Source organism: Embleya sp. NPDC050154, from assembly GCF_044460165.1.
GTDB lineage: Bacteria > Actinomycetota > Actinomycetes > Streptomycetales > Streptomycetaceae > Embleya.
This window is the reverse complement of sequence record NZ_JBITJP010000006.1, coordinates 149702-262521: the sequence shown is the minus strand read 5'-3', so window position 1 is coordinate 262521 and position 112820 is coordinate 149702. Positions and strand designations below refer to the sequence as shown.

103 protein-coding genes, 2 tRNA genes, 1 pseudogene and 1 riboswitch (1 of these 107 cut by a window edge) are annotated in these 112820 nt (G+C 71.6%); of the genes and pseudogenes, 64 read left to right on the top strand and 42 right to left on the bottom strand.

Annotated features, from left to right (window positions below):
* A protein-coding gene (locus ACIBSV_RS15880; protein WP_395863222.1) for a YoaK family protein crosses the window boundary here: on the bottom strand, window positions 1-382 show its 5' end (the start). It extends 419 nt beyond the left edge of the window; the window shows 382 of its 801 coding nt (coding positions 1-382); the start codon lies at window positions 380-382; the stop codon falls past the left edge of the window.
* A gap of 267 nt (window positions 383-649) precedes the next feature.
* On the opposite strand from ACIBSV_RS15880, the gene ACIBSV_RS15875 reads away from it, so the two are divergent.
* The gene (locus ACIBSV_RS15875) at window positions 650-1924 is read left to right on the top strand and encodes a hypothetical protein (RefSeq protein ID WP_395863220.1); all 1275 of its coding nucleotides are present in this window, start codon (window positions 650-652) and stop codon (window positions 1922-1924) included.
* A 240-nt stretch (window positions 1925-2164) separates the two neighbouring features.
* On the opposite strand, the gene soxR is transcribed toward ACIBSV_RS15875, so the two are convergent.
* Window positions 2165-2647 carry a redox-sensitive transcriptional activator SoxR gene (gene soxR, locus ACIBSV_RS15870; protein WP_395863218.1) on the bottom strand — a complete coding sequence of 161 codons (483 nt, stop codon included), beginning with the start codon at window positions 2645-2647 and terminating at the stop codon, window positions 2165-2167.
* A gap of 134 nt (window positions 2648-2781) precedes the next feature.
* On the opposite strand from soxR, the gene ACIBSV_RS15865 reads away from it, so the two are divergent.
* Window positions 2782-3489, top strand: coding sequence for an SDR family NAD(P)-dependent oxidoreductase (locus tag ACIBSV_RS15865; protein ID WP_395863216.1), 708 nt, complete (start codon window positions 2782-2784; stop codon window positions 3487-3489).
* On the top strand, window positions 3486-4502 hold the full coding sequence (locus ACIBSV_RS15860; RefSeq protein WP_395863214.1) for an S-adenosylmethionine:tRNA ribosyltransferase-isomerase: 1017 nt from the start codon (window positions 3486-3488) through the stop codon (window positions 4500-4502). The genes ACIBSV_RS15865 and ACIBSV_RS15860 overlap by 4 nt, the downstream gene beginning before the upstream one ends.
* Before the next feature lie 55 nt (window positions 4503-4557).
* Here the strand turns inward: ACIBSV_RS15860 and ACIBSV_RS15855 are convergent, their stop codons facing one another.
* From ACIBSV_RS15855 to ACIBSV_RS15845, 3 genes are all read right to left on the bottom strand, one after another.
* The gene (locus ACIBSV_RS15855) at window positions 4558-5202 is read right to left on the bottom strand and encodes a DUF6629 family protein (RefSeq protein ID WP_395863212.1); all 645 of its coding nucleotides are present in this window, start codon (window positions 5200-5202) and stop codon (window positions 4558-4560) included.
* Between the two features lie 287 nt (window positions 5203-5489).
* The gene (locus ACIBSV_RS15850) at window positions 5490-6677 is read right to left on the bottom strand and encodes an Ig-like domain-containing protein (protein WP_395863210.1); all 1188 of its coding nucleotides are present in this window, start codon (window positions 6675-6677) and stop codon (window positions 5490-5492) included.
* 154 nt (window positions 6678-6831) lie between these two features.
* Window positions 6832-8088, bottom strand: a complete 1257-nt coding sequence (locus ACIBSV_RS15845) for an Ig-like domain-containing protein (protein WP_395863207.1) — start codon at window positions 8086-8088, stop codon at window positions 6832-6834.
* A gap of 960 nt (window positions 8089-9048) precedes the next feature.
* On the opposite strand from ACIBSV_RS15845, the gene ACIBSV_RS15840 reads away from it, so the two are divergent.
* The 5 genes from ACIBSV_RS15840 to ACIBSV_RS15820 all read left to right on the top strand — a co-directional run bounded on the left by ACIBSV_RS15840 (window position 9049) and on the right by ACIBSV_RS15820 (window position 13357).
* Window positions 9049-10557, top strand: coding sequence for an ATP-binding protein (locus ACIBSV_RS15840; protein WP_395863205.1), 1509 nt, complete (start codon window positions 9049-9051; stop codon window positions 10555-10557).
* A gap of 83 nt (window positions 10558-10640) precedes the next feature.
* A complete protein-coding gene (locus ACIBSV_RS15835) occupies window positions 10641-11105 on the top strand; it encodes a roadblock/LC7 domain-containing protein (RefSeq protein ID WP_395863203.1) in 465 nt (154 codons plus the stop codon).
* Window positions 11102-11461 (top strand): DUF742 domain-containing protein, encoded by a 360-nt coding sequence (locus tag ACIBSV_RS15830; protein WP_395863201.1) that lies wholly within the window; start codon window positions 11102-11104, stop codon window positions 11459-11461. Before ACIBSV_RS15835 ends, ACIBSV_RS15830 begins: the two co-directional genes overlap by 4 nt.
* Window positions 11442-12065: a GTP-binding protein gene (locus ACIBSV_RS15825; protein ID WP_395863199.1), complete on the top strand. Its 624-nt coding sequence runs from the start codon at window positions 11442-11444 to the stop codon at window positions 12063-12065. The genes ACIBSV_RS15830 and ACIBSV_RS15825 overlap by 20 nt, the downstream gene beginning before the upstream one ends.
* A complete protein-coding gene (locus ACIBSV_RS15820) occupies window positions 12062-13357 on the top strand; it encodes a cytochrome P450 (protein ID WP_395863197.1) in 1296 nt (431 codons plus the stop codon). Before ACIBSV_RS15825 ends, ACIBSV_RS15820 begins: the two co-directional genes overlap by 4 nt.
* A 45-nt stretch (window positions 13358-13402) precedes the next feature.
* Here the strand turns inward: ACIBSV_RS15820 and ACIBSV_RS15815 are convergent, their stop codons facing one another.
* Both ACIBSV_RS15815 and ACIBSV_RS15810 read right to left on the bottom strand, forming a co-directional pair.
* Entirely contained in the window at window positions 13403-14617 is a 1215-nt protein-coding gene (locus tag ACIBSV_RS15815) for a cytochrome P450 (protein ID WP_395863195.1), read from the bottom strand.
* A gap of 216 nt (window positions 14618-14833) precedes the next feature.
* A tRNA-Lys gene (locus ACIBSV_RS15810) sits at window positions 14834-14907 on the bottom strand.
* Between the two features lie 256 nt (window positions 14908-15163).
* On the opposite strand from ACIBSV_RS15810, the gene ACIBSV_RS15805 reads away from it, so the two are divergent.
* The 4 genes from ACIBSV_RS15805 to ACIBSV_RS15790 all read left to right on the top strand — a co-directional run bounded on the left by ACIBSV_RS15805 (window position 15164) and on the right by ACIBSV_RS15790 (window position 21058).
* Complete coding sequence (locus tag ACIBSV_RS15805) at window positions 15164-16969, top strand: hypothetical protein (protein WP_395863193.1); 1806 nt, start codon at window positions 15164-15166, stop codon at window positions 16967-16969.
* A gap of 74 nt (window positions 16970-17043) precedes the next feature.
* Window positions 17044-18180: a hypothetical protein gene (locus ACIBSV_RS15800; RefSeq protein ID WP_395863191.1), complete on the top strand. Its 1137-nt coding sequence runs from the start codon at window positions 17044-17046 to the stop codon at window positions 18178-18180.
* Complete coding sequence (locus ACIBSV_RS15795; RefSeq protein WP_395863189.1) at window positions 18177-19718, top strand: hypothetical protein; 1542 nt, start codon at window positions 18177-18179, stop codon at window positions 19716-19718. Before ACIBSV_RS15800 ends, ACIBSV_RS15795 begins: the two co-directional genes overlap by 4 nt.
* The gene (locus ACIBSV_RS15790; protein ID WP_395863187.1) at window positions 19715-21058 is read left to right on the top strand and encodes an AAA family ATPase; all 1344 of its coding nucleotides are present in this window, start codon (window positions 19715-19717) and stop codon (window positions 21056-21058) included. Before ACIBSV_RS15795 ends, ACIBSV_RS15790 begins: the two co-directional genes overlap by 4 nt.
* A 146-nt stretch (window positions 21059-21204) precedes the next feature.
* On the opposite strand, the gene ACIBSV_RS15785 is transcribed toward ACIBSV_RS15790, so the two are convergent.
* Together ACIBSV_RS15785 and ACIBSV_RS15780 are read right to left on the bottom strand one after the other, a co-directional pair.
* Window positions 21205-21540: a hypothetical protein gene (locus ACIBSV_RS15785; protein WP_395863185.1), complete on the bottom strand. Its 336-nt coding sequence runs from the start codon at window positions 21538-21540 to the stop codon at window positions 21205-21207.
* Between the two features lie 401 nt (window positions 21541-21941).
* Entirely contained in the window at window positions 21942-22391 is a 450-nt protein-coding gene (locus ACIBSV_RS15780) for a hypothetical protein (protein ID WP_395863183.1), read from the bottom strand.
* 345 nt (window positions 22392-22736) lie between these two features.
* Between ACIBSV_RS15780 and ACIBSV_RS15775 the strand changes: the two genes are divergently transcribed.
* Window positions 22737-23783 (top strand): transcriptional regulator, encoded by a 1047-nt coding sequence (locus tag ACIBSV_RS15775; protein WP_395863181.1) that lies wholly within the window; start codon window positions 22737-22739, stop codon window positions 23781-23783.
* Window positions 23784-24155: 372 nt separating this feature from the next.
* Here ACIBSV_RS15775 and ACIBSV_RS15770 read toward each other — a convergent pair whose 3' ends face one another.
* Entirely contained in the window at window positions 24156-24821 is a 666-nt protein-coding gene (locus ACIBSV_RS15770) for an HAD family hydrolase (protein WP_395863179.1), read from the bottom strand.
* 278 nt (window positions 24822-25099) lie between these two features.
* A complete protein-coding gene (locus tag ACIBSV_RS15765; protein WP_395863177.1) occupies window positions 25100-25912 on the bottom strand; it encodes a phosphatase PAP2 family protein in 813 nt (270 codons plus the stop codon).
* A gap of 241 nt (window positions 25913-26153) precedes the next feature.
* On the opposite strand from ACIBSV_RS15765, the gene ACIBSV_RS15760 reads away from it, so the two are divergent.
* Window positions 26154-27290, top strand: a complete 1137-nt coding sequence (locus tag ACIBSV_RS15760) for a phosphotransferase family protein (RefSeq protein ID WP_395863176.1) — start codon at window positions 26154-26156, stop codon at window positions 27288-27290.
* A gap of 243 nt (window positions 27291-27533) precedes the next feature.
* Window positions 27534-29801, top strand: a complete 2268-nt coding sequence (locus tag ACIBSV_RS15755; RefSeq protein ID WP_395863174.1) for a RelA/SpoT family protein — start codon at window positions 27534-27536, stop codon at window positions 29799-29801.
* A 21-nt stretch (window positions 29802-29822) separates the two neighbouring features.
* Here the strand turns inward: ACIBSV_RS15755 and ACIBSV_RS15750 are convergent, their stop codons facing one another.
* On the bottom strand, window positions 29823-30296 hold the full coding sequence (locus ACIBSV_RS15750; RefSeq protein WP_395863172.1) for a MarR family winged helix-turn-helix transcriptional regulator: 474 nt from the start codon (window positions 30294-30296) through the stop codon (window positions 29823-29825).
* Window positions 30297-30501: 205 nt separating this feature from the next.
* Window positions 30502-31359, bottom strand: coding sequence for an enoyl-CoA hydratase-related protein (locus tag ACIBSV_RS15745; protein ID WP_395863170.1), 858 nt, complete (start codon window positions 31357-31359; stop codon window positions 30502-30504).
* A 172-nt stretch (window positions 31360-31531) separates the two neighbouring features.
* Here ACIBSV_RS15745 and ACIBSV_RS15740 point away from each other — a divergent pair, with 172 nt between their 5' ends.
* Window positions 31532-33253 (top strand): class I adenylate-forming enzyme family protein, encoded by a 1722-nt coding sequence (locus tag ACIBSV_RS15740; protein WP_395863167.1) that lies wholly within the window; start codon window positions 31532-31534, stop codon window positions 33251-33253.
* Between the two features lie 15 nt (window positions 33254-33268).
* On the opposite strand, the gene ACIBSV_RS15735 is transcribed toward ACIBSV_RS15740, so the two are convergent.
* On the bottom strand, window positions 33269-34972 hold the full coding sequence (locus ACIBSV_RS15735; protein WP_395863165.1) for a protein kinase: 1704 nt from the start codon (window positions 34970-34972) through the stop codon (window positions 33269-33271).
* Window positions 34973-35136: 164 nt separating this feature from the next.
* Between ACIBSV_RS15735 and ACIBSV_RS15730 the strand changes: the two genes are divergently transcribed.
* On the top strand, window positions 35137-36300 hold the full coding sequence (locus ACIBSV_RS15730) for a nucleoside 2-deoxyribosyltransferase domain-containing protein (RefSeq protein ID WP_395863163.1): 1164 nt from the start codon (window positions 35137-35139) through the stop codon (window positions 36298-36300).
* On the opposite strand, the gene ACIBSV_RS15725 is transcribed toward ACIBSV_RS15730, so the two are convergent.
* Window positions 36291-36497, bottom strand: a complete 207-nt coding sequence (locus ACIBSV_RS15725; protein ID WP_395863161.1) for a hypothetical protein — start codon at window positions 36495-36497, stop codon at window positions 36291-36293. The two genes, ACIBSV_RS15730 and ACIBSV_RS15725, sit on opposite strands and share 10 nt — an antisense overlap.
* A gap of 132 nt (window positions 36498-36629) precedes the next feature.
* Between ACIBSV_RS15725 and ACIBSV_RS15720 the strand changes: the two genes are divergently transcribed.
* Window positions 36630-36872 carry a hypothetical protein gene (locus ACIBSV_RS15720; protein ID WP_395863159.1) on the top strand — a complete coding sequence of 81 codons (243 nt, stop codon included), beginning with the start codon at window positions 36630-36632 and terminating at the stop codon, window positions 36870-36872.
* 63 nt (window positions 36873-36935) lie between these two features.
* Here the strand turns inward: ACIBSV_RS15720 and ACIBSV_RS15715 are convergent, their stop codons facing one another.
* Window positions 36936-37484 carry a hypothetical protein gene (locus tag ACIBSV_RS15715; protein ID WP_395863157.1) on the bottom strand — a complete coding sequence of 183 codons (549 nt, stop codon included), beginning with the start codon at window positions 37482-37484 and terminating at the stop codon, window positions 36936-36938.
* Between the two features lie 340 nt (window positions 37485-37824).
* Between ACIBSV_RS15715 and ACIBSV_RS15710 the strand changes: the two genes are divergently transcribed.
* Together ACIBSV_RS15710 and ACIBSV_RS15705 are read left to right on the top strand one after the other, a co-directional pair.
* Window positions 37825-38307 (top strand): hypothetical protein, encoded by a 483-nt coding sequence (locus ACIBSV_RS15710; protein ID WP_395863155.1) that lies wholly within the window; start codon window positions 37825-37827, stop codon window positions 38305-38307.
* 700 nt (window positions 38308-39007) lie between these two features.
* The gene (locus ACIBSV_RS15705; RefSeq protein WP_395863153.1) at window positions 39008-39211 is read left to right on the top strand and encodes a hypothetical protein; all 204 of its coding nucleotides are present in this window, start codon (window positions 39008-39010) and stop codon (window positions 39209-39211) included.
* Between the two features lie 17 nt (window positions 39212-39228).
* On the opposite strand, the gene ACIBSV_RS15700 is transcribed toward ACIBSV_RS15705, so the two are convergent.
* Window positions 39229-39813 (bottom strand): TlpA family protein disulfide reductase, encoded by a 585-nt coding sequence (locus tag ACIBSV_RS15700; RefSeq protein ID WP_395863151.1) that lies wholly within the window; start codon window positions 39811-39813, stop codon window positions 39229-39231.
* 267 nt (window positions 39814-40080) lie between these two features.
* Complete coding sequence (locus ACIBSV_RS15695) at window positions 40081-42546, bottom strand: beta-glucosidase (RefSeq protein ID WP_395863150.1); 2466 nt, start codon at window positions 42544-42546, stop codon at window positions 40081-40083.
* A 174-nt stretch (window positions 42547-42720) separates the two neighbouring features.
* Between ACIBSV_RS15695 and ACIBSV_RS15690 the strand changes: the two genes are divergently transcribed.
* Complete coding sequence (locus ACIBSV_RS15690; protein WP_395863148.1) at window positions 42721-43389, top strand: TetR/AcrR family transcriptional regulator; 669 nt, start codon at window positions 42721-42723, stop codon at window positions 43387-43389.
* Window positions 43390-43472: 83 nt separating this feature from the next.
* Here ACIBSV_RS15690 and ACIBSV_RS15685 read toward each other — a convergent pair whose 3' ends face one another.
* From ACIBSV_RS15685 to ACIBSV_RS15675, 3 genes are all read right to left on the bottom strand, one after another.
* Window positions 43473-44678 (bottom strand): MerR family transcriptional regulator, encoded by a 1206-nt coding sequence (locus tag ACIBSV_RS15685; protein WP_395863146.1) that lies wholly within the window; start codon window positions 44676-44678, stop codon window positions 43473-43475.
* Window positions 44679-44831: 153 nt separating this feature from the next.
* Window positions 44832-45329 carry a universal stress protein gene (locus tag ACIBSV_RS15680; RefSeq protein ID WP_020550635.1) on the bottom strand — a complete coding sequence of 166 codons (498 nt, stop codon included), beginning with the start codon at window positions 45327-45329 and terminating at the stop codon, window positions 44832-44834.
* Between the two features lie 705 nt (window positions 45330-46034).
* A complete protein-coding gene (locus ACIBSV_RS15675; protein WP_395863144.1) occupies window positions 46035-47147 on the bottom strand; it encodes a YeiH family protein in 1113 nt (370 codons plus the stop codon).
* An 11-nt stretch (window positions 47148-47158) separates the two neighbouring features.
* Here ACIBSV_RS15675 and ACIBSV_RS15670 point away from each other — a divergent pair, with 11 nt between their 5' ends.
* The 12 genes from ACIBSV_RS15670 (at window position 47159) to ppgK (ending at window position 60712) form a co-directional block, all read left to right on the top strand.
* Window positions 47159-48085, top strand: coding sequence for a LysR substrate-binding domain-containing protein (locus ACIBSV_RS15670; RefSeq protein ID WP_395863142.1), 927 nt, complete (start codon window positions 47159-47161; stop codon window positions 48083-48085).
* A 185-nt stretch (window positions 48086-48270) separates the two neighbouring features.
* Entirely contained in the window at window positions 48271-49557 is a 1287-nt protein-coding gene (locus ACIBSV_RS15665) for a GlxA family transcriptional regulator (RefSeq protein ID WP_395863141.1), read from the top strand.
* A 4-nt stretch (window positions 49558-49561) separates the two neighbouring features.
* Window positions 49562-50173, top strand: coding sequence for an oligoribonuclease (orn, locus tag ACIBSV_RS15660; protein ID WP_395863139.1), 612 nt, complete (start codon window positions 49562-49564; stop codon window positions 50171-50173).
* A 97-nt stretch (window positions 50174-50270) separates the two neighbouring features.
* A tRNA-His gene (locus tag ACIBSV_RS15655) sits at window positions 50271-50346 on the top strand.
* A 173-nt stretch (window positions 50347-50519) separates the two neighbouring features.
* Window positions 50520-50822, top strand: coding sequence for a DUF397 domain-containing protein (locus ACIBSV_RS15650; RefSeq protein ID WP_020550640.1), 303 nt, complete (start codon window positions 50520-50522; stop codon window positions 50820-50822).
* 151 nt (window positions 50823-50973) lie between these two features.
* A complete protein-coding gene (locus ACIBSV_RS15645; protein WP_395863137.1) occupies window positions 50974-51633 on the top strand; it encodes an ATP-binding cassette domain-containing protein in 660 nt (219 codons plus the stop codon).
* On the top strand, window positions 51633-52994 hold the full coding sequence (locus ACIBSV_RS15640; RefSeq protein WP_395863135.1) for a YhgE/Pip domain-containing protein: 1362 nt from the start codon (window positions 51633-51635) through the stop codon (window positions 52992-52994). Before ACIBSV_RS15645 ends, ACIBSV_RS15640 begins: the two co-directional genes overlap by 1 nt.
* A 142-nt stretch (window positions 52995-53136) precedes the next feature.
* Entirely contained in the window at window positions 53137-54708 is a 1572-nt protein-coding gene (locus ACIBSV_RS15635; protein WP_395863134.1) for a tetratricopeptide repeat protein, read from the top strand.
* A gap of 313 nt (window positions 54709-55021) precedes the next feature.
* Window positions 55022-55678: an ACT domain-containing protein gene (locus ACIBSV_RS15630; RefSeq protein ID WP_395863132.1), complete on the top strand. Its 657-nt coding sequence runs from the start codon at window positions 55022-55024 to the stop codon at window positions 55676-55678.
* Window positions 55679-55876: 198 nt separating this feature from the next.
* The gene (locus tag ACIBSV_RS15625; protein WP_395863130.1) at window positions 55877-57022 is read left to right on the top strand and encodes an LCP family protein; all 1146 of its coding nucleotides are present in this window, start codon (window positions 55877-55879) and stop codon (window positions 57020-57022) included.
* A 170-nt stretch (window positions 57023-57192) separates the two neighbouring features.
* Window positions 57193-59847: a right-handed parallel beta-helix repeat-containing protein gene (locus ACIBSV_RS15620; RefSeq protein WP_395863128.1), complete on the top strand. Its 2655-nt coding sequence runs from the start codon at window positions 57193-57195 to the stop codon at window positions 59845-59847.
* 127 nt (window positions 59848-59974) lie between these two features.
* Window positions 59975-60712 carry a polyphosphate--glucose phosphotransferase gene (gene ppgK / locus ACIBSV_RS15615; RefSeq protein ID WP_395863126.1) on the top strand — a complete coding sequence of 246 codons (738 nt, stop codon included), beginning with the start codon at window positions 59975-59977 and terminating at the stop codon, window positions 60710-60712.
* Window positions 60713-60752: 40 nt separating this feature from the next.
* Here the strand turns inward: ppgK and ACIBSV_RS15610 are convergent, their stop codons facing one another.
* Window positions 60753-61346 (bottom strand): exonuclease domain-containing protein, encoded by a 594-nt coding sequence (locus tag ACIBSV_RS15610; RefSeq protein WP_395863125.1) that lies wholly within the window; start codon window positions 61344-61346, stop codon window positions 60753-60755.
* Between the two features lie 97 nt (window positions 61347-61443).
* Here ACIBSV_RS15610 and ACIBSV_RS15605 point away from each other — a divergent pair, with 97 nt between their 5' ends.
* Window positions 61444-62211 (top strand): SDR family NAD(P)-dependent oxidoreductase, encoded by a 768-nt coding sequence (locus ACIBSV_RS15605; RefSeq protein WP_395863122.1) that lies wholly within the window; start codon window positions 61444-61446, stop codon window positions 62209-62211.
* A gap of 117 nt (window positions 62212-62328) precedes the next feature.
* Window positions 62329-62934, top strand: coding sequence for a Uma2 family endonuclease (locus ACIBSV_RS15600; protein WP_395863120.1), 606 nt, complete (start codon window positions 62329-62331; stop codon window positions 62932-62934).
* A gap of 29 nt (window positions 62935-62963) precedes the next feature.
* On the opposite strand, the gene ACIBSV_RS15595 is transcribed toward ACIBSV_RS15600, so the two are convergent.
* Window positions 62964-64256, bottom strand: coding sequence for a metallophosphoesterase (locus tag ACIBSV_RS15595; protein WP_395863118.1), 1293 nt, complete (start codon window positions 64254-64256; stop codon window positions 62964-62966).
* 272 nt (window positions 64257-64528) lie between these two features.
* On the opposite strand from ACIBSV_RS15595, the gene ACIBSV_RS15590 reads away from it, so the two are divergent.
* The 3 genes from ACIBSV_RS15590 to ACIBSV_RS15580 are packed head-to-tail and all read left to right on the top strand — an operon-like array spanning window position 64529 to window position 67715.
* Window positions 64529-65074 (top strand): TrmH family RNA methyltransferase, encoded by a 546-nt coding sequence (locus ACIBSV_RS15590; RefSeq protein WP_395863117.1) that lies wholly within the window; start codon window positions 64529-64531, stop codon window positions 65072-65074.
* A gap of 23 nt (window positions 65075-65097) precedes the next feature.
* Window positions 65098-66561: a carboxylesterase/lipase family protein gene (locus tag ACIBSV_RS15585; RefSeq protein ID WP_395863116.1), complete on the top strand. Its 1464-nt coding sequence runs from the start codon at window positions 65098-65100 to the stop codon at window positions 66559-66561.
* Entirely contained in the window at window positions 66543-67715 is a 1173-nt protein-coding gene (locus ACIBSV_RS15580; RefSeq protein ID WP_395863114.1) for a type ISP restriction/modification enzyme, read from the top strand. Before ACIBSV_RS15585 ends, ACIBSV_RS15580 begins: the two co-directional genes overlap by 19 nt.
* 17 nt (window positions 67716-67732) lie before the next feature.
* On the opposite strand, the gene ACIBSV_RS15575 is transcribed toward ACIBSV_RS15580, so the two are convergent.
* The 4 genes and pseudogenes from ACIBSV_RS15575 to ACIBSV_RS15560 form a co-directional block, all read right to left on the bottom strand.
* Window positions 67733-68308, bottom strand: a complete 576-nt coding sequence (locus ACIBSV_RS15575; protein ID WP_395863112.1) for a Uma2 family endonuclease — start codon at window positions 68306-68308, stop codon at window positions 67733-67735.
* Between the two features lie 115 nt (window positions 68309-68423).
* The gene (locus tag ACIBSV_RS15570; protein ID WP_395863110.1) at window positions 68424-69596 is read right to left on the bottom strand and encodes an amidohydrolase family protein; all 1173 of its coding nucleotides are present in this window, start codon (window positions 69594-69596) and stop codon (window positions 68424-68426) included.
* Between the two features lie 148 nt (window positions 69597-69744).
* The gene (locus ACIBSV_RS15565) at window positions 69745-70395 is read right to left on the bottom strand and encodes a pentapeptide repeat-containing protein (RefSeq protein ID WP_395863108.1); all 651 of its coding nucleotides are present in this window, start codon (window positions 70393-70395) and stop codon (window positions 69745-69747) included.
* 58 nt (window positions 70396-70453) lie between these two features.
* A pseudogene (locus ACIBSV_RS15560) lies at window positions 70454-70813 on the bottom strand (protein kinase); the annotation flags it as partial.
* A 363-nt stretch (window positions 70814-71176) separates the two neighbouring features.
* Between ACIBSV_RS15560 and ACIBSV_RS15555 the strand changes: the two are divergent.
* Window positions 71177-71605: a hypothetical protein gene (locus tag ACIBSV_RS15555; RefSeq protein WP_395863106.1), complete on the top strand. Its 429-nt coding sequence runs from the start codon at window positions 71177-71179 to the stop codon at window positions 71603-71605.
* A 75-nt stretch (window positions 71606-71680) separates the two neighbouring features.
* On the top strand, window positions 71681-72421 hold the full coding sequence (locus ACIBSV_RS15550; protein ID WP_395863105.1) for a hypothetical protein: 741 nt from the start codon (window positions 71681-71683) through the stop codon (window positions 72419-72421).
* Window positions 72422-72638: 217 nt separating this feature from the next.
* On the opposite strand, the gene ACIBSV_RS15545 is transcribed toward ACIBSV_RS15550, so the two are convergent.
* Window positions 72639-73775, bottom strand: a complete 1137-nt coding sequence (locus ACIBSV_RS15545) for a serine hydrolase domain-containing protein (protein WP_395863104.1) — start codon at window positions 73773-73775, stop codon at window positions 72639-72641.
* 68 nt (window positions 73776-73843) lie between these two features.
* On the bottom strand, window positions 73844-74446 hold the full coding sequence (locus ACIBSV_RS15540) for a TetR/AcrR family transcriptional regulator (protein WP_395863102.1): 603 nt from the start codon (window positions 74444-74446) through the stop codon (window positions 73844-73846).
* A gap of 1114 nt (window positions 74447-75560) precedes the next feature.
* On the opposite strand from ACIBSV_RS15540, the gene ACIBSV_RS15535 reads away from it, so the two are divergent.
* A complete protein-coding gene (locus ACIBSV_RS15535) occupies window positions 75561-76391 on the top strand; it encodes an ABC transporter ATP-binding protein (RefSeq protein ID WP_395863100.1) in 831 nt (276 codons plus the stop codon).
* Window positions 76391-76735: a hypothetical protein gene (locus ACIBSV_RS15530; RefSeq protein WP_395863098.1), complete on the top strand. Its 345-nt coding sequence runs from the start codon at window positions 76391-76393 to the stop codon at window positions 76733-76735. The genes ACIBSV_RS15535 and ACIBSV_RS15530 overlap by 1 nt, the downstream gene beginning before the upstream one ends.
* A gap of 95 nt (window positions 76736-76830) precedes the next feature.
* Here the strand turns inward: ACIBSV_RS15530 and ACIBSV_RS15525 are convergent, their stop codons facing one another.
* Window positions 76831-77181, bottom strand: a complete 351-nt coding sequence (locus ACIBSV_RS15525) for a nucleotide pyrophosphohydrolase (protein WP_395863096.1) — start codon at window positions 77179-77181, stop codon at window positions 76831-76833.
* Window positions 77182-77312: 131 nt separating this feature from the next.
* Between ACIBSV_RS15525 and ACIBSV_RS15520 the strand changes: the two genes are divergently transcribed.
* Window positions 77313-78104, top strand: a complete 792-nt coding sequence (locus ACIBSV_RS15520; protein WP_395863094.1) for an exodeoxyribonuclease III — start codon at window positions 77313-77315, stop codon at window positions 78102-78104.
* Between the two features lie 86 nt (window positions 78105-78190).
* Here ACIBSV_RS15520 and ACIBSV_RS15515 read toward each other — a convergent pair whose 3' ends face one another.
* The 3 genes from ACIBSV_RS15515 to ACIBSV_RS15505 form a co-directional block, all read right to left on the bottom strand.
* Window positions 78191-79354 (bottom strand): DUF5925 domain-containing protein, encoded by a 1164-nt coding sequence (locus tag ACIBSV_RS15515; RefSeq protein ID WP_395863092.1) that lies wholly within the window; start codon window positions 79352-79354, stop codon window positions 78191-78193.
* A gap of 98 nt (window positions 79355-79452) precedes the next feature.
* Window positions 79453-79821 carry a GntR family transcriptional regulator gene (locus tag ACIBSV_RS15510; protein WP_395863090.1) on the bottom strand — a complete coding sequence of 123 codons (369 nt, stop codon included), beginning with the start codon at window positions 79819-79821 and terminating at the stop codon, window positions 79453-79455.
* 183 nt (window positions 79822-80004) lie between these two features.
* Window positions 80005-81264 carry an MFS transporter gene (locus ACIBSV_RS15505; RefSeq protein ID WP_395863089.1) on the bottom strand — a complete coding sequence of 420 codons (1260 nt, stop codon included), beginning with the start codon at window positions 81262-81264 and terminating at the stop codon, window positions 80005-80007.
* A 306-nt stretch (window positions 81265-81570) separates the two neighbouring features.
* On the opposite strand from ACIBSV_RS15505, the gene ACIBSV_RS15500 reads away from it, so the two are divergent.
* Window positions 81571-83709 carry a hypothetical protein gene (locus ACIBSV_RS15500; RefSeq protein ID WP_395863087.1) on the top strand — a complete coding sequence of 713 codons (2139 nt, stop codon included), beginning with the start codon at window positions 81571-81573 and terminating at the stop codon, window positions 83707-83709.
* Entirely contained in the window at window positions 83706-84611 is a 906-nt protein-coding gene (locus tag ACIBSV_RS15495) for a hypothetical protein (RefSeq protein ID WP_395863085.1), read from the top strand. Before ACIBSV_RS15500 ends, ACIBSV_RS15495 begins: the two co-directional genes overlap by 4 nt.
* Before the next feature lie 126 nt (window positions 84612-84737).
* On the opposite strand, the gene rpmG is transcribed toward ACIBSV_RS15495, so the two are convergent.
* Window positions 84738-84902, bottom strand: coding sequence for a 50S ribosomal protein L33 (gene rpmG / locus ACIBSV_RS15490; protein ID WP_395863083.1), 165 nt, complete (start codon window positions 84900-84902; stop codon window positions 84738-84740).
* 233 nt (window positions 84903-85135) lie between these two features.
* Here rpmG and ACIBSV_RS15485 point away from each other — a divergent pair, with 233 nt between their 5' ends.
* A complete protein-coding gene (locus ACIBSV_RS15485; RefSeq protein ID WP_395863081.1) occupies window positions 85136-85873 on the top strand; it encodes a Mut7-C RNAse domain-containing protein in 738 nt (245 codons plus the stop codon).
* Between the two features lie 82 nt (window positions 85874-85955).
* Window positions 85956-86825 carry a hypothetical protein gene (locus tag ACIBSV_RS15480; RefSeq protein WP_395863079.1) on the top strand — a complete coding sequence of 290 codons (870 nt, stop codon included), beginning with the start codon at window positions 85956-85958 and terminating at the stop codon, window positions 86823-86825.
* Window positions 86826-86967: 142 nt separating this feature from the next.
* On the opposite strand, the gene ACIBSV_RS15475 is transcribed toward ACIBSV_RS15480, so the two are convergent.
* Window positions 86968-87933 (bottom strand): pirin family protein, encoded by a 966-nt coding sequence (locus tag ACIBSV_RS15475; protein ID WP_395863077.1) that lies wholly within the window; start codon window positions 87931-87933, stop codon window positions 86968-86970.
* A 189-nt stretch (window positions 87934-88122) separates the two neighbouring features.
* On the opposite strand from ACIBSV_RS15475, the gene ACIBSV_RS15470 reads away from it, so the two are divergent.
* Window positions 88123-89064, top strand: a complete 942-nt coding sequence (locus tag ACIBSV_RS15470) for an LLM class flavin-dependent oxidoreductase (protein WP_395863075.1) — start codon at window positions 88123-88125, stop codon at window positions 89062-89064.
* A gap of 69 nt (window positions 89065-89133) precedes the next feature.
* Here ACIBSV_RS15470 and galK read toward each other — a convergent pair whose 3' ends face one another.
* The 3 genes from galK to galT are packed head-to-tail and all read right to left on the bottom strand — an operon-like array spanning window position 89134 to window position 92317.
* A complete protein-coding gene (galK, locus tag ACIBSV_RS15465; RefSeq protein ID WP_395863073.1) occupies window positions 89134-90243 on the bottom strand; it encodes a galactokinase in 1110 nt (369 codons plus the stop codon).
* Window positions 90240-91205, bottom strand: a complete 966-nt coding sequence (gene galE, locus ACIBSV_RS15460; RefSeq protein ID WP_395863473.1) for a UDP-glucose 4-epimerase GalE — start codon at window positions 91203-91205, stop codon at window positions 90240-90242. The genes galK and galE overlap by 4 nt, the downstream gene beginning before the upstream one ends.
* Window positions 91206-91210: 5 nt before the next feature.
* Window positions 91211-92317 carry a galactose-1-phosphate uridylyltransferase gene (gene galT, locus ACIBSV_RS15455; protein WP_395863071.1) on the bottom strand — a complete coding sequence of 369 codons (1107 nt, stop codon included), beginning with the start codon at window positions 92315-92317 and terminating at the stop codon, window positions 91211-91213.
* A 135-nt stretch (window positions 92318-92452) separates the two neighbouring features.
* Between galT and ACIBSV_RS15450 the strand changes: the two genes are divergently transcribed.
* From ACIBSV_RS15450 to ACIBSV_RS15430, 5 genes are all read left to right on the top strand, one after another.
* Entirely contained in the window at window positions 92453-93256 is an 804-nt protein-coding gene (locus ACIBSV_RS15450; protein ID WP_395863069.1) for a DeoR/GlpR family DNA-binding transcription regulator, read from the top strand.
* A 214-nt stretch (window positions 93257-93470) separates the two neighbouring features.
* A riboswitch (cobalamin riboswitch) is annotated at window positions 93471-93709 on the top strand.
* 121 nt (window positions 93710-93830) lie between these two features.
* A complete protein-coding gene (locus tag ACIBSV_RS15445) occupies window positions 93831-94847 on the top strand; it encodes an ABC transporter substrate-binding protein (RefSeq protein ID WP_395863068.1) in 1017 nt (338 codons plus the stop codon).
* Window positions 94844-95998: a FecCD family ABC transporter permease gene (locus ACIBSV_RS15440; RefSeq protein ID WP_395863066.1), complete on the top strand. Its 1155-nt coding sequence runs from the start codon at window positions 94844-94846 to the stop codon at window positions 95996-95998. Before ACIBSV_RS15445 ends, ACIBSV_RS15440 begins: the two co-directional genes overlap by 4 nt.
* The gene (locus ACIBSV_RS15435) at window positions 95995-96768 is read left to right on the top strand and encodes an ABC transporter ATP-binding protein (RefSeq protein WP_395863064.1); all 774 of its coding nucleotides are present in this window, start codon (window positions 95995-95997) and stop codon (window positions 96766-96768) included. The genes ACIBSV_RS15440 and ACIBSV_RS15435 overlap by 4 nt, the downstream gene beginning before the upstream one ends.
* Before the next feature lie 196 nt (window positions 96769-96964).
* Window positions 96965-97324, top strand: coding sequence for a hypothetical protein (locus tag ACIBSV_RS15430; RefSeq protein WP_395863062.1), 360 nt, complete (start codon window positions 96965-96967; stop codon window positions 97322-97324).
* 987 nt (window positions 97325-98311) lie between these two features.
* On the opposite strand, the gene ACIBSV_RS15425 is transcribed toward ACIBSV_RS15430, so the two are convergent.
* The gene (locus tag ACIBSV_RS15425) at window positions 98312-99034 is read right to left on the bottom strand and encodes a hypothetical protein (RefSeq protein WP_395863061.1); all 723 of its coding nucleotides are present in this window, start codon (window positions 99032-99034) and stop codon (window positions 98312-98314) included.
* 306 nt (window positions 99035-99340) lie between these two features.
* Here ACIBSV_RS15425 and ACIBSV_RS15420 point away from each other — a divergent pair, with 306 nt between their 5' ends.
* Window positions 99341-100939 carry an HNH endonuclease gene (locus ACIBSV_RS15420; RefSeq protein WP_395863059.1) on the top strand — a complete coding sequence of 533 codons (1599 nt, stop codon included), beginning with the start codon at window positions 99341-99343 and terminating at the stop codon, window positions 100937-100939.
* 200 nt (window positions 100940-101139) lie between these two features.
* Here ACIBSV_RS15420 and ACIBSV_RS15415 read toward each other — a convergent pair whose 3' ends face one another.
* Window positions 101140-102135, bottom strand: coding sequence for a hypothetical protein (locus ACIBSV_RS15415; protein ID WP_395863057.1), 996 nt, complete (start codon window positions 102133-102135; stop codon window positions 101140-101142).
* Between the two features lie 512 nt (window positions 102136-102647).
* On the opposite strand from ACIBSV_RS15415, the gene ACIBSV_RS15410 reads away from it, so the two are divergent.
* Entirely contained in the window at window positions 102648-103157 is a 510-nt protein-coding gene (locus tag ACIBSV_RS15410) for a GntR family transcriptional regulator (RefSeq protein WP_395863056.1), read from the top strand.
* Window positions 103148-103708: an HD domain-containing protein gene (locus ACIBSV_RS15405; RefSeq protein WP_395863054.1), complete on the top strand. Its 561-nt coding sequence runs from the start codon at window positions 103148-103150 to the stop codon at window positions 103706-103708. The genes ACIBSV_RS15410 and ACIBSV_RS15405 overlap by 10 nt, the downstream gene beginning before the upstream one ends.
* On the opposite strand, the gene ACIBSV_RS15400 is transcribed toward ACIBSV_RS15405, so the two are convergent.
* Together ACIBSV_RS15400 and ACIBSV_RS15395 are read right to left on the bottom strand one after the other, a co-directional pair.
* Complete coding sequence (locus ACIBSV_RS15400) at window positions 103705-104175, bottom strand: NUDIX hydrolase (protein WP_395863052.1); 471 nt, start codon at window positions 104173-104175, stop codon at window positions 103705-103707. The genes ACIBSV_RS15405 and ACIBSV_RS15400 overlap by 4 nt on opposite strands.
* Window positions 104175-104933, bottom strand: a complete 759-nt coding sequence (locus tag ACIBSV_RS15395; protein WP_395863051.1) for an XRE family transcriptional regulator — start codon at window positions 104931-104933, stop codon at window positions 104175-104177. The genes ACIBSV_RS15400 and ACIBSV_RS15395 overlap by 1 nt, the downstream gene beginning before the upstream one ends.
* 753 nt (window positions 104934-105686) lie before the next feature.
* On the opposite strand from ACIBSV_RS15395, the gene ACIBSV_RS15390 reads away from it, so the two are divergent.
* The 8 genes from ACIBSV_RS15390 to ACIBSV_RS15355 all read left to right on the top strand — a co-directional run bounded on the left by ACIBSV_RS15390 (window position 105687) and on the right by ACIBSV_RS15355 (window position 112714).
* Window positions 105687-106004, top strand: coding sequence for a hypothetical protein (locus ACIBSV_RS15390; protein ID WP_395863049.1), 318 nt, complete (start codon window positions 105687-105689; stop codon window positions 106002-106004).
* Window positions 106001-106360: a hypothetical protein gene (locus ACIBSV_RS15385; RefSeq protein WP_395863047.1), complete on the top strand. Its 360-nt coding sequence runs from the start codon at window positions 106001-106003 to the stop codon at window positions 106358-106360. Before ACIBSV_RS15390 ends, ACIBSV_RS15385 begins: the two co-directional genes overlap by 4 nt.
* A 71-nt stretch (window positions 106361-106431) precedes the next feature.
* Window positions 106432-106557: a hypothetical protein gene (locus ACIBSV_RS15380; RefSeq protein WP_395863045.1), complete on the top strand. Its 126-nt coding sequence runs from the start codon at window positions 106432-106434 to the stop codon at window positions 106555-106557.
* Entirely contained in the window at window positions 106554-106808 is a 255-nt protein-coding gene (locus ACIBSV_RS15375) for a WhiB family transcriptional regulator (RefSeq protein ID WP_395863043.1), read from the top strand. The genes ACIBSV_RS15380 and ACIBSV_RS15375 overlap by 4 nt, the downstream gene beginning before the upstream one ends.
* On the top strand, window positions 106805-107113 hold the full coding sequence (locus ACIBSV_RS15370; protein WP_395863041.1) for a hypothetical protein: 309 nt from the start codon (window positions 106805-106807) through the stop codon (window positions 107111-107113). Before ACIBSV_RS15375 ends, ACIBSV_RS15370 begins: the two co-directional genes overlap by 4 nt.
* A 66-nt stretch (window positions 107114-107179) precedes the next feature.
* A complete protein-coding gene (locus ACIBSV_RS15365; RefSeq protein WP_395863039.1) occupies window positions 107180-108601 on the top strand; it encodes a hypothetical protein in 1422 nt (473 codons plus the stop codon).
* A gap of 82 nt (window positions 108602-108683) precedes the next feature.
* Window positions 108684-110444, top strand: coding sequence for a hypothetical protein (locus ACIBSV_RS15360; RefSeq protein ID WP_395863037.1), 1761 nt, complete (start codon window positions 108684-108686; stop codon window positions 110442-110444).
* A gap of 38 nt (window positions 110445-110482) precedes the next feature.
* Window positions 110483-112714 (top strand): hypothetical protein, encoded by a 2232-nt coding sequence (locus ACIBSV_RS15355; RefSeq protein WP_395863035.1) that lies wholly within the window; start codon window positions 110483-110485, stop codon window positions 112712-112714.
* Window positions 112715-112820 lie beyond the last annotated feature (106 nt).

Here is a 112820-nt window from a genome sequence, read left to right as displayed (position 1 = left end):
GCCCGCTCACCGCCGCGGCCACGGTCAGGGCCGCCGCGATCAGGACGGCCTGGAGGGCGCAGCCGACCCAGAGCAGGCGCAGTCGTCGATCGCCGAACCCGGCGCCCAGGCGGCCACCGCCGGCGGCGCCGACCAGGAACGCGGCCAGGGCGGCGAGCGAGGCGGACACCGACAGGCCGGGGGCGCCGGCCAGGGCGAAGCCGGTGAAGACCACGTTGCCGGTCATGTTCGCGACGAAGACCCGACCCAGTTCGAGGTAGCTCAGCGCGTCGACCAGGCCGGTCACCACGGTGAGCACGATCAGCAGCGGCGAAAGCGGGCCGTGCGGGTCGTCGCGCGGCGGCATCAGGGTGTGTTTGGCCTCCCGAAGCGTTTCGCGCATCGATGTCCCTCCGGATCGGCCGCCCTGTGCCCGGCCCCGAGCACCGGCCCGGTTATCCATAGCCCGTTCGGGACGTACGGACACCTCGGCCGGCCGAAGAGCGCGGTCCCGTTGCCGCCGAGTGGCCGTACCCCTTCATCCCATGTGGTGATCATGATCGTGCGCGCGGCCAGGCATATCCCCAACCGTGACGATGGGCGATTTAGCCTGCAATGGATTTCCCTATATTTCCGATCATTTGGGGCATTCGTGCGATCATCCCGCGGCGTGGCCGCAATCGTCCTGGTGGTGGCGGTGGTCGCCGCCATCGGCTTCGTCGTGTTCGCCGGTGGGCATGGCGAGGACCCGAAGCAAAAGGCCGCCGCGCCCGCCCAGGGTGCCCCGAAGGTGCAGCCCGGGCAGGGGCCGGTCACCCTGATCGGCGACGGCTCGACGTCGAGCACGGGCGAGCAGCCGGGCCGGCTCAAGCCGGAGAAGCTCGCACCGGGCCAGGCGCCGCCGCAGTTCCTGGTGTTCTCCTGGGACGGCGCCGGCGAGGACGACAAGAAGCTGTTCTCCCGCTTCCGCCAGGTGGCCAAGGAGAGCAACGCGAAGATGACGCTGTTCCTGTCCGGGGTGTACGTGCTGCCGGAGGCCAAGCGGGCCAAGTACCTGCCGCCGCACAAGCCGATCGGCGCCTCGGACATCGGCTACCTCGACGACGTCCACCTGCGGATGACGCTGGAACAACTCGGCGCCGCGTGGAACGAGGGCCACGAGATCGGTACGCACTTCAACGGCCACTTCTGCGGCCCCACCGGCGGCGGCTCGTGGTCGGCGGACGACTGGCGCAGCGAGGTCGACCAGGCCAAGGCGTTCGTCAAGAACTGGAAGACCAACACCGGTTGGGCGGATCTGCCGGCGCTTCCGTTCGACTACGACAAGGAACTCATCGGCGGCCGGGCGCCGTGTCTGGAGGGCCAGAAGGCGCTGCTCGACGCCGCGCCGTCGCTGGGCTTCCGCTACGACGCGAGTTCGCCCGGTGGGCGCCAGGTGTGGCCGACCAAGGTGAACGGGATCTGGGACCTGCCGTTGCAGCAAATCCCGCTGCCCGGGCGCAAGTTCGAGGTCCTGTCGATGGACTACAACGTGATGTTCAACCAGTCGCGCACGGTCAAGGGCGACCCGGCCAAGTTCCAGGAGTGGGAGGAGCAGGCGTACGCGAGCTACATGGCGGGCTTCGAGCGCGCGTACACCGGGAACCGGGCGCCGTTGATGATCGGCAACCACTTCGAGGGCTGGAACGGTGGCATCTACATGAAGGCGGTCGAACGCACCATGCGGACCGCGTGCGCTCGGCCGGAGACGAAGTGTGTGAGCTTCCGCGACCTGGTGGACTGGCTCGACGTCCAGGATCCCGCGGTGCTCTCGAAGCTGCGGACGTACGACGTCGGGGCGAAGCCTGATTGGTCGACGCTTGCCGGCTCCGCGCCCGACGCTCCCGCGGTTCCGGCTGCGGCTTCCGGTGGGGGACGGGCTGCGGCGGTGCGGGACCGGTACTGATCGGGCCTGCGGCCCGGGTGGCCTCAAACGCCGGTCGGGCTGCGGGGAAGCCGGTCTGCGACTGGGGTGACCTCGAACGCGGGCCGGGCTGGGGAGCGACCGTCTGCGACGGGGTGGCCTCGAACGCGGGCCGCTTTGGGGGACTCGGTCCGTGACCGAGGTGGCCTCAAGCGCCGGCCGGCTGATTTCAGTCGGCCGGTGCTTGAGGCCACCGGGCGATGGGGCGGCACCCGGTCGGTGTCAGCCGTGTGGGTGGGGATGGCGGCGGTCCTCGCGGAGGAGTTCGGGGAGGGTCACCGCGCCGGAGCCGTAGCGGCTGGCGACGTCGTCGGGGTTGGAGATGCGGCAGCGCTTCATCGACAGGCAGCCGCAGCCGATGCACTGTTCCAAGCCGTCCCGCAGCCGTACCAGAGCCTCGATCTCCTCCTCCAGACGCCCACGCCAGGCCCGACTGATCTTCGCCCAGTCGGCCGGCGTGGGCGTGCGGCCCTCCGGGAGCTTGCCGAGCGCGTCCTTGATCTCCTCCAGCGACAGGCCGATGTTCTGCGCCGCGCGAATGAACGCCAGGCGCCGCAGGATGTGCCGTTCGTACCGGCGTTGGCCGCCGGTGGTGCGACTCGCGCTGATCAGCCCCTCGGCCTCGTAGTAGCGCAACGCGGATGCCGCGAACCCGCTGCGTGCGGTCATCTGGCCGACCGTCAACAAATCCGTCCCGGTGAGCACGCCGCCTCCTGAGATCCCGGCCCGGCGGTCCGGTCGATTCCGGATTCGTCCGCTTGACCTGAAGTGCACTTGAACTTGCAGTGTAGAGGGGCAGCCCATCACCGGGTGGGGTGTGGATTCCCCTGGAGATCACCATGCCTGTCGCACTCATCACCGGCGCCTCGCGGGGACTGGGCCTGGCCCTGGCCCGCACGCTCGCCGCCCGATCCTGGACCCTGGTCCTGGACGCCCGTCGAGCCGCCGACCTGACCCGCGCGGCCGACGAACTGCGCGACCTCGGGGCCGAGGACGTGATCGCCGTCGCCGGCGACGTGGCCGACCCCGCGCACCGCAGCGAACTGCGGGACGTCATCCGCGAGTCGGGTCGGCTCGACCTGCTCGTCAACAACGCGAGCGTGCTCGGCCCGAGCCCGATGCCGCCGCTCGCCGACCACTCCGTCGCCGACCTGGCCCGGACGTACGACGTGAACGTGTTCGCGCCGCTCGCGCTCACCCAAGCCAACCTGCCGCTGCTGCTCGGCGCCGGCCGCGGCGCCGTCGTGAACATCAGCTCGGACGCCGCCGTCAACGCCTATCCCGGCTGGGGCGGCTACGGCTCCACCAAGGCCGCGCTCGACCACGTCACCGCGACGCTCGCCGCCGAGCATCCGGACCTGGATGTGTACGCGTTCGATCCCGGCGACATGAACACCGATCTGCACCAACAGGCATTCCCGGGCGAGGACATCTCCGATCGGCCGGCCGCCGCGACAGTGGTGCCGGCGCTGTTGCGGCTGCTCGACGAGCGGCCGGTGAGCGGCCGGTACACCGTGGCGGAGTTCGCCGCGGCGGTGACCTCGTGAGCACCCCGGTCATCCACGACGCGACCGAACCCGCCGAGGCGCGCGGGCTCGCGCGGGACGGGATCCGGCTCCTCGTGCACTCCGAGGGGCGGGTCGAGCACACCGTGTTCCGCGACCTCGGTCGCCACCTGGGGCCCGGAGACCTGCTGGTGGTGAACACCTCCGCGACGCTGCCCGCCGCGGTGGACGGCTACCGGGCCGACGGCTCGCCGGTGACCGTGCACTTCGCCACCCGGCTCGACGACGAGACCTGGGTGCTCGAACTGCGGCACGCCGACGGCACGCCCGGACCGGTGGACGGTGTGCGCCGGTTCGAGGCGGTGCGCTTCCCCGGCACCGGATGCGGGATGGCGCTGCTGCTGGAGGCGTACCCGAAGGAACACGCCCGGCAGCGGCTGTGGAAGGCACGGATCACCGTCCCGCAAACGCGGGTGGAGACCTTCCTGGCCGAGCGCGGGCGCCCGATCGCCTACTCGTACCTGCGCGAGCGCTGGCCTCTGACGGCCTATCAGACCGTCTTCGCGCGGGACGAGGGCAGCGCCGAGATGCCCAGCGCCGGACGACCCTTCACCCACGAACTCGTGGTCGACCTGATCACGCGCGGCGTGGCCATCGCGCCGATCGTGCTGCATACCGGGGTGTCCTCGCAGGAGGTGGGGGAGCCGCCGCTGCGTGAGTGGTTCAGCGTGCCGGAGCACACGGCCGCCATGGTCCGGCAGGCCCGCCGGGTGGTCGCGGTGGGCACCACGGTGGTCCGGGCGCTGGAATCGGCGGTGCGCGACGACGGCGAGATCGCGCCCGCGAGCGGGTGGACCGACCTGCTGCTCGGCCCGGACCGACCGGCCCGCGTGGTCGACGGCCTGATCAGCGGCCTGCACGCGCCGGAGGCCACCCACCTGCTGCTGCTGGAGGCGGTGGTGGGCCCGACGGTGCTGCGCCGGGTGTACGACGAGGCCCTCGCGGAGGGCTATCTGTGGCACGAGTTCGGCGACAGCACGCTGCTGCTTCCCTGACCCGGACGACGCCCGACCCGGACGATCCGACGCGCGCACGCGGTACCGCCCGAGTTCACCGCACGAGTTCGGAGACCGGACCGTGTCGGTGTCCCGTGCCTCCCGGCGGGAGATCGCGCCGGGAGCGCACCCACCACAGCACGATCACGCTCGCCACGGCCGCCACGGCACACCACGTCGAGGCGAAGGAGTGGAACCACAGCCGCATCGTGACGGCCGCACCGACGGCGCAGACCAGCCCCAGGATGCGGAGCAATCGGTCCCGCGCGAGCAACAGCGACCCCAGGGTCGCGACCAGGTAGCCGGCGATCACCCACGGGGCGGCCGGGATGCCCACCGAGTAGCGCACGGTGTGCCCACAGATCTCGGCGTTCACCGGGCGGGTCGCGACCGCGTGTCCCAGCGCGCCGGCGACCACCAGGCCCAGCACGATCAGGACGGTCGCCCGGACCCGCTCCCGGCCGCGCTCGAGCGGCCATTGCGCGGCCAACACGGCGAGCGGGACGAACGCGGGCAGCAGCGGGAAGGCGATCACGGCCCAGGCCTCGCGCGCGATCTCGGCGGTGCCCGGGGACACCGCGCCGCGCTCGCCCTTCCACACCACCGCCTCGATCAACTGGTGGGCGCCCAGGATCACCGGCAGCATCGCCATCGGAAGGTCGTTGATCCGTCGCACCGACGCGACGCTCGCTATGCCCACGGCCGTGATGGCACTGCCCATCACGAGATCGGCTTCGGCGCTCCAACACACGGCTGCCTCGTCTCGCCAGGGAAGGTTGTGGTCGGGAGGGTTGTCGGGACGCCTTTCAGCGGGGTGGTCGAGTGGCTCGTTCCGTGGCAGGCGTACCCGTAGTCGATGTATTCAACAGTTCATACGCTCATTCGGGCGCAGTAATAGCCGTGGTCTCGGTCACGTTCGCGTGTAGGGCGCACGTACCGCCGGCCGGCCCCGTTGGTCGGGGCCGGCCGGAAGCGGGTCGGAGCGGGTCAGTTGCCCGCGGTCCACTGCTCCCAGGTCAGGTTCCACGCGCCGTAGCCGTTGTCGGCCGCGACCGGCTTCTCCTCGTTGCCCTTGACCTGCACGATGTCACCGCGGATCGAACGCTCGTAGAACCACTTGGCGTTCTCCAGGGTCATGCTGACGCAGCCGTGGCTGGTGTTGGCGTTGCCGAACGGGTTCGTCGTCGCCCACGTGTTCGCGTGCAGGAACGTCCCCGACTCGGTGATCCGCATCGCGAACGGCACGGCCTTCTGGTCGTACTCGTTGCCCAGGCCCACCGTCTGCGAGTTCATGTCGAGCGTGGGGTAGCGCTCCTCCATCACCATGATCCCGTTCCACGTCGTGTACTTGGGGTCCTCGCCGGCCGTGATCGGGATCGTCTTGACCACCTGGTCGTTCTCGGAGACGGTCATCGTGTGCGCGTTGGCGTCCACCACGGCGATCCGCTTGGTGTCCGAGATCTTGAACGAGAAGCTCTTGAACTGCTTCGACATCACGCCGCCGCCGAGGTCCACGCCGCGCAGGTTCAGGTCCACCTTCACCTGGGTGCCGACCTGCCAGTAGTCCTTCGGCCGCCACTCCACCCGCGAGTTGCCGAACCAGTGCCACGCGCCGTCCACGGCCGGGGTGGGCGTGACCTTGATCGCCTCCTGGACGGCCTTGTGGTTCTTCACCGGCTCGTCGAACGTGATCGAGACCGGCTGACCCACGCCCACCGTGGAGTCGGCGTCCGGCATGAACGTCGCGGTGGCCGGCCGGGTGGGGTTGAGCACGGTGAACGCCGAGGTCGCGGTGGTCGGCTTGTTGTCCGCGTTGGTCGCGGTCGCGGTCACCGTGTACTTGCCGCCGTACATGAACGGCACCTTGGGCTTCCACGCGTTGCCCGCCAGCGCGCCGTCCACGCTCTCGCCGCTCGCGTTGGTCACCTTGACCTCGGCGACCTTGCCACCGCCGACCGCGATCGTGACCGGCGCCCCCGGGTCGACACCGGTGGCCTTGTCCGCGGGGGTCAGGGTGACGACGGCGGGCTCCGCCGGTCCGGCCCGATTCTCGCCCGCGGCCTTGGCCGGGTCCGGCGTCGTCTTCTTCGCGTCGTCCTTGTTGCAGGCGCCGGTCAACAACAGCGACGCCGCGACGAGTGTGGCGACTCCGGTGCGTCGGATGATTCGAGACATGGACAGGGTCCCCCGTGCTCGGCCGTCTGGTGAACTCACCTGAGGGACGCTGCCGGCGCCGCCGGCGTTGCGCGGGGGACCCTGTGATCGCGATCACTCGGGAGGATCGCCGGGCGACGCGGGCCTGTCGCGTGGCGCGATCGTCACGCCCGGCTCACTCCTTGGTCGCACTGGTCGACAACCACTGGGCCCAGGTCAGGTTCCACGCGCCGTAGCCGTTGTCGGCCGAGACGGTGCGCTCCTTGGAGTTGACCACCTTGACCACGTCGCCGCGATCCGCGTGGTCGTAGAACCACTTGGCGTCCTCGGGCGTCATGCTCACGCAGCCGTGGCTGGTGTTGGCCCGACCGAACGGCGGGTTCGCCTTGTCGTACCAGTAGTTGCCGTGCACGAAGGTGCCCGACGTGGTGATCCGGACCGCCGACGGCACGTCGGCGATGTCGTACTCCTTGCCCAGTCCCACGGTCGCGGAGTTCATCCGGGTCTGGGTGTACTTCTCCATCACCACCATCACGCCGCCCCAGGTGTCGTACTTGGGGGACTCGCCGGTGGTGACCTTGGTCGTCTTGACGACCTTGCCGTTCTCGGTCGTGGTCATCGTCTTGGCCGCCACGTCGACCGTGGAGATCCGGGCCACGCCGGAGATCGCGAAGTTGAAGCTCTTGTACTGCTTGGAGCCCGCGCCGCCGCCGAGGTCGACGCCGCGCAGGTTGAGGTCGACCTTGACCTTGGTGTTGACCTTCCAATAATCCTTCGGTCGCCACTCCACGCGGGTGTTGCCGAACCAGTGCCACGCGCCGGACACCGCGGGCGTCGCGGTGACCTTCATCGCCTTCTCCGTCTCGGCCTTGTTGGTGATCGGCCGGTCGAAGCGCACCGAGACGGGCTGGCCGACGCCGACCGTCCCACCGTCCGGGAAGATCGACGCGGTCACCTCCTTGCCCAGCGTCTGGGTGGTGAACTTGGTGGAGATCGTGGTCGGCTGGTTTTCCGGGTTGTTCGCCGTGGTGCTCACCGTGTACTGGCCGCCGGGCGTGAACGGGACCTTCGGCTTCCAGGACTTGCCGTCCGCGGAGAGGGTGCCGTCGACCGCCTCGCCCCTGGCGTTGAGCACCTTGACCGAGGCGATCCTGCCGCCCTCGACCGCGAAGGTGAGTGGATCGCCCAGGTCGACGCCGGTCGCGCCGTCCTCGGGCGTCATGGTCACCTGCGGGGCGGCACCCTTGGGCGGATCCTGCGGCTTGCCGGACTCGGCTCCGGCGGTGGCACCGGCCGTACCGGGGGTCACCTTGGAATCGCTGCCCGCGTTGCTCGTCTTGTCGCCCTTGTCCTCGCCGCCCAGCAGCCCGCAGGCCCCCGTGAACAGGATCGCGCCGGCGACCAGGACGGCCGGAACGGTGCGCCGTCGCATCGCTTTACCTGCCACGTTTCGGGATTCCCTTCAAACGGGTCGAAAAGATGGAGGTCGCGCGACGCGAGTCTCCGCATCATTGACTGTCGGAGGGCCCCTCAGGTTGCTCCCCGGGCGATGTGATGTACGTCTCGTATCGAACGTGGCAAGCCCGGATCGGGCCGCGTCCGGAGGCGGTGGTCGGGGGCCCGCGAGGGCGGTCGAGCCCCGACGGCACAGGGAATTCCCGGGTCGACACCCGGTTCGGGGGCCGCGTCCGGGTCGGGCGGGACGACCGTAGGGCCCGATCGTCCCCGCGCATAGCGGCTTGCGCGGACGACATCGGCAAAGATATACGCGCCGCATCGCAGTCGGGCGGAATGCCCGGACCTCCTCCGTATCGACCGAAAATCGGTATGGATGGACGGATTCCGGCCGGCCACACGCGGCGGCGGCACGGCGTCGCCGTCGACGTGAGACTGATCACCGTCCGGGCTCTCGGCGGTGGGATCCGCCCGGATCCGTGCCCGGTGCGACCGGCACACGCCGCGCCGTGTCGCGGGTCGTCGGGGTGGACTCGCCCGACCGCGGGCCGGGTGGGTCCGACTGCCCCCGTGCAGGTGGGTGACGGGTCCCGAGCCGCTCTCCCGGATCGAGCACGCCGCCGACCGGTGTGCTGGTGGGGCAGCGGGCGAGCGGCGATCGGGCCCGCCCGGCGCGATCGGCGCGACCCGTCGGTCGTAAGGATCGGAGCTCTCCGCGCGCCCCCGGCCGGCCCCTGCGGTGGTGGCCCGGGACCGGTCGCCGAGAGGGTTGTGGCGCGTTGAAGGGCGTCCCGTCGAGAAGGGTAAGTCATGGACAAATCAGGGCGGTTGACGACACGTCAGGCTACGCCTGCGTCCGGAAGGTCGGTGTTGGGAACGTCCGGATCGCGCGGGTAGGCTCACGCCCGACCAGCCCCCGGCAACGAGGATCCGCTTGATGTCAGTTGCACACACGCCCCCTCGCGCCCGGTCGGAACGACCGCCCACGGGACGGGCACTGCTCGCCTTCGCGGCTGTGTCGATCATCACCGCCGGCGCGGTCGTGTGGGCGGTGTCCGCCGTCGGCTCGAAACATCGCACGACGGTCGCGGTGGGCGGCGTGGCGGTCGCGCTCGCGCTGGCCATCGCGGTCGCGGCCACCGTGTACGCGGTCGGCAGCGCGGATCGGCTGCGCGCGCGGATCGCCGAGATGGAGGGCGACGCGGCTCGGTGGAACGACGACAACCGGGACCGGATGTCCGCGCTGGAGGCCGAGGCGACCCGGCTCGCCGACGAGACGCTGCCGGCGCTGGTGGCGCTGCTGCGCGACGGCGCGTCGGTGGACACCGCGCTCGCCGGCGTACCCACCCCGCATCACGAGGCGCTGGAGCGGATGTTGACGACCGTCGCCCGCGAGGTCGGCCAGGGCGAGCGCATGCGCGCCGCGGCGATGTCCGCGTGCGCGAACGCCGCCGGGCGGGTCCAGGCGCTGTCCACCAGCATGCTCGCCGATCTGCGCGAGATGGAGGGGCGGCACGGCGAGGAGGTCTTCGGTGATCTCCTGCGGCTGGATCACAGCACCGCCCAGGCGGGTCGGCTCGCGGACAGCATCGCGGTGCTCACCGGCGCCCGTTCCGGCCGTCGGTGGACCAAGCCGATCGTGATGGAGAGCATCCTGCGCGGCGCGGTCGGCCGGATCAGCGCCTACCAGCGGGTGCGGGTGCACTCGACCAGCGAGGCGACGGTGGCCGGCTACGCGGCCGAGGGCGTCATGCACGCGCTCGCCGAACTGATGGACAACGCCACCAAGTTCTCGCCACCCTCCGAGCAGGTGCACGTCTACGTCGAGGACGTGCCCGCCGGCGTCGTGGTGACCGTCGAGGACGGCGGCCTGGTGATGGGCGAGTTCGCCCTACGGCGGGCCGAACAGGCGGTCGCGGCACAGGCGTTGGACCTGACCACGCTGTCCGGGACCCGGTTGGGCCTGGCCGTGGTCGGCTGCCTGGCCCGCAAGCACGGGTTGACGGTGTCGTTCCGCCCGTCCTCGCGCGGCGGCACCGGCGTCGTGGTGATGATTCCCCGGCAACTGGTCGGCGAGGCCCGGCCCGAGCCGCGCAAGCGGGCGGAGCCCGGCACGCGACCGCCGGCACCGGCGGCGGTGCCCCGACAGCCGGCCGCGGCCCCGCCGGTGTTCGAACCGGTGGCCGGGCACCCACCGGCCGAGCCGGAGCAGGCGCCCGAGGCGGCGCCCGCGCCCAGGCTCTCCGGGCTGGCCAAGCGCCGCCCCGGACAGACCCTGGCCGCCGCGGCCAAGGCGGCGGAGCGGGCCGAAGGGCGCTCGGACCCCGCTTCCCGAACGGCCAAGCCGCGCCCCGCGCCCGGAGCCCGCTTCGGCGCCTTCCGCCAGGCGGTCCAGGGCGAGAAGCCGGGTCGGGACGTGACGGCGTCCCCCGACGACAATTCCTGATCGCCCCTTCGCCGGGTCGTACGCAACGAGAGAACGGAGGCAGGGGTCGGCCATCCGGACCGGATGTCCGCCTCGGAAGCCCTATGAGCGCAACAGCACACGGCACCGACGCACAGCCGATCGGCACGCAGCGGCAGCCCGAGCGGGAACTCGACTGGCTGCTGGAGAACCTGATCAAGGGCACTCCGGGCGCCCGGCACTCGCTGGTGTTGTCCAAGGACGGCCTCAAGTTGTGCCGTACCTCGGGCCTGACGGTGGACCAGGCGGACCAGCTCGCGGCCATCGCGTCCGGCATCCAGAGCCTGTCGCACGGTGCCTCCATCGAGTTCGGCGACGGCAGCGGCGGCGTCCGACAGTCGATGACCGAGTTCCACGGCGGCATCCTGTTCATCGTCGAGGCCGGTGAGGGTGCGCACCTCGCGGTGATCGCGGACGACGACGCGGACGCCGGGGTGGTCGGCCACAACATGAACGAACTGGTCGAGCAGATCGGCGAGTACCTGAGCGCACCGGCCCGCGAGTTCGGCGAAGGCGGCCGATCGGCATGATCCGGCGACCAGTCGACAGCGGGGACCCGGACCGGCTGTACACGGTCACCAACGGTCGGACGCACGCGAACGAGGACGCGTTCGACCTGGTCACGCTGATCGTCAGCGAGTGCGAACCGACCCCGGGAATGCAGTCCGAGCACGTGCGGATCCTGCGGATGTGCGATCGCCCCACCGCGGTCGTGGAGATCGCCGCCGAACTGGGCCTGCCCGTGGGCGTGGTGAAGATCCTGCTGTGCGACCTGCTCGACACGGGGCGAATCACCGCGCGGCACCCGCGCCTGTCCCCGCGCCGGGCGCAACTACCCGATACCGAGATCCTGAAGCAGGTGCTCGTTGGACTCCACAACCTCTGAGCTCGCCCCGTCCGAGCCGGCCGTCCGTACCCCCCTGGCGAGCACCGCGAGCGACGGGCTCAAGATCGCCATCGTGGGCGGGTTCGGCGTCGGCAAGACGACGATGGTGCGCTCGGTGAGCGAGATCCGTCCGCTCAACACCGAGGAGACGATGACCCGGGCGGGCGTGGGCATCGACGACGCGCGTGCCGCGGACGGCAAGACCACGACCACGGTCGCGTTCGACTTCGGTCGGATCTCGCTCAACGACGAGATGGTGCTCTACCTGTTCGGTGCCCCCGGCCAGGAGCGGTTCTGGTTCCTGTGGGACCGGCTGTTCTCGGGCACGCTCGGCGCGGTGGTGCTGGTGGACCCGCGGCGGCTGGAGGACTCGTGGTACGCGATCGACCGGCTCGAGCACCACGGGATGCCGTTCGTGCTCGCCCGCAACAACTTCGGCCCGCCCGAGTACACCCTGGACGAGGTGCGCGACGCGCTGTCGCTGCCCGCCGACATCCCGATGATCGACTGCGACGCGCGCAGCCGCGAGTCCAGCAAGGCCGTGCTGATCGCGCTGGTGAACCACCTCTACACGTTGTCTGCCGCCCGGGAGCGCGCCCTGTGACCACGCCTTCGGACATCGACGACCCGAACGCCGCCGTGCCGCCGCAGGGTTGCCCCGCGCACGTGGACGGACCGCCGCTCGACCCCTCGCACCTGGGCGCCGCGCGGCTGGCCGGCCCGGGCCTGTGGCAGGACCCGCACCGGATATACCGCACGCTGCGTCAGGAGCACGGTTCGGTGGCGCCGATCCTGCTCGACGGCGACATCCCCGCATGGTTCGTGCTGGGCTACCGCGAGGTGCACCACGTGACCGCGAACGACCAGCTTTTCGCGCGCGATTCGCGACGCTGGCACGCGTGGGACACGATCGCGCCGGACTGGCCGCTGATGCCGTTCGTCGGCTACCAGCCGTCGGTGATGTTCACCGAGGGGCCCGAACATCGGCGGCGCTCCGGGGCGATCAGCGACGCGCTCGCGGCGGTGGACCAGTTCGAGCTGCGTGCCCAGGCGGAGCGGATCGCGGACCGGTTGGTCGACGAGTTCGCGGGGGTGGGCGAGGCCGAGTTGATGGCCGACTACGCGCACCGGCTGCCCTCGCTCGTGGTGGCCCGGCTGTTCGGGCTGCCCGAGGAGGAGACCCCGGCGCTGGTACAGGACCTGGCCGCGTCGCTGGACGGCGGTGACGGCGCGGTCGACGCGCACCTGCGGGTGGGGGCCACGATGGCCCGGCTGCTGGAGCGCAAGCGCGAACGGCCGGGCGCCGACGTGCCCTCGCGGCTGCTCGCGCACCCGGCCGGGTTGGCCGAGGAGGAACTGATCCAGGACATGCTCGTGGTGATGGCCGCCGCCCAGCAGCCCACCGCGAACTGGATCGGCAACACCCTGCGGCTGATGTTGACCGACGACCGCTTCGCGCTGACCCTGTCCGGCGGCCGGCGCAGCGTCGGGCAGGCGCTCAACGAGGTGTTGTGGGAGGACACCCCGACGCAGAACTTCATCGGCCGGTGGGCGGTGCGCGCCACCGTGCTCGGCGGTCGCAAGATCAAGGCCGGCGACCTGTTGGTGCTGGGTCTGTCGGCGGCCAACACCGATCCGCAGGTGCGGCCGGACTCGCACCTCGGCGCCGCGGGCAACAACGCGCACATGTCGTTCAGCCACGGCGAGCACCGTTGCCCCTACCCGGCACCCGAGTTGGCCGAGGTGATCGCGCGCGCCGCGATCGAGGTGTTGCTCGACCGGCTGCCGGACGTCAACCTGTCGGTGCCCACCCGGGAGCTGGTCTGGCGCGACTCGGTGTGGATGCGCGGCCTGGAGAACCTCCCGGTCGAGTTCACCCCCGCGTACGTGGGCTGATCCGGGCCGGTGCGGGGGCGGGCACGATCCCGCCCCCGTCGAGGCTCAGGCCACCGGCGTGAACGTCACCGGCAGCGCCACCGGGCCGCGGGTGAACACGCCCTTCTCGGCGGGCGCGAATCCCGGTGCGAAGGCCAGATCGGGCATCGCGTCGAGCAGTTGGTTGGTGCCGACCTCGACCTCGGCCACCGCGAGCAGCGCTCCGACGCAGAAGTGCCGGCCGAGCGCGAAGGACAGGTGGTCGGCCGCCGCGGAGAACGCGGTCTTCGCGGTCAGATCCTCGCGGAAGATGTCGAAGCGATCCGGGTGGGCGTAGCGCCGGTCGTCCCGGTTCGCCGCGCCGATCAGGCACGTGAGCGTGCTGCCGGCGGGCACCACGCCACCGCCGAACTCGACGTCCTCGGCGGGCTGGCGCATGATCATGTGCACCGGCGGCGAGAAGCGCAGCGTCTCCGCGAAGGCCCGCGGGATCAGCGACCGGTCCGCGCGCACCGCGGCGAGCTGGTCGGGATGCTCCAGCAGGTTCTTGAACAGGCTCGCGATCGCCTTATCCGTCGTTTCGCCGCCGGCGGCCAGGAGCAGGCTGCAGAAGGCCTTGATGTCCTCGTCGCTCATCCGGGTGCCGTCGATCTCGGCCAGGCACAGCGTGGACAGCAGATCCGTGCCGGGGTTCGCGCGTCGCTCGGCGATCAGCGGCAGCAGGTACGCGGCGAACTCCTCGCGTGTGCGCAGCCCGGCCGCGGCGACGTCGGGGTCCTGGCTCAGGTTGCCCAGGAACGCGATGACCGACGTGTACCAGCCCTGGAACCGTGCGTGGTCCGCCTGGTCCAGGCCGAGCATGTCCGCGATCACGTCGACCGGGAAACGCTGGGCGAACTCCGGTACCAGGTCCACCGATCCGCGGTCGCGAAAGGTGTCCACGAGCCGCCGCGCGTGGCTCTCGATCACCGGCAGGAAGGTCTCCTGGAGGGTGTTTCCGCGAAACGCGGGCGCCACCAGCGCGCGGCGCACCGAGTGTTCGCGCCCGCTCATCTGCAGGATCGTCCGCCCGTGCACGGGCTCCAACTGCCAGTCGTAGTTGTCGGTGGTGAACACCGGCTCCTTGAAAGCCCGTTCGAGGTCCTGGTAACGGGAGATGATCCAACTCTGCATCCCCTCGTGCCACAGCAACGGATGCTCGTCGCGCATCCGGCGGTACAGCGGATACGGATCGGCCGCGAACTCGGGCGAAAGTATGTCTGGCACGTCCAGGGCGGTCATCGAATCCCCTTGTCCAACAACGCAATCGAAGATCATCAACCAACCCGACCAGGCTATGGATCGGCACACCCCGGGGTCCACCCCGTCCGTACGCCCACGTATTCATTCGGGCGAACAAATGTTCGTGAATTCGACGCGGGGAAGCGACAATGCGAGAACGCGGAAACGGCGATGGGGCCCTCGGTGAACCGAGGGCCCCATCGCTGTTTCGCAAGGTGCGCCGCCAGGGACTCGAACCCCGGACCCGCTGATTAAGAGTCAGCTGCTCTAACCAACTGAGCTAGCGGCGCTTGCGTTGCGTGGGAAACATTAGCAGGGGTCGGCGGTGATCGAAAATCGACACCCATCGACAGCCTCGGATCGCGGGCGGGGGCGCGCGGGGAGCGTATCGAGGGCGCGCAAGGTCCCTCGTAGGACTTCTTTGAGGACACGGGGAGGACGCCCCTTTCCGGACATCCGCAAAGAGGTCCCCCGGCCCGTCTCACGGCGGGTACCGTCGGCATCACAGCCTGCACAGCACACCGCACGTCGTAACCGGGAGGGCCGATGGCCATGCGGCAGGGGGCCGGTCCTTCGTCCGGGAATGTCCGGCTGAAGGCCCTACGGCACTCGCATGGCTGGGTTTCCCAGCAACAATTGGCCGACGCCTTCGAGAAGAAGGCGCTCGAATGCGGACTTCGACTCGGCGTCAGCGTGCGGCAGGTACGGCGTTGGGAAAGTGCCGATCCGCCCTGGCCGACCCCCGATTATCAGCAGGTCCTGCAGGCTTTGTTCGAGCGGCCGTTGACCGACCTGGGGTTCACCCCTCCGTGGCAGGCCGAGTTGGCCGAGTACGGTCAGGGCTACACCGACGCACCGCCCGCCCTGGAGCAACCGTCCGTTCCACCCGCGTTCCCCGCGCCCGCCCGGGAAACCGGGCGGGCGCCCGATCGCCCGGAGTATCCGGGCTACGGCGAGGCCCGGGTGCGCCGGCAGCCGCCGGCCACCGGCGGTCCGGTCGGCGGGGCGATGGCCGGACCGACCCACCCGGCGCCCGGGGTCAAGCGACAGGTGCCGCCACCGCGCTCCGGCCCGGTGCCGCCGCCCGGCCCCGTGCCACCCCCGGGGCCCCCTCCCGCGCCCGGCCCGGTGCCGCCTCCCGGACCCGCGATCGTGCCACCCCGGTCCCCCTTCGAGACCGGGCCCACCGTGGTCGGCGGTCGTCGATTGGAAGGAGACGGCCCACCGGCCCCACCGGGCCTGCCGGTCCGCCCGCCGCTGCGCGCGATCGGCCCCTCGGCCGCCGAGCCCCCGGCCCGGACGCTGGAGATCGCCACCCCCGCGGTGCTGCGCCAACTGCTCCGGGACACCCCCGACCCGGGCCCCCTCGCGGTTCCCATGCACTCGCGGGCGGGCCAGCTCACCGTGGTCGGCGCCGACCAGTACGCGATGCTCACCCGGACCTACCGGCAGATGTACTGGGTCGCCCCCGCCGCCATCGCCTACCCGTCGGTGATCGCGCACGTGCGCCTGGGCACCCAGCTGCTCAACGCCCCCGGCCCGGCCCGGGCCCGGCGGATCCTGGGCGCGTCGCTGGCGGAGACCGCGATGCTGGCCGGCCGGATGGCCTTCTTCGACCTCGACCGCCCGCACGACGCGCAGGACCACTACCTGGTTGCCTACCGCGCCGCCAACGAGGCCGGCGACACCCTGCTGGCCGCCGCCGTGCTGGCGCACACCGCGTTCATCCCCGCCTTCGACGCGGCGCCCTCCGCGGCCGAGGACATCCTCGACTTCGCCCGCAAGACGGCCACGCGCGGGGCGCCGATGGTGATGCTCGCCTGGTTCGACGCGGTGCAATCCGAGTTCGAGTCGCTGCGCGGCACCCCCGAGCGCGGGCTGCACCTGCTCGACCGGGCCGAGGACCTGCTGTGCCATCCGGACAACACGCCCACGCCGCCGTGGCTGGACTTCTTCGACGCCTCCCGGCTGTGGGGCTTTCGCGGCAAGACCGAACTCACCGCGCGCCGGATGGACCAGGCCCAGGGCTCGCTCAACGACGCGTTGCAGAACCTGCCGCCCAACGGCGACAAGCAGCGGGCGGTGATGTACGCCGACCTGGCCGAGGCGGCCTTCCAGGCCGGCCAGGTGGACGAGGCGTGCGGCCGACTGTTCCAGGCCGTCGACATGCTGCGCGTGCACTGGTATTCGATGGCGATGGACCGCGTACGGATCACCCGCAAACAGTTGGAGCCCTACAGGAACTCGGTCGCCGTGCGCCAACTCGACGAGGCGCTGGAGTCGTTCAGCGAACTCGCGCCCACCGACGAGACCGGATTCGTGGCCCTGCCCGGAGCGGACGAGCAGACCTGAGTTCCCCGTGTCGGTGACATGGTCCACACTGACCCGGGACCGGACGGTTCGACGACGAAAGCCGTACACGAGACATGCGCACGACGGGTACCACCGGCGCTATCGCCGGCAGGCTGGAGCAGTTGCGCGGCACACTGCCCACCCGCAATCACAACGCCCGCACGGTCGCCGCCCTCGCGGCCAACCCGGGGTGCGCCCGCCGGGGCGTGCTCGACGCGGCGGGCATCGAGAAGACCGTGCTCGCCGATCGACTCGGCTTCCCGCCACGCTACGGCCGATCGCCGTTCGCGATCGGGCGCGGCAACGTGTTCGAGGCCCGGGTCAAGGCGGACGGCGGAGCGGAGTTGCGCCGACTGCTCGCCGAGACGCTGGGCGCCGACCCGGACGGCGGCGCGCTGGTCGACGTCGACCACGAGAACACCGGCCGGCCGAGCCGCGAGGAACGGGTGGCCCGCACCCGCGAAGCGCTGCTCGGGGCCGCCCGCGGCGAACCCGACGCGTGCGCGATCCTGGACCACCCGCTGCTGCCGTTGGACGTGGCCGGCCGCCGCGCCTACCTGGAACCGGACGCGATGGCGTGCCGGGTGGCCGGGCGGCTGTACGTGGTGGAGATCAAGTCCTTCGCGATCATCGACGGGTCCGCCGACCCGGGCAAGCTCGCCTCGGCCACCCGGCAGTCCGCGGTGTACGTGCACGCGCTGCGCCGACTGGCCGCGGACCTGGGCCTGGACCCGGCGATCGTGGCCACCGACATCGTGCTGGTGTGCGCGCAGGACTTCTCCAATCGCCCGGTCGCCGTCGTGCTCGACGTACGGCGCGAACTGGCCACCACCCGGCGCCGGTTGGAACGCCTGTCCGGGGTGGAGGACCTGCTCGGCGAACTGCCGGACACGCTGACCTTCGACGTCGAGGGCGATCGGGCCGAAGCGGCCGTCGCACAGGTGCCCGCCGCGTACGTCCCGGACTGTCTCTCCGCGTGCGAACTCGCGCTGTTCTGTCGGCACGAGGCCCGCGGCTGCGCACCCGGCGGCGGCAGCGTGGGCACGCTCGGCACGGCGGTGCGCGGTGCGCTGGGCGGGATCGAGGACATCGCCGACGCGCTCGCGCTCGCCGACGGCACACGTGCCGCCGAGCCCGGCGAGGAGGACGTGGCCAGACTGCTCCGCCGGGCCGAGGCGCTGCGCTCCGAGGTGCTCGGCGGCGTCGGGTGAGCGCGATCGCCGCGCTCGGCCGACTGCGTGCCGCCGCGACCGGGGTGGCCCAACCGGCCGCGACCGTCCGACACCGGCATCTGTCCGCTCGTCCGGTGGTGCTGGTGCCCTACGTGCTCGCGGGCGAGGCGTTCGCGCCGTTGGCCGTGCTGGTGGGGACCGAGCGCGAGCGGCCGCACCTGCTCGCCGTACCGCAACCGCGAGACCGTGACCGGCGGTTCGCGCACGCGGCCGAGCTGGGTCGACTGCTGCTGCCGTATCTGGGCGCCTTCGCCGCCGAGACGGAGACGATCGAGCGACGCGGCGACGACCCGTACGAACGCAGCGTGGACGCGCCCCAGGTGCTGGTGCCCACATCGGGCGGTGTCGAGTATCTGCGGCTGCTCGGCCGTTCCACCCGATTCCGGCGCACCGAGGGCGAGTTCGCGGTGGCCGCGGAGGTCCCGCTGCTCGGCCGGTGGAGCACGTGGCTCGCCGATCGGGCCGGGGTGCCCGGATCGAGCGTGCTGCTGGCGATGACCGACCTGCTCACCCAGATGTGGGCGACCGGCCAGAGTGCGCTGGAGGACGGCGAACTGGGCGCGCTACTGGCTTGGATCGACCCGCCGGCCGGGCAGCGCGGGGACCGGGCGGCCCGGGAGGTCGAGGGTGGGCCGACCGCGGGGCCCGCGACCGATCCGGCCTTCGACGAGCGACTGGTGCCGCTGATCGCCGCGTTCGACGAGGCGGTGGCCGCGGAACGAGGTGAGGAGGCGGCCGACACCGGTGTGCGCGCCGACCTCGGGCCGCGTGGTCGGGACGCCGAGAACGCGATCCGGGACGCGCTGGCCGCCGAGTTGATGCCGACCTGGGATCGCATGTGGCGCGGCGTGGAGTTGCTCGGCGCGCTGCCCGTGGGGGCCTCGGTGGCCGGGCGGTGGGAGGCCGACCGGGCCTCGTACAGCTTCTTCGCCGCGGATCTGGCCGACCCCGAGTCGCGCCCGCAGCCGCGGGTGCCCGGGGCGATCTCCGCCGCCGCGCAACTGGCCACCCGGGAACGGGCGCAGGCCCGACTGGACGCCGAACAGGTGCGCGACGACCCGTTGTTGATGGCCGCCGTCCGGCTCGCGGGTGAGGCGTTCCGCGGCGAACTGATCGCGGTGGACGCCGAGCGCATGGTCGCCGAGCCGGGGAAGAAGACCGCGCGCCCACGCCCGCTGTTGAGCTTTGCCACCGACGACGAACCGCTGTTCGGACCGGGGACCGACCTCGCGTGTGTCGAGCGCCCGGACGCGAAGGCGCGCGTCCTGGAAACCGAGCCCGGGCGGGTCGTGCTGGAACTGCGCGGCGGGATGGGCGGCGGCAAGGCGCCCAAGCCGGGCAGTGTGCCCGAGCCGGGCGAAGTCCTGTGCTGGACCTCGCTGATCGCCGAGTTCCGACGCGGTCCGGACTGGCCCGCCGTCGAGGACACCCCCTGGACGCACGGCGGTCCGCCGCCGGAACCCGAACCCGAGGCCGCCCCGGAGGCGGACGACGACGCGTTGGAGGAGTGGTCGTGACGGTCGTGCGGGCCCGGCATCCCGAGGGCGACCCGGCCGCGCTCGCCGCCGCCGCGACCGACGCCGTGCTCGCCGACCTCGGCTCCGGGGCGCATCGCGGCGTCGTGGTCGACTCGCCGCCCGGCGCGGGCAAGTCGACGCTGGTGGTGCGCGCGGCGGGAGAGTTGGCCGAGGGCGGCGAGCGGCTGATGATCGTCGCGCAGACCAACAACCAGGTCGACGACCTGCTGGTGCGGCTGGTCGCGGAGCACCCCGGGCTGACGGTGGGTCGGCTGTCCGCCACCGGGTACCGGCTGCCGCCCGCGCTGGTGGGCACGTCGGTGGTGAACGCGGAGAAGGCCGAGGCGCTGGACGCGTGCGCCGTGGTGGTGGCCACCGCCGCCAAGTGGGCGCTGGTCCAGGACCGGCGCTGGCCCTGGGCGATCGTCGACGAGGCGTACCAGATGCGCTCGGACGCCCTGCTGCTGGTGGCCCGGCTGTTCGACCGCGCGCTGTTCGTGGGCGACCCCGGCCAACTCGACCCGTTCGCCACCGTGGACACCTCGCGTTGGCACAGCCTGACCTACGACCCCTCGCAGAGCGCGGTGGTGGTGCTCCGCCGGCACAACCCGGACCTGCCGGTGCATCGGCTTCCGGTGTCCTGGCGGCTGCCCGCGAGCGCGGCGCCGCTGGTGTCCGAGGCGTTCTATCCGTTCACCCCGTTTCGTTCGGGGACCGGTCCGGGCGAGCGGCTCCTGCGCTTCGAGGCGGCGCGTGAGGACGACGCGTACGACGCGGTGGTGGACGTGGCGGCGACCTCCGGTTGGGGCCTGTTGGAGTTGCCCGCGCGGTTCACCGCGGCGGCCGACGAGGAGGCGGTGCACGCGGTCGCGACGCTCGCCGCGCGGCTGCTCGCGCGGGGCGGAACCGCGATCGGCGAGCGCACGCCGGACGGGGTCGCGCTGGACGCGTCACGCATCGCGATCGGGGTCAGCCACCGCGAGCAACGGGCCCGGGTCGAGTCGGCGCTGCGCACGCTCGGCGCGGCGGAGATCGTGGTGGACACCGCGAACCGGCTCCAGGGTCGCGAGTTCGACGTGACCGTGGTGCTGCACCCGCTCTCCGGTCGGCGCGACGCGACCGAGTTCCACCTGGAGACCGGGCGGCTGTGCGTGCTGGCCTCACGGCATCGGCACGCGTGCCTGGTGGTGGCCAGGGCCGGCATCCCCGAACTGCTCGACGCGCACCCCACCGCCGACCCGGTCCACCTCGGCGTCCCGGTCAACTTCCCGGACGGCTGGGAGGCGAACCAGGCGGTGCTGGCCGAACTCGCGGGGCACCGGGTCGCGCTGTCGAGGTGAGGTCGGGGCGCCGAGTGGGCCGGCGCGGTCGGGTGGGATTGCGTGGTCGGTCGTCGGGGCGAGCCCGTGTGGGGGAGTCCGTGTGGGCGGGGTGGGACGTGCGAACGCCGGCCGGGCCATGCCCGGCCGGCGTTCGTGGTCGGGCGCTACTCGCCGCGCTCCAGCAGCAGCTTCCGGCCGTGCTCGATCATCTTCGCCGTGTACTCCTCGCCCCACCCCGCCCGCGCCGCGACCTGAGCCGTCGTCAGGTGGTCGAACCGATTCGGATCCGCCATCCGGGCCGCGGCCATCGCCTGGTAGTCCACCGCCCGGTCGGCCGCCGCGCGAAACGCCTCGGCCAGATCCGTGGAGCGGGTCAGCACCTCCTGGGGATCGGTCAGATCGTCCAGGTCGAAGAAGCGTTCGTCGGGCGGCTCGGGAACCGAGGGCTCGAACAACAGCGGCGCGGGCCGCATACGGGGCTTGCGCGACTCGGACGGCATGCGCGGATTCCTTCCGACAGTGCAGACGTGCTGACGACGAATACGGACGGGGGGAGCGACGGGATCGGTCGACCCTGGAGGGTCCGCAAGATCCCGTGCCCTTGCCATTGTCGCCAACCGGACGCCATCCGAAAGACCCTTGCCCGAAAGAGGCGCGAGACCTCGGACCCCGCTTCGATAAACCCCGATTCGGCGGCGCGAACCGGGTGCCGCGGGCGTGTTTCGACGCCCGGTAAACCTCTCGGAGCAGGTCGGATCGGAGCAGGTGGGGACAAGCGGATGCGCCCCCACGCGCTGTGGCGTGGGGGCGCATCGCGTCCTACCGGTACCGGTCGGGTCGAGCAGGTATTGGGGGAGCCGCTCGTGATGTCAGGTCCCCGACCGGTACGTCCTGGGCGACCTCAGATCGCCTGCTGGTGGCGCTCGGCGAGCGCGCGGGCGGCCTCGGCGATCGCCGCGCGCACGTGTCGCAGCGTCGTCAGGCGGTTGTCGGGCGTCGGCGGCACGAGCCACACGAGCGGCCCGTCGTTCTGCTCCGGCGGCGGCGGGAAGGTGATCCAGGCACCCCGGCCGTGGTGGCGCGGGCCGAGCCGACGATCGCGCGGCCGCACCGGCATCACGGTGGTCGGCGGTACGAGGAATCCGATCCGGCGGTAACGGCGATCGAAGATGACCGGCCCGACCGGCACGCGGTGTGCGTGCAGCGTGGCCAGGGCCTCACGGCCGAGCCGGTCCTCCACCTCGATCACGTCGAACGTCTCGCCTGCCGCTACCAGGCGAGGGGCGTACGGGTTCCGAAGCGCGTCCTGCGGCAGCGCTGCCAGCGTCGTTCGGTTCACGTCGGCGTCCATCGGTGAGGCGGTCCTCTCGTTTCGTCGTGGAAACGGAATCGTCCTCGGGGGCCGGGAGGTCCTCGAAGCGTCCTCTTCGTCCTGCACGAGCCCGAAGCGTCCGACTTCGGGGACGTCCGCTTCTGCCCTAGATGCAACCAGGCCGGCACACCGTGTGACGAGGCCCGCGGTGGGACTCCTGTAGGACGCGCTGAGGACTCTTGCCGCCCTAACGGGCTAGAGGCATGACGCCGCAGGTGGGACGGGGTCACGATCGAGATCCAGTACGGAGCGTACGGGCCCGGTGGTTCGCGTGACCGGGTCCACGCAGGCATGTCCGTCACCACCACGCGTATGGAGGACGCGATGCAACGACGTACCTTTCTGGCCGGCGCCGCCGTCGCCGGCCTCACGGCGAAGAATTCCGCCGCATACGCATCCTCGGGGTCGGCGGCTCATCTGCCCGATCCCGCCGCCTACATCGCCACCACCGCCCGGCTGCGGTCCCGCTACTGGATCGAGGAACCGGGACGACTGCTACCGGTGGTGGCCGAACACGCCCGCAATGGTGCCCGGCTGTTGGCCGAGGGGCCGGATGGGGCGCACCAGTCCGCGATCGCGGAGACGGCGCTGCTCGCGTCCCGGATCGCCTTCTTCGACCTGAGCCTGCGCGGGCCGCACGTGCGGCGCTGGCAGGAACTGGCGCTGGACGCGGCGGACCGGGGCCGGGACGGCTCGTTGGCCGCCGCCGTGCTCGGGCACATGGCGTTCGCGCCCGCCTGGACCGGAAGGGGAGGGGAGGCCCGGGACACCCTGGCCGCCGCGCGGGAGCGGACCACGAGTGGCGACGCCGGGCCCACCCTGCGGGCGTGGCTGGACGCGATCTCGGCCGAGGCGGAGGTCCGGCTCGGTACGCCGGACGCGGCCTTCCCGCTGCTGGATCGTGCCGCCGACACGTACGCGCCGCCGGAGACGCCCGGTTCGTGGACGGCTACCGGGCCGCCGGCGTGGCTGGACTGGTTCTCGGCGGCGCGTCTGGAGGGCTTCCGGGGCGCGGCGGAGGTGGCGGCCGGGCGCTCGGCCGAGGCCCGGGCGAGTCTGGAGCGCACGCTCGCGGGGCTGCCGGCGCACAGCCACAAGCAGCGGGCGATGACGCTCGCGGAGCTGGCCGCGACCGCGGTCGGTGCGCGTGAGCCGCAAGATGCGTGTCGGCTGTTGGAGGAGGCGCTCGATCTGGTCGGTGTGCAGGGGTATGCGACGGCGGTGGATCGGGTGCGGACGGTGCGGGCTTCGCTGGCGCCTTGGGCGGGGGAGTCGTTCGTACGGGACGTCGACGATCGGTTGCGCTCGGGGGGTGGGGGGCGGGCCGGCGGCGGCGGTGGTGGTGGGCAGGTCGGGGAGGGGGCGGCCTGATGCACTCGGCCTCCGGCTGGGCTGGGTTACCCGGCCTTTGGCCGAGGTGGCCTCAAGCGCCGGCCGGGCTATTTGGCCTCAAGCGCCGGCTGGGCTGGGTTGCCTGGCCTTTGGCCGAGGTGGCCTCAAGCGCCGGCCGGGCTGCTTGGCCTCAAGCGCCGGCCGGGCTATTTGGCCTCAAGCGCCGGCTGGGCTGGGTTGCCTGGCCTTTGGCCGAGGTGGCCTCAAACGCCGACCGGGCTATTTGGCCTCAAGCGCCGGCCGGGCTGGGTTGCCTGGCCTTCGGCCGAGGTGGCCTCGAGCGCCGACCGGGCTGACGGTTTGCTCGGTCGGTGTTTTTGGCTGCGGTGCCGGCCGGGCTGGGGGTGCGGGTTACGGTTCTGTGATGCCGTTGATGCGGGCGACGGCGGCGGGGAGTTCGCCGAGGGATTCCAGGCGTAGGTCGGTGACCTCGATCAGTTCGGGGTCGTCGGCTACCAGGTAGCCCCAGGGGCCGCGGCGGACGTGGGCGGTGCGCAGGCCGGCGAGGTGGGCGGGGCGGACGTCGTTGTCGAGGCGGTCGCCGACGTACAGGATCTCCTCGGCCGGGCAGGGGCACTCGGCCACGAGGCGCTCGAAGAAGGCCGACTCGGGCTTGCTGATGCCCCAGTCGTCGGAGGTGGCGAGCAGGTCCACGCCGAGATCCAGGCCGCGCAGGATGACGCCCGCGTTCACGGTCTGGTTGCCGACCACGCCGAGCCACACGTGCTGGTCGCGCAGCGCCTTCAGGCACGGGCGGGTGTCGTTGTAGAGGTCTTCCTCGCCGAACCATTCGGGAAAGCCCGCGGCGGTGCGCGCGGCGCGCTCGACGGTCAGGTCGAAGCCCGGCCGAAAGCGCTGGAACACCTCGCGATAGTCGAGGCCCTGGGCGATCACCGCCCCGAACGTGGCCGCGAACGTGTGTCGGGGCACCCCGAGCCAGTCGGCCCACGTGCCGTACTCGCGCGATTCGTCGACGAGGGTCTCGCCCACGTCGAACACCACGGCGCTGATCCGCATTACAGCTCCCCGCTCTCGTCGCCTGCCGGCCCCGTCTCCGATTCGCCGTGCCCCTGGGTCCGTCGGGCGGGGTCTGGCCGGTCAGGCCGAGCCCGATCGGGTTCGTCCACCGATGTGGTGGCTTGTCCGATCGGCGTGTACCCGATGACGGAATCCTTCCCGTTGCCGGGCACGGGACCTCCCAGAAGGTACCGCTTGCCTGCCAGGCAAGCGTCGTTCGAAGGTCGCATCAGGCCGACCTTGATCGAAATCGTTTTATCGGCCGCGAATCGGCGGTACTAAGCGGCATCTCTGTGGTCGATGACGATCGGTTGTCCCGGCGATTCCGATCCCGTTCGGCGCATCGCCACCCCGTCGCGTGCCCGATCCAGTCCGCGCAGCACCCACGGCGACGCGAGCGCGCCCAGCCCCATCACCGCGAGTCCCGCGAGCACGTCCGCGAGGTAGTGGTTCGCGGTGCCGAGCACCACCAGGACCACGAAGAGCGGGTAGGCCACACCCAGCCCGCGCAACATCGGACCGCGTCCGTGCCGCCACAACTGCCATCCGCACCACGCGGCCCAGCCCACGTGCAGGGACGGCATCGCCGCGTACTCGTTGGTCATGTGCTCCATGCCGCGCGGCGCGCTGGCGCCGGCGCCCCACCAGCCCCAGGACGCGAAGTGCGCCATGGTGTCCGTGAAGCCGTCGATCATCCGCGGCGGCGCGGTCGGGAAGAGCATGAAGCCCGCCAGCGAGACCACCGTGGCGATCGCCAACGTGGTGCGGGCGCCTCGGTAGCGCTCGGGACGTCTGCGCCACAACCAGAACAGCACCACCGGGGTCACCACGTAGTGCAGCGTCGCGTACGCGTAGTCGCAGACCACGCCGATGAACACGTGGTCGGTGACGACCCGGTTGAGCACGCGTTCGGGATCCAGGTGGGTCAGCGACTCCACGTGCAGTATTCGCTCGGCGTTGCGCAGCGCGGCGTCCACGTCGCCGCGGACCACGAGTCGGCTCAGCGAGTACGCCTCGTACAACACCGCGATCAGCAGCAACTCGGTCCACCAGCGCGGGCGCCGGCGGACCGTGGCGGAGGTTGGGGGCATCCGTCCAGTCTGCAACACCCGGGACCCGAACCCGGCACCGCGTCCGGGCGTTCCGGCCGGTGATCCCCCGGGCGTCCGGGCCGCGGCGGGCCGCGCGGCCATTGATGACACGTGTCACACATGATAGAACGTGTTTCACTTTTCCGGCGGGCAACCGCCGCCGGCAGGGCGGGGACCGGGCGTCGGCAGGGACGTCCGGCAGCGCCCGTCGCACATCGCGACGTGGATACCGGAGGTTGTCGTGGCCGACCCCGACGAGGTCACCCGTCCGCAGACGAGCACACGGGACCTGGCGACGGTGCACGACCAACTGCTCGCGTGGCTGGCCGGTCGGCTGCCCGAGGGCGCCGACCCGGAGATATCCGAGCTCAAGGCGCCCTCCGGCAATGGGATGTCCAGCGAGACCCTGCTGTTCGACGCGACCTGGACGGTGGACGGCGAGCGCCGCACCGAGCGCTGCGTGGTGCGGATGCGCCCGTCGATGGACGCCAAGCCGGTCTTCCCGACCTACGACCTGGACAAGCAGTACGCGGTGATGACCCTGGTCGGCGAGCGCTGTTCGATCCCGGTGCCCGCGTTGTTGTGGAACGAGCCGGACGAGGGCGCGCTGGGCGCCCCGTTCTTCGTGATGCGCCGGGCCGAGGGCGCCGCGCCGCCGGACGTGATGCCGTACACGATCGACGGCTGGATGCTCGCGGCCACGCCCGAGCAGCGTCGCCGGCTCCAGGAGGAGTCGGTCGCCGTCGTCGCCGCGATCCACGGCATCGACACGACGCCCGAGGAGATCGCCTTCCTCCAGTACGAGGGCACCGGCGAGAACGCGCTGCGCCGGCACCTGGACGACCTGCGCGCGTTCTACGAGTGGGGCATCGAGGGGCAGCGCGTGCCGCTCCTGGACCGGGCCTTCGCGTGGCTGGAGGACAACTTCCCGACCGAGGTCGGCCCGGACGTGATCAGCTGGGGCGACGCGCGGATCGGCAACATCCTCTACGTGGACTTCGAACCGACTGCGGTACTGGACTGGGAGATGGCCGCCGTCGGCCCGCGCGAGCTGGACATCGCCTGGATGATCTTCATCCACGCGTTCTTCCAGGACATCGCCACCCGCTACGGCATGCCGGGCCTGCCCGACTTCATGCGCACCGAGGACGTGTGCGCGCAGTACGAGAAGCTCACCGGCCACACGCCGCGCGACATGCGGTACTTCGAGATGTACGCGGCCGTGCGGCACGGCGTGGTGATGGCTCGCATCGCGCACCGGCAGTGGCACTTCGGCGAGCGCGAGCAGCCGGCCGACCTGGACGAGACGGTGCTGCACCGGGGACTGATCGAGGCCATGATCGCGGGCACGTATCGGGAGCGCCCGGACGGGAACTGACGCCCTGTCACCACGACTCGCACGCCCGCCGCGCGACGGGTGCGCCCCCCGGTCCCGGTGGGTGCGCGCCCGGACAAGATCCCGAGGGGTTAGGCTGGGCTCTTCACCATCATCCGTAGCGGGCGCCATGACCCGTGCGGGTGATCGTGTGTGACGGGCGACATCACGCGGACACGGTCCGTGTTGTTGTCGGTAGCATGAATCACCGGGGGCGACTCCGGGGGTAGCTGCCGGAGGTGCCGCATGACGATCGGGGGACTCGACCCGCCGGCCGGTGCGGGTGTGCCCAAGGGTGCGCCGCGAGCCGAGGGTGACGTTCCGAGCCGGAGCATGTCCGACCGCGTCGGACGACTCTCCCGCCGGCCTGTCCAACAACCCATCCAACGCCTGGGTCTGGCCGCTGTCACCTTCCTCACCGGAAGCCGCCGACGCACGCCGGACGCGGTCGAACCACTGCTCCAAGTGCATCGCGTGCACCACCCGAAGGCCGATGTGACGGCCATTCAGGAGGCGTACGCGGTCGCGGAGTTGTCCCATCGCGGGCAAATGCGCAAGAGCGGCGAGCCGTACATCACGCATCCGCTCGCGGTGGCCACGATCCTGGCCGAGCTGGGTGCCGACACCACGACGCTGGTCGCCGCGCTGCTGCACGACACGGTCGAGGACACCGACCTGACCCTGGACGAGGTGCGCGCGGCGTTCGGCGACGACGTCACGCACCTGGTCGACGGCGTGACCAAGCTGGAGCGGGTGGACCTGGGCGACCGGGCCGAGGCCGAGACGATGCGCAAGATCATCGTGGCCACCGGTCGGGACCTGCGGGTGACCGTGATCAAGCTGGCCGACCGGCTGCACAACATGCGCACGATCCGATATCGCCGCCGGGCCAGTCAGATCCGCACCGCCGAGGCCACGCAGGAGGTGTTCATCCCGCTCGCCGAGCGGTTGGGCATCCACGTGCTCAAGTCGGAGCTGGAGGACATCGTCTTCGCGACGCTGCGCCCCGAGGAGCACGCCGCCACCGCGCGCACCGTCGGCGCGAGCCAGGCGGCCACCGACGAGGCCGTGTCCAAGCTGTGCGCGACGGTCAAACGCGCGCTGCGGGACGCCGGGATCGAGGCGGAGGTATCGCCGCGCGCGCGGCACCACGTATCGGTGCGCCGAGTACAAAAGCGTCGAGGGCGCGAGGACCTGGGACCGTTCGACCTGTCCCGGCTGATGATCGTCGTCGACGCGGACACCGACTGTTACGGCGCGCTCGGCGTACTGCACACCTGCTGGTCGCCGATCGCGGGCGAGTTCAAGGACTACATCGCCACCCCCAAGTTCAACCTGTACCAGTCCCTGCACACCGCGATCACGCTGCCCGAGGGCGACAAGGTCGAGGTGCTCATCCGCACCCGGCGCATGCATCGACTGGCCGAGTTCGGCGTGGTCGCGCACACCGGCAAACCGGACACCGGGCCGGACGCCCCCGAGCAGCTCGCGTGGCTGCACCGGCTGCTCGCGTGGCAGGGCGGCATCCTGGACGCGCACGTCTTCTGGAGCTCGCTGACCGCCGACCTGTCGGCGGACCGCGAGCTCCTGGTCTTCACCCCCGGCGGCCGCCCGCTGACCCTGCCCGCCGGATCCACGTGCGTGGACGCGGCCTACGCGATGGGTGAGCAGACCGGGCACCGATGTATCGGCGCGCAGATCAACGGCCGCTTGGTGGCCTTGAGTTCGGTGCTCGCGGACGGCGAGACGGTGTCCATCATCACCGCTCCGCCCGGCGCCGCGGCACCGTCGAAGGAATGGCTCTCGTTCGTCCGCAGCCCACTGGCCCGGGTCGCGATCGAAGCCTGGTTGGCGAAGTACCCGCACGGCGTCGAGGGTCGGATGGACCCGCTGCTGGCCCCACCGCTGGGCAATCTGGCCGCCGCCGGCGAAGCCGCGCAGGGCGCACCGACGACGACCGTCCCGGAGCCTGCCGGGCCCCCCGCGGACGCCGCGCAGGCCCCGGCCCGAACCCGGCGCCCACCGGCCGACCCCGGCGAGGCCGTGGTCAGTGTGCCGGGCTCGCCCGGAGCCCCGGTCCGACTGGCCCGCTGCTGCACCCCGGTGCCGCCGGACGAACTGGCCGGCTTCGTGATCCGCGGCGGCACGGTCGCGGTACACCGCTCCGACTGCACGAACGTCCAGCAGATGCGCCGCGCGGGCCGCGACGTGGTGGCCGCGTCGTGGCTGCCGCACCAGGCCGATCAGGGTTATCGGGTCACCGTGCAGATCGAGGCGCTGGACCGCCCCCGGCTGCTCGCCGACGTGACCGCCGCGATCGACGCGGAGGGTGCCGACATCACCTCGGCCTCGATCGCGCCGCCGCAACAGATGCGGGTGCGGCAGACGTACACGATCCGGCTGGCCGACCTCGCGACACTGCCGAAGCTGTTGCGGGCGCTGCGTCGGGTGCAGGGCGTCTACGACGTCTACCGGGCCCGGCCGCGCGTGCATCCGCGGGTGGCGGACAACTAGGCCCGGCGGCTCGCGCGTCCGCTACTGCTGTGCTTGTTGCCGCTGTTGCTCGGCGGCTTCGGTGGAGTCGCCGCGCAGTACGTCGTTGAACCGGGCCAGGTGGTCGGCGAGCGCGCCCAACTCCTCCTTGGGCCATGAGGTGAACCGTTCCGCCATCACCGCGAGGCTGCGTTGCCGGGCGTCGGCCAGGCGCAGTCGGCCGGCGTCGGTGAGGGTGATCAGGTGCGATCGGCGGTTGGTCGGATCGGTGGTGCGGGCGATCAGCCGGGCCTCCTCGAGCGCGGTCAACTGCCGGCTGATGGTGGTCTTGTCCAGGCTCAGTCGGCACGCGAGTTCCTTGCCGGTGGAGGTGCCGCGTTCCTCCAGGTGGGCGAGCAGGTGGTATTCCGCCTGGGTGATTCCCGCCGCTTGCAGCGGGGGAGCCATCAACAGCCGAATCAACCGGGTGGCCGCACCGACCTCGCGGACCACTCGCCGCTCAACGCTGTCCGACATCGCCTTGCTCCTCAACACCTTGCGCCCTGAATGTGCGCCAAGAGTGCCCGAAACGGTTGCAAAACACAACAAGCTGTAATGGGCACCGGAATGGCGTCCGACGCCGCGCGGCGCGCGCCCCTACCCGGCATCTCCACGATGCCCCGGCCCGGCCGAGTCCGCCGCGCGGGGCACCCACGCAAGGTCTCGGACACACGGTCTCGGACTACGGGATCGGCGGCAGATCCGGCAGGTCCGTGCTCACCCGCAGGCGGAAGTCCGGGCGGCGCTTCTCCAGGAAGGCGACCACGCCCTCGCGCACGTCGGCGGAGCCGCCGGTCCAGTGCAGCGCGCGGGACTCGTGCAGGTGGGCGGTCTCCGGGTCGGGCACGCTCTGCATGCCCCACAACAACCGCCGGGTCAGCGCGATGGCCACCGCCGGGGTGTTCTCGGCGATCGTGCGGGCCAGTTCCCGGGCGCGCGGGAGCAGCTCCTCCGGCGGCACCGCCGCACGGACCAGGCTGGCCTCCGCGGCCTCCGCCGCGTCGAAGACCCGGCCGGTGAAACACCATTCCAGAGCCCGGTCCAGCCCCACCACGCGGGGCAGGAACCACGTCGAACAGCCGTCGGGAGTGATCCCGCGCCGGGCGAAGACGAAGCCGAACCGGGCCGCGGAGGACGCGATCCGGAAGTCCATCGGCAGTGTCATGGTCGCGCCCACGCCCACCGCCGCACCGTTGATCGCCGCGATCAGCGGCTTCTTCGAGCGGTACAGGCGCAGCACGAGCCGACCGCCGTCGTCGCGGAACGCCTCCGCGTCGTCCACCGCGTCGTCGAACCGCTTCGCGTGCGCGCCCGGGTCGAACGCGTCGGCGCCCATCTCCAGATCGGCCCCGGCGCAAAAGGCCCGCCCGCGTCCGGTGAACACCACCGCGCGGATGTCGTCGTCCTCGTCCGCGACATCCAACGCGTGCGATATCTCCCGGCCCATCCGGTAGGTGTACGCGTTGAGTCGGTCCGGCCGGTCCAGCGTCACGGTCAGCACGCCGGCCTCGATCGAGGTCGAGATCTCCTCGTAGTCCACGCAAGCCCCCCGCAGGTTCGAACGCGTGCCGGCGATACCCGTCCGGCCACCCTGCCGCGTGATCACCTCGATTGCCAGGGTTCCCGGGATGCGATCTCCGCACTAGCTTTGATGGGCTCCTAACCCCCCGGTACCCCAGTCGCTCGCAGCGTGCAGGAGGTGGACCCACCGGATGCTGGATCGCACACAGGCCCTGGCCGAACTCACGGGACCCGAATCGGCCTACGCGATCGAGGAGGTCGTCCACGACGGCATCCCCTGGCGGGTCCTGAGCAAGGCCCCGCCGACGCTGCGCGCGGTCTTCGAGGATCTGGCGGCGTACGGGAGCCGGGACGCCCTGGTCGCCGGGGACGAGCGGATCGACTACGCCGAGCAGCATCGCCTGGTCGCCCACCTGGCCCGACACCTGGCCGGCGAGTGCGGGGTGCGGCGCGGCGACCGGGTGGCCATCGCGATGCGCAACCACCTGGAATGGCCGCTCGCGTTCTGGGCGACCCAGGTCCTGGGCGCGGTCGCGGTGCCGCTCAACGCGTGGTGGACCGCCGACGAGCTGCGCTACGCCCTCGACGACTCCGGCGCCGCCGTGCTGATCTGCGACGGCGAGCGGGCCGAGCGGATCCGGGGACACCTGGACCAGGGCACGGGGCCCGCGGTCCTGGTGGTCCGCCCGGAGGGGCCGCCGGTCGTCGGCGAGACCGACCTGTCCGCGCTGCTGCGCGGATTCACCGGCGAGTGCGCGCTGCCGGCGAGCGGTCCGGAGCCGTTCGACGACGCGACCATCCTGTACACCTCCGGCACCACCGGACGGCCCAAGGGCGCGGTCGCCACGCACCACAACCACACCACCAACCTGCACACGATGCGGTTGACGAGAGCCATCGGCCTGGCCCGACTGGGCCTGCCCGCCGCCGAATTGGCCAAGGGTCCGGCCGTGTTCGAGGAGATGGCCGCGGGCCTGCCGACGCCGAGCAGCCTGCAGGTCTACCCGTTCTTCCACATCGCCGGACTGGCCGGGCTCTATATCGGCGCGGCCCAGGGCGCGAAGTTGTGCCTGATGCACCGGTGGGACACCGCCACGGCGCTGGAGTTGATCGAGACCGAGCGCATCACCACCGCCAACATGGTGCCCACGCTGCTGCGCAGGCTGGTCGAATCGCCGCTGCGAGCCGGTCGCGACCTGTCCAGCCTGACCACCCTGGGCGCGGGTGGCTCGCCGGTACCGCCGGACCTGGTCGCGCAGGTGGGCACCATGTCCGGCAACGGCATCGTGCCGCTGAACGCCTACGGGATGACCGAGACGACCTGTGTGGTGGTGGCGAACGCCGGTGACGACTACTACGCGCACCCGGACAGCGTCGGCCGGCCGGTGCCGACCGCCGATCTGCGGGTGGCCGATCCGCTGACCGGGGAGGAGTTGCCGACCGGGCACACGGGAGAGATCCGGATCCGGGGCCCGCAGGTGGTCCGGGGCTATTGGAATCGGCCCGCGGAGAGCCGGGAGGCGTTCCCGGACGGGTGGTTCCGCACCGGCGACCTCGGCCACATCGACGCCGAGGGGCTGTTGTACGTGGTCGACCGGCTCAAGGACGTGATCATCCGCGGCGGTGAGAACGTCTACTCGGCCGAGGTCGAGGCGGTGCTGTTCGAGCATCCGGCGATCGCCGACGTCGCGGTGGTCGGGGTGCCGCACCACGATCTGGGCGAGGAGGTGGCCGCCGTGGTGCTGCTGCACGTGGCCGGCGCCGCGACCGCGGCCGAGTTGCGCGGACACGTGGCGCGCCGGCTCGCCGCGTTCAAGGTGCCCACGCTGGTGCGCTTCACCGAGCGGGCGCTGCCGCGCAACGCGGTGGGCAAGGTGCTCAAACGCGAACTGCGCGACATGCTGGCGTTGTGACGGCGGGCGCGACACTCACGCCTGGTCCCGGACGCCGTAGCCGTCGAGGCGGTGCTCCCAGTAGGTGAGTTCGTCCCAGACCTCGATGACCAACTCGTGATTGGGGCCCAGCACCCGAATCACGTCCGGGACGAGTGTGCGCAGGTGGTGTACCGCGCCGACGAAGTTGCCCGCCTCGCCCTCCCTGCGGGCCCGTTCGCGGCGGATCCGCAGGGTGTCCAGGTCGTCGGTGCCCAGTACCTGGACCTGGTCCGGCAGCAGGTTCTTGAGCAGCCGCGCCGCCTCGGCCGGTCGGCCCGCGACGCCGGTCCAGTGCGCGAGCGCGTGCCGGGCGCGCAGCGTGTCCGGGGTCAGCGCGCCGCGCAACCGCCCGCCGTCGGAGATCACCCCGCGCAGCAGGGTGATCGCCGCGAGCGGGTCCCCGTCCTTGCCGAGCCGGGCGGCCAACTGCTCGCGCAGCAGCAGCGTGTCCGGGTGGTCCTTGCCGAACTCCCGGATCCGCCGCCCGACTTCGGCCCGCATCACCTGGAGCGAATCGCTCGCCCGGGCCGGCCGCGGCTCGGGCGCCTCGGCACGGGTCGGTTGCGGCTCGCTCCCTTCGGGGAGCAGCCGCACCGGCTGATCCTGGGTCTGCTGCGCGTCGTCGTCCGCGACCGGTTCCGACGCCGGCATGCCCCACGGTTGCGGCGCGAGGTTGCGCGGTGGCGTGACGGACAACTCCAACAGCAGGTCGCGGACCTCCGCCGCGCTCGCGGGCCGGTTCTCCGGCCGCTTGGCGAGCAGCGCGAGGACGAGGGCGGCGAGGTCGTCGGGCACCTCCAGCCGGGTGTTGCGCACCGACTCGGGCGTGCGTCCCAGGTGGGCCTGCATCATCGAATGCGGATGGTCCAGGCCGAACGGCGGTGCGCCGGTCAGCAGTTCGTGCAGCACGCAGCCCACGCTGTACAGGTCGGCGCGGCCGTCGATGCGTCCGCCGAGGATCTGTTCGGGCGACATGTACGCGGGTGTGCCGATCATGCTGCCGGGCAGTGTGATGCCCGCGCGCGAGGACACCTTCTCCATGTATCGCGCTATCCCGAAGTCGAGCACCTTGACCACGCCGCGCGAGGTCACCATGACGTTCGCGGGCTTGATGTCGCGATGCAGCACGCCGCCCGCGTGCGCGACGTCGAGCCCGTCACACAGTTGGATCGCCCAGCCGACCACGTGTCCCAGCGGCAGCCACGCGCCGTCCGCGACGAGTTGGGCCAGCGACCGGCCCGTGATCAGCTCCATCGCCAGGTACATCACCTTGCCGTCGGTGCGGCGCAGCTCGCCCGGTCCCGGACCGAGCGCGGAGGTGACCTGCGCGTCGTGCACCGTCTCGGCGTCGTGGGTGAACACCCGGGTCTCGGGGTCGGTCCGGCCGCTCGGCCGGGGCCGGTTCGGCTCGGTCGGCTCGGGGCCGGGCGCCTGCGGGCCGGTCCGGTGCTCCACGACCGCCTTCCGGCCCTGGTCGTGCACGACGATGATGTTCGGCGAGGACAACCCGCCGACGATGATCGCCTCGCGGCCGAAGCGGTCCACGCTGTTGTTGGACGCGCCGAACGACTCCTTGAGCACCTTGACCGCGACGAACCGTTGCATCTTCTGGTCCCAGGCCCGCCACACGGTCGCGTTGCCTCCCGAGCCCAGCCTCTTGTCCAGCCGATATCGGCTGCCAAGCCACAACTGAGCCACCGCAAACGCCTCCCCGTACGCGCCTTGTGGATGTGATTCTTTCGTAGCAGCGTGCGTGCGGGGAACGGTATGCGACATCACCACCCGGACTGGGATCGGGTCCGTCCCACGCGCATCGGCCCGACCCTCGATCACCCTCGGGAACGACCACTACGGTCGGGGCCATGACCGAGATCGTTGTCGTGAACTCGCCCGACGAGCCGCCGCGGGAGTGGGACGCGAGCGTCTTCCTGGCCGGCCCCACACCCCGTGCCGCGCACGTCGCCTCCTGGCGGCCCGCCGCGCTGAAGCTGCTCGGCGAGCGGTGGCGCGGCCCGGGCCGCCTGGTGGTGTTCGTGCCCGAGCCCGCGGACGGGCACTCGTGGCCCACGCATCAGGTGCAGCGGGACTGGGAGTTGCGCAACCTCGACCGCAGCGACCGGGTGCTCTTCTGGATCCCGCGCGACCTGCGCGACCTGCCGGGGCTGACCACCAACGACGAGTGGGGTTGGCTCAAGGACTCCGGCCGCGCGGTGCTGGGCACGCCGCCGGACGCGCCGCACGTGCGCTATCAGCGGGCCTACGCGCTCGGCCACGACGTGCCGGTACGGGACACGCTGGCCGAGACGATCGACACCGTGCTGGAGGCGGTGGGCGCGGGCGAGCCGCGCGCGGACGGCGAGCGGGACATCCCGTTGAACGTGTGGCTGACCCGGGCCTTCGCGGACTGGTACGCGGCCCAGCGGGCGGCGGGCAACACGCTGCTCGGCGGCCGGATCGCGTGGGTGTGGCGGCGGCGCGCGGCGACCTGGCTGTGGGCGGCGCACGTACGCGTTGCGATCGCCGCGGAGGGCGGCCGGGTCAAGGACGACGAGGTGGTGCTCGGCCGGCCGGACGTGACCGCGGTGGTGCTCTATCGGCGGGCGGAGCCGGTACCGGCGAGCACCGTGGTGCTCGTGCGCGAGTTCCGGTCGGCGGCGCGGACCGGGGACGGCTTCGTGCGCGAGTTCCCGGGCGGCAGCGGGCGCACGGCGGTGGACGGGTGTGCCGAGGTCGCCGAGGAGACCGGTCTGGCGCTCGCGCCGGAGCGACTGCGGGCACACGGCTCGCGCCAGCTCGCCGGGACCCTGGCGGCGCATCACGCACACGTGTACTCGGCCGAACTCACCGAAGCGGAATTGGCCCTGCTACGCAGCGTCCCCGGCCCACATGGTGTGGCCGGGGACGGGGAACGCACTCACGTCGAGATCACGACGTACGGCGAACTGCTGCGTGACGGGTGCGTCGACTGGTCGACGCTGGGGATGCTGGCGGCGGTGTTGGCAGGCGCCGCCGAGGATCAGCGGTAGTTGCCCAGACCCGTGCAGGGGGCGTGCCGCTCGACCAGGCAGACGGTGTCGTCGATGGTCATCAGCCGACCGCCGACGATCTCCGGGCTGCGGAACACCGGCGTTTGCAGCGTGACCAGCGAGCGCGGGCTGAGCGCCGCGACGTACGGCTCGCCACAGCGGGTGCACATGGCCGGGGCGGTGAGGGTCTTGAGCATGTCGGCTCCTCCGTGACTGGTGACGTTAACCTTCCGTTCACCTTTGGTTCGGTCCCCAGTTTCCTTCTTGGATGCGGAAATGTCAACTCTGTTGGCCTACGGGGGTGGCCCTCCATATGGCATCCTGACAGTGTGGATCACGAGGATGTCGACCGCGAGCACCCCGATTCCGCCGGAGAAGGCCTGGTCCGGGCCGCGAAGGCGTATCGAAGGACCGAGAAGGCGCACGAAGAGGCGCGTCAAGAACTCAAACGGGCGGCGGTGCGCGCGATGGCCGCGGGGGTCAAGCAGGCCGAGGTGGTCAAGGTGACCGGGTGGACCCGCGAATACCTGCGACGGCTGCGGAAGGATCGCAAGGATCGGGGCCATGACTGAGGCCGGGCTCCCTGGGGGACCCGGCCTCGGTCGTGTGTGCCCGTCGCGCCCGGGCGGGGTGGATCAGGCGTTGTCGAGGTCGTCCAGGTTCTCGAGCTCGGGCAGGTCGGACAGACCGGCCACGTCCTGGAGCGGGCACAAGACGTGCCGCTCGACGACGTAGGTGGTGCCGGACGCGTTGAACACGTGCCCCGACACGGGGGCGTCGATCCGGGACAGGTAACGCCGCTGGGTGGGGATCAACTGGGCGATGTACGGCTCGTCGCAGCGCGTGCAGACGGCCGGTGTCGCGGCCGGCGAGGCGGACGCGTAGCGGTCGAGCGCGTGCACGAGCCGGTCGGCCAGGTGCGCGGCGGTGCGCTGGGTGGTGGCGACCCGGGTCGGGTCGCCGGCCTCGCGGGACTCGGCGCAGGCGCGCATCGCGTCGCCGATCCGGCGCAGCGCGACCTTGTGGAACGGCGGCGCCTCGCTCGCGAGCGCGTCCGCGCGGTCGGCGATCGAACCGGCGGAACCGGCGAAGGCGGGATGCCGTTGGGCGCCTTCCGCGCCCAGGGCCGAGACATCGGCGGCAAGGCCGCGCAGCGCGGCCACGTGCTCTGGCGTCAAGCTCATGGTGTGCCGTTCCTTTCTGCCGTCCGACGGGAGGCAACCCGTCCATAGTGAACAGATTCGATCGGTAAACGCTATGGAATGTGACGATCAGCACGTTGGTGCCCGGTTTGTGGATGTTTGTCGAGCGGTAAACCCGCGCGACGCCCGCCACTGGGATGCCGGGCGGGTGCGCCCATCGACGACCCGGATCGGTCTCGCGTGAGGTCACGCCGGCGAGGCGTCACGGCATTTGTAACGGTCCCGGCGACGAAACCGTTACGCAATGGCCGAAAAGATCCCCTTGTGACCGGCAAAGCCAGGGGAGGAGAGTCTCGACCAACATCGTTCTAGGGGGAAATGCATGCGCACCTTCAAAGTTGGCCTGATTGCGGTGATTCTGACCTGCGCGGTCGGGGCCTGCGGGAGCGACGGGGACGGCAGCAGCTTCGGTCTCGGGGAACCGAAGGACACCAAGAGCGCGACCGGGGAGAGCACGCCGACGGGGAAGACCCCGACGAGCCGGGCCACCGACGACGACACGCCGGCGCCACCCGTCAGCGAGCGCCCGACCACGACCCGCCCGCGCACCACGGCGCCCAATCCGCCGGCCTCGACCGGTGCGAGCGGCGGTGGCGGCGACTGGAGCTCGCTCTACTCGACGAACTTCCTCAACGGCTGCCTGAGCACCTCGGGCAACAACACGAAGTACTGCCAGTGCGCGTTGACCGAGCTGAAGAGTAAATACAGCCAGGCTCAGATGAACGCTTTCGACCAGGAGTACGCCCGCACCAACAAGCTGCCGGGCGAGTTGCAGTCCACCGTGCAGAAGTGCCTCAACAGCTGAGCACGCCGAACATCCGCCGGGCCGCGCGGGGGCGTGGCCGCCCGGCGTGCACGAGCCGTCCCGTCGCCGACCGCACATGGCCCGGCGGCGGGACGGCTCGTGTTCCGTCGCCTGGTCGCGGGATCCTGGGTCACGGAGTCGCCGGGTCGCCGGATCGCTCAGTGCGGGCGGGGTCGCGCGTCGATCAGCGCCCGGGCGCCTCGGGCGGGTAGTTCTCCGGCCACCGCGACGCCGAACTCGTCCGGCTCGCAGCCGTGACAGGTCGCCCGCGCCGACCGCGGGCAACTTCCGACTGGTGGTCAGGGGCGACGCGCAGCCCTTCGCCGATGCGTCCCAGGCCCGCGACGGCCGGGATCGGCGCGTCGAACTCGCCCGCGTCCGGTTCGGCCGGCAGGGAGTTCGCCGAGCCGGGGCGAGGGCCATGGGGGAGGACCGGGTACCGATGCGGAGCTGCATGCGCGACGCGCGCCGGGGCCGTGACGCACGGGACCGCATTTCGCCCGAGCCCGATCCCCCGAAGGTGGGACGCCGATCCGCGCACCGTCGGAACGAAGCGGACGCATCTTCCATTCAGCGCAACCGCCGTGTCCTGCGGGTGCGGCGCCGCGTTGGCGAGTCGGGCCCTCCTCGGCGTTCGGGACCGCCACTTCGAGGCACCGTGACTTCGAGGCACCGCCACTTCGACAAAAGGAACCGTTCCATGCAGCGCATCGTCCGCGGCCTACTGGTCAGCACGGCCGTCATCGCGACGCCCATCGTCGGCGTGACCGCGTCGGTCGCCGCACCGGACGGCGCCGACACGCACCGGGTCCAGGCGGACACGATCGACACGGCGGGCGGCCTCTGCGGCAACGACGCCGACCTGCTGGGCTTCATCAACCCGGCCTTCGGCCAACGCTGCTGACACCGACGACACCCGCCCTATACGGCCGGCTCCGCGAGCAGTGGGGTCAGCACGTCGCGGAGTCGACCCTCGGAGACCCTGCCGACCACCGACGCGGCGATCGCGCCGGAGCGGTCGAGCACCACGGTGTTCGGGAGTGCCGCGGCGTTGACGTACGTGCCGAACTCGAGGACGTTGCGATTGTCGGGGTCCCACAGGCTCGGGTAGCCGATGCCGAAGCGGGCCTCGAAGGCCCGCGCGTTCTCCCGGGTCGACTCGCTGGTGTTCAGGCCGACGAACTCCACCCCGGAAGGCCGCAGATCGGCGTAGACCCGTTGCAGGGCCGGTGCCTCGCCCCGGCACGGGGCGCACCACGAGGCCCACAGGTTCAGCACCACGATCCGGCCGCGCAGCGACGCGATGTCGAGGCGTTCGCCGGTGAGCGTCTCGCCGGACAGGTTCGGCGAGAGGGCGCGCTTGCCCGCGGGGATCCTGCGCACGCCGTCCGCGGAGATCACCGCCGAGTCCTTGGTGTCCGGCGCGCCGAATCCGGCGCAGCCCGCCGACAGCAGGATCAGCGCGAGCGCGATCGGGATCCGCCGCCGGGCGCGAGGAAGTCGCATGGCGTGATCGTCCCACCGGCCCCACCCGCCACACGCACGGGGTCGGGAAGGCCCCTGTCCGGCACCGGAATCGGCACGGGTGCCCGAGCCGCCGGACCCGCCCGGGTCGCCGCACGGGGCACACGAACGGCCGCGTCGTTCGGGGCCGTGACTCCCCGGCCGACGCGGCCGTGTCCGAGGGGGCGAGCCGCACCGCGTCGAACCGGGCCGAGGGGCGGTCGCCCCTCGCCCGGCGTACGGTGCCGCGCCCGGTGGTCGGGCTCGTGGCTAGAGCGCGAGTTCCGCGCTCAGTGGCAGGTCGCCCAGCGAGCGACCGACGCGCAGCGTGTACGTGCCCGGAGTGGTGACCCACGCCGCGCCCTGTTCGTCCCAGCGGGCCAGTGTGCGTGCGTCGATCTCGATCGTGGCGGTGGCCCGGGCGCCCGGGTCGGCCTCGATCGAGGCGAACCCGACCAGGCGGATCGGCTCCGGCCGGCCCATCAGCGTGCCGTCGGCGGTCTCCAGGTACACCTGCGCGACCTCACGGCCCGCGCGCTCGCCGGTGTTGGCCACGGTGACCTCCACGGTCACGCCGGTCGCGTCGCCCTTGACCGTCACGCCCTCGTACGCCCAGGTCGTGTACCCCAGACCGTGCCCGAACGGGTACGCCGGCGCGGCGTCGCCCAGCGCCCAGGCGCGGTAGCCGATATTGCTGGACTGCTCCGCGTAGTGGTGCTCGTTGTCCACCCGGGCGGTGGAGTACACCGGCACGTCGGCGGCGGCCGCCGGGTAGGTCGTGGGCAGCCGACCGCCCGGCTCGGCCACGCCGGTGAGCACGTCGCCCAGCGCGGCGCCGCCCTCCTGACCGGGGAGCCACGCCCACACCACGGCGGCGACCTCGTCCCGCCACGGCATCAGCACGGGCGAGCCCGCGTTGACCACCACGACCGTCCTGGGGTTGACCGCCGCGACCCGCCGGACCAACTCGTCCGAGCGGCCGGGCAGGGCCAGATCCGCGCGGTCGAAGCCCTCGGACTCGATGTCGTCGGTGGTGCCGACCACGACCACCGCGACGTCGGCGGCCCGCGCGGCCTCGACCGCGGCGTGCAACTCGGCCTCCTCGGACCGGCGCGGGTCCGCCCAGCCCAGACCGAGCGCGGCCATGAAGAACCGCCCGCCCTGGCTGAAGTCGACCCGGATCTCCACCGGCGTGCCGGCCGTCGCCTCGACCTCGATCCGGGTGGCCTGGGGGCGCATGATCGTCTCGATCACGTCGGTGCCCTCGGGCGCGGTCATGTCCACGGTGCGGGTCGCGCCGTCGATGGTGACCTCGAAGCGGCCCGCGCCGCGCACGTCCAGAATGTTGGTGCCGGACACGGTCGGGGTGACGCTCACCCGCAGCCGGATCACGGTGGCCCCGGCCGGCACGTTGTCCGGCCAGAACATCAGGCTGGAGCCCAGCCGGTGCTCGGAGGAGAGCACGGTGCCCTCGGCGTCGAGGAACTCGGCGCGCAGGCCCGGCTCGCCGCTCTCCGGGTCGCGGGCCGTTTCGAGCGAGAGGTCGGCCAGCGCGCGGTGGGTGAAGGCGCCCTCGGTCAGCGTCAGTTCGACGCTCTCGCCGAGCGCGGCCCGCAGGCCGTCGGGGATCGAGACGACATGCGAGGGGTTCACATGCGCGCTGCCGCCGCCCTGCGCGGACAGCCGCAGCGCGTTCGGCCCGATCAGCGCGACGCGGGAGAGCGTCGAGGGGTCGAGCGGCAGGGTGCCGTCGTTGCCGAGCAGCACCATCGCCCGTGCGGCGATCGCGCGCAGTGTGGCGACCGCGTCGTCCGGGGTGGTGGTCGTGGCCGGGGTGCGCTCGCCCAGCACGCCCACGCGCGCGGCGAGGCGCAGGATCCGGGTGACCCGCTCGTCGATCAGCGACTCGGCGACCCGGCCCTCGCGCACGGCGGCGAGCAGCGGCTCACCCCACACCTCGGTCGGGCCGGGCATCGCGATGTCGGTGCCGCCGGCCGCGGCGGCCTCTGTCGAGCGAACCGCCATCCAGTCCGAGATCACCACCCCGTCGAAGCCCCACTCGTCCTTGAGAACGCCGTTGACCAGTCGTGAGTTCTCGGTCATCGTCTCGCCGTTGACCTGGTTGTACGCGCTCATCACCAGCCACACCCGGCCGGTGCGGACGGCCTCCTCGAACGGCACCAGGTAGACCTCGCGCAGCGAGCGCTCGTCGATCCGCGAGTCGTAGGACATCCGGTCGTCCTCGGTCTCGTTGCCCACGAAGTGCTTGATCGTGGCACCGACGCCGGCGGACTGCACACCCTCGACGAAGGCGGTCGCGATCCGCGCGGTGAGCAACGGGTCCTCGGAGTAGCACTCGAAGTGCCGGCCGCCGAGCGGGCTGCGGTGCAGGTTCACGGTCGGCGCCAGCAGGACGTGGATGTCCTTGTCGCGGGTCTGCGCGCCCATGACGAAGCCGGCCCGCCGGGTGACCTCGGGGTCCCACGCGGCGGCCAGGGCGGTGGGGCTGGGGAACAGCAGCGAGGTGTCGCGCTCGTCCCACGTGACGCCGCGCACGCCGACCGGGCCGTCGGACACGCGCAGCTTGCGCAGGCCGATGCTCGGGATCTCCGGGAGCGACCAGAAGTCCTCGCCGACCACGAGGGACAACTTCTCCTCGAGGGTCAGCCGCGCCACCAGGTCGCGCAGCTCGTCGTCCGTGGCCTCGTTGCCGGTGGGTGTGGTGTGAGACGCCATCGTCTGCCTTCCGCTCGCGTTCCCGATCGACCCGCATCCCGGGTGACCCGCCGGTCGGGCCGGCCGGGGATCCGTTCGTACGGTAGCCGCAAAAACCTATTGCACGGTAGCTTTGTTATCCTGACGTGATACACACCTCGACGAGCCCGTTTCGGGACACGGCAGGATGAGCTCATGGACGCGCAACGGGACGAGATGCCCGGCACCCCGACCCCGACCCCCGCCCGGGCCACCCGGGCGCGACCGCGCGGGCGCGGTTACGCGTCCGGCGATGCCCGGCGTACGCGCATCCTCAACATCGCGCTCCAGGAGTTCGCCGAGAACGGCTATCGGGGCACCTCACTGGCCCGGATCGCCGAGCGCGCCGAGCTGACCCAGGCCGGCCTGCTGCACCACTTCCGCAGCAAGCAGGAACTGCTCGTGGCGGTGCTCGACCTGCGCGACCGCATGGACATGGAGCACCTGGACGTGGGTGTGCTCCCGCTCGGCGGCGAAGCGGCCCTGGCCAAGCTCATCGAGCTCGCCGAGCACAACCGCAACATCCCCGGCCTGGTCCAGCTCTTCACCGTGCTCACCGGCGAGGCGGTGACCACCGACCACCCCGCGCACGGCTGGGCCAAGGAGCGCTACGCGGTGCTGCGCGCGAGCCTGACCGCCTCCCTGGAGGCCGGACGGTCCCGCGGCGAGCTGCGCGCGGACATCGATCCGCACGCGGTCGCGGCGCAGGTGTTCGCGATGATGGACGGCCTGCAACTGCAATGGCTGCTCGACCCCGAGCACGTGGACATGGCGACGCTGTTCCACGACTACGTGGAACAGCTCCTGCGCCGCATCCGGGCCTGAATCCCCGGGCGCGGGCCGGCCCGGCCGGGCACGGATCGCCGCCGGCCCCAGGCCCGGGACCCCCGCGGCAGCGCGATCGGGAGCTACACGGCCGCGCCGGTCGCGCCCTCGCCCGCGGTCAGCTCGCGCAGCACCGCGCCCAGGTCCCAGTTCGAAAGCCCGGCCAGCGCCTCGCGGAAGACGGTCAGCCCGAACAGGTCGCCCCGCGCGGTCATCCGGCCGGTGGCCAGCGCCTCGCGCGGCGCGTGGCGATCGTTGAGCAGGATCACCCGGCGCGCGGTGTCGTAGTCCATGTGCACGATCAGGTCCGGGCCCGGCAACAGCCCGGGGCGGACCAGAACGCGCCCCTGGAAGACGTCCAGGTGCAGCTCGGCCGGGTCGTCCCGGTCCGGCACGTCGCTCACCACGATGTCCACGATCGCCGGGTGCGGCGTGCGCTTCTCCGGATCGGGGGTGATCAGCCGGCTGAGCCGGGACACCGCCGCTATCCACGCGTCCGACATGAAGGGGTGCCGATCGAGCGCGGGCTCCTCGTCGTCGACCGGCTCCGGGCCGCCGCGGGTCGGCGCGGGCTCCTCGCGCAGCACCTTCCCGAGTTCCTCGCCGAGCCGGCGCGCGGCCGTGCGGCGCATCGCCCGGGCCAGCTCCGCCTCCACCGCGCGCAGCGCCAGCGGACGCATCCGGCGGATCATCTCCGCCGTCTCGTCCGCGTCGCCGTCGGCGGGCAGCAGGTGCGACTCCATCAGCCGGCCGAAACCCTCGGCCACGTGCTCCATCGCCGCGCGCAACATCCGCAGCTGCTCGGTGACCGCGGCCACCGGCACACCCGCCGCGTGCAACTCGGCACCCACCGCGAGTTCGCGCGGACTGGGCACCCGGAACACGGTCAGCGAGTCGTCCTCGGGTTCGAGCAGGCCCAGCCGCACCGCCCCCGCGAGCGCGACCGGATCGGACAGGCCACCGAACATCGCGATCAGCTCGGCCCGGGTCATCCGCTCCGGCGCCTCGTCGCTCCACGGACCGCTCGCCTCGGCGACCAGGCCGAGCACCCCACCGAGGCTGCGTCCGCCGTCCCAGGCGTCGAGCAGCTCCTTGATGCTGACCAGGCTGTACCCGCGCTCCAGCAATTGGCCGATCAGCCGGAGCCGGCCCAGATGGCCGTCGTCGTACAGGGACACCCGCCCTTGCCGCCTCGGCCGCGGCAACAGCCCGCGATCCTGGTACGCCCGTACGTTGCGTACGGTCGTGCCCCCTTCGCGGGCGAGGTCCTCGATCCGGTACTCCGCCAACCTCGTGCCTCGCGATCCTCGTGCCCCGTGTCCGCGGCCAACGTAATGCAGATGCGTTCGAGGTTCGATCACACGGTGACCCGAAAGGCGCGGGAAAGGCCCGGAAACGACGTTCCGGCGGTCCGCGCGGGCGGACCGGGCGGACGGCGGTGGTCAGGGAATCACGACGACCGGTCGCTTGGCGTGCTTGACCAACCGGCACGCGACCGAACCGAAGATGCGGCTGGCCAGCCCGGTGGACCCACCGACCACGATCGCGTCGGCGGTGAACTCGCGCGCGACGTCCTCGATCTCGTGGCAGATGTCACCCCCGCGCTCGACCAGGATCCACGGCACGTCGCTGAGGTGATCCGCGCACGCCAGCTCGAGACCGAGGGCCTCGGAGCGACTGTCCGGCACATCGATGAAGACCGGCGGCTCACAGCCGGCCCACACGGTGGCCGGAATGCGGTTGGCCACGTGCACGATCACCAATCCGCCACCGAGTCTGCGCGCCATGCCGGACGCGTACGCGAGCGCACGCTCGCTGGACTCGGACCCGTCGAAACCGACCACGACAGGGTGTTGGAACGCGGGATCGCGCTGATGAGGAGAGTCGGGACGGAGCAACGGTGTGCCGTCCGGAAGGTCACTGAACTCGAAAGCAGCCATGGGAATCGGGCGTCTTTGCTGTGGAGGGGCGCCTCGGGGCTTCCTGAACCAGATTACTGCGCCGATCCGCACATTCGAAGTGCCAACCGGGGTTCTCCCGGACAAAAAAGACACCACGACGCGTGCCGGGCGGGGCATGAAGCGTTCCGCCGGACCACGCACGGGGATGGCGCCCCCGACAAAGCCTCGGCGAGACACGCACATTAGCCGGACAACGCCCCGAATGGGGAGACCCGCGACGCCGTGTGGGTGATCGTGATCCGGTTGCGGTCGGTTCGCGACGCTCACGGAGGGCGGTCGGCAGCCCCGGTACGTGCCCCGGATCGGGCCCGTTCGGGCCGGTCGCGGGGCCGCTCGGGGCGGGCGTCCGGGACCGTTCGGGGGTGCGCGCTGACGCCGCAGGAGGGAACGGGCGTTACCCCGGACCCCGCCCGAGCGTTGGTCAAGGCGACACCGTGCGTCCGGGCGACCGCGCGAAACGGGCGGCGATCCGCAGGTTGGACGCCGACCCTCCCTCACGCCGACCCGCGCCGCGGCGCCGACGTCGAACCTGTCTGACGGCCCGTCACGCGCCGGGCCGTCGGCGGGTTCGACGTACTTCCGGACGCGTGCGTGTCGCGGCCCGGCACCCTCGCCGGGCGGCTCCGGCGGCTGCGGCCCAGGGCGGGACGGCACGAGCGGCGGGAGCGCACGCCCGCGCGAGCCTCACATGGTGAGCAGCACGCCGCCGTAGGCCGCGCCGGCGATCAGCCCCCAGGACGCGAAGCCCAGGAGCAGCGCGCGCCAACCGGTACGCACCAGCCGGCTCACGTCCACCATGCTGCCCAGGCCGAACAGCGCGGCGGCCAGCAGCAGGTCCTGCGCGGTGCCCGCGACCTCCAGCGCCGAGGCGGGCAGCAGGCCGGTGCCGCGCACGGCGACCATGGCCAGGAAGCCGACCACGAACAGCGGCATCAGCGCAGGCCGCCGCGTGCCCTCGGGCCCGGTGCCGCCGGCCCGCGCGGCCCGGCGGCGCAGCGCGTACCCGGTCCCCACGACGATCGGCGCCAGCAACAGCACCCGCATCAGCTTCACCACGACCGCGGTGTGCAGCGCGACCGGCCCGGCCACGCCGCCCGCAGCGACCACCTGGCCGACATCGTGCACGCTCGCGCCCACCCAGCCGCCGTAGCGCACGGCATCCAGCCCCAGCGGTGCCTGGAGCAGCGGCAACACGCCGATGGCCAGACTGCCGCACAGGGTGACCAGCGCGACGGCGGTGACCACGTCCTCCTCGTCGCTGTCGCTGACGCCGTTCATCGCGGCCACGGCGGACGCGCCGCAGATCGAGAAGCCGGTCGCGATCAGCAGCGGCTGATCACCGGGCAGGCCCATGCGCCGGCCCAACCACCGGGTGCCGAAGAAGGTCAGCACGACCACCACGATCACCATCGCCACCGGCGCGAAGCCGAGCCCGACGACGTCGCCCAGTGCGAGCTTGAGCCCGAGCAGCACGATGCCGGCGCGCATCAGCCGTTTGCCCGCGAAGCCCAGTCCCGGTGCGGTCGCGGCGGGCAGCGCCCGCACGTTGGCGGCCAGGATGCCCAGCGCGACGGTGACGGTGAGCATCGGGAGCTGCGGCCAGAGCCGGTGCGCACCCCAGCTCGCGGCCACCGCCACCGCCGCCGCGAGCAGCCCCGGCCACAATCGCGACCGGCTCGTCGCGGCGGTGGCCGGAAGTTGCTCGGGGTGGGCGCGGTGCGCGGCCGTCAGGGTCATGATCACCACCCTCGGCCCGCCCGCCTCGCGCGGGTAGCGGTCGCTTGCCTGGCAGGTCATAGGGTTTGGCTATGAGCTCGCCGGCGCGCCCCTCGGACCGACTGCCCGACCTGTACACCCTCGAACTGCTCGTCGCGGTGACCGAGAGCGGCAGCCTCGGCAGCGCGGCCCGCCGGTTCGGCATCAGCCAGCCCTCGGCCAGCGCGCGGATGCGCACCCTGGAGCGGCGGCTCGGGGTGCGGCTGCTGGAGCGCAGCACCACCGGCTCGGTGCCCACCGCGGCCGGGCTGGTGATCACCGACTGGGCGCGCGGCGTACTCGATCAGGCACACGCGCTCGTGGAGGGCGCGGCGGCGCTCAAGGCCCGGCAGCAGGACCGGCTGCGGGTCGCGGCGAGCCTGACCGTGTCCGAGCACCTGGTGCCCGGCTGGCTGACCATGCTGCGCGAGGCGGTGCCCGGGGTGCACGTGGGGCTCCAGGTGACCAACAGCCTGCACGTGATCGAGGCGCTGCGGGCGGGCGAGGCGGATCTGGGCTTCGTGGAGGGGCCGTGGGTCCCGCGCGACCTGCAGTCGGCGGCGGTGGGCCGGGATCGGCTCGTGGTGGTGGTCGCGCCGACCCACCCGTGGGCCCGGCGCCGACGTGCGATCGCCGCGGCCGAACTGGCCGCGACGCCGCTGCTGTTGCGCGAGGCGGGCTCGGGCACCCGGGAGACGCTGGAGCGGGCGCTGGCGGCCTACGACGGAGTGGCCGTCCCGGCCCTGGAGTTGGGCGCGACCGCGCCGCTGCGCTCGGCGGCGATCGCCGGGTCCGCGCCGGCCGTGTTGTCCGATCTCGCGGTGCGCGAGGACCTTGCCGAGGGGCGCCTGGTGGCCGTCCCGGTGGCCGATCTGCCCGTGCTGGACCGGGTGCTGCGGGCGGTCTGGCCGCGCGGTCGGGAGCTCCCGGAGGCGGCCCTGCACCTGCTGCACGCGGCCCGCCGGCGCCCGGAAGCCTGACCGCGACAGCGAATGTCGATAAGTTCCGCGATGTGACCACCGTCACAAACGTGCATATCTACATAACGTCACGTAGAGAACACCATGCATAGACAAGGTAAGAGAGAGTAAGTTCCGATCTTGGGTTACGTGAGTGACGCCTGTGACCTACTGGGGCGTGAGGGGTGAAGGGGGCGATCGGGGCCATGAGCAGGATCGACAGCCGCAAGGATCGGCGACGGGGGCGAGCCCGGGTGGCCGATGCCGACCACCCGGCCGCGCCCGACGCGGTCGACGCCGTCCCGGTCGGCGACGAGGACACGGTGGTGATCGTCGCGGCGTCCACTGTGCTGTCCGAGGCTCCGCCCGAAGGCGACTCGATCGAGGACGACGCCGACCTCGCCGACGACATCGACTTGGACGGTGAGTACGACCCCGACGCCGAGGGCGTGCTGGCCCCGGGGCGAGAGCGCCCGCTGCTCGGTCGGCGCCGCCCGGACACGATCGCGGTGCTGCTGTTCGCGAACTCGCCGATCCTGGAGAGCTCGATCCCGATATCGGTGTTCGGTGTGGATCGACGCGACGCCGGCGTGCCGAACTACCGATTACTGGTGTGCGCGGCCGAACCCGGACCGCTCCGTACCACCGGCGGCGTCGAACTGATCGCGCCGTACGGCCTCGACGCCCTCGCCCGGGCCGGCACCGTGATCGTGCCCGCGTGGCACTCGCCGTCGCGGATGCCGCCACCCCCCGTCCTGGAGGCGCTGCGCCGGGCGCACCGCGAGGGGGCGCGGATCGTCGGCCTGTGCGGCGGTGCGTTCGTGCTCGCCGCCGCGGGCCTGCTGGACGACCGTCCGGCGACCACCCACTGGATGTACGCGCCCGCGCTGGCCAAGCGCTACCCGAAGGTCCGGGTCGACCCGCGCGAGCTGTACGTCGACGACGGTGACATCCTCACCAGCGCCGGCACCGCGGCCGGCATCGACCTGTGCCTGCATCTGGTCCGCCTCGACCACGGTCCGGACGCCGCCAACGCGCTCGCCCGCCGGCTGGTCGTACCGGCCCACCGGATCGGCGGCCAGGCCCAGTACATGGACCTGACCCTGCCGGAGGAGATCAGCGGCGACCCGCTGGCCACGGTCATCTCGTGGGCGCTGGAGAACCTGGCCGAGCGCTTCGACATCGAGCAGTTGGCGACCCGCGCGTACATGAGTCGGCGTACCTTCGACCGGCGCTTTCGCACGCTCACCGGCAGTGCCCCGCTGCAATGGCTGCTCACCCAGCGGGTGCTCCAGGCGCAGCGGCTGCTGGAGACCACCGATCTCCAGGTCGAGGAGATCGCCCGTCGTTGCGGGTTCCGTTCGCCGGTCGCGCTGCGCGGCCACTTCCGCAAACAACTGGGTGTCCCGCCGGCCTCCTACCGGGAGACCTTCCGCACCCGCAGCCCGGAGGAGACCGGGGACGAGGAGGTGTGTGCCCGGGCCGTAGGGTGACCCTATGAACGACCGCTTGGTCTGGATCGACTGTGAGATGACCGGACTCGACCTGTCCCGGGACGCGTTGGTGGAGGTGGCGGCCCTCGTCACCGACTCCGAACTCAACATCCTGGGCGACGGTGTCGACGTCGTGATCCGCCCGCCCGCCGAGGCGCTGGCCGGCATGCCCGATGTGGTGCGCAAAATGCACACCGCTTCAGGTCTGCTGGAGGAGCTGGAGGCGGGCGTCAGCCTGGCCGAGGCCGAGGCCGAGGTGCTCGCGTACATCAAGAAGTACGTCCCGGACGGTCGCAAGGCGCCGCTGTGCGGCAACTCGATCGGCACCGACCGGGGCTTCCTCGCCCGGGACATGCTCGACCTGGAGAGCTTCCTGCACTACCGGGTGATCGACGTCTCCTCGATCAAGGAACTGGCCCGCCGCTGGTATCCCAGGGTCTACTTCCAGAGTCCGCAGAAGGCCGGCAACCACCGCGCGCTGGCCGACATCCACGAGAGCATCGAGGAACTGCGGTACTACCGCGAGGCGATCTTCGTCCCGGACCCCGGTCCGGACAGCGACACCGCCAAGGCGATCTCGGCCAAGTACGGGCACAAGCCGGCCGAGCGGGCCTGAGAATCCGCCCGGGCGCGGGCTCCCGGAAACCCTGCGGCGAGCAGCCTCCGCGAGCCTGTACACTTTTCCTCGCCGGGACGGAAACGCCTCGGCGATGGTGGGTGTAGCTCAGCTGGTAGAGCACCTGGTTGTGGTCCAGGAAGTCGCGGGTTCAAGTCCCGTCACTCACCCCATACGAGGTCCCGAGACACGCGAGTGTCTCGGGACCTCGCTCGTTGTGCGCCGGGTGCGCCCCCGGCGCCCGGGGATGCGCCCGATGTCGGCGTTCGCGTTGTGTGCGGCGCCGCACGCGGCGTAGCGTGCGGTCACCAAAGCGTCACGCACGCGTCATCGGGAGGTTTCGATCATGAGCACCGGCGAGTCCGAGCAGCCGTCGCGGCAGCAGTTGGACGACGAGAAGGCCGCGCTGTACGCCATGGACATCAGCGGTGTCACGTGGATCGGCTACGGCGAGGACACCACCGGCGAGGGAATCGTGGAGACCGCCGAACTGCCCGGTGGCGGCATGGCGATGCGCAACTCGATCCACCCGGAGGGGCCGATCCTGCGGTTCACCGAGGGCGAGTGGACCGCGTTCGTGCTCGGGGTGCGCGACGGCGAGTTCGACCTGGACCGGCTTGCCGAGCCGCTGCCGGAGCAGCGCGGCTGACGCCTGGTCCCAACCCTCGCCCGACACCGCGCCCGAGCCGCACCTGACGCTTTGTCAGGCGGGCTCACGTGTCATTGTCAGCCATTTCGCCCGTTTGGCAACCTGTGTACCGGTTACTCCTCGGTGGACGTCCACCGACGGAGGGAGACCCGTGTCCACAGCCACCTCCGGGGTGGAGATCAGCGCGGTCGGCCTGGCGGCGCACGGGCCGGACGGCACGATCTTTCGCGACGTCCGGCTGACCGCGCCCGCGGCCGGCCTGACCGTGCTCGTGGGACCCGCCGGCGCCGGCCGCACCTCGCTGCTGCTCGCGCTCGGCGGCCGGTTCCGCACCCACTCGGGCAGCGTGACCGTCGCGGGCAGCCACAGCGCCGCGACCGCCCGGGCGCACACCGCGCTCGCCCGCGCCCGACCCGGTCTGGATCTGGAACCGCACCTGCTCGTGTCCGAGACGGTCGCCGAACGCCGGGCCATCGGCGGCGGCCGGCCCACCGAGCCCGCGCTGACGCGGATGTACGACCTGCTGCGGATCGATCCGCCCGGCCACGTCCTGGTCGAGCACCTGGCCGCGGTCGAGCAGCTGTTGTTCTCGGTCGCGCTGGCCGCGGCCACGCATCCGGGCGCCGTCCTGGTGGACGACGTGGACAGCGGCATCGCCGGCGCCGATCTCTCCCGGGCGTGGCGGGCCCTGCGCGAGCTGGCCGACACCGGCGTCACCGTCGTGGCCACCGCGACCGAGGCGCCGCCCGGCGCCGACGCGGTGGTGGACCTGCCCGGACACCACCTGTATCCGAGAGGCGGTATCGCCTGATGGGTGTGCTGCGCCTGGCCTGGTTCGAACTACGGCGTTTCCGGGGCCCGTTGCCCCGCCTGGTCCCGGTCATGCTGATGCTGGTGCCGACCCTGTACGGCGCGCTGTACCTGTGGTCCAACTGGGATCCGTACGGCCGGCTGAACCAGGTCCCGGTCGCGTTCGTGAACGAGGACCGTCCGGTGGACGTGGGCGGGCAGCACCTGGACGCGGGCGGTCGGCTGACCGAGGTGATCCGGACGGACCGGAACTTCCGGTGGCGGGTCACCGACGCGAAGGACGCCCGCGAGGGACTCGAGGACGGCGACTACCACTTCGTGGTCACCGTGCCCGCGGACTTCAGCGCGACGCTGGCGACCACGACCACGGCGCAGCCCCGGCAGGCGAAGTTGTCCATGACCCTCGACGACGCCAACGGCTTCATCATCGGCAAGATGGCCGAGGTCGCCAAGACGCAGCTCCAGCAGCAGATCTCGGCCACCACGCAGAGCACCCTGGTGCAGCAGTCGTACGGGCAGACCGGAGCGCTCAAGGAGCAATTGGCCCGGTCGGCGGACGGCGCGCGGCAACTGGCGGGCGGCGTGGATGTCGTGCCGCCGGATCAGGTGCGGCAGGGCGCCGAGCGGCTCGCGGGCGACCTGGACGCGTTGAACGCCTCGGTGCCGGCCCCGCCGCCGGCGCAGGACGCCGGTGCCGACGCGCGGGTGCTCGGCGCGCCGGTGCTGATCGAGGTGACGAACACGCATCCGGCGGTGTTGTACGGCCGGGGACTGGCGCCGTTCTTCTTCGGCATCGCGCTGTGGGTGTTCGGTCTGGTCGGGTATCTGCTCCTGCGGCCGTACAACCCGCGCGCGCTCGCGGGCCGGGCGGGCGCGGTCAAGGTGGCGATCGCCGGCTGGTTGCCGGCCGCGGCCCTGGGCCTGCTGGGCGCGTTCGTGCTGTACGCGGTGGTTCAACTCGGGCTCGGCCTGGACGCCGACGATCCGGGCCTGAGTCTGTTGCTGGTCGCGCTGGCCGCGGTGACGTTCGTGGCCATCGCGCAGTTCCTGCGGGCCGCGCTCGGCGCGGTGGGCGACGTGCTGATCCTGGTCCTGCTGATGCTCCAGCTCACCTCGTGCGGCGGGCTGTACCCGGTGACCACGACGCCCGAACCGTTCCAGGCGCTGCATCCGGTGTTGCCGATGACGTACCTGGTGAATGGGTTGCGGGTCACCCTCACGGGTGGCGAGGGCGAGCGTTTGGCGGTCGCCTTCGCGGTGCTCGGCGGGTATTTGGTGGTCGCGCTGATCGCGACCACGTTCGTGGTCCGATACCGGCGGATGTGGACGATGGCGTCACTGAAACCGGCCGTGGAGTTGTGAGCGCGCACTACTGATGGGTCAATGTGCTCCCCCGTACGGTTGTACCGGGGGAGCGCAACCGTGTCGGCTCCGTGCACGTCGCCCACAATCAGGGGGTACCGCGGGTTTGCCACCTGTGGTGGAGGAGGGAGAATCAGCGGCGATGAACGAGCAGGAGATACAGAAACTGAGGGCCGAGGCCGAGACCCGGGTGCGGGAACTCGGGCCCGATCACCCCGCTTCGCTCGACGCGCGCGCCGCGTGGGCCCGGGTGGTCGGTGACGAGGGCAGGCCCGCAGAGGCCGCTCGGATGTTCGGCGAGCTCGCGGGCGACTACGCGCGCGTGCTCGGCGCGCAGCATCCCGACACGCTCCTGGCCCGGCACAACCATGCCTACTGCCTGGGTCTGTCCGGGAACGCGGTCACCGCCGAGTCGCTGGCGCGGGACGTGGCGGCCGATTGTGTCCTGGTGCTCGGTCAGGACGATCCCGAGACGCTGAACGTGCGTGCCGGGTGGGCCCGGTGGATCGGCGAGGCGGGTGATGCCGCGGGTGCGGCCCGGATGTTGCGACCGATCGTGGAGGAGGCGACCGACGCGCTCGGGCCGGTGCACCCGGACACGCTGACCATCCGGCACCAGCACGCGCACTGGGTGGGTCGTTCGGGCGAGACGATCCAGGCGGCCCGGTTGATGGCGGTCGTCGCGGACGAGCGCGGCGAGGTGCACGAGCCGGACGACCCCGCGGCGCTGACCGCCCGTCACGACCGCGCGATGTGGGCGGGGGAGGCCGGCGACGTGTCGGTGGCCCGGGACGCGCTGATGCAGCTCGTCGAGGACGCCACGCGCGTGCTCGGGCCGGATCACCACGACACGCTGGTGATCCGGCACAACCACGCGCACTGGACCGGCGAGTCCGGGGACCCGATGGGCGCCCGGACGCTGCTGACCCAGTTGGTCGCGGACTGCGCCCGAGCGCTCGGCGAGCAACATCCGGACAGCGAGAACGCCCGGCGTGGGCTGATGTGGTGGACGTACGGCCCCAAGGCCAACGATCCGGCGCCGGTGTTCGCCACGGCGGTGGGCAACACCTCGGTACGGGCCGGGCGGCCGGCGAAGGATCCCAAGCCGCCGAAGCCGCCGAAGCCGGCCAAGGCGGCGAAACCGCCGAAGCCGGGTCGATTGTCGAAGGCGAAGCGGCTCGAACCGGCACCTTCGGAGGCCGGCGGACCCCCCGTGTCGGCGGAGGTCGCCGCGTCGATGCCGGCCGCCCAGGCGGCGGCCGGCGAGGTGGTCTCGGTGGGGGCCTCGGCCGCCGTGCCGTCTCCCGCGGAACCGGACGGGGACGTCACCGCGTTCGCCCCGATGGCCGGGCTCACCCCGGACACCGAGGAGAACGCGGCGGTGTCGGCCGCGCCGGGCGTACGGACGGGCCCGATCAAGGACGCGGACGTGGATCCGGATGCCGACGTGGACGCGGAGGCGGGCCGACCGGTCGTCGGGGTCGCCGCGAAGACGCCCGAACCGGCGGAGAGCGCGGTGACCCGGGTGACGAGCGTGGCGCCCGACGACGAGCCGACGCACGTCAGTGCGCCGGCTCGTCCGGCGGAGCCGGCGGCGGGCTCGGGGTCGGAGCCGGAGGCTGCCGCGGTTGTCGAGTCGGATGAATCGGATGAGCCGGACGGGCCGGACGAGTCCGCCCGAGATTCGGCCGGGAAGCTCGACAAGAAGAAGTAGTCACGACGTGTGCGGGGCGCCACCGGATGGTTCGGTGGCGCCCCGCACGCGTGTCCGACCGGTGGATCGCGCGTCGGCGTTCCGGCCCCGGAACGGCCGTACCTCGACGCCGAGTTCGCGATGGGCCGGATCGGCCGCGAACCGACACCCGGGGCGGTGTCGATGGGAGCCTTGGGTACGGACGTTGCGGGAGTGTGCCGGCCCTGTTTCTGATGGGTTGTCAAACGATCACTTTGGACCGTCATATGTACGCAACGTGATCGAAACGGGGAAGAGTCAGGATACAAGGGCAGGTCGATGGAGGAGGTGTCGCGTGCTGTACCGACTGAGGGTGTCGCTGCCGGATCGGCCCGGATCGCTCGCGCGGGTGACGCAACTGCTGGGCGCGGCAGGCGCCGACGTGATGCAGATGACCGTGCTCGAACAACACGGCGGTCGCGCGGTCGACGAGTTCACCGTCTCCTGGGCGGGCGAGCGGGACATCGCAGCGCTGGTTGCGGCGATGGAGCGATCGGTGGGAGTGCGGGTCGAGGGCTGCTGGGCGGCCGGCGAGGTGCCCGGGTCGGCACCGGAGCTGGACGTGCTCGGCCAGGTGGCGCGCGATCCGGGGCGGGCGGTGGCCACGCTGATCGACGCCGCGCCCACGCTCTTCCACGCGGACTGGGCGGTCGCCACCCGGGGCGGGCGCGGCCGGCAGCTGGTGCACCAGAGCTGGCGGGCCCCGGAGGCGCCGGCGCTGCCCGCGCTCACCCCGATGCGCCCGTTGGCCTTCGCCTACGAGGGTGACGCGAGCGGCCACGGCGCGGCCGCACCGATCGGCGCCTCGTGGTTGACCCTGTACGTGGTCCGCCACGAGGGTCCGGCCTTCCATCGCACCGAACTCGAACGCCTCGGCCGCATCGTCGACGTGGCCCTCGGCGTCCTCGGCGACCGGGCCGCCGCCAAGGCCACGGGCACGACCGCGCCGTAACCCGGCCCGCCACCACCCGGCGGCCCGCCCCGTTTCGACGCCTTCGGAGGGATTGCCGGTGATGGGGGGTGGAAACCAATTGGCGTCATTCGGCGTGTAACGATCGGAAGAACGTATGATTGTGTAATTGTGCGCGCACTTCGGGCCATCGAGCCGCGCGCACATCGAGCGCGGGGGCCCGACGAAGGCGACGACGACGTGCAGGACAAGGATGAGACGTCCCCGGCGGCATCGGCCGTTCCGGGGACGTCGGCCGAGGAGCCGGGGCAGGAGAGCCCCAGCCGCATAGAACGGCGCGCCCGGGACCGGCGACGCCGCCGGCGGCGCATCCTCGGTTGGACCGCCGGCGGGCTCGTCGCCGTCCTGCTCGCCGCCGGCGGCTTCGGCTGGTGGCTGTACGACCGCCTCAACGGCAACATCCGCACGCAGGACTTCGCCGACCAGCTCACCGATCGTCCGCCGCCCACCGGCGGCCTGAACGTGCTGCTGGTGGGGTCCGACTCGCGGGCCGGCGAAAATGCCGCGTACGGGCAGGACGACGGCGGCAGCCAGCGCTCGGACACCACGATCCTGCTGCACGTGCCGGAGGGCCGGAAGAGCGCGACCGCGGTCAGCTTCCCGCGCGACCTGATGGTGAACGTGCCTTCGTGCCGGACCGCCGCGGGTGGCACCGAGCGCGCCTACTTCGGCCAGTTCAACAGCGCGATGGAGGTCGGCGGCGTGCCGTGTGTGGCAGCCACCGTGGAACGGCTCACCGGCGCGCGCATCGACCACCAGATCACCATCGACTTCACCGGCTTCAAGAAGGTCGTGGACGCGCTCGGCGGTGTACCGATGCACATCGCCCAGCCGATCGACGACAAGGCCGCGCATCTGCAACTGCCCGCCGGCGACGTCAACCTCAACGGCGAGCAGGCGCTCGGCTTCGTCCGGGTGCGCAAGAGCATGGGTGACGGCAGCGACATCCAGCGGATCGCCCGCCAGCAGGAGTTCCTCAAGGCGCTGATCAAGAAGGTCCAGGACGAGAACCTGCTGACCAACCCGGCCAAGGCGTACAACGTGATGGACGCCGCGACCAAGGCGATCACCACCGACTCCGGGATCAACTCGTTGGTCAGCCTGTACGACTTCGCCAACGGCCTGCGCGGCATCCCGCTGGACAGGATCAACTTCACCACGCCGCCGCTGACCGACTACGCGCCGGACCCCAACCGCGTCGCGCTCAAGCAGCCCGAGGCCGCGCAACTGTTCACCGCACTGCGCGACGGCGCTCCGGCGCCGGTACCCACCGCGACCGGAATGGCCTCGCCGGGTGGCACGAATCAGGGCACTGCGGGGCGATAACCGTCACCGGGCCGTGACCCCTGGTCGTTGAACTGTACGGTGCAGGGGTTCGCCGACGACGCAGCGACCGGGCCCTCCGGGCAGACCCGGTCATGGGGCCGCCCGCGACGCTTTACGGTGGACTCGCGAGGGTGCTGGGTGCGGACCGAGGGGCTGGTGGCAGGGGCGCCATGACGGGTCGGGTTCTTCAGGTGGTGCAGGGCACTCGTTGGCGACGACGCACGGGTGAGTACACCTCGATCTCAGCCGCGGTGGGCGCGGCGGCGGCGGGTGACTCGATCCTGGTCGCGCCGGGGACGTACCGCGAGGACGTGTCGATCGCCGTCCCGGTGACGGTGGTCGGATCGGACGGGCCGGGGACGGTGGTGCTGACCGCCGCCGACGGCGTCGCGCTGACGATCACCTCGGACGCGGCCGTCCACGGGCTGGTCGTCGAGGGCGGCGCGGGCGTGCTTTCGCCCGCGATCGTGATCGAGGGCTGCGCGCCGATATTGGAGGAGTGCGTGGTCCGGGCCGCCTCCGTGGTCGGGGTCGAACTGCGCGCGGGCGCGGACCCGATGGTGCGCCGCTGCCGGGTGAGCAACCCGCAGGGTGTGGGCATCGGGGTCACCGGTCGCTCGCGCGGCACCTTCGAGGACTGCGAGATCGGCGATACCGGGCGCGAGGGCTTCGACGTCCGCGAGGGCAGCGCGCCGACGTTGCGTCGCGGCCGGGTCCGGGACGCGTCCGGGCACGGGCTGCGGTTCACCGGCCCGGGTACCACGGGCAGTGTGCAGGAGTGCGAGATCCACGACGGCTCGGACGCGGAGCCGGCGGTGTTCGTCGGCGACCAAGCCTCGCCGCATCTGACCGGCCTGCACATCCACGACGTGGGCGGCGGCGGGATCTGCGTCGCGGGCGGCGCCGCGCCGATCATCGCCGACTCGCGGATCGAGCGGGTCGGCTGGGCGGGCATCTCGGTCGGCGGCCAGGGCAGCGCCGGATCGCTCTCGCGTACGGAGATCACCTCGGTCAAGGGCACCGGCGTCCAGGCCGACGACCTGGCCACGTTCTCGCTCGACGACTGCACGATCCGCGACGCCGAGGGCAACGGCGTCTCCGTCGACCGCGGCGCCAACCTGACCCTGGTCGGCTGTCGGCTGCGCGACATGGGCCGCAACGGCGTCGACGTGCACGGTCACTCCGAGGTCACCCTCAGCGGCTGCACGATCCGCAGCTTCGGCCGCAACGGGCTCTCGCTCGCCGACCACGGCGCCCGCGCGTCCGCGATCGACTGCGAGTTCCACGACTCCACCGGCGGCAAGCCGGCCGTGTGGGTCGCCGACGGCGCGGACGCGGCGCTGGGCGAGTGCCGCATCCACGACGTGTTGGACGGGGTCAAGGTGGCCGGCTCCGGTACCGGCCTGTCCATGCACGACTGCGAGATCCACGACGTGGACGAGACCGGCATCGGGATCGGCGCGGGCGCGGTGGTCTCGGTCAAGTCCTGCAAGGTGCGCAAGGCCACCACGGGCGTGTGGTTCATGGAGTCGGACTGCGGCGGGATCATCGCCGACTGCACGATCGAGGACACCACGGACGGCGTCTCGGTCACCGGCGCGGCCGGGCCCACGGTGCGCCGGGTCCGGGTGGACCGGGCGTCCGGTGAGGGCATCCGGATCGCCGGTGGCGGGCGCGGCGACTTCGAGGACTGCGAGGTGCTCGGCGGGCGCGGCTACGGCGTCAACGTGCGCGAGGGCTGCCATCCGGTGTTCACCCGCTGCACCACGCGCGACAACGCCAAGGGCGGGTTCGAGTTCGCCGGCCCGGGGCCGGTGGCGGTCGAATGCACGTCGCAGGGTGACGGGGCCGGCAGCGGTCAGTCGCCGGCCGCCGGCGGCATCCTGGGTACGCCGAGCCCGATCAAGGCGGCCGACGCGCAGCCGCAGGGCGTGGCCAAGCTCACCGCGACGCTGCCGATCCCGGGCGCGCGGGACGGTGCGGCCGCCGACGAGGCCGCCGCCGACGCGCCCGCGCGCGCGGTGGACGAACTGCTCGCCGAACTCGACGGCCTGGTCGGCCTGGCCGGCGTCAAGGCCGAGGTGCGCAACCTGATCGACCTGATCTCGGTCGGCCGGCGGCGCGAGGAGGCCGGACTCAAGGCACCCACGCTGCGCCGGCACCTGGTCTTCACCGGCTCCCCGGGCACCGGCAAGACCACGGTGGCCCGGCTGTACGGCGAGATCGCCAAGGCGTTGGGCGTGTTGCGGATGGGCCACCTGGTCGAGGTCTCCCGGGTGGACCTGGTCGGTGAACACATCGGCTCGACCGCGCCGCGCACCAAGGAGGTCTTCGACCGGGCCCGGGGCGGCGTGTTGTTCATCGACGAGGCGTACAGCCTGGCCCCGGCGGACCCCTCGCGCGACTTCGGCCGCGAGGCGATCGACACGCTGGTGAAGCTGATGGAGGACCACCGCGACGACGTCGTGGTGATCGTGGCCGGCTACACCGACGAGATGGAGCGCTTCCTGGGCGCGAACCCGGGCTTCGGGTCCCGGTTCTCGCGCACCATCACGTTCCAGGACTACTCGGCCGACGACCTGGTCGAGATCACCCGCAAGCAGGTGCGCGAGCACGAGTACGTGCTCACCGACGACGCGTGCGACGCGCTGCTGGGCTACTTCCGCCGGCTCCCGCGCGGGGCCGCGTTCGGCAACGCGCGCGAGGCGCGGCGTACGTTCGAGGCGATGATCGAGCGACACGCGACCCGGTTGGCCCAACTGCCCGGTGCGGGCATGGAGGAGCTGCGCACGCTGCATCCGGAGGATCTGCCCGAGCTGCGGTGAATCGGCCCGCGTCGGCGGGGTAACCGCCGGTGGACGCGGTCGCCCCGGGCCGCGTTGTGGAGAGTGTGCGCAGGGTGTGGACGGTGTGCACGGCTTTGGATGGTTTGCGACGGCGAAGGAGCCTCACGTGCCGGTCATGGGCATCGACATCGGCGGGACCGGGATCAAGGGCGCACCGGTGGACGCCGGCGCCGGGCGGCTGACCCACGAGCGGGTGCGCCTGCTCACTCCCGAACCGTCCGAACCGCGGGCGGTGATCGGTGTGGTCCGCGAGGTGCTGGAGCAGTTCGCCGACACCCAGGGGCCGGTCGGCATCACCTTCCCGGGTGTGGTCCGGGACGGTATCGTGCGCACCGCCGCGAACGTGGACAAGTCGTGGATCGACCTGGACGCCGACGCGCTGTTCTCCGCGACGCTGGGGCGGCCGGTGTCGATGGTCAACGACGCGGACGCCGCCGGGGTGGCCGAGATGCGGTTCGGCGCGGGCGCGGGCCACGCCGGCACCGTGCTGATGTTGACCTTCGGCACCGGAATCGGCAGCGCGCTGTTCGTGGACGGAAAGTTGGTGCCCAACACCGAGCTGGGCCACCTGGAGCTGGACGGGCACGAGGCCGAGCACCGGGCCTCGGCGGTGGCCCGCGAGACGCACGACCTGTCCTGGGAGAAGTGGGCCGGGCGCGTGCAGGACTACCTGCGACACGTGGAGATGCTCTTCTCGCCGTCGCTGATCATCATCGGCGGCGGGATCAGCAAGAAGCCGGAGAGGTTCCTGCCGTACATCAAGATCCGGGCCGACCTGGTCCCCGCGAAGCTGCACAACGACGCGGGGATCGTGGGCGCGGCGATGCTGGTGACCGGCGACTAGGCCCTGTCCGGCGGATCTTGGTGGGTCCGCCGGACAGGGCCTAGACGTCGGCGCCGGTGTCGACGGCGGTCGGGCGGTTCCGGCGTGGGGCGCGCAGGACGCCGCCGAGCAGTGCGGCGATGTTCCACGCGTCGTCGACGCCTCGGTGGTGGGTGCCTTCGAGCGGGATGCCGGCGTGCTTCAGGGCGCCGGCCATGCCGAGTTCGCGGTCCAGGCCGTGCGCGAGCGAGTACAGCGACTTGGCGTTGAGGTGGCGGGTGCCGAACGGGTACGGGACGCCCTCGGCGGCGCATTGCCGCTCGAACTGCTGCCGGTCGTACTCGCCCCAACTCGCCCACATGCGCTGATGCGCCTTGAACTCGGCGCGCAGCAGGGCGCACGCGTCGGCGAAGGGCAGGCCGGCGTCCACGTCCGCCTGGGTCAGCGTGGTCAGTTCGGTGCAGAACGCGCCGACGGTGGAGTGGGTCGGACGCACCAGGATGCCGTGTCGGTCGACACGCTCCCCGGTGGCGATGTCGAAGGTGGCGAGGCCGATCTCGATGATCTCGTTGCGCTGTCCCTCGGGAGTCGGGCCGTCCCAGCAGGTCGCCTCGACGTCGATCACCAGGAGCAGGTCCATCAGTCGTTTTGCCATGCCGGTCAGCAGAGCATCCTCGGCGACGTGCTACCACTGGTTTTGTTCTGACGGTATGTCAGATGTCGAGTCCACCCGTCCACGGAGGAGATAAGAAATGGGTACGCACAAGACATCACCCGAGACCGGCGTCGTGATCACCGGCGGTGCCTCGGGCATCGGGCGGGCCACCGCGCGGGCGCTGGCCGCCACCGGGCGCCCGGTCGCGCTGTGGGACATCGCCGCGGGTCCGGTCGAGGAGGCCGCCAAGGAGATCGAGGCCGAGCACGGTGTGCGGGCGCTCGGTCTGGCCCTGGACGTCACCGACACCGAGGCGTACCCGGGCGCGATCCAGGCCTCGGCCGAGGCGCTGGGCACCATCGGCGGCTTCGTGCACGCGGCGGGCATCGTCGACTCGACCCCGATCACCGAGGTCACCGCCGAGAACTGGGACCGCGTCCTGGACGTCAACCTGCGTTCGTTCGCGCTGCTGGTCCAGGCGCTCACCCCGCACCTGCGCGAACACGCCGGTTCCGCGATCGTGGGCATCGCCTCGCTCAACGCGATCGTCGGCAACGCGCTCAACCCGTCCTACTGCGCGTCGAAGTCCGGCATGCTCGGCCTGAACCGCTCGATCGCCGCCAAGCTCGCCGAGTACCACATCCGCAGCAACGTGGTCTGCCCCGGCTACGTGGAGACCCCGATGCTGGCCCGCTCCTTCGCCCGCCCCGGCACCCGCGAGCGCATGGAGAACAGCTCCCCGCTGGGCAGGCTGGGGCGCCCGGAGGAAATCGCCGGCGCGATCCGCTTCCTGCTGAGCGACGAGGCGTCCTTCGTGACGGGCACACACTTGATGGTGGACGGCGGGATGACGGAGACGGTCTGATCGATCGGGGCAGGGCCGGCTCCCGAAGGGACGTCGCCCTGCCCCGAGTGTTCATGATCGTGATTCGGGAAACCGGGCATACGGCAGATCAATCCCTGACAAAGTGGTGGTGATCCTGTGGATGAGGAAGCCGAGCGTTCGGGAGAGATTGTGCAACCCGCCTTCGACCACGAGTGGACTGCCGACGACGTGATCGCCGCTCAGGAGACCTCGCCATACCGCATCGAACTCCTGGACGGCGTTCTGATGATGTCTCCGGCGCCCAGGCTGCGCCACCAACGTGTGTCTTCGACGCTGTCGGGCCGTTTCGAACAGGTGGCAGCCGACTCCGGGGTCGCCGTCATGGTCTTCGAGAACGTCAATGTTCGTCGAGGAGAGCGGGACTTGCTCCAGCCCGATATCGCCGTGGTGACTCGTGCTGCCGGGATAGAGGGTCTCGAAGCGGACGAGGTGGCTTTCGCCCCCGAAGACGTGCTCCTGGCCGTCGAGATTCTCTCGCCCGGCCACGAGGGCGCCGACCGCATCGACAAGCTCGCCAGGTACGCCGAGTGGGCGATCGCGTCCTACTGGGTCGTGGACCCGAAAGCCCTGACCGTCGAGACCTACACACTCGACGGAGACGAGTACGTGCCCTCGGGTACCGCCAAGCCGGGCGTCGTCACCACGCTTCCCGCGTTTGCGCCGGTCGCCCTCGATCCGGGCACGTTGCTGCGGATGCGGTGACGGGGATGGGTACGGGTGGTTCGGCTTCGCTACTTCGGGTGCAGTTCGACCACCGTGACCTCCGGGGGTGCGCCGAGGCGGACCGGAGGGCCCCAGAAGCCGGCGCCTCTGGTGATGTAGAGCATCGTGTCGTCGACCCGGTGCAGCCCGGCGACGGCCGGCTGGTCGAGCTTGACCAGGAATTGCACCGGGAACATCTGGCCGCCGTGGGTGTGGCCGGAGAGTTGTACGTCTACGTCGTACCTGGCGGCGTCGTCCACCTGGACCGGCTGGTGGGCGAGGAGCACCACCGGGCGGGACGGGTCGCGGTTGCCCAGTGCCTTGGCGAAGTTCGGGCCGTCGTGGTGCGACTTGCCGGTCACGTCGTTGACGCCGGCCAGATCGAAGGCGGCGCCGCCCCGAGCGATCTCCAGCCGGTCGTTGGCCAGCGTGTGGACGTTCAACTCGGCGAGTTCGGCGACCCAGTCCGCCGCGCCGGACATGTAGTCGTGGTTGCCGGTGACGAAGAAGCTGCCGTATCGGCTGGTCAGCCGCCGCAACGGCTCGGCGTCGTCGCCCAGTTGCCCGGCCGTGCCGTCGGCGAGGTCGCCGACGATGGCGACCAGGTCGGGGTTGGTCCGATTGATCGTCTCCACCACTCGCGTGGTGTGCGCACGCCCGAGCAGCGGGCCCAGGTGGATGTCGCCGACCACCGCGATCCGGAAGCCGGCCAGGCGCGGATCGAGCCGTGCGACCGGTATCCGCACCCGCACCGTGCGCGGCGCGCCCAGGGCCTGGGTCATCCCGTAGCCGACCGCGCTCATCGAGGTGCCCGCCGCCAACAGCGCGACCGAGCGGCTCAGCACCAGGCGCCGATCCGGCCCCAGCGGCGTGCCCGACGCGGCGACCGGCGACCCGGCGTCGGACCGGGCGTCAAGCTCCGCGACCTCGCCGACGGCATCCCCGTCGGCACCGACCGCGACCGGGACCGAGCGCGGCACCTCCGCCGGCCGCTCACCCGCCCCGCGCCGCCGCAGCGCCCGCAGCGCGAGCACCCGAGGCACCTCGAGCACCCCGAGCGCCATCACCACGTACAACAGCAGCGCCATCCAGACGAAGCCCGGCCACGCGATCCATTCCGTGCCGCGCGGGCCGAACACCTTGGGCAGCACCAGCGCGCCCGCCATCGACACCCCGAGCGCGATCACCACGCCCGCGCCGACTCGTCGCACCAGCCCCGACCGGGTGGTGTCGCGCACGAGTCGCCGCCACACGTAGAGGTGCACGCCGACCAGCAGCGCGAGCACGGCGACGGCCGCGATGATCACCAGGACAACGGTCAAGGGGGACTCCCGGGTGCATGGATGGTTCCCGGGAAGCGTGTCACGCCCGCGCCGGCGCCGGCATCCGGCTCGCGGAGTATCCGAGGTTGCTCCCGCAGGAGCAACGCGACGCCGTTGCCCGTATCCTGACGCGGTAGTGACACACCCGACGATGGCCCGGTCACGCCGCGAAGTGGCCCACTCGTGAAGCGAATCGAGAACAGCGACGACATGTCGCACCGCACCGATCGGGCTCGGCGGCACCGCGACGGGAGGCACTCCTCCCGGGAGCGATGACCGCGCCCGGCGGGAGGCGCCCGGCCGGCCCCGCGTATCACGTCAACACCCGCGCCGAACTCAAGCGGCAGCGCCGCGGCAAGGCGCACGGCTGCTGGGACCACCTCTATCTCGCGCCGCTGTGGCCCAAGTACGGCGTCAACCTCGGCACCCTCCTGCGCACGTGCGACGCGGTCGGCGCGTGTCTCGTCGTCCCGCGGCTGCCCTGGGTTCCCGAAGCCCTGGCCCGGGGCAACACGCTGCGCCGACCGACCTGCGTGCATCGCGTGGGAAATCCGCTCACCTGGCTGGGCGCCCAACGCGAGCGCGGCGCCCGGGTGGTCGGCGTCGAACTCGCCGACGACGCGGTCCGCCTCGCCGACCTGAAACCCGCCCGCTGTCCCACCATCGCCGTGCTCGGCCACGAGAGCGACGGCATCCCGTTCGAGGCGCTGCCGCACCTCGACGAGATGGTGGAGATTCCGATGGTCGGCACCGGCACCAGTCTCAACGTCGCGGTGGCCGGCTCCCTGGTCGCCTACAAGCTCGCGGGTCTGCTGTGACGGCGGGTTCTATGCTCGATGCCATGGTGCGTGTGCGGACGTCGCTGGGTGGCCTGGTCGGCGAGGAGTCGGACGGGGTCCGGATCTTTCGAGGGGTGCCCTTCGCCGCGCCGCCGGTGGGCCCGGCCCGGTTTCGCCCGGCCCGGCCGCCGGCGGCCTGGACCGGCGATCGGGACGCGCGCGAGTTCGCCCACGCGGCGCCGCAGCCGATCGGCCGGTACGGGGCCGCGCCGGTGGCCGTCGACGAGGACTGCCTGTACCTGAACATCCACGCGCCGGCCGAGCCCGGCCCGCATCCGGTGCTCGTGTGGGTGCACGGCGGCGGCTACACCTCCGGCGCCTCGTTCGAGGGTGTCTACGACGGCGGCCGGCTTGCCCGGCGCGGCGTGCTGGTGGTCACCGTCGCCTACCGGCTGGGCGCGCTGGGGCTGTTGCAGTTGCGGCACTTGCTCGGCGACGAGTACGCCGCCTCCTCGACCAACGCGCTCCTGGACGTGGTGCGGGCGCTGCGCTGGGTGCGCGAGCACATCGCCGCGTTCGGCGGGGATCGCGACCGGGTCACCCTCGGCGGGGTGTCGGCGGGCGCGAAGCTCACCGCCAACCTGCTCGCGCTGCCCGCCGCGCGCGGCCTCTTCCACCGCGCGATCGTGCAGAGCGGCGGAGCGCACACGGTGCGCACGGTGCCCGAGGCGGAGCAGGCCACCGGGCACGTGCTGGCCGCGCTCGGGCTCGGCCCGGACCGGGCCGCCGAACTGATCGACGTGCCGTCGACCGATCTGCTCGACGCGCAGGAGCAGGCGATCGGGCGCGGTACGGCGCGGTTCGTGTTCCGGCCGGTGGTCGATCCCGCCGGGCCGCTGCCGGTGACGCCGTTGCGGGCGATCCGGGGCGACGTGCCGATCCTGCTCGGGTCGAATCAGGACGAGGAGCAGATGTTCGCGGTCACCGAGGGGACGGGCGCACGCGAGCCCGGACCCGCCGACCTGGCCAACCTGCGCCGCCCGGACGCGCTCGCCGAATTGGTGCGCACCTACGCGGAGATGTACCCGGACCTGAACGGGCGCTCGCGGCGGATCCGGCTGCTCACCGCCGAGTCGTACGGGATACCGACCGTGCGCCTCGCCGAGGCGCAGCTCGCGGCCGGCGGCACGGCGTACATGTACCGCTTCCGCTGGGCGCCCAAGGCCCATCCACAGCGGTTGGGGTCGCCGCACGCGATCGACATCCCGTTCGTGTTCGGCACGCTGGACACGCCGCTCGGCCGCTGGCTGACCGGCGGGGTGCCGCCCGCCGCGCGGGAGTTGTCCGATCGCATCCAGCAGGCGTGGGTCGCGTTCGTCAAGGGCGGGCCGCCGGTGGCGGACGGTCTGCCGGCGTGGCCCCGGTACGACCCGAGCGAGCGGCGCACGATGCTGCTCGACGTGCCGGCGACGGTGGTCGGCGATCCGGATCGGGAGGAGCGGCGGGTGTGGGACCACGCGCTGTGAGCCCGGGTGGGCCGCCTCCGCTGGCGGATCTGATGCCGTGGGGCACGAGTGGGATCGGCACGGGACGGACCTGGGTGTACGCGCCCGAACGGGAGACGCTGCGTCGGCGCTGGGCCCGGTTGGCCGCCGCCGAGGACCGCAACACGCTGTTGCAGCCCACGCGTTCGCGCACGGACGGGTCCCGGCCCGCGCCGCTGCCCGGGTGTGCGGCGCCGATCGGGCCGCTGGCGCGTGAGGTCGGGCCCACGCCTCGGCTGGTGCGGGTCGCCCGGCGGCCCTTCGATCGGCAGTGGCTGGTCGCGGACCACCGCGTGGTGGACTTCGCCCGGCCCGAACTGTGGCGGGTGCGCGGGGATCGGCAGGTCTACCTGACGGAACGTCAAGCGGGGGATCCCTGGCCGCTGTTGTGCAGCGCGCTGTTGCCGGACGCGGCCCATCACGGCGGTCGGGGCGGGCGGGTCGCGCCGCTGTATCGGGACCCGGCGGGCCGGGTGCCCAACCTCGCGCCCGGTCTGGTCGGCCTGCTCACGGAGCGGCTGGCCGTCCCGGTCGCGGCCGAGGACGTGTTCGCCTGGATCGTGGCGGTGACGGTGGATCCGGCGGGGGTGCCGCTCACCGCCGACCCGACGGTGTGGGCGGCGGGCGTCGAACTCGGCCGCCGGCTGATCGGCCTGTACACGTTCGGCGCGCGGTTCGGCCGTCCCGGCGACGGCAAGCCCCGACTGCCGGGCGGGCGGCGCCCGTTCGTGCGCGAGCCGGTCCCCGCGCGCCCGGCGGGCGCGAGTTACGACGAGGAGACCCGTACGCTCCTGCTCGGCTCCGGCCGGATCGGTCCCGTCCCGCGCGAGGTGTGGGACCTGGGCATCCTGGAGCCGTGGATCGCGGCCCGTACCGAACCCCCGGGCGAGGGCCTGGAGCGCATTCGCGAACGTACCTGGTCGACCGACCTGACCAGCGAACTGATCGACCTGCTCCACGTGTTGGGCCTGCTCACCGACCTGACCGAGGAGCAGGCCGAACTCCGCATCCGGGCCGCCGCGGGCCCCACCCTCGACCCCGCCGCCCTGCTCCCACCCGCCCCCGCGACCCGCCGCCCACCCACGGTCCTGGACATCACCGAGGAGGGCCCCGGCGGCCAGGCCGTCCTGATCTGACCGATCGACAGCCGCGCTCAGCGGAAGAAGATCGAGGTGTCCAGCACGGCGTCGAAGGGGTCGGGTACCGGAATACGCCCGCCGAAGGGCACGGTGTGCCGCTCCTGGTATTTGCCGTCCGACGGGGACGCGAACAGCGTGACCTCTTGACGGAGCGGGTCGATCAGCAGGTAGAGCGGGATCGGACCGGAGGCATAGCCGAGCGGCTTGACCTCACGGTCGTCGTGTTGACTCTCCCGGCCGGCGGAGACAACCTCGACGACCAGGTGGACGACATCGGCGGGGAGCTTCCAGCCGTCGAAGTCCCAGTTCGCGTCTTCGTCGAAGACAACCATGTCGGGGACGTATCCGTCGCCACCGACGCCCGGAAGCATGATCGTGACGGGGGACATCGGAACGTCCATGCCTTCGGGAAGATTCGGTTCCAGGAACCGTGAGAACAGTCGGCGCAGCAGCCCTCCGTGCCCGCTGACAGGAGTGGGTGACATCACGATGCGGCCTCCGATCAGCTCCACCCGGACGGTTTCGGGTGCCTCTATCGACTCGAAGAGGGCAGCGATACCGGAGTCGGTGGACTGGGGGCCGTTGCTCATGTCGATGCCTCCTGTGGACGACTCTGAACGCCGCCCACCTTACCGAGGTACGAGGATCCACCTTCCCGATATGTGACAAACGGGAAGGTGCGACAGTGCGCGGGAGGCGCCGGGTTCAGATCGGGCGGGGTGTGTTCAGTTCCTTCGCGTTTTCGCCCATGATCATGGCTTTGGTTCGTTCGTCGAAGGGCTTGAGTTCGCTTTCGTAGTCCCGTGGGTTCGGGAGGCCCTCGATGTGCGGCCAGTCGGAGCCGAAGACGACGCGGGTGGGGCCCATCAGGTCGACCACCTCGACCAGGTCGTCCTCCCAGAACGGGTTGATCCACACGTGCCGCCTGAAGGTCTCCACCGGGTCCTCGGGGAACAGGCCGGGGATCTTGCGGCCGACCGAGCGCAGCTTGCGGAACAGGTCGCCGAGGAACTCGGAGCCGTTCTCCACCGAGACCACCCGCACGTTCGGGAAGCGCTCGAACAGGCGGTCCAGGATCAGCGACGCGAGGAAGTCGAAGATCGGCCGTTCCATCGTCCACAACATGGTCACCGACGGGCCGCCGCCGCCCTTGAAGTCGGTGCGCAGGCCCTGCTTGCGGCTGTAGCCGTTGGCCGAGTAGCCGCTGTCGCCCGCGTGCACGATCACCGGTACGCCGGCCTCGTTCACCCGGGCCCAGAACGGATCGAAGACCGGATGCCCGGGCGGGTACGGGCCGTCCGCCGTGTTCGGCGCCGCCGGGCGCATGCATACGATCCGGGCGCCGCCCTCCAGCGCGCGGTCGAGGTCGGCGAGCGCGGTCCGCGGGTCGGCGAGCGCGATGTACGGCGCGGCGAAGATCCGGTCCCGGTAGGCGTACCCCCAGTCCTCCTCCAGCCAGCGGTTGAAGGACGAGTACAACTGCCCGACCGCCGCGGGGTCGTGCGCCAGGGCCGCCTCGTAGACCATGCCCAGGGTCGGGAACAGCCAGATCCCGTCCAGGCCCTGATCGTCAATCACCGCCAGGCGCGCGTCCCGGTCGCGGTATTCCGGGCGGATCGGCTCACGTTCGCGCAGGTAGTCCAGCGGGTTGCGGCCGGAGGGGTTGCCGCGGAAGTACTCGGCCATCGCGCCGGCCTTGGCGATCGGGTCGAAGGTCGGATTGACCACGGCGTGGTTCACCGTGCCGCCGATCACGTGGTACTTGCGGCCGTTGATCTCGCACCACTGAATGACCTGCTCGCCCAACCTCGGGTCCAGATGGCGGGTGAAGGCGTCGATGGCCTCGTAGTAGTGGTTGTCGGCGTCGAAGACACGCATGGCGAAGACCCCCTCGGAGCGGCACGAACCCGGCACGAACCCGCACCGGACGCGACGGGACGCGAACCCGGACGCGGGTCGGGACCCGGTGTCCGGGGATTGTCGCTCGAATCGTGACACCGTTACAAGGTAAGGCTGTCTGTCTTTTTCATGGAGGGTCGAAAGACGGCGTGCCGGGGCAGGCGCAGGATGTCGACGGAGGACGGGGGGTGGAGATCCGGCGCAGGTGTTCCGCGCCCACGGGCCGGCGGGTGCCGGGGAACCGGGTGGCGCCGGACAGGTCGGCCCCGGTGAGATCGGCGCCGCTGAGGTCGGTATCGCGCAGATCGGTGTCGGACAGGTCCGCGTCGCGCAGGTCGGCCGCCGCGAGCGAGGCGCCGCGCAGGTCGGCGCCGCTGGGCAGGCCCCCCGGCAGGCGGGCCGGGTCCTCGATCACCCCCGGGGACAACCGCCCGGCCCGCCCGGTGGACACGTGCTCGGCCGGCCACGAGCGCAGTGCGTACTCGACCCCGACCCGCGCCGTCCGCGCGTTCGAGGGGCGCGCGTCGCGGGTGGGCGCCAGCGCGGCCGGCACCGGATCGTCGAGGACGTCGGGCACCGCGGTCGCGGTCAGCGCGCTCGGCGGCGTGGGTGCGCCGCGCTCCGGCCGCCGGGCGGTGAGCAACTCGTAGAGCACCACGCCGAGCGCGAACAGGTCGGCCCGGCCGTCGGGTTCGGTGTCCGGATCCAGTTGTTCCGGCGCCATGTACGCCGGGGTTCCGGCGGCGAAGCCGGTGCGGGTGAGGCGGCGGGAGTCCATCCCGCAGGAAGCGGGACATGCCGAAGTCGAGCAGCTTGATCGCGCCCGACGGCGTGACCATGATGTTCGCCGGCTCGATGTCGCGGTGCAGCAGACCCGCGGCGTGCGTGGTGTCCGGCGCCTCGAGCACCTGGCGGGCCCAGTCCAGGAGCACCGGGATCGAGGGCAGCCGACCCGACGCGATGACGTCGTACAGCGTGCGGCCCTCGACCAGTTCGAGCACGAGGAAGACCGTGCCGTCCTCGTCCCGACCGTAGTCGTGCACGTCCACGACGCGCGGGCAGGCGATCCGGGCGAGCGCGCGGGCCTCGTGCGCCAGGCGCTCGGCCTCGCGCGGATCACCGTACGCGGGCGGAAGCGTCTTCAATGCCACGGACCGCCCGAGTGACTCGTCGACCGCGCGCCAGACCACGCCCATCGCGCCCCGGCCCAACGCCTCGACGAGCCGATACCGGCCCGCCGACACCTTCGCCACGGTGGCTCCCTGTGCACACGTTTCCTCGGGGACGACGATCGACCCGGGGCCGGCGGGCTGCGCGTCGCGTGCCACGCGCCGAAGTTCGGTCCCTGCAAGGATGATTGCCGCCGGGCGATCGGCTCCGCAGCGAGTCTCCCGAACGGGTGATCGGTGGCTTTGCGCCACGGGGCGCCACCGGTCGCCGTGGGTCGCCACGGGTCGACCCCGGTTCCCGCGGGCGGGTGCCGGCCGCCGGCGTACCTCGCAGCACCAGTCGTGGCCGACGGTTCGGGACCGGCGGCCGCCCGGATCCGGAGGCGGACCATGCGCCATCAGTCCACGAGCATCGTCGCGGCGTGCGGCGGATGCGGCGCCTCGATCCGCCGTTGGTTGACCCAGGAGATCGTCGACGGCCGGCCGGCCTGGGACGACAGCTATCAGTGCGGCGCCTGTGGGTTGGTGAGCGACGACTCGGGACGCGAGCCGACGCCGGCGGTGATCCGCGCCGCACTGATCGCCGAGCACGGGCTCGCGCACCTGGTGGTCGACGCCGGCGGCGCGGGGCCGGGCGGCCCTCGGGTCCGGGTGCTCAAGGTGTTCCGGGACGAGTTCCCGGTGGACCTCGCCACCGCCGGCCGGATGGCCGCGGCCGCGCTGGACAACGGCTGGGCGGGCACCCGGGTCGAGGTCGAGCACCTCGCGCGGCTGCTGCGCGACGCGGGCGTCGTGGCCCGGGTCCTCCCGGGCGGGTGACGCGCGTTGGGCCGAAGGGGGGAACGGTACGCGCGGCGCCGGCCCCGAGCTGCCCGGGCCGGCTAGCGTGGTCGGGTGAGCAGACACCGAAGGCTCCGCGCGACGTCGCCGGCGGTTGTGCTCGGCGTGGCCGTGCTCACCTCGATCGCCACACCGATCGGTGCCGCCGCGGCGCCGGTCCAGGCCGGCTCGGCGCTCGCGCGCGGGTCGGCCGAGGTACGTCTGCGCCCGATCCCGCCGCCGCTGTCGCCGCTTCCGACCGATCACCCGCTCCGGCCCGGCATCCGACTCCCCAACACCGACACGGTCGGCGCGGCGCGCTGCCCGGACTCGAACCCGGCGACCGCGGCGGACCCGCTCGGCGCGGGCCGGCCGGACACCGCCACGCTGCGCGAACGGGCCCGCGTCCCGGGCGCCGAACCGGCCCGGGACGACTGCCGGGGCCTGCGGGATCCGGGCCGGCGCGCCGATCCGGGCGCCGCGCCGCATGTGTCGTCCGCCGTTTCGACCGGGTCGGGGGCCGATCGAGCCGGTGCCGGGTCGCTTCGTCACCCGGCGGGCGCCCCCCGCCCGGCGGCGGCCGGCAAGCCCCCGCGTCGCGCCAAGCCCCCGGGCAGCCGCGAGGGCGCGGCCAAGGACCGAGGCGCCGCCGCCAAGCGGGCGGTGCACGACGGACCCGCGGTGATCGCTCGCAGAGCGATCACCGACCATGTGGCGAACACCGGCTCGGCGCCGGCGTTGCCGCTGAGCGTGGCGGCCGGCCTTCTGCTTCTCCTCGGCGGCTTCCTGCTCGCCGCCGCTCGCCGCCGCGACTGACCTCTGCGCCGGTCGGGCTCCGGCGCGTGGCTCGATTCCCCGCCGAGCAGCACGCCGCCGGCACCGCATCCGCGCTTCGGGCTCCTCGCCGCGCTCGCCGCGCTCGCCGTCCCGGCGAAACACGCGAATGGAACAATCCTGCGGGCGTCTCCACGGCACGCCCATGCGCCACGGCACCGGGTGCCGCGGTGTTGGGCGTCGCGTTCGAAGTCCCGCCTCAGCGCGACGAACAGCCCCGCACCGCCTCGATCAGTCCGAGTGCCCGTACGTCCGTGTGCAGGGGCGACCGGCCGTTGGTCACGTACGCGAAGGCCAGTCCCGCCGCCGGGTCGGCGAACGCCAACGGGCCGCCGCTGCCCGGGTGTCCGAACGCGGCGGGGTCGCGGGAGACGCCGAAGAACGCGGTCTCCGGCTTCATGAAACCCAGGCTGAACGCGGTGTGGTCGCCCAGGATGCGGTCCCGGCCCTCGACCACCGTGCGGGTCACCTCGGTGACGGTCGCGGGGGAGAGCAGCCGCACACCGTCCAGCGTGCCGCCTCCGGCGAGCATCGCGTACACCCGGGACAGCGCCCGGGCGTTGGTCACGCCGAGCCCGGAAGGCACCTCCCACCCGAGCACGTCCGGATCGTGATCCGCACCGGGGGCGGCGAGTTCGGGCAGCGCGAGCATCGCCCGGCCGAGATCGGAGCCGAGGTCGAGCAGACCGGGGTCCATGGGGGCGAGGGTGGTCAGGTGCGCGAGCCGGGGCACGACGGTCGCCGGCAGGCCGATGTGCGCGTCGACGCCGAGCGGGCCGGCCACCTCCTCGGCCAGGAACGCGCCCACCGTGCGGCCGTCCACCCGGCGGATCAGCTCGCCCGCGTAGAAGCCCCAGGTCACCGCGTGATAGCCGTGTGCCGTTCCGGGCTCCCACACAGGCCGCTGGGCGGCCAGCGCGTCGGCCAGCGCGTCCGGTACGGCCACCTGGTCGAGCGTGATCGGCTCGTCCAGGTACGGCAACCCGGCCTGATGCGACAACAGTTGGGCGACCGTCACGGCACGTTTGCCGGCCGCCGCGAACTCGGGCCAGTAGCGGCACACCGGCTGCGCGGGATCGAGGAGGCCGCGATCGATCAGCACCGCCAGGCACGTCGCGACCAGGCCCTTGGTGACCGACCAGACCACCTGCACGGTGTCCGGCTCCCAATCGCGTCCCGTGTCCGGTTCGGCCAGTCCGCCCCACAGGTCCACCACCGGCGCCCCGTCCAGATGGACCGCGAGCGCGGCGCCCACCTCGCCGTTGATCGCGAAGTTCTCCTCGAACGCGGCCTGTACGGGCGCGAATCCGGGCGCGACGAAACCGTCGACGTGCATGGTGTGGTCCTTTCGCGAACGCTCGGGGTCCCCCACCGGCGTCGGCGTGGTCGGCAGCCGTCGCCTCGTCAGTTTCGGGGGGTGACGCCTTCCAGCACGAGCGCCGTGAATTGGGCTTCCAGTTCGGGCAGGGTGCGGTCGATGCCGGACTTCCAACCGGCGGTGAGCCACAGTGGATAGGCCAGGTAGCGGTAGACCAGCTCCGGATCCAGATCGGCGCGGAACTCCCCGGACTCGATGCCCTCCTGAAGGGTGTTCAGCCACAGGTCGCGAACCCGGGCACCGTCCGCCGCCAGATGCGCGAAGCGCGGCAGTGTGGCCAGGTAGGCGTAGTCCCGGACGTACATCGTGGCCGCGTCGGGGTGGTGCTCTATGGTGCGGAACGCGGCGTGCACGAGTCCGCGCAACCGGTCGCTCGAGGTGCGCGCGTCGGCGAACGCCTCGTCGTACCAGGTCGACAGGTCGCGCATCGCGCCGGTGAGGATCTCGTCGATCAGATCCTCTTTCGAGCCGAACCAGTGATAGATGCTGCCCGCGAGAATCCCCGACGCGTCGGCTATCTCGCGCACCGTCGACGCGACGACTCCCTTGCGGGCGAACAGCGTTGCCGCCTCGGACAGGATCACCTCCCGGCGCGGAAGTGCTTCGGGTTCCGTCTTCCTGCGTGACATGAGCGCCCGTTCTCGGTCCGGCGGGTGGATGCGGCTGCGTCGTGCGGTGCGTGCAGCCTAACCGCAGGTGGAGCGGTTGCCGTTGATCGGTGGGGGATTGCCTTCAGGGAGAACCGAACTGCCTATCTAACATTTGTTAGATTGTGCTGAACCTTCTACGCCAGTTCTCGAATCGCTGTCAAGGCCCTTGCGAGCAAAGGGCGTTGCGGTCTAGCTTGTGCCGCATCCGGGACTCCGTGGGGGATGGCCGGGCGGGGAGACGACGCGAGAGGCGTTGGCTCCCATGGCTCGATGGACGGCACGCACGGCGCATGCCGTGCGCACGACACGCACCACCAGAGCGGCACGAGCAGGCCGAGGACCCGCCGGGAATCGATTCCGGACGGGCGGCCCCGTCGTGTCCGCTCGCACCGCGCCGGTCACCGGCGTTCGCGGCGGTGCGTCGACCGAGCTCCCGGCACTCGTGCACGGTGCGGTCTGACCATGGTCACCTTCGTCGCGCCGTTCGCCGCCCGCGCGGTGTCCGGCCGCCTCGGGGCCGATCCGGGCCGACTCCGGCTCGCCGGGCGTAGGTTGCCCGGTCGCTCGGGTGCGCCGTCATCCCTCGTTCCGACTTCGGTGTTCGCGACGCGTCCCGATCGGGTCGTGCTCGGGTGCGTCGACCGGGCCGGGGGCGGCCGGTTGCTCCGAACCAGTACCAACCATGTGTCGTGGCCGGGAGGTGACGCCGGGTCAGGAGGGGAGTCGGCGTCTGTCCGGTTCGCGGAGGTTGTCCCGGATACGTCCGGGTCGGTATCGGACGGGGTGGGGGAGCCCTGTTCGAGCGCCGATCCGGCTTCCGGATCGGCCTCCGATACGGGTGGCGCGCGGGTGGGGGGTGACGCCGTGTCAGGTATGGCGTCCGGTCCCGTGCGCTGCCCGGGGGAAGGGTCCGACGCCGGGGCGTGCCCGCATGCGCGCCTCGGCTCGGGCCCCGGAAAGCCGCGCGGCCGGGGGGCGGCCGTCGCGGCGCGGCAGGTGTCGCTTGGGGAAGCGACACTCGCGGGCCCGCCCGCGCGGGTGCGAACGACCGTTGCACACGCGCGGGATCCGGGCCATGCCAAGGGGGGCGACCATGCCTGACCCGGCGCGCCGGTACGTCCCGGGGCCCGAGCCGGTCCCGGCCGTCGCGTCCGATCAGGCGCGACGACCGGTCCTGCGGGTCCGGGACATCCGGGTGGACTTCGGCGCGTTACGCGCCGTGGACGACGTGTCCCTGACGGTGGATCGCGGCGAGGTGCTCGGCGTGATCGGCCCGCGGGGCAGCGGCAAGACCACGCTGCTCAACGCGATCACCGGGGTGGTGCCCGCCGGCGGCGAGTTGTTCGTGGACGGCCGGCCGGTCCGCCTGGGCAGCCCCGAACGCTCGCGCGGGGCCGGCCTGGTCCGGATGTTCCAGACCCCGCAGCCGGTTCGCGCGTTATCCGGCGCGGACAGTGTCGTGCTCGCCGGCTCCGAGACCCGACACCGGCTGCTGCTCGCCTCGTGGTTGTTACGCCCGATGATGGCGCGGGTCGAGCAGGAGCGCAGACCCGGCGGGCCGGCCGCGCCGGGTCGGGCGGGCCCGCGCGGTCGCCCCGAGCGGAACGCGGGCGTACTCACGTACGGCGAACGACGGCTCCTGGACATCGCGCGCGGCATGGTGGCCGTACCGCGTGTGCTGCTGCTGGACGAGCCGAGCGCCGGATTGACACCGCGCGAGACGGAGGCCCTGCTGCTGCTCCTGCGCGGTGTCGCGGCGGACGGCGTGGGGCTGCTCGTGGTGGATCACGAGAGCGACTTCGTCGACGCGGTGTGCGATCGGGTCACCCTGTTGGAATCCGGCCGCGTGGTTGCGGAGGGCACGCCGGCCGAGGTGCGACGGGACCGTCGCACCATGGACGCCTGTTCGGGAGGGCACGCGTGATGACCGAGACCGAGTCGCCGCACGCCGAGATGAACACCGTCGGCGCGATCGGCGCGATCCACGACATCGACGAGATCGAGGAAAACGGCGGGATCGAGGAAGACGACGGGGTCCGTGGGATCCCGAACGGGGGAACACCAATGACGCACACGCTGCTCGAAGGCGCCCGGTCCGCGGTCGACGGTCTGCCCGGCGACCTCGGGGCCCTGCCCTACGAACCCGACGCCCCGCGCACCCAGACCAGGCTCGTGGCCACGACCGCCGCGAAGCCGGACCCGCGCGGGCCGCGCGTCTCCCGCCGGATCACCCGCGCGCGGCACTGGATCCGGCTGCGCCGGGCGTAGCCCGGACGGCGGTCGTATCCGCCCGGGCCCGGCGTGTCACGCCAGGGCGCGCGGATCGGTCCGCCCGACAACCCCGGCGCGCGGATCGGTCCGGCCTACAACCCCGGCGCGCCCGGCGGGTACTTGATCGCGTTCTTGACCATCTTGTCCCGCAGCGCCTGCGCCGGGTCGATGCCGAGCTGCCCCGCGAGTCCGAGCAGGTAGGCGAGGACGTCCGCGATCTCCTCCCGGACATGCTCGCCGCGCTCCGGATCCGACATCACGTCGGCGGCCTGCTCGGCAGTCAGCCACTGGAAGATCTCCACCAGCTCCGCCGCCTCCACACTCAGCGCCATCACCAGGTTCTTCGGCGTGTGGTACGGCTGCCAGTGCCGCTCGGCGGCGAAGGCGGCGAGCGCGGCGGTCAGTTCGGCGAGTTCGGAATCGGCCGGGGGAGTGGTGTCCATGCCCCATGCCTACCGCATCCGACGCGCCCCGGTCGCACCGGTGGTGTCACCCCGGCGAGGGAGAATGGCCGCGGGGTATGTCCGGCCGGTCCGGCCGCCCCGACCGCCGTCGTCCGCCCTGGAAGGTTCGCATGAGGGTCGCCACCTGGAACATCAACTCGATCGGGGCCCGGCTGCCCAAGCTGCTGGAGTGGCTGGAGCGGGCCGCGCCCGACGTGGTGTGTCTGCAGGAGCTCAAGTCCACACCCGAGGCCTATCCGAGCAAGGAACTGGAGGAGGCCGGCTACACGTCGGCCGTCAACGCCGGTGGGCGCTGGAACGGTGTCGCGGTGTTGTCCAAGGTCGGCCTGGCCGATGTCACCCTCGGGCTGGAGGCCGGTCCGGGCTTCCCCGAGGTCGACGGCCCGCACGAGGCTCGGGCGATCTCCGTGACCTGCGGCGGCGTCCGGGTGTGGTCCGTGTACGTGCCCAACGGCCGCGAGGTGGACAACCCGCACTACGCCTACAAGCTGGAGTGGCTGAGCGCGCTGCGCACCGCGGTCGCCGCCGACGCGGCGGGCTCGCGACCGTTCGCGGTGCTCGGCGACTTCAACGTCGCGCCCACCGACCGCGACGTGTGGGACATCTCGCTGTTCGGCGAGAACTCCACCCACGTGACGCAGGCCGAGCGGGACGCGGTCACCGCGTTGGAGGGCGTGGGACTGCGCGAGGTGATGCCCCGGGCGCTGAAGTACGACGTCCCGTTCACCTACTGGGACTACCGCGAGCTGGGCTTCCCGAAGAACAAGGGCATGCGGATCGACCTGGTCTACGGCAACACGCCGTTCGTCACCGCGACCACCGACGCCTACGTCGACCGCGAGGCCCGCAAGGGCAAGGGCACCAGCGACCACGCGCCGGTCGTGGTGGACCTGGACGTGTAGCCGCCGGCCACCCGGTCCCGGAGCCGGCCGCGCGTCGTCTCCGGGACCGGCCGCCGGTACGGATCCCGCCGGCAGGACCACGGCCGCTACAGATACAACCCCTCGCCATCGTGCCGGGGCCGCTCGACCTCGACCGGCGCCGCGCCGTTGCGCAGCGCGTACAGCTCCGCGAGGGTCGCGTGCGTGCCGATGCCGTCGGCGGTGCCGAGCCACTCGCGCGCCTCGGCGAAGTCCAGCGGGCCGACGTCGATCTGGGCCAGGCAGCGGCCGGGGCGCACCACCGCCGGGTGCAACCGGCCGAGGTTCTCGTTGGTCGTGATCGCCACCATCACGTTGCGGCCCTGACCGAGCAGACCGTCGGTGAGGTTGAGCAGCCGGGACAGCGCCTGACCGGCCGAGCGCTTGGCCTCGCCGCGGATCAGCTCGTCGCAGTCCTCCAGGACCAACAACCGCCACCGCTGCTTCTTGGACTTGTCGTGCGTCTCCTCGTCCTCGTCGCCGCGCCCGATCGCCACGTCCATCAGGTAGCCGGTGTCGCCGAACAGCGCCTCGGGATCGAGTACGCAGTCCATCCGGCACCAGTCCTGCCACGAGCGGGCCAGCGCGCGCAGGGCCGTGGTCTTGCCGGTGCCGGGCGGACCGTGCAGCAGAATCAATCGCCCGGACACGTCGTCGGGCGTCACCTTCATCAGTCGGTCGAACGCGCCGGCGGTCGGCGCGGTGTAGTTGCGCCGGATGTCCTCCCACGGCGCGGCGGTGATCGCCCGGGTGGTGCGGTACGGGCCGCGCCGGGCGGAGAAGTACCAAAAGCCCATCGCGACGGCCTCGTCCTTGGGCGGCGGATCGGCCGCCGCTCCCTTGACCGCCTTCTTCAGCACCGCGCGGCCGACCTTCTCGTCGACGGCGGTCACGGTGACCTCGCCGCCACCGCTGCGCCAGCGCACCGAGCGCAGGGTCCAGCCGTCGCCGACGGCGAGCTGGGAGGAGCGGTCGTCCTCCTCGACGGCGCGGACCACCTTGGCGCCGCGCGGCACGAGTCGGGCGCCGGGCTTGACCCGGTCCAGGCGGGTGGTCCTGGCCCACGGCTGGGCGCCGGTCACGAAGGCGGCGAGGGCGAGCCCGTCCACGGCGTCGTAGGGGGTGTCCGCGTCGTCGAGTCCGAAGACGAAGGGCAGCAGCGTCGAGGGGTCGTCACCGGCTGAGCTCGGCGCCCCATCCGATGGGCGGGACGTCTGGCGAGGCATCGACATGAATTCGATGATCCGGTGCCCCGGGCCGTCCGTACAGAGGTTTTCGCGTAGCGCTTTTTCCCGACCGGGCGGTGCCGGCCGGGGTTCGAGGACCGGGTTCAGGCGTCGTAGACCGCGTCGAACGCGGCCAGCGCGGTGGTGATCGCCTCGTCGCGGGTCAGGCCGAGCCGGTGTGCCCGGTGGGCGTACTCCAACGCGGCCTCGCTCGCGGCCCGGTGTGCGGTGTCGCCGACGGCGGCGACGAAGCTCCCGGAACGACCCCGGGTCTCGATCACGCCGTCGGCCTCCAGTTCGCGGTAGGCGCGGGCGACGGTGTTGGGCGCGAGGCCGAGGTCGCCGGCCAGGCCGCGTACGGTCGGCAGCCGGGTGCCGGCGGGCAGCGTGCCGGCCCGGGCCTGCTCGGCGAGCTGGGCCCGAATCTGCTCGAACGGCGCGACGGGCGAGGCCGGATCGACGGTGATCACCATGGCCGCGAGCCTAGGGCCTGGCGGTGCGGCCCGGCGGCAGCACGGCCGCGTGCCCGGAGCCTGGCTGTGCGGCCCGGCGGCGGCATGGCCGAGAGTCAGGCCGCCTGCGCCGGGCACCACAGCCAGGATCCGGGCGCGGCACCGGTGTCGGAGCCGGGCACGTCGCCCGATCGTGGGGCCGGGTCAGGACGCGTCGACCGTGGTGACCGGATCGCTCACCCGCTGCCCGGTCGGTGCTCGGGACAACGTCCTGACCTCGGGGATCACGAACACGGCGAGCACCAGCACGACACACGCGCCCGCGCAGGCCCACAACATGTTCGGGTAACCGAAGGCATTGCCCGCCGGGCCCGCCAGTGCGGTGCACGCGGGGGCCAGGGCCATCGAGCCGAGCCAGTCGTAGGCCGAGACGCGGGCCACGTACTCGGGCGGGATCTCCTGGTGCAGGGCCGACATCCAGCACACGCCGAACACCTCCATGCCCACCCCGCAGACGAACATCGACAACGCGAGCAGCGGCCACGGCGCGGGGATCGCGAGCGCGACGAAGGTCGGCGCGACCGGCAGGAGGCCCCAGTTGCCCACCCGAAGCAGTCGGCGCGGCCGATACCGCACCTGGATCAGACCGCCGACCAGGGCGCCCAGGCCCAGCGCGCTCAGCGCCACCCCCCACGGCCAGGCCGCGCCCCAGTGCTCCTCGGCCACCAACGGCCCGTACACCGTCTCGCCGGCGGTCATCACCCCGTTCAGCAACGCGAACTGCAGCACGATCCCCCACAACCAGCGCCGCGCCACGAACGCCCGCCAACCGTCCACGAGTTGCCGCAAGACCGAGTCGTCCTCGACCGGCCCGGACGCGGGCAACCGCATGAACAGCCGCAGCACCGCGGCCGACACGAAGCAGGCGGCGTCCAGCACGAGCACCACCCCGGGCCCGATCGTGGTGGTCAGCGCCCCGCCGAGCGCCGCCCCGCCGATCTGCGAGCCGGTCGCCGCGACCCGGTACGCGGCCAGTGCCGGCCCGGCGTGCTCGGCCTCCATCGAGGCGAACAACAAGCCCTGTGCGGCGGGCAGATACAGCGCCTGCGCCGAACCGCCGATGCCGGAGAGCAGCATCATCACCCACAGGCGGGTGCCTCCGGTGAGCACGTAGACCCCGAACACACCCTGGGACAGCGCGTTCGCGATGTTGGCGAGCACCATCACGTGATGCCTCGGGAAACGATCCGCGATCACACCGCCCAGCAGCAGGAACCCGACCAGCGGCAGGGTCCGCGCGGCGGCCACGAACCCGACACCGGTCCCGCCGCCACCGGCCTCCAGCACCGCGAAGGCCGCCGCGATCAGCGCCCCGGAATTACCCAGCCCGGTGACGAAGGTGGCCCCGGTCTGCAACACATAGTTGCGGCTCGCCCACGTGGGCAGCGCAAGTCGGCTCGACATTCGTGACTATCGGCACAAACACCGGGCCGCTGTCGAGTGATTTCCGGGACACCCGTCGGCGACCGGGCCGGTTGCCGCGCCACGACCCCGGCACGGGAAGGCGGAAGTGCGCGGCGCCGCGGGCGCGGCTGCGGCACGGTGGACCCGTCGAACCCAGCGTGGTCACACGCTCGCCGAAGGGGGAATCCGTGTCCGACATACCGTCGATCCGGGCGTTGTTCGCCGTGGATACCGAGAGGTTCACGCACCACCGCCGGGACCCGGACGACGAGCCGCACGTCGGCGGCTCGGCCCGGGGCGTGTGAGATGAGCCTTCCCGACGAGCGGCCGCTCGACCCGGCCGCCTCGGCTCGCGCCGTCCCGCCGCGCGAGGGCGCCGCCGGACCCCTGCGGTCCGAGCGGCGGATCGACCCGGCACAGGTCGACCGGGACCGAGCGGATGGTGAGGGGCGATATGAGGACCGGCCGGACACGGACCGGCCGGACGAGGACCTCGTGCGTCCGGACGCGGCCGGCACGGTGATCGTCAACCTGGACGGCACGACCGGGACGCACGTCTTCGGCGCACGGATGTTCGCGGACCTGACCTCCGGGGCCGGCCCCGGCAGCGCGGGCCGGTTGCGGCAGGCGCGCGAGGGTCCGATCTGGCCGGAGGAGAGCGAGTTCGTCCGGCGCACGTTCGTGCCGCCGAAGGGCTACCTGCGCGCCCGCAGCATGATGGCCCGCCACCTGATCCTGCTCACCGGCGAGGCGGAGTCGGGCAAGCGCACACTGGCCCTGCACCTGATGCAGGACCAGTACGCCGGGAAGGTGATCGCGCTCGACCCGGACGAGGACCTGACCACCCACCGGATCCAGCGCGGCCGGGGTTATGTGGTCGACTCCGCCGCCGCGGACCCGCTTGCCGGCTACGCCCGCCACGACCTCGAACTGCTGCGCGGTCGCCTGGTCGAACGCGACAGCGTGCTCGTCGTGACCGCGGTCGCCACCGCCCCGGTGCTCGCCCTGTGGGCACCCTGGCACGTGCCGTGTGAACGTCCCGACCCGCTCCAGGTGCTGCACAGCCACCTCGCCCACCACCTGGGTCGGGACTGGGAGCGCCGCCACCTGGACCTGGTGGACGAGGACATCGCCGAACTGGTGCGTGCCGACGGGGGCCGTCCGGACCGGGCCTCGGCCGTCGCCGGCGACCTGGCCGATCTGGCCGACGGCAGGTTCACCAGGACCGAGGTGCTGAACGTGCTGCGCGATCGCGACCACGCGGCCGTGGCCGGCTGGCTGCGGGCGCATCCCGGGCGCGCCGACTGGGCGCTGATGATCGCGGCGGCGGTCTTCGAGGGGCACGACTACGGCATCGTCACCGAGCGCGCGGGGGCGCTGCGCGAGACGCTGACCGAGCGGCTGCCGACCGGGGCCGAGGAACCGGCCGAGGACTGGCCGCCACGGGCCCGGGCGGCCCGGTTGGACCTGATCGACGCGACCACGATCGCCGCCGACGCGACGCGTGACGGTGCCCGCTACCGGCTCGACGTGGTCGCCTTCGATCGACCGCACTGGGCGGCGTCGGTTCGGGCGCACGTGTGGGACGCCTACCCGGACCTGCGCGACCCGCTGCTGGACTGGTTGGCCGCGACCCCGCGGCATCCGCCGGACGTCCACCGGGTCGCGGCGCGCGCCGTGGGCGACCTGATCGCGACCGGCCGCGGGCACCGGCCGTTGGCGCCGGTGCTGCGCTGGGTCCGGGACGACGCCAGGCGCGCGATGGCGGTGCCGGCGTTGCGGGCGGCGGCCCAGGACGCGGTGGTGGCCACCCAGGTGCGGCGCCTGTTGGCGGGCTGGAGTCGGGACACCACCCGCTCGGGGCTGCGACTGATGGCGGCCCGGGCGTACCCGGGGCTGGCGTCGGTCTATCCCGGCCGGACGTTGACGGATCTGCTCCGGCTCGCCCGGACGGGGGATCGCGCGGTGGCGGCGGCGGCCCGGGAGGGTCTCGCGGCGCTGTGCCGGGACGGCATGCGCGCCGAGTCGGTGCTGGAACGGGTGGAGGACTGGGAGGAGGCGCGGGCCGCCGCCGAGGTGGCGGCCGTCCTGGTCGGTGAGGACGCCGACGGCGAACTGTTGACCGGCGAGCGATTCCTGGCCGTGGTCCGGCACGCGGTGTGCGATCGGGACGCATACCCGGTGGTGGCCCGGCTGTTCACCGACCTGCTCGGCACCACGCGGGGCGACTCGACCCGCGCCGCGGCGCTGCGCGCGTCCTTCGTGCTGCTGTTTCGCACCGGCCGTGGCCGCGGCCACGGACTGGAACGCCTCGCGTACGACCTGACCCGGCTGGCCCACCGGGGGCTGCCCGACGGCGGCGTGATCGACATCAAGGTGCTCGAACCCGCCATCACCGCGTTCGAGGAGCCGCCGACCCGAGCGAACGGGGGAGCAAGCGCATGACCGACGACCGGATTGCCCTGGTCCGGCCCGCCACCGGCTCGCGCATCCTGACCTACCTCCGCCATCGGTTCGGGTCGCGCGCCGATCATGTGCTCGTGGTCCCGTCGAGCGCGAAGCCGGGACCGACCCTCGCGGAGGTGCGCAAGGCGCGCGAGCTGTGGTGGGTGGCGGTACGCGAGTTCGCCGACATCCGCGAGTTCGAGCTGCGGGCCGGACCGGACGGCGAGCGTGCCTGTCGGGTGCAGGTACAGCTGCACTGGTGGGTGCACGACCCCGCAACGGTCGCGCGTCTTCGCCCCGTGGACGCGGTCGCCTTCATTCGCCGTGACGTGGAGAACCGGATCCGCAAGGCGATGGCCGTGTCGCACGACGCCGACGAGGGCCGGGTCCAGGGCGAACTCGATCTCGTGGCGGCTCAGCCGACGGTGCTGGCGGAATACGGACTCGGCTATCGCCCGGCGGGCGCGATCCTGCTTGCCGAGCCGATTCCGGACAATATCCGGGACGCGCTCGACCAGGCGCGCTGGGCGGTGCCTCTGGAAAAGGAGCGACAGCGGCTCACCCGAATGCGGCTGGATTTTCACCAGGCGCTGATTCGAGAGGGGCCGAAGGCGCTGATCGCGTACTGGCTGACCCGGTTTCCCGATCGAATCGAGGCGGTGGTGGAGCACCTGGATCGCCGTGATTCGGCCGCGGCCGCGGATTCCACCCTGAGTACCGAACTGCTCGCGTTGCTCGGCGACGCCGACGACTTCGAGCGCAATCAACTACGGAAGGCGATCGTGGCCGGCCTTGCCGCGTCCGGGCCGCGTGGCGTGGAGGTGCTGCGCGGCCTGGGCCTGTGGGACGACCTGGTCGAACGCGGTTCGGACGCGAGAGACGAACCAAAATCGGGCGGATAGCGAAATCGAGCACGACCAGGGGCCGCACACCCATGGTGGTGTGCGGCCCCTGCGGTCCGGCTGTTTCGCGTCGACGTTCCGCCGGCTGTTATTCCCTCCGGCCTGTCGCTCCGCTCGAAGCCTTGCCTAACGCTCTTCGCGGAACAGTACGTGCTTTCCGGCGGCCGGGTCGTACTTGCGCAGGCTCATCCGGTCGGGGTCGTTGCGCCGGTTCTTTCTGGTCACGTAGGTGAAACCGGTCCCGGCGGTGGACCGAAGTTTCACGATCGGACGAAGCTCACTGCGAGCCATGGACGCCTCCCGGAGTTTCGAAGTGTGTCCCGATGGCTGCTTCAAGGCATTGGGACGACCGGTTATTCCACGGCTTCCACGTGGGGGAGGGTCACCCCGTCGGCGCGCGGCGGGTAGGCGCGCGGCATCGGCCGGCGGGGCGGTGGCGGGGGATCGAGGACACGCTCCGGCGACCGCGAGATCGCCCCGGAAACCCCGGGCGCGGTGGGGGTGCGCGATGCGATGCTGGCCCGGTGAATCGATCGGACGTGCTGCTTCAGATCCCCGCCGAGTTGCAACAGTTCCTGCCGCCGAGGCTGCGTGGACTGCCGGTGACCATCCCCGCCGACGGGGATTCGACCCTCGGGCACCTGGTGGAATCCGCCGGACCGCCGCTGCCCGAGGTCGGCGCGCTGCTGGTGGACGGTCGCGAGGTCGGGCCGGGGCATCGACCGGCCGGCGGCGAGGTCGTGGACGTGCTGCCGATCCGGCGCCCGCAGGCCATCCCGGAATTCGCCGACGCGCCGCCGCGCTTCCTGCTCGACGTGCACCTCGGCGCGCTGGCCCGTCGGATGCGTCTGATCGGGATCGACACGGCCTATCACAACGACTGCGACGACCCGACCCTGGTGATCCAGGCCAACGCCGAGCGGCGGGTGCTGCTCACCCAGGACCGCGGTCTGCTCCGGCGCAAGAACCTGTGGTTCGGCGCGTACGTGTACGGGATCCGCGCGGACGGCCAACTCGACGACCTGCTCCGCCGGTTCGCGCTGCCGCTCGCACCCTGGACGCGCTGTACGGCGTGCAACGGCGAGTTGCGGGCGGCGACGCGCGAGGAGGTCGAGTCCGAGGTCGAGGCGGGCACGCTGGACCGGGTGGACGCGTTCGCCCGATGCCGCGCGTGCGACCGGGTGTACTGGCACGGTGCGCACGGCGGTCACCTGGACGAGATCGTCGAGGCCGCACGGCGCACCGTCGCGAGCATCCGCTGACGGTCGCCGCGCACGGCTGCGACCGGTCGCGGACAGCAACCGTGCCCTGTCGCGGCCCCGCGCCGATGGTTACGGTCGGGGCATGGATGCTCGCACCGGCAGGCGCTGCCACACCGTACTGAATCCGCTGCATTCGCTGGTCTACTTCGCGCCCGAGGCCGACTCCGAGTTCGTCGCGGTCGGGTTGCGGAAGGGACGGATGGGCTACTTCGCGTCCCGGGCCGCGCCGATGGGGGCGGTCGGTGCGGCCACCGTCCGGGCGACCTTCTACAACTTCGGCCCGGTGCTGATCGGCCGGCACATCCCGGCGGCATGGGCGCTGGCCACGCCGGAGGCGGTATACGCGGCGCGACTGCGGGTGGTCGACCAGGCGCTGCGCCGGGTCCTCGGCGAGGACCTGGTGCGCTCGGCGGAACTGCGCGAGGCGGCCGAACTGGCGCTGTCCTGCGCGTGGGCGGGCGGTCCGGAGGCCCGGCCGCTGTACGCGGCGCACGCCGAACTCGACCCGCCCGACCCGGCGGTGCAGCCGCACGTCGCGCTGTGGCACGCCGCCACGCTGATCCGCGAGTATCGCGGCGACGGGCACCTGGTGGCCCTGGTCGAGGCCGAACTGGACGGCATCGAGGCGCTGTTCACGCACACCGCGACCGGGCGCGGGTTCGTCCCGGAGTTCGCGATCGGCAATCGCGGTTGGACCGTCGAGCAGTGGGAGGCGGCCCGCGACCGGCTGGCCACGCGCGGCCTGGTCGACGCGGCCGGCGCGCTCACCGACGCGGGGCGCGAGTTGCGTCGTTCCGTCGAGGAACGCACCGATCGCCTCGGCTTGGCCCCGTTCCACCACCTCGGCGACACCGACACCGCCCGCCTCACCGACCTGGCCGCGATGCTCACCGGCACTGCCCTGGCCAACGGCGCGTTCCCGCCGGGCGTCTTCGCGACGCCGAAGGGCTGACCCGGGCGGCAACGCCGACCCGAGGCCGGGCCGGACCCGACGCGGGGTCCGGCCCGGCCCATCCGGTGCCCGATCGAGGACGAGGCCGGATCGGGCACCGACACCCCGCGTCGGCACCTCGCCTCGGCACCCCGCCTCGACGTCAGCGAACCCGACCCCGGGCCCGCAGCGGTACGGACGGCAATGCGGGCGCGTCCATCCGCGGCCCGTCGTAGCCGTTCACCGTGCCGAAGTCGGACCCGTTCGCCCACGCCGTGCGCGCGGCGGTGACCTCCTCGCCCGTGCGCGCCACGAAGTTCCACCACATCACGATCTCCTCGGCGAAGGGCTCGCCGCCGAGCAGCATCAGGTCGGCTCCGTTCGTCGACCGGATCGAGAGCGAGGTCCGCCCGCAGCCCAGATACAGCAGCCCGCCGGGAGCGAGCGGCACGCCGTCCACCTCGGCCTCGCCGGACATCGACATCACCGCGTACTCGAAGTCCGGCTCCAGCGGCGGCCGTACGTCCGTGTCCGGCGCCAGGGTCAGGTCCGCGCCGACCAGCGGGCTGTAGGTGGTGCCCGGCGAGGTGGACCCGTCCAGCGTGCCCATGATCACGGTGGCGGTCAGTCCGCCGCCGGCGACCACCGGGAGCTCGGTGTGGTGCTCGAAGTGCGGGTCCACGCCCCGATGCGCGTCCGGCAGCGCGACCCACAGTTGCGCGCCGTGCAGCAGTCGGGCGTGTTCGCGCGGGGACTCCTCGGAGTGCGAGATGGCCCGGCCCGAGGTCATCAGGCCCAGCTCGCCGGGTCGCACGGTGGCCAGGCTGCCCAGGCTGTCCCGGTGCAGCACGCTGCCCTCGCGCAACCAGCTCACCGTCTGGAGCCCCAGGTGCGGGTGCGGCGGGACCTGCATGCCGGGCGCGTCCGCGATGTCGTCCGGGCCGTAGTGGTCCACGAAGCACCACGCGCCGATCATCCGCCGGCCCAGGCTCGGCAGCAGCCGGCGGACCATGTGGCTCTCGCCCAGCGGCACCTCGCGGGACTTCAGCAACTCGTGGACGGGTGCGCCGGGGACGTCGGCCCGGCCACCGCACGTGGTCAGGGTCGGTTGGGTATCGAGGTTGCTCATGGCGCCAACGCTACGCGGACCGGGACGTCGGCCCACGGACCCGGCGGGTGGGGAGCACGAACCCGGCGGGGGCCGGCGGCGAGGACGGCGAAGTCACGTCCTAGGATCGGTATCGCCCTGGGATGGGTGGAAAACGGACGATCCCGCGAATGCCACCGGGGCGTTTCGCGGCTCGGAAGGATGACACGCGTGCGGCTCGGCTTCCTCACCCACGTGGCCGGAGCCGGCGACGACGCCCGCGCGGTCTATCGCGAGACCATCGAACTGGCGGTCGCCGCAGAGGAGTTCGGCTACGACTCGTTCTGGGTCGCGCAACACCACCTGGGCGCGCAGGGCGCGTCGGCGCCCTCCCCGTTCGTGCTGCTCGCCGCGATCGCCGAACGCACCACCCGGATCCGTCTCGGTACGGCCGTCGTGGTGGCCCCGACCGAGCACCCGATCCGGCTCGCCGAGGACGCCGCCGCGCTCGACACACTCAGCGCCGGCCGGCTGGAACTGGGCCTCGGGGCGGGCTCCGACCCCGCGACGTTCGAAGCGTTCGGCGTCCCGTACCAGGCTCGGCACGCCCGGCTCCGGGAGACCGTGGACACCGTGCTCGACCTGTTGACCGGCGCCGACCTGGTCCCGTCCGCACCCACCCTGCGCGACCGGATATGGCTCGGCACGGGCAGTCCCGAAGGCATCGCGTGGGCGGTCGAACGCGGCCTCGGCATCCTCTCCGGCCGCCGCTCGAGCGGCCCCGCCGGCCCGCTCCCGGGCGACCGCGAGGCGGCGGAACACCTGGCCCGGTACACCCCGACCCGCGTCGCCCTCTCCCGTCCGGTGCACCCCGGCGCCTCGACCGCCCTGACCGAGCGGCTGATCCCGTGGATCACCCGGGGCCGAGCCGCCGGCCGCTTCCCGGTCGATTTCACGCCGACCGACTACCTGGCAATCGGCAACATGTACACGGGTACCCCGCAAACCGTGGCCCGGTCCCTGCGGGCGGACCCCGGCTATCCGCACGCCACCGAGCTCCTGTGCCACACCCAGCCCGCCCGGCTGCCCCCGGCCGCGCTCCTGCCCGTCATGCGCCGCACCGCGCACGAAGTCCGGCCTCTGCTCCGCGCGGCCGCGGCCGAGGTGACGTGAGCCCGGCCGACACGACGGGAGCGGCAGCCGGGTCGACGCCCTCGTGCTCCCGGGCGGGCCCGGGAGCGGTCAGGATTCCCGGTGGGCACCCGCCGACGGCACCGCCTGGAAGAAGCGCGGAGCGGTGAATCCCCGGGTCGCGAAGGACTTTTCCACCGCGTCCGCGACCGCCGCGCACCGATCCGCGTCGACCAGTGCGATCGCCGAGCCGCCGAAGCCCCCGCCCACCAACCGCGCCCCGAGCGCGCCCGCGGCCAGCGCGGTGTCCACGGCGGTGTCGAGTTCGGGGCAGGAGATCGTGTAGTCGTCCCGCATCGACACGTGCGACGCGGTCAACTCGGGCCCGATCGCCCGCACGTCGCCGGCCCGCAGTGCCTCGACCACCCGCAGCACCCGCGCGTTCTCGGTGAGGATATGCCGCACCCGACGGCGCAGCGGCCCGTCCGGCAGCGCCGCCAGGGCCGCGTCCGGGTCGGCCACCTCGCGCAGCGACGGCACCCCGAGCAGTCCTGCCGCCTCCTCGCAGGAGGCCCGCCGTTCCGCGTACCCGCCGTCCACGAGCGCGTGTCGGGCCCGGGTGTCGATCACCAGCAGACGCAGCCCCACCCCCTCGCAGTCGAACGGGACATGAGTGCCCGTCAGATCGCGGCAGTCGAGGAAGAACGCGTGGCCCGCGACGCAGCCGAGCGAGGCCATCTGGTCCAGCATCCCGACCGGGACGCCCACGAAGTCGGTCTCCACGCGTTGCGCGATGCGGGCCAGCCCGACGCGATCCAGGCCCAGTTCGTACAGGTCGTCGAGCGCCAGCACGACCGCGCAGGACAGCGCCGCCGACGAGGACAGCCCCGCGCCCACCGGCACGTCGCTGTCGATCCGGATGTCGGCGCCGCCGACCTCGTGTCCCGCCTCGCGCAGTGCCCACAACACGCCCGCCGGGTACGCGGCCCAGCCGGCCGGTGCGCCGGGCGCCAGGTCCTCGATCGCGACGTCGAGCGATTCGCTGCCCGCGTGGCCGGACGCGAGCCGCAGTCGGCCGTCCGTACGTCGCCCGACCGCCGCGCGCGCGGTGTGCGGGATCGCGATCGGAAGCACGAACCCGTTGTTGTAGTCGGTGTGTTCGCCGATCACGTTGACCCGGCCCGGCGCCGCCCAGACGCCCTCGACACGGAACTCGCTCATCGCACGGCCTCGCCGTCCCGCAGGAACGACCACGCGTCCGCGACGATGTCCTCGAGCGAGGTCCGGGTGGGATGCCAGCCGAGCACGTCGCGCGCCCGGTCGGCGGCGGCGACCAGGACCGGCGGATCACCCGCCCGGCGCGGCGCCTCGTGCGCGGGCACCGCGCATCCGGTCACGGTGCGGACCGCGTCCACCACGTCGCGGACCGAGAAGCCGGTGCCGGTGCCGAGGTTGCAGATCAGGTGCCCGGTCGCGGCGCCACCCGCCTCGGTGGCGTCCAGCGCGAGCAGGTGCGCGTCGGCCAGATCGGCGACGTGGATGTAGTCGCGTACGCACGTGCCGTCGGGCGTCGGGTAGTCGGTGCCGTACAGCGCGACCGAGCCGCGCGTGCCGTTGGGCACCTGGAGCGCGAGCGGGATCAGGTGGGTCTCGGTCGCGTGCCGCTCGCCGTACCGGCCGTGGGCGCCCGCGACGTTGAAGTAGCGCAGGCTCACCGCGCGCAGGCCGTACGCGGCGCAGTACGAGGTGATCAGGCGATCGACCGTCAGTTTCGAGGCGCCGTACGGGTTCGTCGGCGCGCACGGCGCGTCCTCGGTGATCGGCGAGACCTCAGGGGCGCCGTACACGGCCGCGGTGGAGGAGAACACGAAGCGGGTGACGCCGTGCGTACGCAGCGCGTCCAGCAGCGCGAGCGAGCCGCCGACGTTGTTGTGCCAGTACTCGGCCGGGTCGGTGACCGACTCGCCCACCAGGGAGGACGCGGCGAAGTGCAGCACGGCGTCGAACGAGGCGTCCAGATGTTCGGCGGCGTCCTGGACCCGGCCCTCGACGAGTCGCGCCTTGTCCGGGACCGCGTCCCGATGCCCCGTGGACAGGTCGTCGAGCACCACCACCTCGTGGCCGGCCGCGACCAGGTGGGCGGCGACGACGCTGCCCACGTAGCCCGCGCCGCCGGTGACCATGAGCTTCATTCGCCGACCTCCCGCAGTCGTGCCGCCGCGGTCTCCGGCGGCACGTCGCTGATGAACACACCCATCCCCGATTCGCTCCCGGCAAGGTACTTCAACTTGCCCGGTGCCCGGCGAATCGAGAAAAGCTCCAGGTGGAGCGCGAAGTCCTGGCGCCCCGAGCGGACCGGCGCCTGCTGCCACGCGGAGATGTACGGCGCGGGCTCGCCGTCGAACAGCCGGTCGAAGCGGCCCAGCAGGTCCAGGTACATCGCGCCGAACTCGGCGCGCGCGGCCTCCTCCAGCGCGAGCAGGTCCGGCACCCGGCGGTTCGGGTACAGGTGCACCTCGTACGGCCAGCGCGCGGCGGCGGGCACGAACGCCGTCCAGTGCCCGCCCTCGGCCACGATCCGCGACCCGTCCGCGCGCTCGTCGGCCAGCACGTCGTCGAACAGGTTGCGGCCGGTGCGGTGCCGGTGCGCGGTCGTGGTGGCGATCATCGCGGCCGTGCGCGGGGTGACGAACGGGTAGGCGTAGATCTGCCCGTGCGAGTGCGGCAGCGTCACGCCGATCTCCCGGCCGCGGTTCTCGAAGCAGTACACCTGCTCGACGCCGGGCAGCGCGGACAACTCGGCGGTGCGGTCGGTCCACGCGTCCAGGACCAGGCGCGCACGCTCGGGGGTGAGGTCCTTGAAGGACGCGTCGTGCTCGGGGGTGAAGCACACCACCTCGCACCGTCCGCCGGACGGTCGGCGCGGGAACGGGGCGTGGTCCCAGCCGGGTTCCGGGCCCGCCGGCGGACCGCCGGCGGCCGCGGAGGAGCCGGACATGGACGGGAAGCGGTTCTCGAAGACGACGACCTCGTAGTCGGACTCGGCGACCTCGGTGGCCCGCTCGGGCGTGGACGGGCACAGCGGGCACGCGTCGGCGGCGGGCAGGTGGGTCCGGGTCTGCCGGTGCGAGGCGACCATGACCCATTCGTCGAGCAGTCGGTCGTAGCGCATCTCCGAGCCACTGACCACGGGCGCGAGATCGCGGTGGTCGACGGCGGTGCGCACCGCGTCGTCCCGGGTGTCGTAGTAGACGATCTCGCGACCGTCGGCCATGACGGCCTGCGTCTTCTTCATGAGCTCATTTTGCGAAGCTTTCCAAAACTTGTCAATGAGAAAGGAAAGAGCCTGGAAGGCTTGCCATTTGGCGGGATCGACCGGGGGTCACCTGCGGTTTGACAAGTTTCGAAAGGTGTCCGCAAGATGCTGCCCATGCCTGACGACGACACCGACGGATTGCCCGCCGAGGGCCGCCGCGCCCGGATGGCAGCGACGATCGCGGACCGGGGTTTCGCCAAGGTCACCGACCTGGCCGAGGCGTTCGGCATCTCGCGGGTGACGGTCCGGGCCGACCTGGAGGTGTTGGAGCGGCAGGGCCGGCTGCGCCGGGTCCGCGGCGGCGCGATGTTCACCGGCCGCGACCCCCGGGTGGAGCCGTCCTTCGAGGAGGCGTTGACCTCGGCGTCGCCGGCGAAGACGCTGATCGGGCGGGCGGCCGCGGCACTGGTGTCGCCGTCCGAGAGCGTGGTGCTGGACGTGGGCACGACCACCACGTTCGTGGCCCGCGCGCTGGTGGACCGCGAGGAACTGCGCGACCTCGTGGTGTTCACCAACGGGCTGACCATCGCCCTGGAGCTGGAACGGGCGATCCCGCGGTTCTCGGTCGTGGTCACCGGCGGCACGCTGCGGCCGTTGCAGCACTCGCTGATCAATCCGCTCGGCGACCACATTCTGGAGCGGATCCACGCCGACACGGTCTTCATCGGTTGCAACGGCGTGCATCCCACCGGGGGCATCACCAATGTGAACCTGCCCGAGGCCGAGGCCAAACGCGCGATGTTGCGAGCCGCGGGTCGCCGGGTCGTGGTCGCGGACGGCTCGAAGCTGGGCCGGGTCGAACTCGCCGAGGTGTGCCCGCTGGCGGACATCGACCTGCTGATCACGAGCGGCGCGGCCGATGCGGAGGCGCTCGACGCGCTGCGCGACGTGGGGCTGGAGATCCTGGTCGCGGAGTAGGCGGCCGCTGCGCGCAGCGGGTGCGGGGTGGGCATGTACCGGAGCGCGCGGAGTAGGCGGGCACGGCGCGAAGCGGGTAAGGGTGGGCACGTACCCGAGCGCGGGACCCTGCCCGGACCCGAGCCGGTCCTCCCGCCGTGGCCCTTCACTCGGCCACCGCGACCCTCGGCGCGCCTGTCCCGGCCCCCTCGCTCGACGGTCGAGGCGCCCTGGTTAGGCTGCCCTTGCGAACGGTTCACCCGGCTTCGACCGATTCCGGGTGTCGCAAGAGGGAATCCGGTGCGAATCCGGAACTGCCCCGCAGCGGTAAGTGGGAACGAAAGTCGTCATCACGCACTGGGCCCCGGTCGAACGGGTCCCGGGAAGCGACGACCGGTAGGCATCCCGGCCACACCCGTGGCTCCCGGGACCCGCCCACGAGTCCGAAGACCTGCCGTCGCCCGCGTACGCCTCACGCACGCGGACTTCCGGGACCTCGCGGGCGGGTCCGTCGGACGACGGCGCCGTGCGGTGTCCGCCGCCGTACTCCCTCCCGAGTTCCCCCGACGAGGACTCGCAAGGGAGAGCTTCGACGATGCGTACGCAGATACCCGGGCGGATGCCGGCGGCACACCGATATTCGTGGGCCGCGGCGGTGGCCGCCCTCGCGCTGTTCGCGACCGCGTGCGGCGGCGCCGTGCGGGACGACAAGGCCGCCGCTCCCGCACCCGCCGCCTACAAGCCGTACGCGGACACCGACAACTGCGGTGTGACCACGAGCTACGACCGGCCGCCGCAGCGCGCCGCGACGCTGACCTCCAACGCGACCGAGCTGATGCTCGAACTGGGCCTGGCCGACCGGATGGTGGGCACCGCCTACCTCAAGGGCCGGACCATCGGCGACAAGTACAAGGAGCCGTACGCGCGGATCCCGGTGCTCGCCGACGCGCAACCCTCGCTGGAGAAACTCCTCGAAGCCACCCCCGACTTCGTCTACTCGGGCTACCCGGACGGCTTCTCCGAGTCGTCCGGCCACACCCGGGCGCGGCTCGGCGAGTTGAACATCAAGACCCACCTCAACCCCGAGGGCTGCGCCAAGGCGCCGGTCACCTTCGATCAGCTCTACGGCGAACTCCGCTCCATCGGCGGCATCTTCGGCGTGCCCGAGCGCGCCGAGCGCTCCGCCGCCGCGTTCCGGCAGCGGCTCGACGCGGTCACCGCGCGGCTCGCCGGCGCCGCGCCGGTCAAGGTGTTCGTGTACAACTCGGGCGCCGACGCCGCGCAGACCACCGGCGGCAACTCGATGCTCAACGAGATCATCACCCGTGCCGGTGGCACCAACGTGTTCGCCGACCTGAACGAGCGCTGGACCAAGGTCTCCTGGGAGCAGGTGGCCGAACGCAAGCCGGACGTGGTGCTGATCTACGACTACGTGACGCCGCCGGTCGACGCCAAGATCGCCACCCTCAAGGCCACTCCGGTACTCGCCGACGTACCGGCGCTGCGCGCGAACGCCTTCCCGGTGATCTCGCTGTCCGTCGCGCAGCCCGGGCCGCGCTCGGTGGACGCGGTCGAGGAACTCGCCAGGCAACTGCACCCCGACCGGCCGTGACGGTCCTTCGGGACCCGGTGGCGGTACGGGTCGCGGTCCTGCGCGGCGAGGGCCCGCCGACACCACCGGTCGGCCGTGCGGCGGTCGTCCCGGGCGGCCGGGTCCGCCTTCCGCTGGTGGTCGGCGGCCTCCTCGTCGCGCTGTTCGCGGCGGCCGCGGCGGGGCTGCTGGTGGGGTCGGTGTCGGTGCCCTGGTCGGAGACGTGGCGCATCCTCGCGCATCGCATCGGCGGAGACGCGTGGGTGCGGCCGTCGTGGAGCCGCGCACACGACCTGATCATCGCCGACACCCGGTTGCCCAGGGTGCTGCTCGCCGCCGTCGTCGGCGCGACGCTGGCCGTGGTGGGCATGGTGATCCAGGCGATCGTGCGCAACCCGCTGGCCGGTCCGGACGTGCTCGGCGTCTCCTCCGGCGCGGCCACCGGAGCGGTCCTGGTGATGCGCTGGGGCGTCGCGTCGATCGGCGGCCTTTCGCTGGGCGCGCTCACCCTGAACGCGGCCGCGTTCACCGGCGGACTGATCACCCTGCTCGTGGTCTTCTCGGTGGCCCGCTCCGGCGGCCGGGTCACCGCCGTGCGACTGGTCCTGGCCGGCGTCGCGGTCAGCGCCGTGTTGTCCTCGCTGACCAGCCTGCTCGTGCTGACCTCACCGGATCCGCAACTCGCCGCCCAGGTGCTGTTCTGGACGCTGGGCGGCTTCGGCTCGGCCCGCTGGACCCTGCTGCTCGTCCCCGCCCTCGCGCTCGCGATCGGCCTGGTGGTGCTGCTGCTCCAGGCGCGCAACCTCAACCTGCTCCTGGCCGGCGAGGAGAGCGCGGCCGCGCTCGGCCTGGACGTCCAGCGCTTTCGGCAGGGCATGTTCCTGCTCGCGGCGGTGCTCACCGGGGTCGTCGTCGCGGTCAGCGGCGTGATCGGCTTCGTCGGCCTGATGTTGCCGCACGTGGTGCGATTGCTGGTCGGCGCGGATCATCGGCGCGCGCTGCCGGTGGCCGCGCTGCTCGGCGCGGTGTTCGCGATCTGCGCCGACCTGGTGGCGCGTACGGTGCTCGCGCCGCAGGAGTTGCCGGTGGGCATCGTGACCTCGCTGGTCGGCGGCCCGTTCTTCGTCTGGCTGCTGCGCCGGGACGCGCGACGGGAAGCGGGCGCACGATGACCGGGCCCGCGGCACGCCTGGTCCTGGACGACGTCACCTTCGCGATCAACGGCCGGCCCCTGGTCGACGCGGCGTCGCTGACCGTCGAGCCCGGCGAGGTGGTCGGTCTGCTCGGCCCCAACGGCAGCGGCAAGTCGACCCTGCTGCGCAGCGTGTACCGGGTGAACCGGCCGACCTCGGGCCGGGTACTCCTGGACGGCGAGGACGTGTGGACGCACTCGGCGCGCTGGGCCGCACGCCGGATCGGCACCGTACTCCAGGACATGCCCACCGACTTTCCGCTGACCGTGCGGGACGTGGTCGCGATGGGCCGCTCCGCGCACAAGGGCCTGCTCGACCCGGACGACGCGACCGACCGGGCGATCGTGGCGGCGGCGGTGGAGCTGCTGGAACTCGCCGACCTGACCGAGCGCGCGTTCGCGCTGCTGTCCGGCGGTGAGCGGCAGCGGGCGCTGGTGGCACGGGCGTTGGTACAGCAGCCGGGCCTGCTGATATTGGACGAGCCGACCAACCACCTCGACATCCACCACCAGCTCGCACTGCTGCGGTTGGTCCGTCGGCTGGGCGTGAGCGTGCTGGTCGCCCTGCACGACCTCAACCTGGCGGCGATGTTCTGCGACCGGATCTGCCTGCTGGCGAACGGCCGGGAGGTGGTGACCGGCACGCCGGCGCAGGTGCTGACGGCACCGACGATCGAGCGGGTGTACCGGATCGAGACGGACATCCGGACGCACCCCCGGACCGGGACGCCGCTGGTGGTGGTGTTGTAGGGGAAGCCGGGCCGAGACGGGCGGTCGGGGCGGATGTGCCCGGTGCGTTCGCCGTGTTCGCCGTGTTCGAGAGGTCCGGTGTGTCCGATGCATTCGATGTGTCCGGTGCGCGGCGGGTGCCGTCCGGGCGGGTGAAGGGCGGAAGTGAGTAGTTGTACGGATGTTCGCGTCGGACCCGCCGCCTAGCGTGATCCGCATGACCTACACGCCTCCCACCCCGGGCAGCAATGGCGAAGGCTTCGCCCGCGCGGCGGCGTTCGTCGTCGGCCTGTTCCTTTTCGTCGTGGTCGCGATGGTCGATCTGTTCGTCCTGATCGGCTTCGGCGGCGCCACCGAATCCTGCGCCAACCAGACGTGCCGCGACTGGTACGGCACCCGACTTCCCTGGGTCTTCGGCCTGTTCGCGCTCAGCTTCGTGACGGCCCTGATCGCCCTGGTCCGCCGTCCCCGCCGCCGCGGCGGCCGTCGCGTCACGATCACCCTGCCGTTGTCCCTCGCCGCCATCGCGCTCCAGGCCACCGCCTTCGCCCTGAGCCAGAACGGTCCGGCCGCCTGAACGCACGGGCGGCCCGTCGGGCCGGATCGCGCACGCGCCGGGGCCGGTGTGTTTTCGGCCGGCGGTCCACGCCGCGCAAAGAGCGTGAAGAGGTCATATCGGCGCGCGGGTTCCGGTCGTCGCACGCGTTCTGTCACCGCTCGCGCAAGCACGGTGACGGTCGGACACCATCGGCCCGCCGACGGCCGGCGCCGAAGCGGCTCGGCGCCGCACGACGTTCCCGACCAAGGCGCTGACCTGCGCGGACGCCGCCCGGGGGTGCGGGCGGCGGACGGCGGCGTGACTGTGCCCCCGGCAGGACTCGAACCTGCGACCAAGTGCTTAGAAGGCGCTTGGTCAATTCGCCGCTCTCGGCTCCCTGACCTGCGGCTTAGCGGGACCGCTGGACTGTCCTCACGTCCCTCTGCCGCGTATTTGCCGCAGGAGCGTGCGAGCTGACCAGCTGCCAGCAGGTCGGCGGCACGGTTGGTGAAGTCTCCACGCGGTTGGGGGCGGACCCACGTCCACTCGAACGATGGGAGAGCAGGTGAGCGGCGCCAGTCCGCGCGGCACGTACCTCACCATTGCCGACGCACTTCGGCACGAACTACCCGCATTAAGATCGCGGAGAGCTACAGCGCAGGTCAGACGCCATATAGGGTCTTGAACGGGGGCGTAGAACCGCTGCGGCTGCTGTACTTTGCTGCGGTATCGCAAGTGACACCCATGGCTCCGGCTCGGGGTTCGACCTTGTTCAGCCGGGGTCGACCGACGGCCGGGGAGGGACTTCCAGGGCGTCGCCATTCGCCTGGGGCGGGGCATCATGTAGCAGAGACAGCACCCGTCGGTGGATGCGGTTGCGCACTTGGGCACGGATCCGGTGCAGCCGCCCGCGGGTGGCGACTGCGACGCGCCGCACCTGACGTGCGTACCAGATCAGGGCTGGCACGGACAGGACGGCCATAACGGCTTGGTGGTAGCCGAGTTCGTACACGTAGAGTCCTTCGGTTAGTCGCAGCGCGAGCACGGGCCCTCAGGCGGCGGCACTGGCCAGCCCGGCAGGACCTCGGCCTCGGGCGGGACGAGCAGTTCAATGTTCGCGTCGGGGACGATCACCACCGAGAAACCGGGAAACGGACCGTCAGTAAAAATGAGCCACTTTCCGTACTTTCGGCTGGAACCGGCCCTGAAATCCAAATACACGTGGCGGGGTTCGCTGCCGCTGGTGCACAGCACGCCGTGCAGATGGCGATCATCAGGATCCCCGGGCTGGAAAGCGGCGTCGCGATAGGTAGGTCGCCACACAATCGAGTTACCACCCGGCCAACTGCCGCTCTGGCCGGCCGGTCCAGGCCAGCCCCAACGCCAGTACGGGTAGCGGACCATCGCGAGGTCGGTTGAGGTGGTCCGGTTCTTCGCGCGGCAGGCCGCGAAGAACGAGCGATGATAGGTCAGATCCTCGGTCGCGAGGGTAATCCGGCGACGCCGTCCGCGCGCCTTATCCAACACGGTGCAGTGGAGCAGCCCCCACCCATCCGGGGTGGGCGTCAGGCCGCACGTCCCGGTGAGCCGCCAGTAGTCGACGCGCGCCTCTTCAGCGAAGGCCGGGGTCACCTCGGACGCCTCTACGAGGACTGTGCCGCACAACTCACTGGCGACGTAATGAAACTGCTTTTCGTTGAGGGGTACCTGTGGTGTGGCATACCGCAGCGGGGGCTTCTTCCTTGGCATGTGAGGAAGCGTGGCCCGCCACCGGACGCATGCGCCAGTTGAGCCACCCCAGCACCTTGGAACAAGAATTCCGAGGCTGTGACCTGGGCAAACGCCTCTCAGTGCCCCCGCAATACACACGCGAGCCCGGCCAGCCGGTACCGAAAGTTATCGACCCGTAACCATGGTGGGCGGACGGTTCGGAGCGCGCCGTGAGTGTCTCGGTGGTTCACGAACACCCCATCGTGGGACGGGCCGCGCCATGTCGGTACCCGGCCTTAGCCTGGCGAGCGTCGAGTTGAATCCACTCGGAGTCGGGGAGCAACTGTGGTCCTCAGGGAGCTGACGGAGCCGGGCGCGGTGCTGCGAGCCATCGACGAGTTCGACGAGATCGGGCGAGACACGTTCTTGGCGCGGTATAGGTACGGCCGGTCGACTCGCTACTTCGTCGACCACGAAGGATCTCTCTACGACGTCAAGGCGCTGGTCGGAGCTGCGTACGGATATCAGTTCCCGGAGCGGGGGCCCTTGACGAACGACCGGTTCAGTGGCGGGCACGCGGCGGCGAACGCCGTCATGGAGCGTCTGGGGTTCGTGGTGATCGATCGGTATACCGAGAACTCCGCAGCCGGGGCGGAGTTCCTGTCGCGCGTGAAGGCGGTGTCTCCGCAGAGGTTCGCGGACCGAACCGCGCTGCACCGCCCCTTGATGCTGCTGTGGGCACTGAAACAAGTTCGCCTGGAGGCAGATCCCCGACAGCCGTGGTCCGTCGTGCGCGGCGCTCTCACGGTCGTCGGCAAGAAGTTCGGCAACGCTCGGGACGCGAACGCCCAGGCTCTGTATCCGGTCTGGGCCCTGCGCAATGACGGTCTGTGGGAGGTGGACGGTACCGAGCACCTGACGGCGTCGCAGCGTCCGAACCTGGGCGAACTGAACCGGTCCAACCCGACGATGGGATTCCCCGCCGCCGACCACAAGTTGCTCACGAAGGAATCCCGCGTCCTCGACGCCGCAATCGAACTCGTACTGTCGAAGTTCCCCGATCCCGTACCGCCCGGACTCGTCGAGTGGGCACGTTCGGATTGGGCGCTCCCCGACGCGGACCCTGCCTCACACGGACCGGGCGTCACAGAAGACGCCGAAGGCAAAAGCCCGGACCTGCGTTACGAACCCGGCGGCCCCAACCAGGACGGGCCGATCCCCGAAACCGACCTCGTCGGATACACCGCCCCCGACACCCGCACAGACCTAACGCTCGAACGTGCCCGCGCCGCAACCCGCCCCATCCGCGTGCATCGCCCTGACGGAGTGGGAGGCTGGGATTTCGAGACCCTGGCAGTCGTCGTCGGACGTTGCGCACAACTGTCCACCGACACAGCGGCCTCCCGCCAGAACGGGGATTCCTGGCTGCTGCGACCGGTCCCCTCCGCCGACCCCGAATCCTGGCCGCCCGAGGCCCACGAACTCCTTGCCACGTCGTCCCTCGAAGACGCCGTCAACGAACAGCTGCGCACTTCCGAGAGCAACACCACAAATGCCTACGCGCTGCTCAACCAAAGAGCCACACAGGGCGCACACGACCGCATCGGGAGCGCCGTCGTACAGGCAATCGTCAGGCGGGCCCGCAACCACAGCGCGCGCCAGGCCGTGATCGAACGCAGCGCCGGAGCCTGCGAAAACCCACGCTGCCTCGGCCACCCGACCGAACTCACCACCGCAGGCCAACCCATCCTTGAGGTCGACCACGTCCACGACCTCGCCCGCGGCGGCCAGGACATCCCCGAAGTCATGATCGCGCTCTGCCCCAACTGCCACGCTCTGAAAACCCGAGGCGTCAACCGCGACGAACTCGCGGAGGAACTACTCCACGTCGCGCGCAGGCGCCACACGGATCACCTGTCGGCCGCGTACGGCTCGAACATCTAGGTACGCATGGGCAGATTTACAGCGAGACCGAGCCTAGGGCTGCACTATGCCGTGACCTGCTCCCACGCTCAGAATCGACGTTCAGGCTACCCACCATTCCGCAGCCCTTCGGTGCCGAGCGGTCAGAACGACCCTAGGCTCGCGGCCCTCAGCGCAGAGCAAAGGGCGCTTGAGGCTCACCGGGAGCACATGACAGAGCCTTAGGGTCTGCGCCCTGCGGCCTGCGCTATAGAGGCTCGCACCGCCCTAAAGCCTGGGTACGGCAGCCCAGAAGCACGCTGCTCAGTCGAATAGATAGGGCTGAAATGCTCGAAACCTAGATCTTCCGTCAAACCGCGAGAAATCATCAATCTACCTTCACTGAAGCGATAATTTGCATCCAGTTCACCACGAACACTCTCACAAAGAAGATTCGCAGCAGCCGTCAAATGGAACACCAAATTATGGATTAGGTCGCAATTGAAGTTATACTCATCACCATACTTCCTGTAAAGCTGCGGATCCCATGGAATGTCCTTATGCTTCTCGTGCAAGCAGAAGCGATCGGATATGATTCGATGTGGCCTAAATTCTTTGTCGATGACTCCGATCAAATCTTGCCAAATTTCACAGAAGATCTTCGACGCCCGCTGGATTTCTGGGAAGTTCATGCTAGGCCACTCCCTGACCGCAAACCATCGCGCACTTGAAGAGAAGCGATCGAACCTTTCCCGATCCATGACCGGAGATGGGGTAAGTAACCAAGATGTCCAGACTTCCCAGCAAGCCAGTTCGACACGGCGCTCCCACTCGGATACGAATATCTCGGCTCGCTGGGCAGCCTCCGCCTCCGCCTGCGGAGATACGCCCTGGCTGACGAATTTCTTCTCATGCTCGTATTTCATTGTTAAAAGCACTTCAACCGAAAAATCCCGCCCACCAGCAGCATCGACTACCTTATGATGTTCTCCGCACAGAAGAATTATGTTCGCATATGCATCCCGTGCAGATTGCGCCATTCCAGGGTTTGCACGCGGCCCCGTATCAGATTCGGCAACGATGTGAGCTTCCTCGCCAAGCGCTACTCCCTCGCGCACGCCGGGAACCTTGCTGTAATCGCTAAGGTCACCGGTCAGACTTCTCAAGCACCCAGGAAAGGCGCATTGATTACCCGAACGTGCCCACAACCGCTTGCGATCAGTCAGTGAAATCGCCATGTGCCCCCCAGCAGGTAGTGGCCCCGCCGCTGACTGGACCGGACCGGATCTAACTCTACGAGCGCTTCCCCGTCATGACTCGGTTTTTGCTACCCACGTTGGGCTGGCCCATCGGCGTCAACCGTTCGATAGGTTCCTAGCGCTCCGGCCGAGAAGACCAACCTGGCAATGGACGCCGGTGTCTGAATCGCGCTACAGGCGGCGCTGCGGCTACGGACCAGTGCTGGCACAAGTACGTAGCTGAGGTTGCGTTGTAACCCATATGCAGTGGCCCCGTTGACGTGCTGTGCGCTGAGGCGGGCGAACGATTGGCGACAGCGACGCCGGAGTCGAAGCAGAGCCCCACGTGTGTGGAGGTACCTCGCCACCAAGGAACCTAGGTACCTTTGCGGGACGGAGGTCTCCTCACACGTTGGGGTGACCCATCGACCACCGGAACGCCGGGTTGGCTGAAGTGGTGCCCCCATGCAGGTAGGGGTGAACCGACGTCCGCTCGAACGATAGGAGTGCAGGTGAGCGGCGCGAGTCCGCGTGGCACGTACCTCACCATTGCCGACGCGCTTCGGCGCGAGCTTGCGGCGTCCTCCGCCGATGAGGTGCTGTTGTCCGAGTCCGAGATTCAGGCGCGGTTCGGTGTGGCTAGGTCCACCGTGCGGCGTGCCCTCGCCGTCTTGGCGGAGGACGGGTTGGTCGAGTCTCGCAAGGGCATCGGATGGCGGTCTTCGTCACCGTCGTCTACAGGCTCGAAGCCGCTGCATGAACGCATCGTCGAGGACATCTACGACGCCGTTCGGCGAGGAGAACTGGCCACTGGGGACCCGATTCGGAGTGAGGCGGAACTCGCCGCCCTGTTCGAGGTCTCCCGCGGCAAGGTACGCCAGGCCCTGGCCTACCTGGAGGGCGCGGGGATCGTGGTAGCAGTACCAGGCAAAGCTCGGCAGCTTTCAGCCGTCCCCGAGGGCGTGCGCCCACCGGATAGTGGCGACGGGGCAGCTCCTCGTAGCCTCGAATCATGGAGTTGACGGATTGGGCGTACGAGCTTGCCGAGAACCTGCTCGCGGAGTCCTTGCCTCGGCGCTGGGAACATTCGAAGGGCGTCGCCGGATGCGCCAGAAATCTGGAACCCATCCTTGGTGGCGACGCCGAGTTGCTGTACGCGGCTGCGGTTCTGCACGACATCGGCTACGCCCCCGACCTTGTCGAGACAGGGTTTCACCCGCTGGACGGTGCGCGCTTCCTTCGTGATCGTGCCCATGGCGATGCTCGCGTCACCAACCTCGTTGCCCATCACTCCTGCGCTCTGTTGGAAGCGGAGGAGCGTGGTCTGCGGGCCGAGTTGGCTGGTGAGTTCCCGACCGAGCGAGACGACTTGATCGACGCCCTCATTTACTGTGACATGACCACGACTCCCGACGGCACCCCGACGGATCCTCGCGAGCGGGTCGCCGAGATCGTGGGCCGATACGGGCCTGACAGCCTCATTGGGCGTTTCATTCGCCGAGCAGAGCCGGAGATCTACGCCGCCGCGACGCGAGTCGATAGACGCCTGATGGAGTATCGGCCAGCACACTAACCGATGTACGGCTTCGAGTCGCGAGTGAGACCGTGCGTGATGCGAAGTCGAATCGACTCGTGGATGTCGAGCGCAGCAAGCTTTTGCGGGTCCACCCAGCGAACATCCTTGGACTCGCTGCTGGTTCGCAACTCCCCGCCGATCGGACGGGCTCGGAAGCACAGGGAAAACTGCTGACGTACCTCACCATCGTCGTATGCCATGACGTGCTGCGGGTCGGTGTACGTCCCCACCAGGTCCGTCACCTCCACATCGATTCCGGTCTCCTCGCGAACTTCGCGAATGACCGTATCTGCGATCGACTCGCCGATATCGTGGCCACCACCGGGAATCGCCCACAGGTCGTTATCTGTGCGGTGGATCATCAAGAGTCTTCCGTGATCGTCCAATACGACTGCTGTTACGGACGGCACGACCGAGTTGGCCGTTGGGGCATCCGGATCGTGGAAGTAGTCGATGCGAGACATTAGGCATCCCCGAGGTCGGTGGGGCTGGACAGCGGGCGGGCATCGGACCACACCCGCTCGAAGCTCTCGGCGTAGGTGGCGAACATCGTGCCCTGCGGTAACCGGCGAATGTGAAGCACTGGGGCCAGGTACGCACCGACCCCGTGCACGTGTGTGTTGACCAGAAGTTCGTCATCGGCGCGGTAGATCGAGTTGTAGAGAACCGTGTTGTGCACGCGGAACTCGACTCCGGGCAGCCCGAACAGCTTCGTGTAGTTGACGAGTGCGTTGCGGATCTTGCTCGCCATGGCGTCGCCGATGCCCTCGTCCGCTCCACGCTGCGCCACCGATTCCCCGTTCGGATCACCCAGCAGCAGACGCACGTTGGCTCCGCGCTGCGCCTTCTCTCGCACGATGCGCAGGAACAACGGATCTTCCGAAAGCCAGAACCCGGCGTAGACCAAGACGTCAAGGTTCTCGACAGCCCGTTCGTAGAGGTCGGTCCAGACCCTGTTGGGGACGACGGAGCGGTGAGGGTAGAGGGACACCAACTCGGCCTGCCCCATTGCCGTGGTCGCCTCAGCGCCTTGTTCGTCGGCCCACAGGTACGAGACGTCACAGCCGAGCACTGACGCCAGGGCGTACTTGTTGCGCCGGTGCGGAGCGCGGCCGGCCACCCACTTTTCGATCGTCTTCGGATCGACTCCCACCCTCGTTGCGATCGTGGAGAGGTCGAAGTCGCTGCGGAGAATCGCCGCCCGTAGGCGTTCGTTCGACACGTCCAACCCCCTTGGCGTTTCGGAACGTTGTCGACAGTAGACGCAGACGTCCCGACGTGGCCATAGAGCGGGGTGATCACGTCCCGGAGGACTGCGACAACGTTGAGTCATCGACGAAGACGTCGAAAGAAACCGTCCGACGGACTTGACGCGCGGTTGTCGGCACGTCAGTCTGAGATACATGTTCAACATGTATCGCATGTCGAACTAGCTCTTCCCAAGATGGCTTGGGCGGCTGCTATTTGCGCTGCTCAAACGCTGTTTGGGCTCGTACAACCGCACGAATGCAGAGGGCGGGGACGCTGCAATCCCGCTAAAGGCCAGGCAGAACAGGGTTTCGGCCCGTACTGGCGAGGTGGCCCGGCGACCGCGAGCAACGGCCGGAGAGTGGGGACGAGGTCCCCCGTGCAGTGCAAGTCCCCTGATCAACGGCCTGAAGGAGTGGCAGTGAATCAACGAAGGCGATGGGCGCGGCCGTGGTCGACCGGCACGGCGGCGCCGTCTTATCTCGGGGCCTACAGGCGCCTCACGGCGCTGCGGGCAACCGGTCATCTCTCAATGCACTGCGGCGGCTAGCGCTGCGGCATTGAACGAGTGTTTTTGGTCCTCGGCGCGCGGTACGACACGCGCGCCGGGGGCCATGGCCACTCGTCTTTCGAGATGAGGCACACCGGTGTGTGCCGGAGCGACCACCTGTCCTTGGTGGGGTGGTGGCCGCTCCGTGGGTCGTTTCTCCAGAGAGGGAGTACGACCGTGAAAACCATTGTGAACGACCGCGTTGTTTTCACGACCGCCGAGTTCGCCGAGTCGGCGCTCGGCGTCGACTGGGCCCTGTTCGACGGCGAGCCCGGTGAGACGACCGAGGAGCGTGCGGCGCGGTTGGACGCGGCGCGGGACATCCTCGCGGACTTGTGGGCGAGGGATCGCGAACTGGCCCGGCACGCCGAGGACATGTTCGAGCAGTTGTGGTTGGTGGATCCGGGTACGGCGGTGTGCGCCGAGTTGCTGCTCGCCACCGCGGCGGCGCCGGTGGTGTCGGTCGAGGGTTGCGGGGCGGTGAGGGCGGCATGAGGCGCCCGGGCACGATGCCCGCGTCGTTGGCGGCGTTGCAGGCGCTGTTGTCGATGGGTCCGGAGCTGCCGGAGATCGACCGGTGGGAGGTGCGCGAGCCGCACACGTCGGTGGACGGCGAGGAGATCACGGTCTCCGGGATGCTTGCGGTGCACCACGTGGACGTGGACGAGCGGGCGATCGTGGCGGATGTGGCCCGGTTGATGGGCGGCACCGTGGCGGAGCGGCCCTCCAAGTCGACGGCCCCGGATTGTGTCTTCGTCCACGCGTACTTCGTGTTCGCCGGTGCGCGCTTCACCGTGTGGACCGTCGTCTACGAGTCGGCGGGCCTGGACGCGGTCGGGAGCCGGTCGTGACGGCCCGGGGGATCGTGGCGGCGCCCGTCAACCGGGCGGTGCCCGTTGCTCCCGTTGTGGCATCGGCGGCTGTGGCGCTGGTGAACGAGATGACCAGGCGCTACGGCGACGAGTGCGAGTGGACGTCGGCGATGTGGGACGAGTACGCGGATCGCGCCGAGGTGTTGCGGGTCGCTTCGGCGGGGCGTGCGCGGTGAGCGGGCAGGGGTGGCGGTCGCGCGCGGCGTGCGCGGGGATGTCGCCGGAGTTGTTCGTGGGTCCGGACGGACCCGAGTCCTCGTCCGACCGGTATGCCCGGAACAAGGTCGCTCGTCAGGTGTGCGGGCGGTGCCCGGTGGTCGAGGAGTGCGGGGCCGCCGCGGTGGTCGAGCGCGACCGGTGGGCGGTGCGGGGCGGGACGACCGGATCGGGTCGGCGGGCGGCGCGGGCCCGGGGCAGGGCCGCGTGAGTGCGCGGGCGCCGATCGCGGGCGCCGCCCTGTGGACGGCCGTGATGGGCCGGAACGACGGGGCGTGCACGTGCGCGGCCGTGTGTGGCAATCGGCACCGGGACTCGGGTGGGGTGTGCGGGCGGCGGGACGCCGTCACGGTCGCCCCTCGCGACCTCGGCGTACCGCTCGCAACGGCGGTGACGCTGTCGGTGGGCGAGTTGACGGTGTGGTGCGAGCGGTGCCGCGCGGCGGTCGAGGCCGCCATCCGCAAGGCGAGGCGTGAGGCGAACGCGGCCGATTATGCGGCCGATTCGCTGTTCTGACGAGCCGGGGCCCGGCCTGCTTGGTGGCGTCGCCGGGCCCCCTACCTCTGACGAGGAGATTCCAGCATGTCGGATTCGAGGACGACTCTCAATGGGACGGTCCGGGCGGTGACGTTCGGCGACCCGAAGACGACCCCCGCGCCGCAGTCGCGTCGTGAGGAACGGCGCGCGGATCGGCTGGCGGACGCGGCGATGCAGCGCGAGGACGAGCGCCTGGAGCGCGAGCAGCTGCGCGAGGACGCGCGGCTCGCGGCGGAGGAGCGGCGCCGGGACGCGGAGGCGGCCCAGGCCCGCAAGCTCGCGGAGAAGGCGGCGGCGGAGAAGGCCGCAGCGAAGGCCAAGCGGGACAAGGCCGACGCGCGGGCCGCGAGGAAGGTCGAACGGGTCAAGGCCCGCCGGGCGTTCGTCGCGGCGGTCTCCCACCACGTACCGCTGCCCGCCGTTCCGGTGGTGGTGGTCAGCCTGATCGCGGCCTGCACGGGGCAGGCCGGGGCGGGCTACGCGCTCGGGATGGGCGTGATGGCGTTGGCCATTCCGGTGTTGTTCGAGGGCGCGGTGCTCACGTTCGCCGGACTGACCGCGCACGCGATCGACAGGAAACAGCCGCACAAGTTCTTCTACGGCGCGACGGTCGGCATGGGATTGCTGGCGGCGACCGTCAACGGTGCCGGTCACCTGATCGAGGACTCGTCTGCGGCGGGTGTGTATCGGGCCGGGATCTACTGGGTCGCCTCGTCGATGGCGCTCGTGGTGTGGGCGGTCGTGATGCGCGGCAAGAAGGCCGAGCGCTCGGGTGCCCAGGCGGCGGAGGTGGCGCGGTGGCGGCGGCTCCGGCGGTCGCACCCGGTCGTCGCGCGGCGTGCCCGGCGGATCGCCGACCTGACCGGTGTCGACTACCCGATCGCGTTCGAGCAGGCGTGGGAACGCACCCACGCGGTCGACATCGCGCAGCCGCTGATCTCGGAGATCCGCGACACCAAGCGGTCGACGTACCGGCGAGCGGTCGCTCTCGCGTGGGACGGCCGCAAGGGGCGGGACAAGGCGCTCGGTGAGACGAACGTTCCGGCCGTGGACACACCCATGGTGGAGACCACCGAAACCGTTCCCACGGAAGGCGTGCGAGACGTTCCGAAGTTGTGGATGCCCGGCCGCCGCAGTGTTCGACGCGTCCATGTGGCGACCGTTCCCGGAACGGCTCCGCAGGCGCCGAAGACCCAGTTCCCGGCTGAGAACGAAGCGAATTCCGACAAGACCGGGGACGTGGCCGACGAGGCCGTTCTGAACCTGCCGGACAAGGTCCTCAAGCGGGCGGCGAAGGAGTGGATGTCGCGGCTCGCGACGGTCGAGAAGACCCCGCGTCTGCGCTCGCCGAAGGGGCACCTCGGTGTCTCGCCGTACGCCTTCGCTCAGGCGATGCGGATGCGCCGTCAGGACGGTCCGGCGCTCGTGCGGGCTCTGATCGACGCACAGCTCATCCCGGCCGAATGACGACCGGTCTCCACGGGCTCGACGGCGGGTCCCGCCGTGACGACGGGACCCGCCCTTTCCCTCTCGGACGAGGTGAGACGCCATGAGTACGACCATCGACACCGGGCTCGACACTTCCAGGATCGACCTCCCGCCGCGGGAATCACCCGCTCCCGCCGCCGCCCCGGTGGCTGAGGAGACGCGCTCGTCCGGCCCGGCGACGCCGACTCCCCATAGCCCCGGTGGTGTTCCGGCCGTGCCCGCGCTGGTCGTGGCCTCGAACACCACGGTGGGCTTGGTCTCGTCGGCGGCCGTGGTCGGCGGCCCGTACGCGATCGGACTCGCGGTGGTGGCTGGGGTGACGGCCACCGGCGCGGCGGCCTCGTGTGCGATGAACGTGCGGCGCGAACGTCGGGCGGCCGAGGGCAGGACCGCGCCCGCGCGGCGTGAGCGGCGGGCGATCAAGCGGGCCGCCGCCGCAGCCACCCGTCACGGCCGGGTCGGGGCGTTGTCCCGGCTCGGCATGGGCGGGACCCCCAGCACGCGACGCGCGGGCGGCAAGTCCGGCGGCACCGGCGGCAAGTCCGGTGGGGCCGGCAAAGCGGGCGGCAAACGCGGATCGGGTGCCGGCCTCGGCGGTGGGGCCGGTCGCGGCCCCGGCGCGGGCAAGTCGGTCGCGGGCAAGGCCAAGTCCGGTACCGGCCCAAAGCCGGGTCCGGGCTCGAAGCCGGGCGCGGGCTCCAAGTCGCCGGGCGGCAAGGGGCCGGGCGCGGGTCACACGGGCGGTCGCGGGGCGGTGTCGGGCAAGGCCGCCGGTGCCCGCGCGGGCGTCGCCAGGGCTGCGAAGGCCGCCGCCGCGAAGGCCGGGGCCGCGAAGGGCGCGGTCGGTGCGGTGAAGTCTGCCCGGGCCGCAGGCTCGGGTGGAAGCCGGGCGGAGCGTCGGCGACAGGTGACCGCGGCGCGTCGCGCACATCGTGACGCCCGCCGTGACTCCAAGGCAAAGTCCCGCCAGGCCGCAGCGAATTCGCCGACGAAGAGGAATCGGCTCACCGGTGCGATCGGGAGTCGCGCGGCCCGAGCCCGGTCCGCGTGGCGAGCTCGGCGCGACGGCCGGAGGGAGAACCGGATCGCGGCGGCTCGTGGGAGGGCGCGCGAGGCGATGGCCCGGCGGGCCCTGCGGCGGTCCGCATGGCGCTACCGGCTGCGGTGTGCGGCGACCGCGCTGGCGGTGCTGCCGGTGGGGTTGCTGGGTGTGGTCTCCACCGAGATCGGTCGCCGGATGGGCTGGACCTGGCTGATGTACCCCGGTCGCCGGATGTGGGCGGGGCTGACGCGCCGGGCTCTGCACGCCCGACTCGACCGGGACGTCGCGATCGTCGCCGCCCACGAGGCGGCGAACGAGGACGACGACGAGGCGGCGAAGGTCGCGCCGACGGTGGAGCGCCCGCCGCGCGGGGCGAGCACGGACGACGACAGCAGCAACAACAACAAAGGAGACATCCAAGTGAGTGGCAACACGGGCGGGTTCGACCTGGCGTTGATGTGTGAGGAGATCGAGTCGGCGGCGGGTCAGTACGACCCGGACGGCGCGATGCAGGTGCTCGCGTTCCTGGAGTCGCTGCCCACGGCGCTCCACTCGTTCGCGAACGTTTTCAAGATCCTCGCCGAGAAGAGCGACAGCGAACTGCCACTGGACCCGATGGTCGCGGACGTACTGGGCGCGATCCACGGGCTCCTGGCCGGCGCGGCCGACGGCGCGGAGGACGTCCCGCAGGTGTTCCGGACCGTGCACGCGGGCGACATCCGCCGTCATGAGGAGCCGCGTCCGGGCGAGGACAAGTGGGACACCGGCAACAACAACTGACCCCTGGAACGGCCTTTCGATCCTCCAAGGAGCGCGTGATGAGCAAGTCGACCAAAGCCTCGCCGGAGAAGTCGGCGGGCCCGGGCCTGGACTGGGCGGCCGGTCACGGCCCGGTCAGCGGTGCCCTGTCCGCGACGACCGGGTGTGCGGCGGTCGCGCTGGCCGGGACCGCGGCGGGCATGCCGTGGGCGGTCCCGGCCGCGATCGGCGCGGCCGGTGCCCTCGGCCACGGCTTGGGCGCGGGCCTGTACCGGCACCTGACCGGCACCACGATGCGCGTGCGCGCGATGGCGTGGATCCTTGCCGGTGGCTGGACGTCGTGGGCGGTCGCGACCGACCCGCTGACCTGGACGGCGGCGGGGACGCTGGGCGCGCTCGGTGTCGGGGTCGGCGCCATGGCCTCGCACGCCGCAGTCGTCGAGGAAGCGGCCGAGGAGGAGGCAATCGCGACCGAGCGACGCGCTCTGGAACGCGAACTCGGGCGCGAGAGGACGGAGATCGCACGGGAGTGGCGCGAGCGGATCCGGCGCGTGTGCCAGATTGACGTTCAGGTCCTCGGTGTGGAGCCGTGGGCGAGCGGGGCCGGGTACGACCTGGACCTGAAGATGCCGCCCGGCCGCGTCACCTGGAAGTCGATCCGCAACGACACCGAGGCCCTGGCCGCCGACGCGGAACTCCCGATCGGCTGCACCGTGAACGTGACCCAGGGCGTCCGGCAGGGCCGCGCGATCCTCGAAGTCGCGACCAGGGCGGTCCTGAGCGAGATCAAGGACTACCCGCTGCACGAACTGGAACCGCTGTCGATCCTGGCGGGCATCCCGTGGGGCCTATTCGCGAACGGCTCGAAGGTCCTCGTGCACCTGCGCGAGGCGTGCGCGATCATCCTGGGCGTTCCCGGCTCCGGCAAGAGTACGTTCCTGAACAACGTCATCGCCGGGTTCTGCCGCTGCCCGGACGTGGTGACCTGGGTGATCGACCTCAAGGGCGGAGCCGTCGCCGCGCCTTGGCTGCGTCCGTGGATGGAGGCCCAAGGGCTCCTGAACCCGCTGCCCGACCGCGAGCGGCCCCCGGCCGGGACCAAGCCCGCCGTCGATTGGGTGGCCACCACCCCCGGCGAGGCCCTGGACATGCTCACGGCTGCACTGGACTACAACTCCTGGCGGCAGCGCCACCACCAGGAGCTGATGGCCCGGCACAACACCACGTTGCTGCCGGTGTCCGCGCAGGTCCCGATGATCGAGATCGTCATCGACGAAGGCGCCGAACTCCTCGCGCTCGCCAACACCACCGGCGGTAGCAAGGAGGCGAACCAGATGCGGCGCGAGATCGGCCGCAAGATTCTCAAGGTCATGCAGATGTCGCGCGCGATGGGCATCCGGCTCGTCCTCACGGCCGTCGACGGCAACGTGTCCAACCTCGGGTCCACCGACCTGCGCAAGAACAGCCCGGTGCGAGCCGTGCTCACCGCGCAGGAGGCCGACAACGCCAACGTCGTCAAGCTCTTCCCCCGAGCCAAGATCGACGTGGCCCAGTACACCTCGCGCGGCAACGGCGTCGTCGCCGCGAACACCGGACCCGAGACCGGATTTCCCGCCGCCCCCTTCACGACCTGGCGATGCGAGCCGGACCTTTGCGCACACATCGCGCTGGCGACCGACCACCTGCGGGCGAGCCTCGAACCGGCCGGTGTCCGCCACCTCGGCTCGGTTTACACCGAGCGCTGGTCTCCCGAACGCACTGCGTGGATCCGCGAGATCTGCGAGGGCGGCGGCGTCCTCGTCGACCGCGAGACCCGCACCGACACCGACGGGTCCACCGACACGGGCACCGGCACGGTCGGGCCCCAGCCGGGCGGCCTGAACCTCTCCGCCCACCGCAACCGCAACACCGGCGGCGGCACGGGAGGCCCGGACGCCGACGTCGATGCCCAGGTCGCCGAACTCTCCGCCGCCATCGACGCACGGTTCGGCACCACCGACGAGCCGGAACCCCTCCACGGACTCAACCTGTCCGCCCACCGCGACCGCGGCGAGCGATCCGGCCCGGAGCCGACCGAGCCGGCCCCGGCCGGACCGGACTGGCTGCCCACCGCGCTCGCCGCGATCCACGCCGCAGGCACGAACGGCATGGGCGTCACCGCACTCGCCGAACTCGTCGTCCGCGACCGCAAGACGATCCGTGAAGTCCTGAAGAAGCTCGCCGACACCGGCGCCCTGGTCTACCGCGAGGACGGCCCGCGCAGCGTGTTCGTCCACCCGGACCACGCCTGACCGCTCGTCACGCACTGCTACCGGGGGGGGTGGGGGGGGGGGCCCCCCCCCCCCCCGGGCGGCCCCCCCCCCCCCCGAGTCGGCGGGCGTGGGTTCGGGGTTGCGC

Excerpts from the sequence above, each read along its gene's own strand:
- ACIBSV_RS15865 (WP_395863216.1), top strand. The coding sequence starts at position 2,782 with ATGCCTGTCGCACTCATCACCGGCGCCTCGCGGGGACTGGGCCTGGCC.
- ACIBSV_RS15850 (WP_395863210.1), bottom strand. The coding sequence starts at position 6,677 with ATGTCTCGAATCATCCGACGCACCGGAGTCGCCACACTCGTCGCGGCG.
- ACIBSV_RS15845 (WP_395863207.1), bottom strand. The coding sequence starts at position 8,088 with ATGCGACGGCGCACCGTTCCGGCCGTCCTGGTCGCCGGCGCGATCCTG.
- ACIBSV_RS15840 (WP_395863205.1), top strand. The coding sequence starts at position 9,049 with ATGTCAGTTGCACACACGCCCCCTCGCGCCCGGTCGGAACGACCGCCC.
- ACIBSV_RS15835 (WP_395863203.1), top strand. The coding sequence starts at position 10,641 with ATGAGCGCAACAGCACACGGCACCGACGCACAGCCGATCGGCACGCAG.
- ACIBSV_RS15830 (WP_395863201.1), top strand. The coding sequence starts at position 11,102 with ATGATCCGGCGACCAGTCGACAGCGGGGACCCGGACCGGCTGTACACG.
- ACIBSV_RS15815 (WP_395863195.1), bottom strand. The coding sequence starts at position 14,617 with ATGACCGCCCTGGACGTGCCAGACATACTTTCGCCCGAGTTCGCGGCC.
- ACIBSV_RS15805 (WP_395863193.1), top strand. The coding sequence starts at position 15,164 with ATGGCCATGCGGCAGGGGGCCGGTCCTTCGTCCGGGAATGTCCGGCTG.
- ACIBSV_RS15800 (WP_395863191.1), top strand. The coding sequence starts at position 17,044 with ATGCGCACGACGGGTACCACCGGCGCTATCGCCGGCAGGCTGGAGCAG.
- ACIBSV_RS15785 (WP_395863185.1), bottom strand. The coding sequence starts at position 21,540 with ATGCCGTCCGAGTCGCGCAAGCCCCGTATGCGGCCCGCGCCGCTGTTG.
- ACIBSV_RS15780 (WP_395863183.1), bottom strand. The coding sequence starts at position 22,391 with ATGGACGCCGACGTGAACCGAACGACGCTGGCAGCGCTGCCGCAGGAC.
- ACIBSV_RS15775 (WP_395863181.1), top strand. The coding sequence starts at position 22,737 with ATGCAACGACGTACCTTTCTGGCCGGCGCCGCCGTCGCCGGCCTCACG.
- ACIBSV_RS15770 (WP_395863179.1), bottom strand. The coding sequence starts at position 24,821 with ATGCGGATCAGCGCCGTGGTGTTCGACGTGGGCGAGACCCTCGTCGAC.
- ACIBSV_RS15765 (WP_395863177.1), bottom strand. The coding sequence starts at position 25,912 with ATGCCCCCAACCTCCGCCACGGTCCGCCGGCGCCCGCGCTGGTGGACC.
- ACIBSV_RS15755 (WP_395863174.1), top strand. The coding sequence starts at position 27,534 with ATGACGATCGGGGGACTCGACCCGCCGGCCGGTGCGGGTGTGCCCAAG.
- ACIBSV_RS15750 (WP_395863172.1), bottom strand. The coding sequence starts at position 30,296 with ATGTCGGACAGCGTTGAGCGGCGAGTGGTCCGCGAGGTCGGTGCGGCC.
- ACIBSV_RS15740 (WP_395863167.1), top strand. The coding sequence starts at position 31,532 with ATGCTGGATCGCACACAGGCCCTGGCCGAACTCACGGGACCCGAATCG.
- ACIBSV_RS15730 (WP_395863163.1), top strand. The coding sequence starts at position 35,137 with ATGACCGAGATCGTTGTCGTGAACTCGCCCGACGAGCCGCCGCGGGAG.
- ACIBSV_RS15725 (WP_395863161.1), bottom strand. The coding sequence starts at position 36,497 with ATGCTCAAGACCCTCACCGCCCCGGCCATGTGCACCCGCTGTGGCGAG.
- ACIBSV_RS15715 (WP_395863157.1), bottom strand. The coding sequence starts at position 37,484 with ATGAGCTTGACGCCAGAGCACGTGGCCGCGCTGCGCGGCCTTGCCGCC.
- ACIBSV_RS15710 (WP_395863155.1), top strand. The coding sequence starts at position 37,825 with ATGCGCACCTTCAAAGTTGGCCTGATTGCGGTGATTCTGACCTGCGCG.
- ACIBSV_RS15705 (WP_395863153.1), top strand. The coding sequence starts at position 39,008 with ATGCAGCGCATCGTCCGCGGCCTACTGGTCAGCACGGCCGTCATCGCG.
- ACIBSV_RS15700 (WP_395863151.1), bottom strand. The coding sequence starts at position 39,813 with ATGCGACTTCCTCGCGCCCGGCGGCGGATCCCGATCGCGCTCGCGCTG.
- ACIBSV_RS15695 (WP_395863150.1), bottom strand. The coding sequence starts at position 42,546 with ATGGCGTCTCACACCACACCCACCGGCAACGAGGCCACGGACGACGAG.
- ACIBSV_RS15690 (WP_395863148.1), top strand. The coding sequence starts at position 42,721 with ATGGACGCGCAACGGGACGAGATGCCCGGCACCCCGACCCCGACCCCC.
- ACIBSV_RS15680 (WP_020550635.1), bottom strand. The coding sequence starts at position 45,329 with ATGGCTGCTTTCGAGTTCAGTGACCTTCCGGACGGCACACCGTTGCTC.
- ACIBSV_RS15675 (WP_395863144.1), bottom strand. The coding sequence starts at position 47,147 with ATGACCTGCCAGGCAAGCGACCGCTACCCGCGCGAGGCGGGCGGGCCG.
- ACIBSV_RS15670 (WP_395863142.1), top strand. The coding sequence starts at position 47,159 with ATGAGCTCGCCGGCGCGCCCCTCGGACCGACTGCCCGACCTGTACACC.
- ACIBSV_RS15665 (WP_395863141.1), top strand. The coding sequence starts at position 48,271 with ATGAGCAGGATCGACAGCCGCAAGGATCGGCGACGGGGGCGAGCCCGG.
- orn (WP_395863139.1), top strand. The coding sequence starts at position 49,562 with ATGAACGACCGCTTGGTCTGGATCGACTGTGAGATGACCGGACTCGAC.
- ACIBSV_RS15650 (WP_020550640.1), top strand. The coding sequence starts at position 50,520 with ATGAGCACCGGCGAGTCCGAGCAGCCGTCGCGGCAGCAGTTGGACGAC.
- ACIBSV_RS15640 (WP_395863135.1), top strand. The coding sequence starts at position 51,633 with ATGGGTGTGCTGCGCCTGGCCTGGTTCGAACTACGGCGTTTCCGGGGC.
- ACIBSV_RS15635 (WP_395863134.1), top strand. The coding sequence starts at position 53,137 with ATGAACGAGCAGGAGATACAGAAACTGAGGGCCGAGGCCGAGACCCGG.
- ACIBSV_RS15620 (WP_395863128.1), top strand. The coding sequence starts at position 57,193 with ATGACGGGTCGGGTTCTTCAGGTGGTGCAGGGCACTCGTTGGCGACGA.
- ACIBSV_RS15610 (WP_395863125.1), bottom strand. The coding sequence starts at position 61,346 with ATGGCAAAACGACTGATGGACCTGCTCCTGGTGATCGACGTCGAGGCG.
- ACIBSV_RS15605 (WP_395863122.1), top strand. The coding sequence starts at position 61,444 with ATGGGTACGCACAAGACATCACCCGAGACCGGCGTCGTGATCACCGGC.
- ACIBSV_RS15590 (WP_395863117.1), top strand. The coding sequence starts at position 64,529 with ATGACCGCGCCCGGCGGGAGGCGCCCGGCCGGCCCCGCGTATCACGTC.
- ACIBSV_RS15585 (WP_395863116.1), top strand. The coding sequence starts at position 65,098 with ATGGTGCGTGTGCGGACGTCGCTGGGTGGCCTGGTCGGCGAGGAGTCG.
- ACIBSV_RS15575 (WP_395863112.1), bottom strand. The coding sequence starts at position 68,308 with ATGAGCAACGGCCCCCAGTCCACCGACTCCGGTATCGCTGCCCTCTTC.
- ACIBSV_RS15570 (WP_395863110.1), bottom strand. The coding sequence starts at position 69,596 with ATGCGTGTCTTCGACGCCGACAACCACTACTACGAGGCCATCGACGCC.
- ACIBSV_RS15565 (WP_395863108.1), bottom strand. The coding sequence starts at position 70,395 with ATGGACTCCCGCCGCCTCACCCGCACCGGCTTCGCCGCCGGAACCCCG.
- ACIBSV_RS15555 (WP_395863106.1), top strand. The coding sequence starts at position 71,177 with ATGCGCCATCAGTCCACGAGCATCGTCGCGGCGTGCGGCGGATGCGGC.
- ACIBSV_RS15545 (WP_395863104.1), bottom strand. The coding sequence starts at position 73,775 with ATGCACGTCGACGGTTTCGTCGCGCCCGGATTCGCGCCCGTACAGGCC.
- ACIBSV_RS15540 (WP_395863102.1), bottom strand. The coding sequence starts at position 74,446 with ATGTCACGCAGGAAGACGGAACCCGAAGCACTTCCGCGCCGGGAGGTG.
- ACIBSV_RS15535 (WP_395863100.1), top strand. The coding sequence starts at position 75,561 with ATGCCTGACCCGGCGCGCCGGTACGTCCCGGGGCCCGAGCCGGTCCCG.
- ACIBSV_RS15530 (WP_395863098.1), top strand. The coding sequence starts at position 76,391 with ATGACCGAGACCGAGTCGCCGCACGCCGAGATGAACACCGTCGGCGCG.
- ACIBSV_RS15525 (WP_395863096.1), bottom strand. The coding sequence starts at position 77,181 with ATGGACACCACTCCCCCGGCCGATTCCGAACTCGCCGAACTGACCGCC.
- ACIBSV_RS15520 (WP_395863094.1), top strand. The coding sequence starts at position 77,313 with ATGAGGGTCGCCACCTGGAACATCAACTCGATCGGGGCCCGGCTGCCC.
- ACIBSV_RS15515 (WP_395863092.1), bottom strand. The coding sequence starts at position 79,354 with ATGTCGATGCCTCGCCAGACGTCCCGCCCATCGGATGGGGCGCCGAGC.
- ACIBSV_RS15510 (WP_395863090.1), bottom strand. The coding sequence starts at position 79,821 with ATGGTGATCACCGTCGATCCGGCCTCGCCCGTCGCGCCGTTCGAGCAG.
- ACIBSV_RS15505 (WP_395863089.1), bottom strand. The coding sequence starts at position 81,264 with ATGTCGAGCCGACTTGCGCTGCCCACGTGGGCGAGCCGCAACTATGTG.
- ACIBSV_RS15500 (WP_395863087.1), top strand. The coding sequence starts at position 81,571 with ATGAGCCTTCCCGACGAGCGGCCGCTCGACCCGGCCGCCTCGGCTCGC.
- ACIBSV_RS15495 (WP_395863085.1), top strand. The coding sequence starts at position 83,706 with ATGACCGACGACCGGATTGCCCTGGTCCGGCCCGCCACCGGCTCGCGC.
- rpmG (WP_395863083.1), bottom strand. The coding sequence starts at position 84,902 with ATGGCTCGCAGTGAGCTTCGTCCGATCGTGAAACTTCGGTCCACCGCC.
- ACIBSV_RS15480 (WP_395863079.1), top strand. The coding sequence starts at position 85,956 with ATGGATGCTCGCACCGGCAGGCGCTGCCACACCGTACTGAATCCGCTG.
- ACIBSV_RS15475 (WP_395863077.1), bottom strand. The coding sequence starts at position 87,933 with ATGAGCAACCTCGATACCCAACCGACCCTGACCACGTGCGGTGGCCGG.
- galK (WP_395863073.1), bottom strand. The coding sequence starts at position 90,243 with ATGAGCGAGTTCCGTGTCGAGGGCGTCTGGGCGGCGCCGGGCCGGGTC.
- galE (WP_395863473.1), bottom strand. The coding sequence starts at position 91,205 with ATGGTCACCGGCGGCGCGGGCTACGTGGGCAGCGTCGTCGCCGCCCAC.
- galT (WP_395863071.1), bottom strand. The coding sequence starts at position 92,317 with ATGAAGAAGACGCAGGCCGTCATGGCCGACGGTCGCGAGATCGTCTAC.
- ACIBSV_RS15450 (WP_395863069.1), top strand. The coding sequence starts at position 92,453 with ATGCCTGACGACGACACCGACGGATTGCCCGCCGAGGGCCGCCGCGCC.
- ACIBSV_RS15445 (WP_395863068.1), top strand. The coding sequence starts at position 93,831 with ATGCGTACGCAGATACCCGGGCGGATGCCGGCGGCACACCGATATTCG.
- ACIBSV_RS15435 (WP_395863064.1), top strand. The coding sequence starts at position 95,995 with ATGACCGGGCCCGCGGCACGCCTGGTCCTGGACGACGTCACCTTCGCG.
- ACIBSV_RS15430 (WP_395863062.1), top strand. The coding sequence starts at position 96,965 with ATGACCTACACGCCTCCCACCCCGGGCAGCAATGGCGAAGGCTTCGCC.
- ACIBSV_RS15425 (WP_395863061.1), bottom strand. The coding sequence starts at position 99,034 with ATGCCAAGGAAGAAGCCCCCGCTGCGGTATGCCACACCACAGGTACCC.
- ACIBSV_RS15415 (WP_395863057.1), bottom strand. The coding sequence starts at position 102,135 with ATGGCGATTTCACTGACTGATCGCAAGCGGTTGTGGGCACGTTCGGGT.
- ACIBSV_RS15405 (WP_395863054.1), top strand. The coding sequence starts at position 103,148 with ATGGAGTTGACGGATTGGGCGTACGAGCTTGCCGAGAACCTGCTCGCG.
- ACIBSV_RS15400 (WP_395863052.1), bottom strand. The coding sequence starts at position 104,175 with ATGTCTCGCATCGACTACTTCCACGATCCGGATGCCCCAACGGCCAAC.
- ACIBSV_RS15385 (WP_395863047.1), top strand. The coding sequence starts at position 106,001 with ATGAGGCGCCCGGGCACGATGCCCGCGTCGTTGGCGGCGTTGCAGGCG.
- ACIBSV_RS15365 (WP_395863039.1), top strand. The coding sequence starts at position 107,180 with ATGTCGGATTCGAGGACGACTCTCAATGGGACGGTCCGGGCGGTGACG.
- ACIBSV_RS15360 (WP_395863037.1), top strand. The coding sequence starts at position 108,684 with ATGAGTACGACCATCGACACCGGGCTCGACACTTCCAGGATCGACCTC.
- ACIBSV_RS15355 (WP_395863035.1), top strand. The coding sequence starts at position 110,483 with ATGAGCAAGTCGACCAAAGCCTCGCCGGAGAAGTCGGCGGGCCCGGGC.